At 63.1% G+C, this 84,058-nt stretch carries 65 protein-coding genes, 2 tRNA genes and 1 pseudogene; 42 read left to right on the top strand and 26 right to left on the bottom strand.

Annotated elements, in window-relative coordinates:
- Positions 1-94 precede the first annotated feature (94 nt).
- Both asd and DOM57_RS00890 read right to left on the bottom strand, forming a co-directional pair.
- Positions 95-901, bottom strand: coding sequence for an archaetidylserine decarboxylase (asd, locus tag DOM57_RS00885; RefSeq protein WP_239496062.1), 807 nt, complete (start codon positions 899-901; stop codon positions 95-97).
- Between the two features lie 137 nt (positions 902-1,038).
- Positions 1,039-1,863 (bottom strand): annotated as a pseudogene (locus DOM57_RS00890) (sulfurtransferase); the annotation flags it as partial.
- 261 nt (positions 1,864-2,124) lie between these two features.
- Here DOM57_RS00890 and DOM57_RS00895 point away from each other — a divergent pair.
- Positions 2,125-3,453, top strand: coding sequence for an NCS2 family permease (locus DOM57_RS00895; RefSeq protein ID WP_420820204.1), 1,329 nt, complete (start codon positions 2,125-2,127; stop codon positions 3,451-3,453).
- Between the two features lie 490 nt (positions 3,454-3,943).
- Here DOM57_RS00895 and rsgA read toward each other — a convergent pair whose 3' ends face one another.
- The gene (gene rsgA / locus DOM57_RS00900; RefSeq protein WP_110647362.1) at positions 3,944-4,990 is read right to left on the bottom strand and encodes a small ribosomal subunit biogenesis GTPase RsgA; all 1,047 of its coding nucleotides are present in this window, start codon (positions 4,988-4,990) and stop codon (positions 3,944-3,946) included.
- Between the two features lie 105 nt (positions 4,991-5,095).
- Here rsgA and orn point away from each other — a divergent pair, with 105 nt between their 5' ends.
- Positions 5,096-5,716, top strand: a complete 621-nt coding sequence (orn, locus tag DOM57_RS00905) for an oligoribonuclease (protein WP_110647363.1) — start codon at positions 5,096-5,098, stop codon at positions 5,714-5,716.
- Positions 5,717-5,843: 127 nt separating this feature from the next.
- Here orn and queG read toward each other — a convergent pair whose 3' ends face one another.
- Positions 5,844-6,935, bottom strand: coding sequence for a tRNA epoxyqueuosine(34) reductase QueG (gene queG / locus DOM57_RS00910; protein ID WP_110647364.1), 1,092 nt, complete (start codon positions 6,933-6,935; stop codon positions 5,844-5,846).
- Between the two features lie 104 nt (positions 6,936-7,039).
- Here queG and DOM57_RS00915 point away from each other — a divergent pair, with 104 nt between their 5' ends.
- The 11 genes from DOM57_RS00915 to DOM57_RS00965 all read left to right on the top strand — a co-directional run bounded on the left by DOM57_RS00915 (position 7,040) and on the right by DOM57_RS00965 (position 20,666).
- Positions 7,040-8,578, top strand: coding sequence for an NAD(P)H-hydrate dehydratase (locus DOM57_RS00915; RefSeq protein WP_110647365.1), 1,539 nt, complete (start codon positions 7,040-7,042; stop codon positions 8,576-8,578).
- Positions 8,562-9,035, top strand: coding sequence for a tRNA (adenosine(37)-N6)-threonylcarbamoyltransferase complex ATPase subunit type 1 TsaE (tsaE, locus tag DOM57_RS00920; RefSeq protein WP_110647366.1), 474 nt, complete (start codon positions 8,562-8,564; stop codon positions 9,033-9,035). Before DOM57_RS00915 ends, tsaE begins: the two co-directional genes overlap by 17 nt.
- 254 nt (positions 9,036-9,289) lie before the next feature.
- Positions 9,290-10,711, top strand: a complete 1,422-nt coding sequence (locus DOM57_RS00925) for an N-acetylmuramoyl-L-alanine amidase (RefSeq protein ID WP_239496070.1) — start codon at positions 9,290-9,292, stop codon at positions 10,709-10,711.
- A 169-nt stretch (positions 10,712-10,880) separates the two neighbouring features.
- Positions 10,881-12,833, top strand: coding sequence for a DNA mismatch repair endonuclease MutL (gene mutL / locus DOM57_RS00930; protein ID WP_110647367.1), 1,953 nt, complete (start codon positions 10,881-10,883; stop codon positions 12,831-12,833).
- 31 nt (positions 12,834-12,864) lie between these two features.
- Positions 12,865-13,776, top strand: a complete 912-nt coding sequence (gene miaA / locus DOM57_RS00935) for a tRNA (adenosine(37)-N6)-dimethylallyltransferase MiaA (RefSeq protein ID WP_239496073.1) — start codon at positions 12,865-12,867, stop codon at positions 13,774-13,776.
- A gap of 139 nt (positions 13,777-13,915) precedes the next feature.
- Positions 13,916-14,167 carry an RNA chaperone Hfq gene (hfq, locus tag DOM57_RS00940; RefSeq protein ID WP_035469968.1) on the top strand — a complete coding sequence of 84 codons (252 nt, stop codon included), beginning with the start codon at positions 13,916-13,918 and terminating at the stop codon, positions 14,165-14,167.
- Positions 14,168-14,181: 14 nt separating this feature from the next.
- Complete coding sequence (hflX, locus tag DOM57_RS00945; RefSeq protein WP_110647369.1) at positions 14,182-15,504, top strand: ribosome rescue GTPase HflX; 1,323 nt, start codon at positions 14,182-14,184, stop codon at positions 15,502-15,504.
- Between the two features lie 177 nt (positions 15,505-15,681).
- Complete coding sequence (hflK, locus tag DOM57_RS00950; protein WP_110647370.1) at positions 15,682-16,905, top strand: FtsH protease activity modulator HflK; 1,224 nt, start codon at positions 15,682-15,684, stop codon at positions 16,903-16,905.
- Positions 16,905-17,873 (top strand): protease modulator HflC, encoded by a 969-nt coding sequence (hflC, locus tag DOM57_RS00955; RefSeq protein WP_110647371.1) that lies wholly within the window; start codon positions 16,905-16,907, stop codon positions 17,871-17,873. The genes hflK and hflC overlap by 1 nt, the downstream gene beginning before the upstream one ends.
- Positions 17,874-18,099: 226 nt before the next feature.
- Entirely contained in the window at positions 18,100-19,281 is a 1,182-nt protein-coding gene (locus tag DOM57_RS00960) for an ATP phosphoribosyltransferase regulatory subunit (protein WP_110647372.1), read from the top strand.
- Positions 19,282-19,373: 92 nt separating this feature from the next.
- Positions 19,374-20,666: an adenylosuccinate synthase gene (locus DOM57_RS00965; protein WP_110647373.1), complete on the top strand. Its 1,293-nt coding sequence runs from the start codon at positions 19,374-19,376 to the stop codon at positions 20,664-20,666.
- Between the two features lie 62 nt (positions 20,667-20,728).
- Here the strand turns inward: DOM57_RS00965 and DOM57_RS00970 are convergent, their stop codons facing one another.
- The 7 genes from DOM57_RS00970 to DOM57_RS01000 all read right to left on the bottom strand — a co-directional run bounded on the left by DOM57_RS00970 (position 20,729) and on the right by DOM57_RS01000 (position 31,986).
- Entirely contained in the window at positions 20,729-21,904 is a 1,176-nt protein-coding gene (locus DOM57_RS00970; protein ID WP_110647374.1) for an alginate lyase family protein, read from the bottom strand.
- A complete protein-coding gene (locus DOM57_RS00975; protein WP_162619405.1) occupies positions 21,901-24,660 on the bottom strand; it encodes an SEL1-like repeat protein in 2,760 nt (919 codons plus the stop codon). The genes DOM57_RS00970 and DOM57_RS00975 overlap by 4 nt, the downstream gene beginning before the upstream one ends.
- 65 nt (positions 24,661-24,725) lie before the next feature.
- Complete coding sequence (locus DOM57_RS00980; protein WP_239496063.1) at positions 24,726-25,964, bottom strand: alginate lyase family protein; 1,239 nt, start codon at positions 25,962-25,964, stop codon at positions 24,726-24,728.
- Positions 25,965-25,978: 14 nt separating this feature from the next.
- The gene (locus tag DOM57_RS00985; RefSeq protein WP_110647376.1) at positions 25,979-26,896 is read right to left on the bottom strand and encodes a polysaccharide lyase; all 918 of its coding nucleotides are present in this window, start codon (positions 26,894-26,896) and stop codon (positions 25,979-25,981) included.
- A gap of 65 nt (positions 26,897-26,961) precedes the next feature.
- Positions 26,962-28,425, bottom strand: coding sequence for a PilZ domain-containing protein (locus tag DOM57_RS00990; protein WP_110647377.1), 1,464 nt, complete (start codon positions 28,423-28,425; stop codon positions 26,962-26,964).
- Positions 28,426-28,451: 26 nt separating this feature from the next.
- A complete protein-coding gene (locus DOM57_RS00995; protein WP_110647378.1) occupies positions 28,452-30,413 on the bottom strand; it encodes a glycosyltransferase in 1,962 nt (653 codons plus the stop codon).
- A 160-nt stretch (positions 30,414-30,573) separates the two neighbouring features.
- Entirely contained in the window at positions 30,574-31,986 is a 1,413-nt protein-coding gene (locus DOM57_RS01000) for a UDP-glucose dehydrogenase family protein (RefSeq protein ID WP_110647379.1), read from the bottom strand.
- 713 nt (positions 31,987-32,699) lie between these two features.
- Between DOM57_RS01000 and DOM57_RS01005 the strand changes: the two genes are divergently transcribed.
- The 7 genes from DOM57_RS01005 (at position 32,700) to DOM57_RS01035 (ending at position 39,650) form a co-directional block, all read left to right on the top strand.
- Positions 32,700-33,176 carry an SUF system Fe-S cluster assembly regulator gene (locus DOM57_RS01005; protein ID WP_110647380.1) on the top strand — a complete coding sequence of 159 codons (477 nt, stop codon included), beginning with the start codon at positions 32,700-32,702 and terminating at the stop codon, positions 33,174-33,176.
- 157 nt (positions 33,177-33,333) lie between these two features.
- Complete coding sequence (gene sufB / locus DOM57_RS01010) at positions 33,334-34,776, top strand: Fe-S cluster assembly protein SufB (RefSeq protein ID WP_110647381.1); 1,443 nt, start codon at positions 33,334-33,336, stop codon at positions 34,774-34,776.
- A 106-nt stretch (positions 34,777-34,882) separates the two neighbouring features.
- Positions 34,883-35,635, top strand: coding sequence for a Fe-S cluster assembly ATPase SufC (gene sufC, locus DOM57_RS01015; RefSeq protein WP_110647382.1), 753 nt, complete (start codon positions 34,883-34,885; stop codon positions 35,633-35,635).
- Positions 35,632-36,969, top strand: a complete 1,338-nt coding sequence (sufD, locus tag DOM57_RS01020; protein WP_110647383.1) for a Fe-S cluster assembly protein SufD — start codon at positions 35,632-35,634, stop codon at positions 36,967-36,969. The genes sufC and sufD overlap by 4 nt, the downstream gene beginning before the upstream one ends.
- A gap of 1 nt (position 36,970) precedes the next feature.
- The gene (locus DOM57_RS01025) at positions 36,971-38,212 is read left to right on the top strand and encodes a cysteine desulfurase (RefSeq protein WP_110647384.1); all 1,242 of its coding nucleotides are present in this window, start codon (positions 36,971-36,973) and stop codon (positions 38,210-38,212) included.
- 52 nt (positions 38,213-38,264) lie between these two features.
- Positions 38,265-38,828 (top strand): putative Fe-S cluster assembly protein SufT, encoded by a 564-nt coding sequence (sufT, locus tag DOM57_RS01030; RefSeq protein WP_110647385.1) that lies wholly within the window; start codon positions 38,265-38,267, stop codon positions 38,826-38,828.
- 126 nt (positions 38,829-38,954) lie between these two features.
- Positions 38,955-39,650 carry a SanA/YdcF family protein gene (locus tag DOM57_RS01035; protein ID WP_239496065.1) on the top strand — a complete coding sequence of 232 codons (696 nt, stop codon included), beginning with the start codon at positions 38,955-38,957 and terminating at the stop codon, positions 39,648-39,650.
- Positions 39,651-39,683: 33 nt separating this feature from the next.
- Here the strand turns inward: DOM57_RS01035 and DOM57_RS01040 are convergent, their stop codons facing one another.
- From DOM57_RS01040 to DOM57_RS01055, 4 genes are all read right to left on the bottom strand, one after another.
- Positions 39,684-40,124 (bottom strand): hypothetical protein, encoded by a 441-nt coding sequence (locus DOM57_RS01040; RefSeq protein WP_110647386.1) that lies wholly within the window; start codon positions 40,122-40,124, stop codon positions 39,684-39,686.
- Between the two features lie 110 nt (positions 40,125-40,234).
- Entirely contained in the window at positions 40,235-41,143 is a 909-nt protein-coding gene (gene rimK / locus DOM57_RS01045; RefSeq protein WP_110647387.1) for a 30S ribosomal protein S6--L-glutamate ligase, read from the bottom strand.
- 41 nt (positions 41,144-41,184) lie between these two features.
- On the bottom strand, positions 41,185-41,622 hold the full coding sequence (locus DOM57_RS01050) for an ATP-dependent zinc protease family protein (protein WP_110647467.1): 438 nt from the start codon (positions 41,620-41,622) through the stop codon (positions 41,185-41,187).
- Between the two features lie 4 nt (positions 41,623-41,626).
- Positions 41,627-42,637, bottom strand: coding sequence for a DUF3549 family protein (locus DOM57_RS01055; RefSeq protein ID WP_110647388.1), 1,011 nt, complete (start codon positions 42,635-42,637; stop codon positions 41,627-41,629).
- Between the two features lie 231 nt (positions 42,638-42,868).
- On the opposite strand from DOM57_RS01055, the gene DOM57_RS01060 reads away from it, so the two are divergent.
- Positions 42,869-43,195, top strand: a complete 327-nt coding sequence (locus DOM57_RS01060) for a YqcC family protein (protein WP_110647389.1) — start codon at positions 42,869-42,871, stop codon at positions 43,193-43,195.
- A 72-nt stretch (positions 43,196-43,267) separates the two neighbouring features.
- On the opposite strand, the gene DOM57_RS01065 is transcribed toward DOM57_RS01060, so the two are convergent.
- Positions 43,268-43,819 carry an OmpW/AlkL family protein gene (locus tag DOM57_RS01065; RefSeq protein WP_110647390.1) on the bottom strand — a complete coding sequence of 184 codons (552 nt, stop codon included), beginning with the start codon at positions 43,817-43,819 and terminating at the stop codon, positions 43,268-43,270.
- A 255-nt stretch (positions 43,820-44,074) separates the two neighbouring features.
- Here DOM57_RS01065 and DOM57_RS01070 point away from each other — a divergent pair, with 255 nt between their 5' ends.
- Positions 44,075-45,043, top strand: a complete 969-nt coding sequence (locus DOM57_RS01070; RefSeq protein WP_239496066.1) for a glycosyltransferase family 2 protein — start codon at positions 44,075-44,077, stop codon at positions 45,041-45,043.
- The gene (locus DOM57_RS01075; protein WP_110647392.1) at positions 45,040-45,429 is read left to right on the top strand and encodes a GtrA family protein; all 390 of its coding nucleotides are present in this window, start codon (positions 45,040-45,042) and stop codon (positions 45,427-45,429) included. Before DOM57_RS01070 ends, DOM57_RS01075 begins: the two co-directional genes overlap by 4 nt.
- A 139-nt stretch (positions 45,430-45,568) precedes the next feature.
- Here the strand turns inward: DOM57_RS01075 and putP are convergent, their stop codons facing one another.
- From putP to DOM57_RS01095, 4 genes are all read right to left on the bottom strand, one after another.
- Positions 45,569-47,059 (bottom strand): sodium/proline symporter PutP, encoded by a 1,491-nt coding sequence (putP, locus tag DOM57_RS01080; protein ID WP_110647393.1) that lies wholly within the window; start codon positions 47,057-47,059, stop codon positions 45,569-45,571.
- A gap of 185 nt (positions 47,060-47,244) precedes the next feature.
- Entirely contained in the window at positions 47,245-50,433 is a 3,189-nt protein-coding gene (gene putA, locus DOM57_RS01085) for a bifunctional proline dehydrogenase/L-glutamate gamma-semialdehyde dehydrogenase PutA (RefSeq protein WP_110647394.1), read from the bottom strand.
- A gap of 166 nt (positions 50,434-50,599) precedes the next feature.
- The gene (locus DOM57_RS01090) at positions 50,600-51,370 is read right to left on the bottom strand and encodes an AraC family transcriptional regulator (protein WP_110647395.1); all 771 of its coding nucleotides are present in this window, start codon (positions 51,368-51,370) and stop codon (positions 50,600-50,602) included.
- Positions 51,371-51,392: 22 nt separating this feature from the next.
- Complete coding sequence (locus DOM57_RS01095) at positions 51,393-51,764, bottom strand: hypothetical protein (RefSeq protein WP_110647396.1); 372 nt, start codon at positions 51,762-51,764, stop codon at positions 51,393-51,395.
- A 55-nt stretch (positions 51,765-51,819) separates the two neighbouring features.
- Between DOM57_RS01095 and DOM57_RS01100 the strand changes: the two genes are divergently transcribed.
- Positions 51,820-52,233, top strand: coding sequence for a hypothetical protein (locus tag DOM57_RS01100; RefSeq protein ID WP_162619406.1), 414 nt, complete (start codon positions 51,820-51,822; stop codon positions 52,231-52,233).
- Between the two features lie 807 nt (positions 52,234-53,040).
- A complete protein-coding gene (locus DOM57_RS01105) occupies positions 53,041-54,231 on the top strand; it encodes an MFS transporter (RefSeq protein WP_110647398.1) in 1,191 nt (396 codons plus the stop codon).
- A 510-nt stretch (positions 54,232-54,741) separates the two neighbouring features.
- Here the strand turns inward: DOM57_RS01105 and DOM57_RS01115 are convergent.
- Complete coding sequence (locus DOM57_RS01115; RefSeq protein ID WP_110647400.1) at positions 54,742-55,359, bottom strand: helix-turn-helix domain-containing protein; 618 nt, start codon at positions 55,357-55,359, stop codon at positions 54,742-54,744.
- Between the two features lie 331 nt (positions 55,360-55,690).
- Between DOM57_RS01115 and gltX the strand changes: the two genes are divergently transcribed.
- The 3 genes from gltX (at position 55,691) to DOM57_RS01130 (ending at position 57,439) form a co-directional block, all read left to right on the top strand.
- Positions 55,691-57,169, top strand: a complete 1,479-nt coding sequence (gene gltX, locus DOM57_RS01120; RefSeq protein ID WP_110647401.1) for a glutamate--tRNA ligase — start codon at positions 55,691-55,693, stop codon at positions 57,167-57,169.
- Between the two features lie 96 nt (positions 57,170-57,265).
- A tRNA-Ala gene (locus DOM57_RS01125) sits at positions 57,266-57,341 on the top strand.
- Positions 57,342-57,363: 22 nt separating this feature from the next.
- Positions 57,364-57,439, top strand: a tRNA-Glu gene (locus DOM57_RS01130).
- A gap of 360 nt (positions 57,440-57,799) precedes the next feature.
- Here the strand turns inward: DOM57_RS01130 and gltA are convergent.
- A complete protein-coding gene (gltA, locus tag DOM57_RS01135; RefSeq protein ID WP_110647402.1) occupies positions 57,800-59,086 on the bottom strand; it encodes a citrate synthase in 1,287 nt (428 codons plus the stop codon).
- Between the two features lie 556 nt (positions 59,087-59,642).
- On the opposite strand from gltA, the gene sdhC reads away from it, so the two are divergent.
- The 9 genes from sdhC (at position 59,643) to sucD (ending at position 71,239) form a co-directional block, all read left to right on the top strand.
- Positions 59,643-60,020 carry a succinate dehydrogenase, cytochrome b556 subunit gene (gene sdhC, locus DOM57_RS01140; RefSeq protein ID WP_110647403.1) on the top strand — a complete coding sequence of 126 codons (378 nt, stop codon included), beginning with the start codon at positions 59,643-59,645 and terminating at the stop codon, positions 60,018-60,020.
- Positions 60,014-60,361: a succinate dehydrogenase, hydrophobic membrane anchor protein gene (sdhD, locus tag DOM57_RS01145; protein WP_110647404.1), complete on the top strand. Its 348-nt coding sequence runs from the start codon at positions 60,014-60,016 to the stop codon at positions 60,359-60,361. Before sdhC ends, sdhD begins: the two co-directional genes overlap by 7 nt.
- Positions 60,362-60,364: 3 nt before the next feature.
- Positions 60,365-62,137, top strand: coding sequence for a succinate dehydrogenase flavoprotein subunit (sdhA, locus tag DOM57_RS01150; RefSeq protein ID WP_110647405.1), 1,773 nt, complete (start codon positions 60,365-60,367; stop codon positions 62,135-62,137).
- A 13-nt stretch (positions 62,138-62,150) separates the two neighbouring features.
- On the top strand, positions 62,151-62,861 hold the full coding sequence (locus DOM57_RS01155; protein ID WP_110647406.1) for a succinate dehydrogenase iron-sulfur subunit: 711 nt from the start codon (positions 62,151-62,153) through the stop codon (positions 62,859-62,861).
- A 260-nt stretch (positions 62,862-63,121) separates the two neighbouring features.
- Positions 63,122-65,956 (top strand): 2-oxoglutarate dehydrogenase E1 component, encoded by a 2,835-nt coding sequence (locus DOM57_RS01160; RefSeq protein ID WP_110647407.1) that lies wholly within the window; start codon positions 63,122-63,124, stop codon positions 65,954-65,956.
- Positions 65,957-65,996: 40 nt separating this feature from the next.
- Positions 65,997-67,583 carry a 2-oxoglutarate dehydrogenase complex dihydrolipoyllysine-residue succinyltransferase gene (gene odhB / locus DOM57_RS01165; protein ID WP_110647408.1) on the top strand — a complete coding sequence of 529 codons (1,587 nt, stop codon included), beginning with the start codon at positions 65,997-65,999 and terminating at the stop codon, positions 67,581-67,583.
- Positions 67,584-67,628: 45 nt separating this feature from the next.
- Positions 67,629-69,080, top strand: coding sequence for a dihydrolipoyl dehydrogenase (lpdA, locus tag DOM57_RS01170; protein ID WP_110647409.1), 1,452 nt, complete (start codon positions 67,629-67,631; stop codon positions 69,078-69,080).
- A 120-nt stretch (positions 69,081-69,200) separates the two neighbouring features.
- Positions 69,201-70,367 (top strand): ADP-forming succinate--CoA ligase subunit beta, encoded by a 1,167-nt coding sequence (sucC, locus tag DOM57_RS01175; protein ID WP_110647410.1) that lies wholly within the window; start codon positions 69,201-69,203, stop codon positions 70,365-70,367.
- Complete coding sequence (gene sucD / locus DOM57_RS01180; RefSeq protein WP_110647411.1) at positions 70,367-71,239, top strand: succinate--CoA ligase subunit alpha; 873 nt, start codon at positions 70,367-70,369, stop codon at positions 71,237-71,239. The genes sucC and sucD overlap by 1 nt, the downstream gene beginning before the upstream one ends.
- A 149-nt stretch (positions 71,240-71,388) precedes the next feature.
- Here the strand turns inward: sucD and DOM57_RS01185 are convergent, their stop codons facing one another.
- From DOM57_RS01185 to DOM57_RS01200, 4 genes are all read right to left on the bottom strand, one after another.
- Positions 71,389-72,387 carry a glucosaminyl phosphatidylglycerol flippase gene (locus DOM57_RS01185; RefSeq protein WP_110647412.1) on the bottom strand — a complete coding sequence of 333 codons (999 nt, stop codon included), beginning with the start codon at positions 72,385-72,387 and terminating at the stop codon, positions 71,389-71,391.
- A complete protein-coding gene (locus tag DOM57_RS01190; protein WP_110647413.1) occupies positions 72,384-73,196 on the bottom strand; it encodes an N-acetylglucosaminyl phosphatidylglycerol deacetylase in 813 nt (270 codons plus the stop codon). The genes DOM57_RS01185 and DOM57_RS01190 overlap by 4 nt, the downstream gene beginning before the upstream one ends.
- Positions 73,189-74,322, bottom strand: a complete 1,134-nt coding sequence (locus DOM57_RS01195) for an N-acetylglucosaminyl phosphatidylglycerol synthase (RefSeq protein ID WP_110647414.1) — start codon at positions 74,320-74,322, stop codon at positions 73,189-73,191. Before DOM57_RS01195 ends, DOM57_RS01190 begins: the two co-directional genes overlap by 8 nt.
- Before the next feature lie 152 nt (positions 74,323-74,474).
- Complete coding sequence (locus DOM57_RS01200) at positions 74,475-76,415, bottom strand: exoribonuclease II (RefSeq protein ID WP_110647415.1); 1,941 nt, start codon at positions 76,413-76,415, stop codon at positions 74,475-74,477.
- A 204-nt stretch (positions 76,416-76,619) separates the two neighbouring features.
- Here DOM57_RS01200 and DOM57_RS01205 point away from each other — a divergent pair, with 204 nt between their 5' ends.
- The 5 genes from DOM57_RS01205 (at position 76,620) to nagE (ending at position 83,900) form a co-directional block, all read left to right on the top strand.
- Positions 76,620-77,345 (top strand): GntR family transcriptional regulator, encoded by a 726-nt coding sequence (locus DOM57_RS01205; protein ID WP_110647468.1) that lies wholly within the window; start codon positions 76,620-76,622, stop codon positions 77,343-77,345.
- A gap of 23 nt (positions 77,346-77,368) precedes the next feature.
- Positions 77,369-78,511 (top strand): N-acetylglucosamine-6-phosphate deacetylase, encoded by a 1,143-nt coding sequence (nagA, locus tag DOM57_RS01210; protein WP_110647469.1) that lies wholly within the window; start codon positions 77,369-77,371, stop codon positions 78,509-78,511.
- Complete coding sequence (locus DOM57_RS01215) at positions 78,511-79,530, top strand: SIS domain-containing protein (protein ID WP_110647416.1); 1,020 nt, start codon at positions 78,511-78,513, stop codon at positions 79,528-79,530. The genes nagA and DOM57_RS01215 overlap by 1 nt, the downstream gene beginning before the upstream one ends.
- Before the next feature lie 67 nt (positions 79,531-79,597).
- A complete protein-coding gene (ptsP, locus tag DOM57_RS01220; protein ID WP_110647417.1) occupies positions 79,598-82,195 on the top strand; it encodes a phosphoenolpyruvate--protein phosphotransferase in 2,598 nt (865 codons plus the stop codon).
- A 10-nt stretch (positions 82,196-82,205) separates the two neighbouring features.
- On the top strand, positions 82,206-83,900 hold the full coding sequence (nagE, locus tag DOM57_RS01225; protein WP_110647418.1) for an N-acetylglucosamine-specific PTS transporter subunit IIBC: 1,695 nt from the start codon (positions 82,206-82,208) through the stop codon (positions 83,898-83,900).
- Positions 83,901-84,058 lie beyond the last annotated feature (158 nt).

Genomic DNA, 84,058 nt, shown 5'->3' on the forward strand with positions numbered 1-84,058 from the left:
ACCTGAATAGTTACTTTTATACTTGGTCATTGCTGGCCGCATATTTGGGGCCTTCGCTGGCGTGATGCCAGAAGTCTCGGCGCTGGTTTTTGGGTTATGGCTTGCCAGGATAATCGCCCAGCGACTGGCCCATGCTGATCGGGTGACCCAGGGGGTTGAAGTCGCCGAACGCGGTCTCGCGCCCCAGGCACATCACCACGGTGGAGCCGAGCTTGAAGCGCCCCATTTCCTGGCCCTTTTCGATCACGATCGGTTCGTCGAAGCGGGTCGTCTGCACCCGGCCACTGAGTGGCGTGATCTGGCCTGCCCAGGTCGTTTCGATGGCGGCGACGATCATCGCGCCGACCAGCACCATCGCCAGCGGTCCATGTTCGGTATCGAAGATGCACACCAGACGCTCGTTGCGGGCGAACAGGCCAGGGACGTGATTGGCGGTTGCCTGATTGACCGAAAACAGCCGCCCCGGCACATAGGTCATTTCCCGCAGGGTGCCGGTGATCGGCATGTGAACGCGGTGATAATCCTTGGGCGAGAGGTAGACCGTGGCGAAGCTGCCCTGGCGGAACGGGGCCGCCCGCGCAACATCGCCGCCGAGCAGCGCATTGAGCGAATAGGTCTGGCCCTTGGCCTGGATCAGGGTGCCGTGCTCGATCCGGCCGAAACGCGACAGCACGCCATCCGCCGGCGATACCAGCCCTTCGCCGATGGGGCGTGCATCGGGCTTGAGCGCGCGGGTGAAGAAGTCGTTGAAGCAGGCATAGGCTGATGGATCGGGTTCGAGTGCCTGCTGCATGTCGACCCCGTAGGTATGAATGAAGCGGCGGATGAACAGGTCCTTGACCCAGTCGATGCGGCAATCGGCAATCTTACCGATCAGTCGCGAAATGGCGTGCTGCGGCAACGGATACTGAATCCTGGCGAAGAGTTCCTGACGATCCACGGTGGTGGCGACCCCGAAGTTTGGAAGGCGGACAAGGTAGCGGGACTGCAGGGTCGGTGCAACCGGGCTTCGCCCGGAGCTATAAGCTTTAAGCTGNNCTCGACCGGCGTCTCGTCGCGGTTGCCCCATTCCTTCCACGAGCCGGGGTAGGCGCGGATGTTGTCGTAACCCAGCGCCTTGGCGGCGAGCCAGGTCAGGCCGCTGCGATGATGGCTCTGGCAATGGGTGACGATCTCCTTGTCCGGCGTCAGGCCGCGGGCTTCCAGCTCCGAAATGAGTTCGGCGTAGTCGCGCAGGCGCAGGTCGCGATTCTTGTCCATCACGTCGAGCCAGTCGAAGTTGACCGCGCCGGGGATATGGCCGAGCTTGCGGTTCTGGCCCTTGGTGCCGCGATATTCTTCCTCGGAACGGGCGTCCCATACCGCCAGGCCGGGTTCGCCGAGACGCTCGATAAGCTCCTCGCGGCGAATCTGGGCCTGCGGATTCAGGTAGGCTGCCTGGTAGTCGCTCGGTGTCGGTTGGCTGGCCTCGGTGGAGATCGGCTGGCCGTCGGCACGCCAGGCATGAATGCCGCCGTTGAGGTACGAGTAACGGCGGTGCCCGATCAGTTCCAGGGTCCAGAGTAGACGCCCGGCCCAGCCGCCGCCTTCGTCGTCGTAGGCGACGACATGGGTTTGCGGGGTCAGCCCGAGTTCGGAGAACAGCGTGCTCAAGGCGGCTTCGGAAGGCACGTCGTTGGGCACTTCGCCGGTATTTGCCAGTAGCCGGCGATGATCGAGAAACACGGCGCCCGGCACATGGCCCTCGGTGTAGCTTTCGGCCTTGAGCGGGACATCGATGACCAGCAGATGCGGATCGTCGAGATGGGCGGCCAGCGTGGCCGGGTCCAGAATCAGGGGCAGCTGCGGCGTTTCCGAGCTCATGGCGGACTCCTGTCGCGATCGAGTGTCATGAAGCGATGATGGCACACGCCAGCCTGAGTAGGTAGATGAATGGCAACTTGGCGGCGGCGGCACGAGCCGGCCGGATTCGCTATACTGCGCGCCGCTCGAGAGAGGCCAGGCGTGATTTAGGCACGAAATCCTTCTCGGCTCTTTTCATGGGGACTTTCGTCGTATACAAAATTCACCGGTGCGACGCCGTTCGCATCATCAATAACAATCATGATTGCCAGGAGATTCTGCGTGCTCGAAAAATTGTTTTCCCTGCGTTCGCTTGAGACGACGCCGAAGACCGAAGTGTTGGCAGGTGTAGCCACCTTCCTGGCGGCGATGTACATCATCGTGGTCAATCCTTCCATTCTCTCCAGTGCCGGGGTGCCGTTCGCCGGGGCGCTGACGGCAACCGTGCTGATCAGCTTCTTCGGCAGCGTGATGATGGGGCTCTACGCGCGCAACCCGATCCTGGTCGCCCCGGGCATGGGTATCAATGCGCTGTTCACCTACACCATGGTGATGGGCGCGGGGATTCCGTGGCAGACGGCGCTGGGCTGCGTGTTCTGGTCGGGCGTGCTGTTCGGCATCCTGGCGCTGTTCAACGTACGTCGTTATGTGGTCGACGCGATCCCGGCGACGCTACGCCACGCCATCGCCTGCGGTATCGGCCTTTTCATCACGGTGATCGGTCTGGTCAACGCCGGCATGCTGGTTTCCAACCCGGCGACGGTCGTCGGGCTCGGTGATATGACGCCGACCCTCGTCACCTTTCTGGTCGGGCTGGGTATTACCGCGGTGCTGGTGGCTCGGCGCGTACAGGGTGCGCTGATTCTGGGTATCGTCATCACCACGGTTCTGGCCATTCCCATCGGTCGCCTGTGGGGCGATGCCAGCGCGATGTCGCCCACCGGTTCGCCGACGCTGGTCAATTTTCAGGGAGTCTTCGCCTGGCCCGATTTCGGCGCCATGGGGCAAGTCGATTTCGTCGGCGCGCTGTCGGTCGCCTACTGGCCGTTCATCTTCGTGATTCTGTTCACCACCTTCTTCGATGCGATGTCGACCTTCATCGGCGTGTGTCAGGCGGGCAATCTGCTCGACGAACACGGCGAGCCGCGCAATATCCGCCGCTCGATGATGGTCGATGCCTTCTCCGCGCTGGTTTCGGCGCCGCTCGGTACCAGCCCGGCCAACGCCTATGTCGAATCCGCCGCCGGCATCAGCCAGGGTGGCCGTTCCGGACTGGTTGCGGTGGTGGCTGGGCTGCTATTCCTGCCATTCCTGTTCCTGTCGCCGCTGCTGGCTCTGGTACCGGCGATCGCTACCGCGCCGGCGCTGATCATGGTCGGGGTGTTCATGCTCTCGCCGATCCGCACCATCGACTGGCAACAGTACGACGACGCGATTCCGGCCTTCGTGGCGATGCTGCTGATTCCGCTGACCTACTCGATCACCCACGGCGTGGTGTTCGGTTTCCTGACCTACGTGGTGGTCAAAGTCGGTGTCGGTAAATCACGCGAAGTACGCCCGGCGATGTGGGTGCTGTTCTTCCTTTCCGTCCTGATGTTGTTCGAAGGCTGATCCAGGCTGTCTACGCTCGATCACTCTTTATTAAAAAGCGGCTCGAAATACTCATTTACAGACACGTAAACTCCGTTTTCTCGCCGCTATTTGCCTCGATTGATCGCTCGACGAGCCTGGCTGACGGCCGAATCTATCAACACTACCAAGATTGCCGCGTCCCAGAACGCGGCGATCTTTTTTACCATCAAAATCATGCCTGGATGACGCGTTCCTTGTGGTGGGGCTACGACTGTCGAGTCTTGATCCAGCCTATTGCTCGACGTGACGAGGGGGCTTAACGCTCGCCCCCTCGTCGCTCCCCCTCTTTTCGCGCCACAAGACGACGAAACCCTGAACGACTTCCGCTTATGCTCGGGTCGGCGCGCAAGGACATCCCTGTCCAGGCGCGCCTCTTGTGGCATCCATGCCACAAGACCCGGCTCAGCGGGAGCCGTTCAGCGTCGTCTTGAAAGGCGCCTGGGGCGGCTTCGATAAATCTTGGTGGCTCTCAGGAGGGCGCGGCGATATCGTCTCTGATGCGCTGAAAGCTGGCGAAGCGTTCGGGATGGATATCGCCACGTCCGACCGCCTCGATCAGGGCGCAGCCGGGTTCTTCCCGGTGACGGCAGTCGCGGAAGCGGCAGTGGCCGAAGAACGGGCGGAACTCGATGAAGCCTTCGGCGAGTTCGCGCTCGTCGAGATGCCACAGGCCGAATTCGCGGATGCCGGGGGAATCGATCAGGTCGCCCTCGCGGGGGCGGCCGGCCTCGCCGTTTTCCGGCAGCGGGTAGAGCCGGGCGGTGGTGGTGGTGTGCTTGCCCTTGCGAGTGTCCTCGGAGAGCGCGCCGATACGCAGCGTCTCGCCGGGCAGCAGGCGGCCGATCAGCGAGGATTTGCCGACCCCGCTCTGGCCGACGAACACCGAGGTACGACCGGCGAGCCGGGCATGCAGGGTATCCAGGCCATGGGCCTGACGTGCCGAGGCCTCGACCAGCGGGTAGCCGAGCGCGGCGTAGCGTGCGAGTAGTGCCCGCACCGCGCCGCCTTCGCTGGGCAGCAGGTCGCTCTTATTGAGCACCAGCACCGGTGGGATGCCGGTGTTCTCGGCGGCGACCAGATAGCGGTCGATCAGATTGGCATGAGGCGCGGGCTCGGTGGCGATGACGATTAGGATCTGGTCGATGTTGGCGGCCACCGGGCGTAGTTGGCCGTGGGCATCGGGGCGCTCGAGGACGCTGGCACGTTCGCCGCGGGCCACCACCACGCCGCTGCCGTCATTGGCCTCGCGCCAGATCACGTTGTCGCCGGTGACCAGCCCTTCGAGATTGGCGCGCAGATGGCAGCGATGGCGGGAAACCTGCTCGCCGTCCGTTGCCTCGACTTCCAGCGAGCGGCCGAAATGCGCCGCGACCCGGCCGGGGCGTTCGCCACCGTATTCGCCCGCCTCGAGACCTGCGGTGTCGCGTGCGGCCCGTCGCGAGGCCCGCTCGGCCCGTTCGGCCTGGACTTTTTCCACGCGCCAGCGCTGCTGGCGAGTCAGTTTGCGTCGGCTCATTGCCCATCGATCCTGGCGGGAAGGTAGAATGGCGGCATTGTAGCCATCCCTATCCGCCGTGTCCGCCCGCATCTGTCGCGCGGCGGCATCGATCTGGAGCTTTTCATGCCGGCATCTTCTGTTTCCCCAGTTCCTTCTTCCAGCGCTCCTTCCACCGTGCGCAGCGATCTCCTGGTCTGGATCGACCTGGAAATGACCGGGCTCGATCCCAACCGCGAGCGCATCATCGAGGTCGCGACGTTGATCACCGATGACAATCTCGAACTGATCGCCGAGGGGCCGGTGCTGGCCGTGCATCAGCCGCAGGCGCTGCTCGATGGCATGGACGACTGGAACAGGAAGACGCACGGCGACTCGGGGCTGATCGAGCGCGTGCGCGCAAGCCTGGTCGATACCGCCGAAGCCGAACGCCGCACGCTCGAGTTTCTCGCCGGCTACGTGACGCCCGGCTCATCACCGGTATGCGGCAACAGCGTGCATCAGGACCGGCGTTTTCTGGAGCGCGAGATGCCGGCGCTCAATAATTTCTTCCACTACCGCAATCTCGATGTCTCGACGCTCAAGGAACTGGCCAAGCGCTGGAATCCGGCGGCCGCGGAGAGCTTCACCAAGCGCAACACGCATCAGGCGCTGGACGATATCCGCGAGTCGCTGGCGGAGCTTCGGCATTATCGGGAGACGTTTCTGAAGCTTCAGAATCAGGCGGGCCAAGGAAATGCTGAATAAATCGGCGAGCAGAATGAAGTGCAAGGCGCCCGGAGCGCAGCAACCGGAGCCTATGGGGTATAGGTGAGGATTGCGAGCACCGCGTAACGCAGCGATTCGTCTGCGCAGACATTTATGCAGCGTTTTCCTAAACGCTGGCGATGCGCGCCTCGCGCTTGATCCGTTGCTCTTCCAGTGCCCAGCGAACGTGCTCGCGAACCAGGTCGGAAGGGTAGGCGAGGCGTGCACGCAGGGCGCTTTCGACGCGCTCGCTCCAGGGCGCGTTGCCCAGCCCCACGGCGAGATTGCGCAGCCAGCGTTCGTAGCCGATGCGTCGGATCGCGCTGCCTTCGGTGCGCTTGAGGAACTCGGCCTCGCTCCAGGCGAACAGCTCGATCAGTTCGGCGCGGTCGAGGTTGTGACGCGGAGCGAAGTCCGGCTCGGCGCTGGCGCGGGTGAAGCGGGTGAACGGGCACACCAGTTGGCAATCATCGCAACCGTAGATGCGATTGCCCATGGCGCGGCGGAACTCGAGCGGGATGCTGCCGTGCAGTTCGATGGTCAGATACGAGATGCAGCGCCGCGCGTCGATCACCTTGTCGTCGATGATCGCGCCGGTGGGGCAGGCCGTTCGGCAATTCGAGCAGGAGCCGCAGTGTTCGCGTTCGAACGCCGGGTCCAGCGGTAACGGCAGATCGGTGTAGAGTTCGCCGAGGAAGAACAGCGACCCCGCCTGGGGATTGAGCAGCATGGCGTTCTTGCCGAACCAGCCGAGCCCGGCCTTCTGGGCGAGCGCGCGCTCCATCACCGGGGCCGAATCGACGAAGGCACGGTAGCCGATCCGCCCGACTTCCTGCTCGATCCGGCGTGCCAACTGGTCCAGGCGCTTGCGAATCAGCTTGTGATAATCGCGTCCGAGGGCATAGCGTGAAACGTAAGCCTTGCTCGGTTGTCCCAATACCTTGGTGGTCTCGATCTCGGGCGGCAGGTAGTCCATGCGCGCGCTGATCACGCGCAGGGTGCCGGGAACCAACTCCTGAGGGCGTGTGCGCTTGGTGCCGTGCCTGGCCATGTAGTCCATCTCGCCGTGGTGGCCGGCCGCCAGCCAACGCTCGAGGTAGCGCTCATGGCTTGCCAGGTCGGTATCGGTGATACCGATGGCCTGGAAGCCGAGTTCGCGCCCCCACTGCTTGATGCGCGAGGCGAGATCGTCGAAGTCGATGCTCGATGGCTGTGACATGGCGCTTCGAGAAGCAAGGATTGGGAGTCTGGGTGCGCTACCCTACACCACTATAGGTTCAGCGGCATCCTCCGTTGCCGCTACCTAATTCGACAGGAGCCAAGATGTCCGTCTCTTCTCATCAACGTCCGCTCTCCTCTCATCAGCATCCGCTGTATTCGGCCGAGCAGGTTCGCGAGCTCGACCGGCGGACCATCGCTACCGAGGGTGACGGCTTCGCACTCATGCGGCGTGCCGGCGAGGCCGCTTACGACGCCTTGCGTGCGCGCTGGCCGTGGGTACGACGGCTTTGCGTGCTCTGCGGTGGCGGCAATAACGGTGGCGATGGCTATGTCGTCGCGGCCCTGGCCGCGGCCGATGGATTGGCGGTGGATCTGGTGGCGCTGAAACCCCCCGGCGAGCTCGCAGGCGATGCGCGGCGCGCCCATGCGCTGGCCGAGGAGGCCGGAGTCGAGGCGGTGAGCTGGGACGACGAACTGACCCTGGACGGCGAGATCATGGTCGACGCCATGCTCGGCACCGGCGCCAAGGGGGCGCCGCGGGAACCGTACGCCGCGGCGATCGCCCAGGTGAACGCCGCGGCGCGGCCGGTCATCGCCATCGACGTGCCGTCCGGCGTCGACGTCGATACCGGGCACGTCGAAGCCGCGGCGGTGCAGGCGACGATGACGATCACCTTCATCGGCGACAAGTTCGGACTGCATACCGGCGCCGCGCTGGATTACGTCGGCGACGTCGTGCATGCGGACCTGGGCGTCGATGGTCGCCGCCATGCCGATCTGACACCGGTCGCCTGGCGCCAGTCGCGGCGCGATATCGCAGCGGCGCTGCCGGCGCGCTCGCCCAACAGTCACAAGGGGGCCCACGGCCACGTGCTGGTGGTCGCCGGTGCACCCGGCATGGGGGGCGCGGCGCTGATGACCAGTGAGATGGTGGCTCGCATCGGTGCCGGCAAGGTGAGCCTGGCCACCGATCCCGCGCACGTCTCGGCCAGTCTGACCCGGTTCCCCGAAATCATGGCGCATGGCGTTCGTGGCACGCCCGACCTGGCTTCGCTGATCGCTGCCGCCGATGTCCTTGCCGCGGGGCCCGGCATCGGCACCGGCGCCTGGGGCCAGGCCGCGCTGCGTTGCGTGCTGGAAGCCGGTAAACCCTGCGTGATCGATGCCGACGGGCTCAACCTGCTGGCCGCGCGCTGGGAAGGATATCGGCGCGACGATTGGGTGCTGACACCGCACCCGGGCGAGGCGGCGCGCCTGCTGGGGTGCTCGACGGCAGAGGTCCAGCGCGATCGTCGCCAGGCCGTCGTCGAGCTGCAGCGGCGCTGGGGCGGAACCATCGTGCTCAAGGGCGCCGGCAGCCTGGTCTTCGACGGCGAACGCCTGATGCTGTGCCCATTCGGCAATCCCGGCATGGCCAGTGGCGGCATGGGAGACGCACTGACCGGCGTCGTCGCCGGTCTGCTGGGGCAGGTGGATGGCGTCGCCGAGGCGGCGCGGATCGGTGTCCTGATTCACGCCCTCGCGGCCGACGCTGCCGCGGAAGCGGGAGGAGAGCGTGGTTTGCTGGCTAGCGATCTGGCATCCTATGCGCGACGTCTGGCCAACCCTCAATCTTTACCGAATCATGCCGATCACGCTTAGCAACGAAGCCGCCCAGGTGGCCTTTGGAGAATCCCTGGGCCATGCCCTGGAAGGCCATGGTCAGGTTCATCTGATCGGCGAACTGGGAGCCGGCAAGACGACCCTGGCACGGGGAATCCTGCGTGCCTATGGCCATACCGGGGCGGTAAAAAGCCCGACCTATACCCTGGTCGAACCGTATGAAATCGGCCGTTACCACATCTACCACTTCGATCTCTATCGCCTCGGCGACCCCGAGGAGCTCGAGTTCATCGGTGCCCGCGACATGCTCGGGAGCGAGTCTCTGAGTCTGATCGAGTGGCCCAGCCGGGGGGCTGGATGGTTGCCGAGAGCGGATCTCGAGCTCCATCTGGCGCTGGCCGGCGAGGGCCGTACGGCCTGGGCCGTTGCCCATGGCGAACACGGGCATGCCGTGCTGGCCGGACTGCCGGCGGATTTGAGTCACCCATGTTTTTAAGTCACCCATGTTTTGAATCTCAGGGATGCTGAATGCTGACAGAAGTTCGAGAGACGCCGCTCGCCGACGACGATGAGGATGTCTCGTTTCCACCGACCGGCGCCGGACACGCCGGTTTTGCATTGATGGCCCTGACGTTGACGACGCTGTTTTTTACGTTGACGACTTTGATTGTGACGTTGACGACTCTGGCTGTGACGCCGCTTGCCGGTTGCGGCGCTCGGCGGCGCATGCTGGGTCGTCACGGGGTGACGATGTTGGTTTCCTTGGGCTGTCTCGGCGCTGCCGTCCAGGTCCAGGCCCAGACGGTGACGGTCGATAACATGCGGCTGTGGTCGGCCCCGGACCATGTACGTCTGGTATTCGACATGTCGGGGCCGGCCAACGCCAACGTCTTCACCCTCGACAACCCCGATCGCGTGGTCATCGATCTCGACAGCACCGATCTGGATTTCGACGTCGACAAGCTCGATCTGGATGACAGCGCCATCGACAAGGTTCGCACCGGCGTGCGAGAAAGTGGCGGCCTGCGCGTCGTGCTCGACATCAATCGCGCGGTGGTGCCGAAGAGTTTCACCCTGCCGCCCAACGAGCAGTATTCCGATCGCCTGGTGGTCGATCTCGTCTATCCGGGAGCGAGTGCGGTCGAGGACCCGATCGACCCCATCGAGGCGATGATTCGGGACCAGGAGATCGCCGCGCAGCGCGCCCAGACCGAAGCGGTCGCGCAAGGCAATGAAGAGAAGGCCGACGAGATGGCCGCCGCGGTCGAGGCGCAACCGCATCCCAAGCGCGACATCATCATCGCCGTCGATCCGGGGCACGGCGGAGAGGACCCGGGTGCCACCGGCCCCAACGGCACCCGCGAAAAGGACGTCGTGCTCGATATCGCGCGCAAGCTGAAGCAGCGTTTCGACCAGACGCCGGGCTTCAAGGCGTTCTTGACCCGCGATGGCGATTACTATGTCGGGCTGCGCCAGCGCACGCTGATCGCGCGGCAGCAGAAGGCCGACTTCTTCGTCTCGATTCACGCCGACGCGGTGCGCAGCAGTCAGCCCTTCGGCAGTTCGGTCTATGCGCTGTCGCAGAGTGGCGCGACCTCGGAAACCGCCCGTTGGCTGGCGGCGACCGAGAACCAGTCGGATCTGATCGGCGGCGTCGACGGCAACCTGAGCCTCGACGACAAGGACGAAGTCCTGCGCGGCGTGCTGCTCGATCTGACCATGACCGCGACCATGAACGACTCGCTGGCGACCGGCGGCCAGGTTCTCGACCAGTTGGGACGGATCAACAAGCTGCACAAGTCGGGCGTCGAGCAGGCCGGGTTCGTGGTGCTGAAATCGCCCGACATTCCCTCGCTGCTGGTCGAGACCGGGTTCATCTCGAATCCGCGCGAGGAGGCGCAGCTGCGCTCGTCGGCACATCAGGCGCAACTGGCGCAGGCAATCTACGCCGGCATCGTGGCGCATTTTCGCCAGCATCCGCCGCCCTCGAGCCTGTTGGCGTGGCAACGCGACCAGGGCCGGGGTGGTGCCAGCAATGAATATCGCGTCCAGTCGGGCGATACGTTGTCCCAGGTGGCGGCGAGCCATAACATCTCGATGAAGGCGCTGAAGCAGGCCAATGGCCTCGACAGCGATATTCTCCGGGTGGGGCAGGTGTTGACCATTCCATGACGACGCTCTGCCGGAAAAATGCCTGCGCTCGCCCATACTGCGTTAAAAATCGGCTTAAAATGCTCATTTACAACCTCGTAAACTCCGCTTTTGCGCCGATTTTTGCCTTGTCTGGCCGTCGCTCGCCGATTTTTCAGTCAGAGCGCGGTGACGGTGGGGAGATGTTGCCATGACTGAGCCGTCACGCATACGCATTCTCGATCCCCGGCTAGCCAACCAGATTGCCGCCGGGGAAGTGGTCGAGCGGCCGGCTTCGGTGGTCAAGGAGATCGTCGAGAACGCCATCGACGCCGGTGGCCGGCGGATCGAGATCGAGCTGGAGGCCGGCGGGTCGAGACTGATTCGGGTGCGCGACGACGGCAGCGGCATCGACGAGAGCGATCTGCCGCTGGCGCTGTCGCGTCATGCCACCAGCAAGATCGCTTCGCTGGAGGATCTCGAGGACGTCGCCAGCCTGGGCTTTCGCGGTGAAGCGCTGGCCTCGATCAGCGCGGTATCGCGCCTGGAGTTGATCTCCAATGCCGCCGACGATCCGAGCGGTGGTTGGCGAGTCGTCGCCGAAGGGCGCCAGATGGAGCCCCGAGTGACCCCGGCGCCGCATCCGCGCGGTACCTCGGTGCTGGTGCGCGATCTATTCTTCAATACTCCGGCGCGACGCAAGTTCCTGCGTACCGAGAAGACCGAGTTCGGCCATGTCGAGGAGGCGTTCCGGCGCCTGGCGTTGTCACGCTTCGATATCGCCTGGCTGTTGCGTCACAACCAGAAAGTGGCGCATCAGTTGCCCGCAGTGGCCGGCGATCAGGCCGGCCGCGAACGGCGTATCGGTGCGCTGCTCGGCAAGCGGTTCATCGACGAGGCGCTGCATGTCGACATGCAGGCGTCGGGGTTGCGCCTGTGGGGCTGGGTTGGCCTGCCGACCCATTCGCGTGCCCAGGCCGATCAGCAGTATTTCTTCGTCAATGGCCGTACGGTACGCGATCGTCTGGTGGCGCATGCGATTCGCCAGGCCTATCGCGACGTGCTGTTCCATGGCCGTCATCCGGTGTTCGTGCTCTATCTGGAACTCGATCCCCGGGTCGTCGACGTCAACGTGCATCCGACCAAGCACGAAGTGCGCTTCCGCGATGGCCGCCTGGTGCACGATTTTCTGTTCTCGAGCCTGCATCGTGCGCTGGCGGAGGTGCGGCCCAACGGCGCCGGCGTCGCGGAGGCCGCCGAGGAGGAAGACCAGCGCGCGCCCGCCGTGGCCCAGGCAACACCCGACTGGCAGCAGCAACGCATGCCGCTGGCCGGACAGCGCGATGTCGATAACGGCGGGGCTAGTGACGGCTGGCGCACGGACCGCGAGCGGCCTCCGGCCCAGCGTGTCCGCGAGTTCATGGCGGGCTACCACGCGCTGCATCCGGATCACGAGTCGACCTTGCTCACACCGCGAGAAGGCGGCGCCGGTGCGCCCGGTGGAGAAGCCGCCGAGGTCGCGCTGCGGGAGCGGCCCGCCAGGCCGGTGGCGACGCTGGCCGAGGGCGACGATACCCAGGCGCCGCCATTGGGCTATGCGATCGCCCAGCTGCATGGCGTCTACATTCTTTCGCAGACCGAGCGCGGCATGGTCATCGTCGACATGCACGCTGCCCACGAACGTATCGTCTATGAGCGCATGAAGCAGCAGATTCATGCCGGCGCGCTGGATGCCCAGCCGCTGCTGGTCCCGGTCTCGATCGCGGTCAGCGCGGGCGAGATCGAGACCGCCGAGCGTGAACGGGAGGCGTTCGGCCGGCTGGGCGTCGAACTCGATGCCGCCGGCCCGGAAACACTGTTGGTGCGTCAGATACCGGCGCTGCTCGCCGATGCCGATATCGAACCATTGATCCGCGACATGCTCGGCGACCTCGAACGCTTCGGACGTTCCGACCGCCTCGAGACCCGCATCAACGAACTGCTCAGTACCATGGCCTGCCATGGCAGCGTGCGCGCCAATCGGCTGTTGAGCGTGCCGGAGATGAATGCGCTGCTGCGCGACATGGAGCGCACCGAGCGCAGCGGCCAGTGCAACCACGGCCGCCCCACCTGGACCGAGATGTCGATGGCGCAGTTGGACAAACTGTTCCTTCGGGGGCAATGACGTGACGCAGGATTCCCGTCCAGCGGCGGTGATGCTGCTGGGCCCCACCGCCGCCGGCAAGACCGATACCGCTATCGCCCTGCATGAACGATTCGACTGTGAACTGATCAGCGTCGACTCGGCGATGGTCTATCGCGGCATGGATATCGGCACCGCCAAGCCTTCGGCCGGCGAACTCGCGCGGGCGCCGCACCGGCTGATCAATATTCGCGACCCGGCCGACAGCTACTCCGCCGCCGACTTCCGTGACGACGCGCTGGCGGCGATGCACGAGATCACCGGCTGCGGCAAAATGCCGCTGCTGGTCGGCGGAACCATGATGTACGCCAAGCGCCTGATGGAAGGCGTGGCCAGCATGCCGCCGGCCGATCCGGAACTGCGCGAGACGCTCCGCCGGCGCGGCGAGGCCGCGGGTTTCGAGGCGTTGCATGCGGAATTGGCCAGGGTCGACCCGGCGGCGGCGGAGGCGATTCATCCGCGCAACCGGCAGCGTTTGATTCGCGCGCTGGAAGTCTACCGCTTGAGCGGTATTCCGCTGAGTGAGCACTGGCGACGCCAGCAACGGGAAAACTTTCCGTGGCGACTGTTGTCCATAGCGCTCGCACCCCATGATCGCGCCGTTTTGCACCGACGCATCGCCGAGCGCTTCGAGGCCATGCTGGATGGTGGATTCCTGGCAGAAGTGGCTACATTGAAACAACGCGGCGACCTTCATGCGGATCTCCCCTCGATGAGGAGCGTCGGCTATCGGCAGGCCTGGGAGTATCTCGAAGGGGCGTACGGTCTCGAGACCCTGCGCGAGCGGGGAATCGCGGCGACCCGTCAGCTGGCCAAGCGTCAGTTGACCTGGCTAAGGCGCTGGCCCGATCTTCACTGGATCGACAGCAGCGCGCCGGACGTCTGGGAGCGGGTCGCGAAAATCGTGCGTGACCACGGGAGTTAGCGTAAAATGGTGGGCTTCGTCACGACGACTGCAGACGGCGGTCGATGCCGCGCTACGATGCCGGGTCGGAATGAATCGCGAAACGAACCGTAGCCCATATTAAAACAGCACTACTCATAACAGTATTAGGGAGAGCAACATGTCCAAAGGACAGTCCCTTCAGGATCCGTACCTGAACATCTTGCGCAAGGAGCGCATTCCGGTTTCCATTTTCCTCGTCAATGGCATCAAGCTGCAGGGGCAGATCGAGTCTTTCGACCAGTTCGTCATCCTGCTGCGTAACACCGTCAGTCAGATGGTCTACAAGCACGCCATTTCGACGGTCGTGCCGTCACGCAATGTCCGGTTGCCGCCGCAGGACCCCAATGCCGCGCCCGGGCTCGATAACTGATCGAGAGGTTGTGATTGTTTTTCGAACGTCCCGACGCCGGCGAAACGGCGATTCTGGTCCATGTGGACTTTCAGGACGAGCAGGAGCGCGAAGATTCGGGTGAACTCCTGGAACTGGTGCGCTCCGCCGGAGCGGAGCCGGCGACCCTGATTCAGGGGAGTCGGCGCCGTCCCGATCCTCGCTCCTTCATCGGCAGTGGCAAACTCGACGAGGTCAAAGACGCGCTCGAGACTCACCACGCCGAACTGGTCATCTTCAATCATGCCCTGTCTCCCTCCCAGGAGCGCAATCTCGAGCGTGCGCTCAAATGCCGCGTGCTCGATCGAACGGGCCTGATTCTCGATATTTTCGCGCAGCGCGCGCGAACTCACGAAGGCAAGCTGCAGGTCGAGCTTGCCCAGCTCGAGTACATGTCCACGCGCCTGGTGCGTGGCTGGACTCACCTCGAGCGCCAGAAAGGCGGTATCGGTCTGCGCGGTCCGGGGGAAACCCAGCTCGAAACCGACCGCCGCCTGCTGCGGGCGCGGATCAAGTCGATTCACAAGCGTCTCGAGAAGGTGCGCCGCCAGCGCGACCAGAACCGGCGTGCCCGGGCCCGCGCGGAGGTTCCCAGCGTCTCGCTGGTCGGCTATACCAATGCCGGCAAATCGACGCTGTTCAACGCCATCACCGCTTCCGAGGTGTACGCCGCCGACCAGCTCTTCGCCACCCTCGATCCGACGCTGCGGCGTCTCGACGTGCCGGATGTCGGCGAGGTCGTGTTGGCCGATACCGTCGGCTTCATTCGCCATCTGCCGCACAAGCTGGTCGAAGCCTTCCAGGCGACGCTGCAGGAAGCCGCCGAGGCGAGCCTGTTGGTCCATGTGATCGATGCCGCCGACCCGGACCGGGAACTCAACGTGGCGCAGGTCGATAGCGTTCTCGCCGAGATCGGCGCCGACGAGGTGCCACGGTTGCTGGTGATGAACAAGATCGATCTGCTGGGAACGGCGCCGCGCATCGATCGCGACGAGCAGGGGCGCCCTCAGGTGGTATGGCTCTCCGCGCGCGAAGGGCGGGGGCTCGAGCTGCTGCGTGAGGCAGTCGGCGAGTGGCTGGCCGAGGACATCCTCGATATCCGCTTGACGCTGACGCCCGAGCAGGGTCGACTACGGGCGGCACTGCACGATTTACAGGCCGTGCGGCATGAAGACTTCGATGACAGTGGCCGCACGAATCTGGAGATTCGCTTGCCCCGGCGGGAGTTTATGCAGATGATGGCTCGCTTGGGCGAACGCGCCGACGATTATTTACCCGCTCACGAAAAAACACCGGTTGCTGACTGGGAACGGGTCTGAAGTGAAGGGACATACGCAGGGGAGCTTCGTGGTCCGATCGGATCCGAACCACGCAGGGCGACACGCATTCGACATCAGGCCGAATATGCCCGTTGTTTGCCAGCGGCGGGACGCCATGGCGGCTCGTGCTCCCGATGCCTGACGCAACGCTTTGACTGCATTAGTGGAGACTTAGGTATGGCTTGGAACGAGCCAGGTGGTGGTGGCAACAACCAGCAGGACCCTTGGAGCGGCGGAGGGGGCCGTCGTCCGGGAAGGAATGGTGGTAACAATGGCGGCAACAATCAGGGGCCGCCGGACCTCGACGAGGCGCTGAAGAAGTTTCAGGACAAGATCAACCGCATGCTGGGTGGCCGCGGCAAGCGTCCCGGGACCGGCGGTAACGACGGCGGAAGCGGCAAGCGCAACCCCTTCGTGCTACCGGTCCTGGTGCTGGTCGTGGCAGTGGTGATCTGGGCCGGTTCCGGCTTCCATCTGATCGATCAGTCCGAACGTGGCGTGGTGTTCCGCTTCGGCAAGTACACCGCCACCCTCAATCCCGGTCTCCACTGGAATCCGCCGATCGTGGACCAGGTCGAGAACGTCAACGTCACCAGCATCCGTTCGGCCAACCAGACCGACTCGATGCTGACCAGCGACGAGAATATCGTGCGCGTGAGCGTTTCCGCCCAGTACGTGGTCAGCGACGCTCACGCCTTCCTGGTCAACGTCAACGAACCCGAAATGACGCTGCAGAACGCGATGGATTCCGCGTTGCGCCAGGAAGTGGGCAACATGCATCTGCAGGAGATTCTGACCACCGGTCGCGATCGCCTGGGGCAGCGCGTCTTCGACCGTCTCAGCGCCTACATGGATGCCTATGGCACCGGGTTGCGGCTGCAGACCGTCAACGTCGAATCGACCTCGCCGCCGGATCGCGTGCAGGACGCCTTCGACGACGTCATTCGCGCGCGCGAAGAGCGTCAGCGCTCGATCAACCAGGCCAACGCCTATCGCCAGGCGGTGGTGCTCGAGGCGCAGGGTCAGAAACAGCGTCTGCTCGAGGAAGCCGATGGTTACAAGGCGGCGGTGGTATCCGACGCCACGGGCCAGACCAATCGCTTCATTTCGCTGTTGACCGAATATCGCCAGGCCCCGGAAGTGACGCGCCAGCGCCTCTACCTGGAAACCATTAGCCAGGTGCTGAGCAAGACGCCCAAGGCATTGGTCGATCTCGGCGACAGCGATGCGGTAACCGTGCTGCCGCTCAACCAGATGCAAGCCGGTAGCAGTCGCAGCGGCGATGGCTCGTCTTCGATGAGCACGCAACAGCTCGAACAGATTTCAAGACAGGTAGTCGATCACATGAACAGCAGCAGCTCGCAGCAGTCAAGTGGTTCCAGCCTGCGGGAGGGCCGCTAATGTTTAACAATCGTGCCCTGATCGGCGTCATCGTTCTGGCGCTGCTCGCCTGGTTCGCCAGCGCCAGCTTCTATATCGTCAACGAGACCCAGCGTGCGATCAAACTGCGCTTCGGCGAGGTGATCGAGAACGACATCGGCCCCGGGTTGCACTTCAAGCTGCCGATCTTCAACACCGTGCGAATCTTCGATGTGCGCGTGCAGACGGTCGACTCCAGCGCCACGCGCTACCTGACCGCCGACTCGAAGGCGGTGATCGTCGACTCCTTCGTCAAGTGGAAGATCGCCGATCCGCGTCAGTTCTACGAAGCGACTCGCGGCGACATTCAGGTTGCCGAGAATCTGATCGCGCCGCGCACCGACGAGGCGCTGCGCAACAAATTCGGCCAGACCGAAATGTCCGACATCATCCAGGAGCGGATTGCCGCCGAGAGTAAGAACCGGCAGTTGGTGGGCGAGGACAAGGGCGCCGACACGGTGGAGGGCGCCCGCGAGGAGCTGATGGTCGAACCCGTGCAGCAGCTCGACCAGGCGATGCGCCAAGAGCTCGGGGTGCATATCCTCGACATCCGCGTGAAGCGGATCGAGCTGCCCACCGAGGTGACCCAGGCGGTCTACGAGCGCATGAACTCCGAGCGTGAGCAGGCGGCGCGCACCTATCGTGCCGAAGGGTCGCAGCAGGCCGAGGCGATTCGTGCCGATGCCGACCGCCAGCGTCAGGAGATCCTGGCCAGCGGCCGCCAGGAAGCCGAGACCACCCGTGGCGAAGGGGATGCTCAGGCGGCGCAGATCTACGCCAACGCCTATCAGCAGGATCGCGATTTCTTCGCTTTCTACCGCTCCATGCAGGCCTATCGCGACAGCTTCAACGGCGAGGGCAAGGACCTGCTGGTGTTGAGCCCGGAAAACAGCGATTTCTTCCGCTACTTGAAGAATCCGTCGCCGCAGGCGGGAGCGTCGGCGCCTTGAACCGTTGTCTTGAACTCGGCAAGGGCTGCCGATAAAACGACGGCCCGCGGGATTTCTCCGCGGGCATTTCGTGATACCATTTCATTGCCGGGTCATGCCCGGCTTTTTTGTGCGGGACGTCCGAGCATCACGCGCCGCCGCGCCTTGTGGCAATGCCGTGCTCGACATGGCGAGACAGGCCCGCACCACCAATCATTACCGACTTACCGCTTGGCAGGACAGGCTCATGACGATCGCTGACCGCTGGTTGCTCCCCGACGGCATGGATGAAGTATTGCCGCCGCAGGCGACCCGGATGGAGGAGTTGCGTCGGACGCTGCTCGACCTGTACCACCGCTGGGGCTATGACCTGGTCATGCCACCGCCGGTCGAGTTTCTCGACTCGCTGTTGACCGGTACCGGCACCGATCTGGATCTGCAGACGTTCAAGCTCACCGATCAATTGACCGGTCGCATGATGGGGGCCAGTGCCGATGTCACGCCGCAGGTGGCGCGGATGGACGCGCACTCGCTCAAGCGCCAGGGACCGGTGCGGCTGTGCTATTGCACCACCGTGCTGCGCGCCCAGGCCGACAAGCATCAGGGCGGCCGCAGCCCGATGCAGGTCGGTGTCGAACTGTTCGGGCATGCGGGCCTGGAAGCCGATATCGAAGTGCTGCGTCTGGCGCTTTCCAGCCTCAAGGCCGCCGGCGCCGGCGAGATTCACCTGGCACTGAGCCATATCGCGATCTATCGCGAACTGGCGCGTGCGGCCAACTGGAGCGACGAGGTGGAGAGGGCGCTGTTCGACGCCATCGAGCGCAAGGCGTTCACCACGGTCGACCAGCTGGTCGCGGCCAATGTCGAGGATCCGTCGCTGGCGCGGATGTTGAGCGAGCTGCCGCGACTGCATGGTGGCGCCGAGATACTCGAGCCCGCGCGGCGGACATTGAGCGAGGCGCCGGGCGCCGTCCTCGAGGCGCTCGAGCAACTGGTACGGCTGCATCGCGGTGTCGTCGACGAACACCCCGAGGTTTCGATCTATTTCGATCTGGCCGAGCTGCGTGGCTATCAGTATCACACGGGTATGGTGTTCGCCGCCTACGTCCCGGGTTATGGTCAGGCCTTGAGCAAGGGCGGACGCTACGACGACACCGGCAGGGCCTTCGGCAGGGCCCGTCCGGCTACCGGATTTTCCATGGACCTCAAGCAGCTGGCGACGCTGGCCGAGCGTGAACCGCCGGCCGACGGCATCTGGGCGCCGAGCGACGAGGACGCCGCGCTCAACGAGGCCATCAATCGCCTGCGGGGGCAGGGCGAGCGCGTGATTCAGGCGCTGCCCGGCCAGCATACCGGCCCGGGGGCGCACCGCTGCAATCGCCGGCTGGTACTCAGTAACGGCGAATGGTGCACCGAGCCGCTGAATTGAGTCGACGACGGCCCTACGCCGGCAAACGAATGGTTCGCGACGAATGCATCGTGACGAGTCGATCGCGACGAATTGATCGAGAGAAGAGAGCAATGGGCAAGAACGTAGTCGTATTGGGTACCCAGTGGGGCGACGAGGGCAAAGGCAAGGTGGTCGACCTGCTGACCGAGTCCGCCAGTGCCGTGGTGCGTTTCCAGGGCGGTCACAACGCCGGCCACACGCTGGTGATCGACGGTCAGAAGACCGTGCTGCACCTGATCCCCTCGGGCGTGCTGCGCGACGACAAGACCTGCGTCATCGGCAACGGCGTGGTGCTGTCGCCGGAGGCGCTGATCGACGAGATCAAGGAACTCGAGGCCAAGGGCGTGCCGGTGCGCGAGCGTTTGCGCCTGTCGCCGGCGTGTCCGCTGATCCTGCCGTACCACGTGCGTCTCGATCAGGCCCGCGAGAAGGCCCGCGGCGTGGCCAAGATCGGCACCACCGGTCGTGGCATCGGTCCGGCCTACGAGGACAAGGTGGCTCGTCGCGGCCTGCGCCTGGGCGACATGCTCCACCGCGAGCGTTTCGCCTCCAAGCTGGGCGAAGTGCTCGACTACCATAACTTCGTGCTGACCCGCTATCACGGTGAGCCGGCGGTCGATTTCCAGGAAGTCCTGGAACAGGCGATGGCCTTCGCCGAGGAGCTGCGGCCGATGGTCTGCGATACCGTCTCGTTGGTGCACGATATCCGCAAGGCGGGCGAGAACATCCTGTTCGAAGGCGCCCAGGGCTCGCTGCTCGATATCGACCACGGCACCTATCCCTATGTCACCAGCTCCAACACCACCGCCGGCGGTACCGCGACCGGTTCCGGGGTCGGGCCGCTCTACCTCGACTACGTGCTGGGCATCACCAAGGCGTACACCACGCGCGTGGGTTCCGGGCCGTTCCCGACCGAGCTGTTCGACGAGTTCGGCCGCCATCTGGCGGAGAAGGGGCACGAGTTCGGCGCCACCACCGGCCGGGCGCGCCGTTGTGGCTGGTTCGACGCGGTCGCGCTGCGCCATGCGGTACAGATCAACTCGGTTTCCGGCATCTGCCTGACCAAGCTCGACGTGCTCGACGGCCTCGAAAACATCCGCGTGTGTGTCGGCTATCGCAGCAAGGATGGCGAAACCATCGACAACCCGGTGGACTCCGAAGGCTACGAAGTGGTCGAGCCGCTCTATCACGACCTGCCGGGCTGGAACGAGTCGACCCTCGGCGCCAAGCGGGTCGAGGATCTGCCCGCCAATGCCCGTGCCTACATCGCCTTCCTCGAGCAGGAAGTGGGCACGCCGATCGACATCATCTCCACCGGTCCGGATCGCAACGAGACGATCGTGCTACGCAATCCGTTCGCCTGAACGAGCGCAGTAGTTTGTCCGCATTGTCACATGGCCCGCTGCCAGGCAGCGGGCCGTTATCGTCAATGGCGGGGCGGCGAGATCGCCAGCAACCGGGACGGAGAGAGGCCGTGATCGCCTTGTTTCATCCATGCATGGATCAACGCCTCGGCTTCCCGGCCGTGGTCGCCGAGCAGTCCGTGGCGCCGCGCGGCGACAAGATTGGGCAGGGCGACCTGCGGATGGAACCCCTTCAACTCGTCGAACGACCAGCGTCGAGGCCTTGCGGCATACTTGGCGACCCAGCGAAAGCCGGCGGCGAGACGTTGGCGCTCGGCCGGCATTTCGGGCCACTTCAGGCCGAGCGCCTCGGCCTCGTCGAGCAGTACCGACCACGCCGCCAGGTTGAAATTGACGTAGTGCCAGGGGCGGGTGCGCTCGAGCTCCAATGGCTGCGCGCCGTCGGCATCGAACTGAACCGCCAGCCGGGCGTCGGCTTCGTGCAGCTGCCGTCTGGCCAGCTCGGGACGCCCGACGAAGCGCGCGAACGCCGTCACCTGGGCGTCGTACCAGGTGCCGTGATTGTTGCGCTTCGACGCCTCGTCCCGGCCGTTGTCGCTTGCGAGCAGCCAGTCGAGATAGTCCGCATACCACTGTTTGAGCGCTTTCAGGGTCGCGTCGTCCAGCGCCGGCTCCAGGCGTCGGATGGCGTCGGCGAGTTCGATCAACAGGCGACTCTCGATGATGCCGATGCCACGACCGTCGACACGGCCGGGAATCGCCTGGGCGTAGCGCAGATTCGGGTGCATTCGCGTTTCGGGATCGATGAACCAGTGGCGTAGCTGGGCGATGGCCCGTTCGGCGTAGCGTGGATCGCCGTCGATCCGGTAGGCCCAGGCCAATCGCTTGACGGTGCCGACGAAGTCGATCAGCCGCTGCTTGTCGGTCGCCTCGCTCAGCGTGGCCTGGTTGTACTCCCCATCGCGTCGTTCGAAAGGTAGGCCGTCGGGGCGTTCCGGGTCCGGCCACCAATAGGGCGCGAAACTGAAATAGTCGTGAGGATCGCCGCTGGCGGGCATGCGGGTCTTGTCGACCACGCTGTACAGCGGCGTTTCCAGCTCCGATGATGCCTCGGTGACGATCCGCTGGGCGGCGTCGTCGACGACCGACTGCGGAATGTCGGGATCGGCCCCGGCCGGCGTTATCTGCACCGATAACGCCAGCGCCAGCGCCGAGACCCGTACCGGCCATCGTCTCATTTCGAAGAATCACTACCGGCTGCCGCTGCGACCTGAGGATCTTCGAGCAGATCCCGCAGGGTCTCGATCGCCGTTTCACTGTCGCTGTCCATGACGCCGTCGAGCCAGATCATGGCCTGCTCCTGATTGACGAACTCGACGCCTCGCGCCTGCAAATAGGCCTGAGCCAGCGAGAGCCGTGCGGATTGGTGTCCCTGGCGGGCGGCCTTCACCAGCAGTTCGGCACCTTTGCGGGGATCTCGCGGCAGCACTTCTCCATTCAGATAGGCGCGGCCGAGAGCGGCCTCGGCGCCGGCATGGCCGGTATCGGCGGCGGCGGTCAATAGTTGTTTGCCGCGCTCGACATCCTGGGCAACGCCACCCTGGCCTTCCAGATAAGCCGAACCGAGAGAGGTCTGCGCGGAGACGTTGCCGTTGTCGGCGGCCCTCGATAGCCATGTCACGGCTTTTTCCGGATCCTGCTCGACGCCGTTGCCTTCGAGATAGGACTGTCCCAGCAGGCGTTGTGCGTTGTCGTCTCCCCGTTCGGCCGCCTGAGTCAGGTAACGCACTCCGCGTTCGGGATCGGCGGCCACGCCGGTGCCGGTGAGATAGGCTTCGCCCAGCGTCACTCCGGCCGAGCCGTGACCGGCATTGGCGGCTTGGGTCAGCAGCCGGATGCCGCGTTGCGGATCGGCCGGGACGCCATCGCCTTTCAGCAGCATTTCACCGAGATCGGCTTCGGCACCGACATGGCCGGCGGCGATCGCCCGCTCGAAGTAATCGGCGGCGCGCGCCTTGTCGACGTCGACACCGAGGCCTTCGGCGTACATTCGCCCCAGCGAGGCGGTGGCACCGGGGTGTCCCTCATCGGCTGCCTGTTGCAGCCAGTGCCGAGCGCTGGCGTAGTTGGCACGCACGCCCTCGCCACGCAGGTAGGCGCGACCGAGATCGGCCATGGCCGGAACTTCCCCCATCTGCGCGGCGCGGATCAGGTCGTTGACGTCGCCGCGCTCACCGCTGGCGCGATAGGTGCGTGCCAGTGCCTGCTGGGCCGAGGGATGGCCGGCTTTGGCCGCGCGTCTGAGCCACAGCTCCGACAGCGTCAGATCCGGGGGAACCCCGACCCCGTCACGATAGGCGCGGCCGAGCACGACCATGGCATAAGCGTCGCCCTGGTTGGCAGCGTCCTGGAGCAGCTTGACGCCCTGTTGGCTGGAGCCGGGGAGCTTGCCCTCGAGGTAGCCTTGGCCGAGCCGTGTCTTCGAGGTGGTATCGTTGGGATCCTGTTCGACGGCGCGGCTCAGCCACTGCTGGGCCTTGGCCGGATCGTGCTGCAGCCCGGCTCCGTCCATATAGGCGATACCCAGCGTGCGGGCGGCGCCGCTTTGGCCTTGATTGGCGGCCTCCGTCAACAGTGCCACGCCCTGTACCGGGTCGGCGGGGATGCCGTCACCCTTGAGATAGCTCTCGCCCAGACGCGCGGTGGCATAGGGGTGGCCGAGTTCATGTGCGCGCTGGAGATAGTCGATGCCGCGACTCGCCTGGCGCTGGACTTGTTTTCCATCGAGATAGAGATTGCCCAGTAGCGCGAGAGCGTAGGCGTCGTCTTGCTGCGCGGCACGTTCGAGCAATTGAACGCCCTGGGCGACGTTGCGCGTGAGAACGTCACCATCGAGGTAGGCGCTACCGAGCGTGCGGGCGGCATCGATATTGCCCTGCTGCGCGGCCTGAGACAGCCATTTCTCGGCCTGGGCCGGGTCGGCGGAGACTTGCCCTTGCCCCAGATAAGCCTGACCCAGCCAGTAGGCGGCATCGACGTTGCCCGTTTCGGCGGCGCGCTCCAGCATGGCCAGTCCCTTGGAGGGGTCCTGTTTCTGCACCAGCAAATGACCGGCCGCCGCCAGGGCTTGCGGGTCGCCGCTGTCGGCGGCGCGGGTCAGCCACTGCTCTTCCCGGGCCGGCTGTGGAAGCAGACCGTCCTCGGCATAGAGTCGCGATAGCGCGAGCATGGCATTCACGTCGCCGCTCTCGGCCTGGGGGGTCATGGCCTGGGCGTAACGCTCGGCGTAGGCGCGGGACTTGCCGGGGTCCGTGTCGAAGGCGCCGCCAGCGGCATAGTTTTCGGCCAGCATCTGCAGGGCACGTGGTTCGTTCTGCTCCGCGGCCTCTTCCAGTTGCTGGCGTGCGGCATCGACGTCGCGCGGCACGCCTTCGCCTGCCAGCTGCATTTCGGCAACTTCGATACGCGCGCTGGGATTGCCATCGTGATCGATTGCCTGCTGGAACAAGTTCCAGGCAAGTGCCTGATCCTGCTTCACGCCATCCCCGGCACGGTAGAGCCGACCCAGCTTCAGCGAAGCATTGTCGAGGCCGCTGAATTCATAGGGAACGGCCTGGCGGTAGTAGTGAACGGCCAGGGTGGGGTTGCGAGGCACGCCCATGCCGTCATCGTAGATCCGCGCCAGCTCGTAGCTGGCTTCGGGATGTTCCTGCGCCATTGGCTTGAGCAGTTCGATGGCTTCCAAGGTCTTGCCCTGGGCTTCCAGCTCGCGGATATAGTCCACCCGGTTCCAGTCGGTGGAGGGCATCGACTCAATATAGTGGTGAGCGAACAGTTCCTGGTCTTCCGGCGCGATGGGCTGTGCCTGGTAGGCGCCTTGGCCTGCGCAAGCCGTCAGCACCACGGCTGAAACCAGGACCGAAGCCGGGCCCAGCAAGAAGCGGCCGGGGCGTCGCGAATGGGACGGACGTGCGGTTCGACTCGGTGTTGTCATATAAATCTCTCCTGATCGGTAGGACCCGCCCATCCTTGGCGCGGGCCGATAATGGCTGATCATCGTCAGTCGGGTTCGAACGTCGTGGCGATCTGTTGGTCGTCTGGCTCGGGTATGACGTGGGACTGATCCTTCGGGTCCATGAAGTAGAAGGTCACGTAGCCACCGGCGCTGCGGTTGTCGATGGGGCGCTTCTGGCTGACGTAGTGGGAGACCCGAGGGTCGTCGCGGTGCTTGAGGTAGATCTCCATCCAGGCCAGGTACTGTTCATCGTCGAGGAAGCCGCGATATTGCGCATGGGTCGCCAGGTTACCGAGGGCTGCCGGATCGTCGAAGGTATCCAGCGCGAACTGCACGGCATCGTCGATGGTGTGACCGTGATACTCGAAATTGAACAGGTCGTAGCCCTGGCGATAGGCCACCTGCATGATGTTGACGAGATAGAGCAGGGCGTAGTTCTGGTAGTGGCTGGCACGCCGACCGCGCGCCATCTCGTGCGGCAGGGCTCCCTGCGGTGTCATGTCGCTCAGTGCTGAGTAGATCGCGCTGATGCCGAACTGGAACAGCTCGTCGTCGTCGGTGAGTACGCCGATCATGCTGGCGTAGAGCGCCCGACGATAGAAATGGTTGTTGCAACAGCTCGGATCCCCGCCGCGAATGGCGGAGTGCTTATGGGCCAAGCGATTGAGCCAGTCATTGATTCGTGCGATCTCTTCCTCGCGCCCCTCGATCGCGGGTCTGACGATGGAGTAGGCCATCGCCGCCGCGAACATCATCGATTCGGTCGAATACCAGCCCTGGGGCTCGAGGCGGTTGTAGTAGAACTCGCTCAACGCATCGTGGCGGGCCCATTTGTCGAGGAAGCGCACCAGACAATCGGCGTAGTAGGTGTCGCTGGTGGCGACGTACGAGCCGGCCAGGTTCGATACCGTGTCCTCGAAATCGAAGAGAGGCTCGGAGGCCAGTTCCCACGCCTTGGGCTGGGGATAGTAGCCGGGGATACGAATCACGCTGTCCAGCGGCGGTTTCGCCAACTCCTGCTGGCAACTGGGGCCGTGCTTGAGCTGATCACTTGCGTACTGCAGCAGATCGTTGTCGGTACGCGCGAGCAGTGCCATCCGTGCCTTGACGTCGAAATAAGAGGCGTCGGGATCGGTCACGGTGTACTGGGACAGGTCCAGGCGCTGACGCTCCTCGTAGCTCATCGTCGCCTGCGCCGACAGTGACAGCCCCAGCGTGGCGAAGCCGATGAAAAGGATCATGCCCCGGTGCAGGCTGGACCTAATCAGTGAAGTCCGGTTCATAAGCGGCGACTCCCTCACGTTTTGGGAACCATCAGCGTGAAGTCGGCAAAATCGACGGTCTGGTCGCGGGGCGTGCGCCAATCGCTGCCGTGGCCGCCGAAGAAGGTCGAGAACATCAGGCCGTCGATGTGCACGCGGTCGGTAGTGCGGTAGACGATGCCGTGCTGCTCGAGCGTAGGCTGCCCGTCGATCCAGATCCGTGCGATGCCGTTTTCTTCATCCGGGTCGTTGAGCACGATCTCCTGTTCGACCGTGACCCACTGGCCCGGGGTGAAACGCCAGCGGCCGCGGCCCACCGATTCGCCGTAGTCGGACTCCTTGTTGGCGACATATTCGTAGAGTTCGCCTTGCCCTTGCTTGCGCCACATCAGGCGCATCGAGAAGCCGTTCTCTCCGGTGACTTCGTCACCGCCAGTCGGGCCGTCGCCGCCATAAAGCCCCGGCAACTTGCCGCCCTTGACGAAATCGAAACCGGACTGGAAGCGCACCTGGTAGCGCAGGCAGGCGCGATCTGCCTGGCGCAGTGCCGGTACCGGCATGACGAAACCGGCTCCGCCCTCCTCGGCATCGCTCGGCGACGAGGTGCCTTGCGGATAGGTGACCCGCAACGCCGGGGCGCCAAGATCGCTGTCGGCGGCACTCAACTGCTGCAGGTTCTGCTCGCCCCAGCGGCGCTGGCCGCCGAGGGTATCCTTGACCCAGTCCTCGGGATCGTCATTGGCCTTCATGGCCAGCGTCTGGACCGGGGCGTAGCGGGTAGAGCAGGCGGCGACCTGCGGCCGAGTCAGATCGCCATCGCTGGCGGCGTGGGCGGGCAACGACGCTAGCGCCAGGGCGGGGCCAAGCAGCAGCGCGGCTCCCGTGTTGCGGGACCGGCGAAAATGGCGCTTGGCACGTCGCGGACGAATGATAGGAAGTTGCGGTCGAATCATGATCTTCTCCTTGGCGAAATCGCGTCTCGCAATGACTTTTCGCGAGGGACGAGTCCATTCACGCTTCAGTTCATTGCACTTCTCATTTCACCCCGCAGGCCATCGGCGGCACGTCCCCACAGTGACTGCACGCCCTGGTAGACGGCACGGCCAGCCTGGTAGGCCCACTCGGCGGCGGTGTCGAGCATCGGGGCTTCGGTGAAGCGCACGTCCACCGGTGTGCCGACGGCGCTGGCGGGCAGTGGCTCTTCCGGTACCAGCAGGACGCTGGCGACGTTCTGCTGCTGGCGGACCCAGTCGGGGAAACCGGCACGCGGCTGACGCTCCACATCCAGCGCCACGCTGCGCACGCGGGCGGGGATCGGTTCGGAAGCGTTGGGCAGTGCGATGTAAGCCTTCTGGTGGCTTTCGATGTCGCCGATATCGTCCATGTGCACCAGCGCTTCGACCATGACGTCGTTGTCGTGGGTGCTGACCAGGGTCATCACGCGATCGCCTTCATTGACGTAGGTGCCGCCGGCGGCGCTCAGGGCCCAGGCCACCTCGCAGTCGCAGGGGCTATAGATGGTGTTGGCGGAGAGCCGTGACTTGTAGGCGTCTATGCGCGAACTCTCGTAGTCGCGGGCGGTTTCGAACTGCTCGACCCGCGTGCGCGCGATTTCCGGCGTGAGCGTCTCGTAACCCAGCTCGCCCTCGGCGGGATTGGACGAGGTCGCCACGCTGACCTTGCCGTTGTCCGGATCCTCGAGGCTTTCCTGCAGATTTTCGATCAGCCGCTTGTTGTAATCGAACGAGGCCTGGGCCAGCAGCAGATCGTTCTGCAGTTCGGCGTTATTGACCTGGATCAGCGGCTGGTCGCGTTTGACTTTGTCGCCGGCCTTGAGATGGAGATCCTCCAACTGTCCGGCGCCCGGTGCCAGAATGTCGGTGCGCGGGGCCGTCACGGCGGCAAAGCTCGGCTCGATCAAGAACACATTGCGATAGACGGTGGCGGCAACTACCGCGGTCAGCACGCCGGCGGCGACCAGCAGCGCGAGGTAACGGAACAATGGCACCCGGCGCTTGGTCCTGGTCGACGGCACGGCCGCGTTGGCGCGGCGCTTGCGCGGTGTCTGCGGATCCTGATGCTCGACCAGGCCGTCGAGGCTGACATGACGGCCGCTCATCTGGGCGCGAATGACGCGTTTCAGAATTTCGCGCTGACGCGGCTCCATGTGAGTGAATTCGAAAGCCATGCGCTGACGGGGGCCTTCGCCGATGTCCCGCAGCGGTCTCGCCGTGGCTGGCAGACTCAGCTCGATGCCGCTGGCCATCACTATCAGGGCGACGGGAATATCGCGATGGGGCTCGAAGTGCAGCGTGGTGAAAGCCGAGAATCCGCTCATCGACAGGTCATGACCCTTGACGACACGATCGTCGCCCAGCCGGACGTTGAATGGCATCTCGACGCGAACGTGACGCCGTTCGTCGCGGCGCTCATGACGCAACTGGTCCGGGTCGCGCTGCGAATCCTGGAAATGATCTGACATGGTGAAATCTCCTTGGTGTCCCTGGCTTATTGGCCAGTCATGGCCAGTGCGTTCTCGTCCTTGTGACTGTCGGCAAGCGACAGCGAGAGATCGATCAGTCGAATATCGTGGCCCGCGATTCGCAGGTGGCAGGGGGTCTTCGCATCGCAGTCGAGATGTCCGGCCTCGGCGAGCGTCCTGTCGCCGACTCCGAACCGCGGGGCGAGTTGCGGATCGACGTGCAGGACCGTCGGTGTCCGCGGATCGCCATAGCCGTGCATGCTGGCGCCCCGAAGGCGGTCCAGCGTGGCGACGCGCCGATCGAAACTGTTGTCGAGCCGAAACTCTCCTGGCGGCAGGTGCACGCTGCTCCCTTCGGGAACGTCGGCCAGCGTCAGCGCCAGCCAGTAGCTGTCGCCGCGGTTTTCCGGGGTGACGTCATCGGGTTGCTCGCCGGTCATGGCGGCGACCGACAGACGATCCGCCGGCGCCATCACGCCGCCGACCACCGCCAGCACGAAGACCAGTGCACTGAAGTAGAGCGTGTGGATCAGGTGGCCGCCGAGGCGTTGACGGCGTGCGGCACGCGGGTCGTCCGGCTCGCCGGCGGAGATACCCTGGCGGGACCAGGTCTGGCGGTTGAAGCGGAAGCTGACCCAGGTCTTGAGAATCGCGCCGCTCAACTGGTTGTAATAGAGCAGCGGCACCCACAGCAGACTCCAGCGCCCGCGCTGCCAGGCCAGTACCAGGCTGGTGATGCTCCGGGTCATGAGAATCCAGAGCAGATAGGCGAAGATGAACGAGGGGCGTATGAACAGCGTCAGCAGCACCGCGACGGTGGGCCCGATCAAGGTGGTCCACATCGATAGCCGTTGATCGACCAGGCTCCACCAGGCGAACCAGCCCACGCGCTTCGGGCCCAGCGCGATGGCGCGGCCGTTGGTGCGCAGCATGTTGCCGAACCAGCGGCGCATCAGGTCCAGCGACGAGCGGAAGAACCGGTGGCGGTTCGGCAACTCCTCGAACCCGGTGACATAGACGTCGGGAATGTAGAGCATCTTCCAGCGGTGCTTGAGCAGCCAGAACCAGGTCGACTTGTCGTCGCCCGAGAGAAACTTGAAGTTGCCGAAGCGCCAATGCTCGACGTGGTCGTTCTCGACCAGTTCGATGAACTCCGGATTGGTGGCGAGGTCGGCACGGAAGGCGCTGTAGCGCCCGGTCAACACCAGCAGGCACTCGGAGACCGAGGTCGAGCTCATGACCAGATGCCGCTGTGCGTAGCGCAGGTCATACCACTCCTTGGTCACGTCGTTGCCGATGACCACGGCGTTGTTGTTGGTGGTGATGGCGCCGAGATCCCCGCGGGAGAGGAAGAACGACAGCGAACGCTCCAACGTGCCCGGTTCGATGCGGATATCACCGTCCATGCTGACCAGCAGCGAACGCTCGGTTGGCATGCAGCGGGAGATGGCGCGCAGGACCTCGGCCATCGCCGAACGCTTGCCGTCGCCTTTCTGGAACATGTAGCGAATGCTGACGTTGCGTGGCCAGCCGTGTTCTTCCATCACCTGGTCGATGATGTCGACATCGCTGCGATCGGCGATGGCGGCGAAGATCGTGGTTGGCACGCCGTAGTCGGCGGCATCGCGAACCAGCGCGTCGTAGACGGCGAAGGTGACTTCGGTATCGATGCGAAACGACGTGCAGAGCACATACAGCGCGTCCGGTTCCTGCTCGGCGCTGGCGGCATCGGCTTCGGCCCGCAGCCGGGGGAAGATTCGGCGGTTGTACCAGACCGAACGGATTGCCTGGACGAACCACCATGAGTAGCGCCAGGCGCCAACCAGACCCACCGCGAGGATGAAGCTCTTCGATCCGGGGTGGAAGACTTCACTTGGCAGATGCGCGACCAACAGCACGATCGTTGATGCCAACAGCAGCAGTACGGTCAGCTCCGTCGCGATCGACGCCTTGCTGGGTCTGGCGCGGGTGTAGTTGAAATGGTTCATCGGGATGTCCTTGGAATCGTACCTCGACGGCATTCCTTGCGCGTCGGCGTCGACGTCGCCGACGCGGATCCCTCCGATCGACACGCAGGCGCCAATCGGAACGGGGGCATGGCATTCGGAGCCGACGCTGGCCCAGGCCAACGCCGGCGGGGACGTAACGTCAGAGCGTGTAGGCCACGCTCGGGCCGTTGCGCCCGGTCTGGGTTGCCATGGGCGACGTGGTGGCATCCGCCTGCGGTATCCGCAGCGAATCGGCGCGTCCGACGGCAAAGTAGAGCAGGCCGGCGGCACGCACGCTGTCCGGGTTGAACAGGTTGCGTCCGTCGATGATCGCCGGTGTGGTCAACTGCTCGCGCAGACGGCGAAAATCGACCGTGCGGAACGCTTTCCACTCGGTGCAGATGACCAGCGCGTCGGCGCCCTCCAGGGTGTCGTCGCGGCGCCGGGTCAGTACGAGATCGTCGCGCTCGCCATAGATGCGGCGACACTCTTTCATCGCTTCCGGATCGTAGGCGCGGACCTTGCCGCCGGCGGCCCAGATGGACTCCATCAAGGCCCGGGCGGGCGCTTCGCGCATGTCGTCGGTGTTGGGCTTGAAAGCCAGCCCCCAAACCGCAATGGTCTTGTCGCGAATGTCGCCATCGAGCGCCTGGGAGAGCTTGGTGAACAGACTGGCCTTCTGGCGCCGATTGACTGCCTCCACCGCATTGAGCAATTCGGCTTCGTAAGCCACGTCCTGGGCGGTACGAGCCAGAGCCTGGACGTCCTTGGGGAAGCAGGAGCCGCCGTAGCCGCAGCCGGGATAGATGAAGCTGTAACCGATGCGCGGATCGCTGCCGATGCCACGGCGAACGTTCTCGACGTCGGCGCCGAGCCGTTCGGCGAGATTCGAGATCTCGTTCATGAAGCTGATCTTGGTCGCCAGCATGGCGTTGGCGGCGTACTTGGTCAGCTCGGCGCTACGGATGTCCATGAACATCAGCTTTTCCTGGCGCCGGTTGTAGGGTGCATAGCATTCGCGCATCAGCGGTTCGACACGGGGTGAGTCGCAGCCGATGATGATCCGCGCGCCCTGGGAAAAGTCCTCGACGGCCGAGCCTTCCTTGAGGAACTCCGGATTCGAGCAGACGTCGAAATCGATATCGACATCGCGTCGTGCCAGGCGGTGACGGATCGTCTTGGAGACGTGATCGGCCGTGCCCACCGGCACCGTCGACTTGTCGATGACCAGCTTGTACTCCTGCATGTGCTCGGCAATGGCATCGGCCACGCTGAGCACGTATTTGAGGTCGGCGCTGCCATCTTCGTCGGGCGGGGTGCCTACGGCGATGAACTGCAACGCGCCGAAGTTGACGGCTTGCGCCGGATCGGTGGTGAACAGTAGCCGTTCTTCGGCCACGTTCTGCTTGACCAGCGCTTCCAGGCCCGGTTCGTAGATCGGAATGATGCCATTCTTGAGGCCTTCGATCTTGTGACTGTCCACGTCCATGCACATGACTTCATGACCGGCGTCGGCAAGGCAGGCGCCGGTGACCAAGCCAACATAGCCAGTACCAAAGATAGTGATCCGCATTACTGCTCTCCTTGCTTATGTAGCGTTACATTTCTGTCTCATCGTGACGCTCTTTAACACGACAGCGGTGATTCGAGAGGCAATCGACAGCGACGTAAGAAAGACAGGGAAGCGATTCTCACGTCTCTTCTAACGCCATTCGATTCCCAGTGAGCGGGCGCGCTTCATAAAAGACCCGGAATCAATGGGTTAAAAAATTTACCTTATATAAGTAACTGATTTTATTTATATAATTTTGTGTTCGAATATTTACAGCCACTAACGAACGCCGTTTCCGAACTGCTGAAAACGTTAGGGCTAAAGTCGATTGCGGTCCAATACGCGATCTGCCTTGCTGGTTCCGGTACACAATTCATGTCGAAGTATTGCGCTGGTTGTTCCCTGAGGCCGACATGGGTTGTCGGTAAATAGAGACGTGATTTTTTGTAAAAACCGCCATTATGAAACAATGTGTTAAATAAGTTGTTTTCATGTTTCATGGATATCGAAGAGAGGCTTTTTGTTTATTTTTGATGCAGGGATTGAAGATCGGTGAATTGGCCGCAGTTGTCGTTCGTCTCCGGCTCTCGGACGCTGTTTGCTCAGTCTCTACTAACGGCCCCTCCCGCATGGATGTGCCAGGGGACCGAAGAGAGCTGCCAGGGTTCACAGCGGGAGCAAAGGGGACTAAAATGGTCCTATATGAATGATGTCGATAACCAGGGACATCGGGCATGCTGAAACTGTCGAAGTTGACTGACTACGCCGCGGTCATCATGGCGCATATCGCACGTGACCCCGCGAAAGCGCAGACGGCATCCGAATTGGCGCAATGCGTGAATCTTCCCCATCCCACGGTGGGCAAGATTCTCAAGATGCTGGCCAAGAAAGGCTTGCTGGAATCGCGACGCGGCTCGCAGGGTGGCTATGTACTGGCGCGGCCGGCATCGAGGATATCGGCCAGTGACATCATTGCGGCTATCGAGGGCCCCATTGGCATGACCGAGTGCAGTCATGCCGATGGCGATTGTGAATTGCTGGACATCTGCGGCGTGGCGGACAACTGGCAACGCGTTTCGCAGGCGGTTCGCACCCTGCTGGATGGCGTCACGCTGGCGCACCTGGCACAGACCGCGCCGATCAAGCTGCCGGTGCAGATGCCCATACAGAGCGTGACCCTGGCGAGTGGAGCCGAGTACGGCAAGGGCTGAAAGACGGCCGGCCCGGGTCAAACCGGCTGGGTCAAAAACGATAGCACGACGAAATGGGTCAGCATCGCCAACGACCGTCGATGGCAAGAGAGGGAAGCCGCCGATGTGGGTAAGCGAGCTGCCACGATAAGACTCTCGAACGAGAGGAGAGGAGACCATGGCTAGCGAAGAGATGGAGCAACTGGTCCGTCGCGAATACAAGCAGGGATTCGTGACCGACATCGAAAGCGATACCGTGCCGCCCGGCCTGGACGAGAGCGTCATCGCCTTCATTTCCCAGAAGAAGGACGAACCGCAGTGGATGCTCGAATGGCGCCTCGAGGCGTATCGCCAGTGGCTCAAGATGACGCCACCTTCCTGGGCCCATCTGGAATACCCGGAGATCGACTATCAGGCGATCTCTTATTTCAGTGCACCGAAGAAGCCGGAGGATCGCCCTCAGAGCCTCGATGAAGTCGATCCCAAGCTGCTGGAAACCTACGAGAAACTGGGCATTCCGCTGCATGAGCGCGCGGCGCTGGCTGGGGTTGCCGTGGACGCCGTGTTCGACTCCGTCTCCGTCACCACCACCTTCAAGGAAAAACTGGCCGAGGCCGGCGTCATCTTCTGTTCCATCTCCGAGGCGATTCGCGAGTACCCGGAGCTGGTACGCCAGTACCTGGGCACCGTGGTGCCCCAGGCCGACAATTTCTTCGCCGCGCTCAACTCGGCGGTGTTCACCGACGGCTCCTTCGTCTATGTGCCGGAAGGCGTGACGTGTCCGATGGAGCTATCGACCTATTTCCGCATCAACGCGGCCAACACCGGCCAGTTCGAGCGTACCCTGATCATTTGCGACAAGAAGGCCCAGGTTTCCTATCTGGAAGGCTGCACGGCACCGATGCGCGACGAAAACCAGTTGCACGCGGCGGTGGTCGAACTGGTCGCGCTGGAGGATGCCTACATCAAGTACTCCACGGTGCAGAACTGGTATCCGGGGGATGAGGACGGCAAGGGCGGCATCTACAACTTCGTCACCAAGCGTGGCGATTGTCGTGGCGATCGCTCCCGCATCAGCTGGACCCAGGTCGAGACCGGCTCGGCGATCACCTGGAAATATCCCTCCTGCATGCTGCGCGGCAAGGAGAGCATCGGCGAGTTCTACTCGGTGGCCGTGACCAATGGGCGCCAGCAGGCCGATACCGGCACCAAGATGGTCCATATCGGCGAGAACACGCGCTCGACCATCGTCGCCAAGGGGATTGCCGCCGGCCACAGCGACCAGGCATACCGCGGGCTGGTCAAGATCGGTCCGCGGGCCAAGGGAGCGCGCAACTACACCCAGTGCGACTCGCTGCTGATCGGCGACAAGTGCGGCGCGCATACCTTCCCGTATCAGGAGATCGGCAACAGTAGCGCCACCGTCGAACACGAGGCCACCACCTCCAAGATCGCCGACGACCAGCTCTTCTACTGCCGTGCCCGCGGCATCGACGAGGAAGACGCCGTCAGCATGATCGTCAATGGCTTCTGCAAGGACGTGTTTCAGGAGCTGCCGATGGAGTTCGCGGTCGAGGCCGAAGCGTTGCTCAATGTCACTCTGGAAGGTTCGGTGGGCTGACGCGATCGTCGGCTTCCGACGCGCTTCGTCGATGGTATATCCGCTTTTTCCGGGGGCCGTTTCGGTGGCCCCTGTCGTCTCAAGATCACCGTCTTAAGGTAATTACATGCTCGAAGTCAAAGATCTTCACGTCACGGTCGAGGACAAGGCGATCCTCAAGGGTCTCGATCTGACCGTCAATGCCGGTGAAGTCCACGCCATCATGGGCCCGAACGGGGCCGGCAAGTCGACTCTGTCCGCGGTGATCGCGGGCAAGGAAGGCTACGAGGTCACTCAGGGTACGATTCTGTTCGAGGGACAGGACGTGCTCGAGATGGAAATCGAGGAGCGTGCCCGCGCCGGCCTGCTGCTGGGGTTCCAATATCCGATCGAGATCCCCGGGGTCAAGAATATCTATCTGCTCAAGGCGGCCCTCAACGCCCAACGCGAAGCCCGCGGTGAAGGCGAGATCCCGGCGCCGGAGTTCATGAAGCTGGTGCGCGAGAAGAGCGCCCAGATGCAGATGGATCCTAGCTTCCTGCAGCGCGCGGTCAATGAAGGTTTCTCCGGCGGCGAGAAGAAGCGCAACGAAATCCTGCAGATGCTGGTGCTCGAGCCGAAACTGGCAATGCTCGACGAGATCGATTCCGGGCTCGACATCGATGCCATGAAAATCGTCGCGCAGGGCGTCAATTCGCTGCGCAGTGCCGGCCGCGCGATTCTGCTGGTGACCCACTATCAGCGTCTGCTCAATCACATCGAGCCGGACCGGGTCCATGTGCTGGTCGACGGCCGCATCGTCAAGAGCGGCGACAAGGAGCTGGCGCTGGAACTCGAAGCTCGCGGTTACGAGTGGGTGCTGGAGGAGTCTGTCGCATGAGTGCACCGGAACGCTTTCTCAAGCGTCTGAACGCACGCCGTGGCGAGGATCCGAGCTGGGTGGCGGCCCGCCGCCAGGCCGGCGCGGCGCGCTTCGAGGCGCTCGGTTTCCCGACCCGTCGCGACGAGGAGTGGAAGTACACCGACGTGCGACGCATCGCCGAGGGCGACTTCGCCCTGGCAACGGATGCCGAATTCGACGCGACCCGTTTCGACGCGCAGCGTCTGGATATCGACGCCTATCGGCTGGTGCTGGTCGACGGCCGTTTCAATCCCGGGCTGTCCGAGCTCGATGGGCTGCCGGCGGGCGTCTCCATCGAACCGCTGTCACAGGCGATCGAGGCCAATCACGAAGCGGTCGGCGGTGCCCTTGGGCGGCTCGCGGGAGTCGATTTCTCACCCTTCACCGCGCTCAATACCGCCTTTGCCGACGAGGGTGCCATCGTGCGCTTGGCCGCCGGCACCGTGGTCGACAAGCCGATCTACCTGCTGATGCTCTCGCGAGCCAACGATCAGCCGGTGATGAGCCACCCGAGGGTACTGGTGGAAGCCGGTGCGCGCTGCGAGGCGACGATCATCGAACATTACGTCGGGGAGCCGGAAGCCGCCAACTTCACCAACGTGGTCAGCGAGATTCTGCTCGATCGCGGCGCCATGATCGATCATTACAAGCTGCAGGAAGCGTCGCTGGCGGACCTGCACGTGGCCAGCATTCATATCGAGCAGGGTCGCGACAGCCGCTTCAATTCGTTCAATCTCAATCTCGGTGGCGCGCTGGTACGCAACGATCTGGTCACCGAACTCAACGCCGAGGGTGCCGAGACACACTACAACGGCCTGTTCTTCGTCCAGGGGCGCCAGCACGTCGACAACCATACGCTGGTCAATCACAACGCGCCGCGTACGTTCTCCAACGAGAACTACAAGGGCATCCTCGACGACCGCGCTCATGGCGTGTTCAACGGCAAGGTGATGGTCAAGCGGGATAGCCAGCAGATCGAGGCGTATCAGAACAACGCCAATCTGCTGCTCTCCGATCGCGCCGAGATCGACACCAAGCCCGAGCTGGTGATTTACGCCGACGACGTCAAGTGTTCCCACGGCGCGACCACCGGCCAGCTCGATGAAAACGCGGTGTATGCGCTGCGCACCCGCGGCATCGACGAGCCGATGGCGCGGGCATTGCTGACGCTGGCCTTCGCCGGCGAGGTGATGGAGCAGGTGCGCTTGAGTGCCGTGGCCGAGCGGGTCGAGCGCGCCGTGGCGGGTCGTTTGCCGGAGCGTTTCAATCTCAGCGATCTGGTCGAAACCGCCGAGGCGGTGCAGGAGGCTTGAAATGACTTCGATCACCGATCTGACGCTGGACCTGGCAGCGGTGCGCCGGGACTTTCCGATCCTGGAGCGCGAGGTTCATGGCAAGCCTCTGATCTATCTCGACAACGCGGCGACCAGCCAGACGCCGTCAGCGGTGATCGATTGTCTGAGCGACTACTACCGCCGCTACAACGCCAACATCCACCGTGGCCTGCATACCCTGGCCGACGAGGCCACCGCGGCCTACGAGGGGGTACGGGCCAAGGTGCAGGCGCACCTCAACGCCTTCGAGCCACGCGAGATCGTGTTCACCCGGGGCACCACCGAGGCGATCAACCTGGTGGCCAACAGTTGGGGGCGCGCCAATCTCAAGCCCGGCGACGAGGTGGTGATATCGCTGATGGAGCATCACTCCAACATCGTGCCCTGGCAACTGCTGGAGCGTGAGTTGGGGATCGTGATTCGGGTCATCCCGGTCGATGACCGCGGCGTGCTCGATCTCGAGTCCTACCGTGAAATGCTCGGCGAGCGCACCCGGCTCGTCTGCGTCAATCACGTTTCCAACGCCCTGGGCACGGTCAATCCGGTCGCCGAGATCGCCAAGGCGGCACACGCCCATGGCGCGCTGATCCTGGTGGATGGCGCCCAGGCGGTGCCGCACCAGGCGATCGACGTACAGGCGCTGGATGCCGACTTCTATGCCTTTTCCGGCCACAAGGTCTACGGCCCGCTGGGCGCCGGGGCGCTTTACGCCAAGGCGTCGATTCTCGAATCGATGCCGCCGTGGCAGGGCGGTGGCGAGATGATCTCGCGGGTCTCGTTCGATCGCGGCACCGAGTTCGCCGCCATTCCGCACCGCTTCGAGGCGGGCACCCCGGCGGTGGCCGAGGTGGTCGCCATGGGCGCGGCGCTGGATTGGGTCAACGCGCTCGGCATCGAGCGTCTGGCGGCCTGGGAGCAGTGGCTGCTCGACCATGCCACCCAGCGACTCGAGCGGATCGATGGCCTGCGCATCTTCGGTACCGCGCCCGAGAAAGCGGGTGTGATCTCCTTCGTCGTCGATGGCGCCCACGCACAGGATATCGGTCTGCTGATCGACCAGTTGGGCGTCGCCATTCGCACCGGTCACCACTGCGCCCAGCCGGTACTGGCCCGCTTCGGGATCGAGGCCACCTGTCGCGCTTCGCTGGCGGTCTACAACACGCCGGAAGAGGTCGACGCCTTCGTCGAGGCCTTGCAGCGCGTACTCGGTATGCTGCGTTGAGCCAGTTCTGGTTCCCGGCGTGTTTGGGCCGGTAATTCTGTCAGGAGAGACGATGGATTCCTTGCGCGAAGTCTACAAGGGACAGGAGATGCCGTTGCAGCGGGACGTGGAGGCCATCTCCATCCCGTTCGGCAAGACCGTCACGCTGCCCGAGGACAGTACCGTCGTAGTCATGCAGGCCAAGGGCAGCTCGGTCAGCGTTAGCCACGAAGGACGGCTCTACCTGATCGAGGGGCACGATCTCGATGCCCTGGGGCTGGAAGCGCTGGAGCGGCCGACGCTCGACCCGGACGCGACCGAAGAGGAGATGGAAGCGTTCGTGTGGGAGCAACTGCGTACCTGCTACGATCCCGAGATTCCGGTCAATATCGTCGATCTCGGCCTGGTCTACGGCTGTCGTATCGAACGCCTGCTGAGCGGCGAGCGCATGGTGACCATTCGCATGACCCTGACGGCGCCGGGTTGCGGCATGGGTGACGTGATCGCCGAGGATGCCCGGCGCAAGATTCTTGGCGCGCCGCAGTTTGCCAAGGTCCATGTGGAAATCGTTTTCGATCCGCCCTGGAGCCGTGAGATGATGAGCGAAGAGGCGCGACTGGAGCTGGGGATGTTCTAGGAAGCTGGCTGCGCTCGCCAACTTTTCGCGCATGACCTGGGTAGTATGCTGGAAATCCTTGTGGGTTATCGAACGCGACATGCTGATTGACACTCTAACGCGCCATCCCACCGGAGGCGGCCCTCAGTGGCCGCCTCTCGCCGTTCGTCGCTGCCTGCGTTCATGTTTCGGCTGCTGAAGGGATTGCTGACGATTCTGGCGGTCGGTTTGCTGCTGCTGACCGTCGGCATCGTCGTGATCAATTTATGGATCTTCGACAAGACGCAAGCGCGAATCGAGCATGAGGTACCGCTCTGCACGGTACAGCCGGTTGGCCTGGTCTTCGGCACCGCCCAATGGCTGCGCAAGGGCGGTCCCAATCCCTATTATCAAGCGCGCATGGAAACGGCCGCCGAGCTGCTGCGCCTTGGGCGAGTTCAGCACCTGCTGCTTTCGGGCGACAACCGCACCCGCTACTACAACGAACCGATCAGCATGTGGCGCTCGTTGCGCTACCGCAACGTAGACGATTCTCACATGACGCTGGACTACGCCGGCTTCAGCACCTTCGACAGCGTCGTTCGCGCCAAGGAGATATTCGGTGCCGAGCGGCTGATGCTGATTTCGCAGGACTGGCACCTGTCGCGGGCGTTGTTCATTGCCGATGCGCTGGGGATCGAGGCCACCGGTTGCGCGGTGCCGGACGATGGCGCCAAGGGCGAGTGGCGTTTGCGTCTGCGGGAATGGCTGGCGCGCGCGGCGACTTTCGGCGATCTCTACCTTTGGGGGCGCGAGCCTTACTTTCTCGGCCCGTTCGAGCCGATCAAGGTGTCGCCGCCGTGAGTGACGATTCTCGTAGAGAAGCTGGCAAAACCTTCAGCGCTGACGCTGCTGCAGCTTGTTGATCTCGCGGATCAGCGCGCGGCAGTTCTTCCAGCAGCGCTCGAGCGCCGGCTCCAGCGGTTCCGGCAGCGGATGGGTGAAGGCCGTGCCCAGCGCCTGCATCAATACGCGTTCCTGCTCGAGCAATTCACCCAGCAGCACGGCGCTGTCGTTACCCACGAAGCTCTTGATTCGGCTCCACAGCCAGAGATAGTCATCGCGTTCCACGTCGGCGTCGCGCGGCAACATGTCGAGATGTTCGCGAACCAGGTCCTGCAGTTCGCGCATGGCCGCTCCACGTTCCTCGTAATGGGGTTTCAGGGCATTACGCAACGCCGGACGCAGGCGATCGAGATTGTCCTGAAAATAATCGAGACTGTCGGCCAGCGCTTCGAGCACGCTGTCCATCGCCACTTGGCGATTGTCGAGAAACATGTGCGGCCACCTCCTGAGGTGACACAAATTGTGCGACCGGAAACACTGTTTTGCTACCCCTGAAAGCAGAAAAATTTAGCATTTCCGGCTATTTGTTTACTCCCTCCACCTTACCCCTTGGGTTTCGGCGGCGCCTTGCGTGGCGCGACGGCGTTCTTCTCCAGATGCTCGACGATCAGGCCAGCGATATCCTTGCCCGTTGCCGCTTCGATGCCCTGCAGCCCCGGAGACGAATTGACTTCCATGATCACCGGGCCGTGATTGGAACGCAGCAGATCGACCCCGGCGACGCGCAGCCCCATGGCCTTGGCCGCGCGAATCGCGGTGGAGCGCTCTTCGGGGGTAATGCGAATGACGCTGGCGGTACCGCCGCGGTGCAGATTGGAGCGAAACTCGCCCTCGGCCGCCTGGCGTTTCATTGCCGCCACCACCTTGTCACCGATCACCAGACAGCGAATGTCGGCCCCTTTGGCTTCCTTGATGTACTCCTGGACCATGATGTTCGCTTTCATGCCCATGAAGGCCTGGATGACCGATTCGGCGGCTTGATTGGTTTCGGCCAGCACCACGCCGATACCCTGTGTGCCCTCCAGCAGTTTGATCACCAGTGGCGCGCCCTTGACCATGGTGATCAGGTCGGGGATGTCGTCCGGCGAATGGGCAAACCCAGTGACCGGCAGGCCTAGGCCCTTGCGCGACAGCAGTTGCAGCGAGCGCAACTTGTCACGCGAGCGGGTGATCGCAACCGAGTCGTTGAGCACATAGGTGTTCATCATTTCGAACTGGCGCAACACGGCGCAGCCATAGAAAGTCACCGAAGCCCCGATGCGCGGCACGATGGCATCGAAGGGCTCGAGCTCCTGGCCTTTGTAGTGAATCGACGGACGATGCGAAGTGATGTTCATGTAGCAGCGCAGGGTGTCCACGACTCTGATGCTATGGCCGCGCTGTTCGGCGGCCTCGATCAGTCGGCGCGTCGAGTAGAGGTTGCGATTGCGCGACATGATGCCAATGTGCATGAACCAAGGCTCCAGAAAGTGGGTAAGCGGCCGGGGCCCGCTCAGGGTTCGCCATGCAGGAAAGCGGCGCCCGGGGCGACCAGCAGCCGGCGCATGGCGCGTCGACCGAGCAGCATGGGATGGCGCATGTTGCTGCGATCGGTCAGCGTCAGCTCGATCGGAAAGTCCAGACTGCCCAGCAATAGACGGGTGCGAATCACGTAGCGCCACGCCTCCTGGCCGTTGGAACTTCTCACCTTGCGTCGATCATGAAGCGGCAACTGGCACTCGTGGGGCGGCGTTTGCCCGCCACTGGTACGCGTGACGAACCGCACCCAGGGATGGCCGTTCTCCTCGAACGGTTCGATGGCCTCGGCATGTAGCGCCGAGGTGCGTGCGCCGGTGTCCGCCTTGCAGCAAAGCGTGAGATGCAGATCGGGCAGCGAGACCATCTCGCGGCGACCGATGACGGCCTTGGCCTGATAGGGCATTGCTTTCATCAATTCAGACGTTCCACCCTGAGACGCGCTGGCCCACGGCACAATCGCGTGGCGCCTGGCGCAACATCATCAATATTGGCAACCTCAGCCGCGGGATCAATGCCAAATCACGAACCACCCGGCGAAAATTGATCTGCGTGCAGCGCGCCAGGCGCTCGAGAAAGCAGCATAATCTCACTTCGTGCTCCAGGTGATGCCAGCCGCGCGCGGCGATGGCGACGAGACAATCGGCGGCCATCAGATCGTCGTCTTCGAGCCAGCGATCCAGCCACTCGCCGACTTGCTGCGTGTCGCTGCCGAGAAGGGCCCGCAGCACGGCGCAGTAGCGCTCGAGATCCTGGGCCTCGCGGGCCGGTTCCAACAGTTGCCATAGCGGTAACAGCAACTCTTGAGGGGTATCACCATGCTCGAGCAGGTAACACAGCGGTATCAGGACTTCCCGCGGCAGTCTCGGCAGCCGCTGACCCAGTGCGGCGGTAAGCTCGGGGTCCTGTGTCACGACCAGGTCCGCCAGGCCCTGCAAGCCGATCATCTGCCAGTTGAGCGAGCTATCGCCGAGCAGGTATCGTCGCGCCATCTCGGTATGTGGCGATGTGGGCTGGTCGAACTGCCGTGAGAGGCGAGCATGCAGCAGCGCGCGCTGGTGGAGCTCCGGCTCGAATGCCAGCGGGTTGTCCTGCATCAGATTCTCGACCGGCTGTGCAGAGGCGTCGTCGCCTTGGGCGCCCAATGTCTGCAACAGACGCTCGAGAAAGGCGTCGCGCGGTGCCGGTGACAGTAGACCCTGCTCATCGAGTGGCAGCGACAGAAACCAGATTACCGGATCCGGTCCGGCAGCCGGCCAGCGTAAGGCGCACGCTAGCTGGGCGTGGCCATTCCACGGCAATGGCCAGGCTTGCTGCTCGCGCTCGAAAGCCTCGAAGATGCGAGAAGATAGCGGAGCTACGCGTCGTCCCAGCGTAGAAAGTGCTATCTGGGCGCCGCTATGCGTAAAGAAATCGCTTAGCGTTTGCATGATGGGCGGTCGTCATGTTCATTCGTGGCGCGCACTGTAACTTGCGCGACCCACGACTGGATAGAGCTTGATCAAAAATTGAGCGGCCGCTCGAAAATCATGGCGCATGCCGCTCAGCGGAATATGTCCCAAGTTTATCCACAATCTCTTTCAGCTATTCTGTGAGCAACCGGACCCGAGAGCCACAAAAATGCGAGACCACGCGAGACCACGATAGGAGAAGGAGAGGTAATGACATCGCATGACGATCTGGCCCAGGCCCTGCGCCAACTGGCAACGACGCTCGAGCAGGCCGGCCTGTGGGACGAGCCATGCCCCGAACCTGCGGCTTTCGAAAGCCGGCAGCCGTTCTGTGTCGATACGATGACCTTGCCGCAGTGGCTGCGCTATGTGTTCATTGCGCGGTTGCAGGCCCTGGCCGATGCCCAGGCCCAGTTGCCGGCCAATTGTGCGGTGGCGCCGGCGATGGAAGTCTGGCTCAAGGATTCGACGATGACGGAGAAGGGGAGCGTGATTCGAGACATCGCGGTGGTTGACCGAATCGTCACCGAAGCTTGATCTGCGTTGCGGCAGGCGATAAAAAACCGGGCGCAGGGCCCGGTTTTTGGGAATGTGGCGAGGAGTATGGCCTTAGAAGCGCAGCATCGCGCCGGCACCCACGGTAAGCGGGTTCACGTCGACATCGCGACCGCCGTCGATATCGGCGCTGACGTCGGCATATTGCGCAAAGGCGTTGAAGCCGAAGTTGTCGGTCACGTTCAAATCGACCCCGAGCTCGCCCACGGCGCCCCAGGAATCGTCGACGCTACCGACACCGCTTTCATCGGAGAACGTGGTGTAGTTGACACCGACACCCGCGTAAGGCTGAACACGCGAATCCATGCCGCCGAGCGGATAATACTGCGCCATCAGGTTGACCGGAATCTGCTTGAAGCTGCCGCCTTCGGCATGCACTTCGGTCTTGGTCATGGAGCTCAGCTGGACGCCCAGCTTGTCGTGGAACATATAGCCAAGCCCGAGGTAGCCACCGGTGTCGTCATCGGCATAGCCGTCATCGGTCTCGACCTTGGCCACGCCTGCGCGGGCAAAGAAATCACCAGCATCGTAAGCGAAGGCTGCCTGGGTTCCGAATGCGCAAGCGCCGGCAACTACCATGGCGGGAAACAGTTTGGTCTTAGTCATGATCAAGTACTCCCTTCTTTGCATCATGTAGCCGTGTTACCGGCTTTCACATTCTGTGAAACAACACGGATAGGATAGAAAACAGTGTTCTTTAAGTCTAGTAAAATTTTGAAACAGTGTTTTTTTACCTGTATGCAGTGTTTTCCCAGCGTCATGCAGAGGCGGCGTCCAGCCACTACGCTAAACGTAGTTGCTTGGCTGTCGGGTTTCCAACTTCCTCAACGATAGCGAGATTGCGATCTATAAGGAGCGCTCGTGGGAGAACATCAAGTGCGCTGGATGCTGTCGATCGTCGTACCGGTCATGAACGAGGAGCATGCCATCGCAGACTTCCTGTCGGCCGTCGATGCCGCCTTGGGCGGCGCCGTACCCGAACTGGAGATTCTGTTCATCGATGACGGTTCCACCGACGCGACGCTAGCCAGCTTGCGCCAGGCTGCGGCCAGGGATCCGCGGGTTCGCGTGCTCGCGTTGACGCGCAACTTCGGCAAGGAGGCGGCCATGACCGCCGGGCTCGATCACGCGCGCGGCGACGCGGTGGTGCCGATGGACGTCGACCTGCAGGATCCGCCCGAGGTGATACTCGAGTTCATTCGCTACTGGCGCGACGAGGGCTACGACATGGTCTACGGCGTACGTGGCTCGCGTGCCGAAGACACGCAAACCAAGCGCGCCACGGCCGGGCTCTTCTACCGTTTCTTCAATCGCCTGGCCGAAACGCACATTCCCAGCAATGCCGGCGACTTCCGGCTGATGGATCGCCGGGTGGTGGAGGCGATCAAACGCCTGCCGGAACGCAACCGCTTCATGAAGGGGCTGTTCAGCTGGCCGGGCTATCGCTCCATCGGCGTCTATTATTCGCGCCCGGCCCGCGAGAGCGGAGTCAGCAAGTTCAACTACTGGAAGCTGTGGAACTTCGCGATCGACGGCTTCGTCAGTTTCTCCACCTGGCCGCTACGGGTCTGGATGTACTTCGGTGCCATCGTGGCGGCGATCGCCTTCTTGTACATCCTGCTGCTTGTCGGGCGGGTAATCGTCGTCGGCAACGACGTTCCCGGTTACGCTTCGCTGATGACCGCGGTTCTGTTTTTCGGTGGCATGCAGCTGTTGTCGATCGGCATTCTCGGGGAGTACATCGGCAGGCTGTTCATCGAGACCAAGCAGCGCCCGCTCTATCTGATCGCCGAGGACAGTCTCACAGCAGAATCCTCCGACTCGCCATGAGGCGCCTGAAACGCGAGGCCGGCACCGCGACCCGGTTCGGACTGGTTGGCGGCGTGGCGACGATGGCGCATCTTGGCGTGGCGGCGGCACTGAGTGCGTTGTGGCCGGCGTTGTCGGAGTTCATCGTCAATCTTTTCGCCTTTGCGGTGGCGTTCCAGATCTCGCTGGTCGGGCATCGCCGCCTGACCTTTCGCCGTCGGGGCAGCGCACGACGCTTCTTCGTGTTGGCGCTGTTCGGCTTTGCGCTCAACAACGGCATATTGGGAACGCTGCTGGCATCGACGGCGATACGTGGATTCTGGGCCATCGGTATCGCCACCTTGACGGTGCCGATAGTGACTTATGTTGGCTCTCGCCTGTGGGCATTTCGCGAACGTCGGATATGACAGAAAGCATCGGAAAGGCCGCAGCGAGAACTGCGTCCTTTCCGCCACTCAAGCGGGTCTCAGGCAATGCCGTCGCAGGTACGACAAAGGGCCCCCCGCAGGAGCCTTCGGTGACCACGAGCGCGTGACGCGCATGCCGTTAGCGTGAGATTTGTTTGTATTCACCCGCATCGCTGGTCGCGCCGCTCACTACCAGGATGGCTATGAAGGAGGCGATGAAACCAGGGATGATTTCGTAGACACCCGGGCCACCGAGGAACGACGCATTCCAGCCCAGCGAGATCCACAGCATGACGGTGACGGCACCCACCACCATGCCCGCGATGGCGCCAGCGCCGTTCGTGCGCGACCACATCAGCGACAGGATGATCAACGGGCCGAAGGCAGCACCGAAGCCTGCCCAGGCATTACTGACCAACCCCAGCACCTGAGAGTTCGGGTCGGACGCAATGATGGCCGCTACCACACCCACCAGCACGACGCTGAACCTGCCCACGCGAACGGTTTCCTTCTCGGTCGCCTCTTTACGCAGAAACAGGCGGTAGAAATCCTCGGTCAGCGAGGAAGAGGCCACCAGAAGCTGGCTGGAGATGGTGCTCATGATCGCGGCGAGCAGTGCTGCATAGAGGAAGCCGGTAATCAACGGGTGGAAAAGCAGATCCGCCAGGATGATGAAGATCGTTTCCGGATCCTGGACGTCCAGGCCATTGCGCACTGCATAGGCGCGGCCGAATATCCCCACCGAGATCGCGCCGACCAGCGAGACGAGCATCCAGCTCATGCCGATGTTGCGGGCGACGGGGACATCCTTCAGCGATCGGATGGCCATGAAGCGCACGATGATGTGCGGTTGCCCGAAGTAACCGAGTCCCCAGGTGACCGCGGAGAGCCAGCCGATGAAGGTCAGGCCGTTCGTCCACGACAGCAGGGTGGGATCGACTGCGTTCAGGGTCTGCGATGCCTGGGCGAAACCCCCGCCACCTTCGCCGAAGAGCACCACTGCCGGCATGATCACCAGGGCCAGCATCATGATGCAGCCCTGCACGAAGTCGGTCATGCTCACTGCCAGGAAACCGCCGACGACGGTGTAGATGAGCACCACGCCGAGCGTGATGATCACGCCCGTCGCATAGTCGCTCAACCCGCCGATGTCGATCACGCCGGCGAAGGCACTGTCGAACAACTTGCCGCCCGCCACCAGGCCCGACGCCGTATAGATCGAGAAAAAGACGACGATGACGATGGCGGATATCGTCCTCAGCGACATGGCTCGGGTCGGAAACCGATTGGCCAGGAATTCGGGAATGGTGATCGCATTGCCATAGTGAACCGTCTGTTCACGCAGGCGCGGTGCGACGAGAAGCCAGTTGAAGAAGGCACCCACGAACAGACCGATACCGATCCAGGCCGAGCCCAGGCCGGAGACGAACAGCGCCCCGGGCAAGCCCAGCAGCAACCAGCCGCTCATGTCCGAAGCGCCGGCCGACAGGGCCGCCACCTGCGGACTCAGGGTGCGGCCACCCAGCATGTAATCTTCAGAGGTGGCGGTGGACGTGCGCATGGCATACAGACCGATGGCGATCATGAGCACGAAATAAGCAATCAGGCTGATCCAAACTCCGATAGCCATAGGGCGTCTCCCTTTCTTAGTTATTGGACCGGAAATAGCTCCGGCGGGCGATTGATTCGTAGTCGAGTTTCCCTGTCGAAGAAGAGCCTTGCGATCAAGGAGAATGCGAAGGTAACACCCGTATTTGACGTTGTTTTCGATCACCGGGAACGTCCTTGCTCATCGTTCCCGGCGGTGCGTGAGTCTCAGTCGCCCATGGCGAGCAGTGAGGCGTTGCCGCCGAGGGCGGCGGTGTTGATGGTACAGGTCTTTTCTGTGGCGAAGCGTAACAGATAATGGGGCCCGCCCGCCTTGGGCCCGGTGCCGGAAAATCCTTGGCCGCCGAACGGCTGCACGCCGACCACCGCACCGATGATGTTGCGGTTGACGTAGACGTTGCCGACGCGGATGCGGTTGGCGACATGCTGGGTGAAGCTCTCGTTGCGGCTGTGGACGCCGAAGGTCAGGCCGTAACCCTTGGCGTTGATGGCATCGATCACCGCTTCGAGCTGGTCGGCGCGGTAACGCGCGATATGCAACAGCGGGCCGAACTGCTCGCGTTGCATCGACTCGATGCCGTCGATGGAGAAGGCCATTGGCGCGACGAAGGTCCCGTGCCCGGTATGAGCGGGATCGAGCCGCGACTCGGCGATCAGCCGGCCTTCCGCTTTCATCTTCTCGACATGGGCGAGCAGGCCGTCGCGGGCTTCCTCGTCGATCACCGGGCCGACGTCGGTGCCGAGATCGCGCGGGTCGCCGATATGCAGTTCTTCCATGGCACCGCGCAGGATCTCGATCACGCGATCGGCGATATCTTCCTGGAGATAGAGTACGCGCAGGGCCGAACAGCGCTGCCCGGCGCTCTGGAACGCCGAGTGAACCACGTCGGCGACCACCTGTTCGGGCAGCGCGGTGGAGTCGACGATCATCGCGTTCATGCCGCCGGTTTCGGCGATCAGGGTCGGCAGCGCGGCATTCTCCCGTGCGGCGAGGGCGCGATTGATGATCTGGGCGGTGTCGGTGGAACCGGTGAAGACCACGCCGCTGATGCGTGGATCGCTGCTCAGCACGCTGCCCACGGTCGGGCCGTCGCCCGGCAGTAGCTGGACCACGTCGCGGGGCATGCCGGCTTCATGTAACAGCTCGATCACGCGATTGGCGATCAGCGAGGTCTGTTCCGCCGGCTTCGCCAGCACGGTATTGCCGGCGACGGCGGCGGCGACGATCTGGCCGGTGAAGATCGCCACCGGGAAGTTCCACGGGCTGATTGCGGCGAACACGCCCTTGCCACCCATCATCAGCTCGTTGGATTCACCCGTCGGCCCCGGCAGTGGAGTCGGTTCGGCGAACAGCTCACGGGCGCGGGCAGCGTAGTAGCGGCAGAAATCCACCGCCTCGCGGATCTCGTCGACACCGTCGGTGAGCAGCTTGCCACCCTCGCGGGAGCAGAGCGTCATCAACTCGGCCATATGCGCTTCCATCAGCGTGGCGTGGCGCTCGATAATCGCGGCGCGCTCCTCGACCGGCGTTTCGCTCCAGCGCGGAAATGCCTGCCAGGCGTTCTCCACCGCCTGCTCGGCCTGCTCGCGGCGGGTCCACTGCACGCTACCGACGAGCTGGCGGCGATCGTAGGGGCTGGTGACTGGGTAGCGTTGACTCTCGTCGTCGGCGACCTCCACCGCCAGCAGCGGCTTGGCGTGGTACTCGCGCTCCATGAACTCCGCCATGCAGTCGATCAGTGGCTGATATTGGCTATTGATGTTCAAGTTGACGCCCTGTGAGTTCTGACGGGCCGGGCCGTAGATGTGGCGTGGCAGTGGAATCTTGGGATTGGCGAAGGTCGGATATTGCTTGAGCGTGGCGACGGGATGGACACACAGCGATTCCACCGGCACGCGGGGATCCACCAACTGATGCACGAACGATGAGTTGGCGCCGTTTTCCAAAAGCCGGCGGACCAGATACGGCAGCAGGTCCTTGTGCGCGCCGACCGGGGCATAGATGCGGCAGTAGGTGCCCTTCGGCGCCAGCGGCAGGGCGGCGTCGTAGAGCGCCTCGCCCATGCCGTGCAGGCGCTGGAACTCGAAGCGGCGATTGGCCTGGTTGGCGAACTCGAGAATGTGGGTGATGGTATGGGCGTTGTGGGTCGCGAACTGCGGGAAGATGCGCCCGCGGGTGTTACCTGAGAGCAGAAAACGCGCGCAGGCAAGGTAGGCGACATCGGTACAGGCCTTGCGCGTGAAGACGGGATAACCGTCGACTCCCAACTGCTGCGACTCCTTGATTTCGGTATCCCAGTAGGCGCCCTTGACCAGCCGTAGCGGGATCTCGTCGCCTTGCTGCTCGGCCAGCCGGTTGAGGTAGTGGAGCACCGGCATGGCACGCTTCGAATAGGCCTGTACCACCAGCCCGAAGTGGCCCCAGCCGCGGCAGGCGTCGCTTTCGAATACGGCGCGGAAGACCTCCAACGACAGTTCCAGGCGATCGACTTCCTCGGCGTCGACGGTGATCGCCACCTGACGCTCGCGGGCCAGCTCGACCAGTGCCGTGACCGTGGCGACCAGTTCCTCGAGCACCTGGCTACGGCGACCGAATTCATAGCGCGGATGCAGCGCCGACAGCTTGATCGATACCGAGGGCGCCGGGGTCGAGTCAGCGAGCTTGCGACTGGTCTCGCCGACCTGGCGGATCGCCGCGGCGTAGTCGTCGAAATAGCGCTTGGCGTCGGCGCGGGTGCGGGCGGCTTCGCCCAGCATGTCGTAGGAGTAGGTATAGCCCTTGTCGAACAGCGGCTTCGAGCGCTTCAGTGCCTCGACGATGGTACGTCCGAGCACGAACTGCTGGCCCATGATCTTCATTGCCTGATACATGGCACTGCGGATCACCGGTTCGCCCATGCGGTTGACCAATCGGTTGATGAAGCTGGCCGGCTTGCCGTCGCGCGGCTTGTCCAGCTGGATCACGTTACCGGTCATCAGCAAACCCCAGGTGGAGGCGTTGACGAACCAGGACTCGCTCTGGCCGAGATAGCGCTTCCAGTCGGCCACGCCCAGCTTGTCTTCGATCAGCGCATCGGCGGTGGCCTTGTCGGGGATACGCAGCAGGGCCTCGGCCAGGCACATCAGCAGTACACCCTCCTGAGTGTCGAGACTGTACTGCTGGAGCAGTTCATCGATCGAATCGACGGCGGTATCCATGGCACGAACGTCGCGTACGAGTTGCGCGGTACTGTCACTGATACGCGCGAAGTCCGCCTCGTCGCTGCCGAGCAGTGAGATCAGTTCGCCAACGTAGGCGTCTTCTTCGACGATGTAGTGCTCACTGACTCTCTCGAACAGTGAGGCCAATGACGTCTGCCACGTGGTGGGTTCCAGCATTTGGTCGGCTTTTAGCATTGTTCAACCCCAGAATGTGGGCGTTGGCACGGGCGGTCGCAGCGAAGATGGGCGCTCGTGTCCAGCGCGGACGGGAAGAAATGGTGAGTGACTCTAGCGTGAAACAGTGACGCGCTTCTTGTCATTTTTCCCGGTGTGGTTTGTCAAAAACCCTTGTTCGGGTGAGTCAGCGCGCGATCCGGCGCAGTTGGATCGGCGGGTGACCATAGTGGCGTCGGAAGGCGTGGCTCAACGCGCTCTGGTTGGCGAAGCCGGTGCGCTCGGCGATCTCAGCCAGCGGCAGTTGTGTGGAGGTGGTCAGTTGGCGTGCCGTGTCCAGGCGCAGGCGCATCACGAACTGATAGGGCGTCAGCCCGGTCTGGTCGCGGAAGCGCTCGGCGAAATGCGCTTCGCTGAGGCACGCGACCCGGGCCAGATCGGCCACACTGATGCGCCGGTTCAAGCGCTCGTGCACGTAGCGTTCCAGGCGGGCGATGTCCAGCAGACGGGCGAGGCGACGGGCAGCGGGCGGGGACAGCAGGGTTGCTCCGAGCCGGGCATGCAGAGAACTGAGCAGCGTGGTGACAAGCAGATCGCCCGGCGCATGCTGGGCTCTCGCCATTTCCTGCACCAGGAAGTTGAGATAATGCTGTAGCGACTCGTCCAGCGAAAAGTAGCCGGGGCGATCGAACAGACGGCGCAATTCGCGCTGGCCGCCGGTCAGCGAAACGGCATCGTCGGGAAGATCGATGATCAACTGGCGGTTGTCGCCGATCCCCTCGTAGTAGTGCTCGACATTGGCCGGTACCAGACAGCCGGAGAGTGGCGCGACCACACCACCATGGCCTGCGATCTCGAACTCGGCGTAACCGGACAGTCCGATCACGATCTGGTGATAATCGTGATGATGGTGTTGAACGGCATTGTCGAGTGGCGTCAGGCGGATCGTATTGGTCATGGCAATGGGCAAACGCGTCGATTCAGGCCTGATACTCGCCCTGGCGCAGGGCCAGGCGGGCGGCAAGGTGATCGCGCAGCGCGGCCAGCTCTTCGCGGCCGCTGCGTGAGAACAGCGAGCCGCCCTGTGCTGCCTGCCACGGTCGTCCGTGAACCTCCATCAGATGCTGACAGCGACGGCGCAGATTCTCCAGATAGGCATCGTGGCGGATCGGATAGCCGATCACGGTATGCCAGCGCGCCTCGCTGGCGCGATTGTCGAGCACCTCGTCGAACAACTGGATCAGATCCTCGGCCTGGGTGCGATACCGTGGCGTGCGCGAGAGCATCAGCGCGGCGACGGTGGCCAGGCTGATCAGCAGACAGATGGCAAAGACGAGCAAATAGAGCTGCATGCGCGCACTCCCGAGCGAGTGACTGACGAGGGGGTAGTCTAGCACGGCGGTCGGCGTGCCTACCAAGGCTCAACCACGCTCCTGGAGCGCATGGTGGGCAGGGGAGGGCAGCGACGACCTGCTGGAGGCCAACAAAAAATCGCCGCGCATGGGCGCGGCGATAATGATCGCTAACAGTAAGCTAGAGAAACCAGCGCGACTGCACAGGGATCTCATGCTGATTAAGAACGGATCATGGGCGAAAAGTTCCTTGGCGATGCTTTTTTTGGCGACTTTGCAGCCGTTGTCCGTAATGTCGTCGGCACCCGTTGGCGCCTACCCAGAAAATTTTGATGCGCTGTCGCAGGCAAAATTCCTTCATGCCGGCCATGCGGCGGCGGAACTCGGTAGGTCCGGTAGCGCCATCGACACCTGTCCGGTCATCGGAATTCTCGCTGTCCCGGATCAGATAAGAAGAAGGCTTGGGTGACTTCGACCCAGGTGTCTTGCCCGGTCCGCGATCCGGTTTCTCCCCGACAGTCCACGAGGAGTCGCTCGTGCCCAAAGGGGCGCGTCGCTTCGCGGTCTATCTGGTAACGTGTGCCGAGTCGTTTGCTGCCGCACTGGTAGCCGTTGGCCGACAGCCAGGTGACCATGGCACTGACGACATCGTCTTGGGAGATAACCATTGCTGCTGAATCGGTCATGGGAAATAGTTGATGTTATGAAATGATATCGAGAGACTAATAACATGCTTTTATTTTTGGAGAGATGCCTAAGTTGTATGAGGAGGGCAAGGTATGCATAACTTGGCATTGAAAAGATTTTCTTACTGAGAAAGGGTAAATATTAGACGTAATGCTAGAACGGGCCTGGTAAGTTGATAATTTTTATGCGTTTGCCCGACTCTCGGTCTGCGATCACCGAACGTCCTCGATGCGGACGAACCGATGCGGCTGCCAGATACCGCATGTCACTATTGGAGAGTGATAATAGGCACGGCACGATAGCCCAAGCGTCGATATCATTGACTAACATTAGTAAGTATTAATTGAGATGTTTTGTTTGAATTTAAAAGTTGTGATTTAATACAAGCGTTTGTTTGGTTTATAGTGAGAGGGCGTTTGCGGTCATGCTGTGTAGGCGAGGTAGTGCAGTTAACGTTTGAAGTTGGATATAAGACGATCCAGACTCGGAAATAGCGCACAGAAAATTCCCAGCGGCTGTGGTTCCCAAGCCGGTCTCGGGCGTGAATAATGGCGTCTCTTTTGGCCATTAGACTAAAGTCGGAGGAGCTGTGGCGGAAGCATTGGGAGCCGGCAATCGTCCATCTGCGCGCGTGGTTCTGCTGATCGAGCTGGCCCTGGCCGTCGGCGGATTCGCGATCGGGACTGGCGAGTTCGCCATCATGGGGCTGATGCCCGATGTCGCTCGGGCGCTCAGCGTCGGAGAAACTCAGGTCGGGCACCTGATCAGTGCCTATGCCTTGGGTGTCGTCGTCGGGGCGCCATTGATAGCGGTCTTCGGCTCCTATCTTTATCGCCGCCATCTGCTCTTGCTGCTGATGGCCTTCTTCGCGCTGGGCAACTTTGCCAGTGCGTTGGCCCCTGGCTACGCTTCCTTGATGACGTTCCGATTTGTTTCCGGTCTGCCGCATGGCGCCTACTTTGGCGTTGCTGCCTTGGTCGCGGCTTCGATGGTGCCACCGCACAAACGTGCCAAGGCGGTGAGCCGGGTCATGCTGGGTATTACCACCGCGATGTTGATCGGCAATCCTTTGGCTACCTGGCTGGGGCAGTTGTTGAACTGGCGTTATGCCTTTGGGCTCGTGGGAACGATCGGTGTCATTACGGTCATTCTGGTTTTCGTCTATCTGCCTTTCAATCGAGAAGAAGCCCGCAACAGTCCTCTCCAGGAGCTGACGGCACTCAGGCGTCGCCAAGTGTGGCTGACCCTCGGTATCGGCTCGATCGGTTTTGCCGGCATGTTCTGCGTGTTCAGCTATCTGGCGCCGACACTGATTCAGGTGACGGGCCTGGCGGAACACTGGGTGCCGGTCGTGCTGGCGGCGTTCGGTGTGGGTGCGATTCTCGGCAACATGATCGGTGGCTGGCTTTTCGACAAGCTGCAATTTCGCTCGGTATTTTGGATCCTGGGTTTCAGCGCGCTCATTCTGCTGCTGTTTCCGCTCGCGGCGCATTCGGTCTGGAGCGTCACGCTTTCCGTGCTGACCGTCGGCAGCATGGTGGCCCTGTCGCCGGCGCTGCAGATTCGCTTGATGGACGTCGCGAAAGACGCTCAGACGTTGGCTGCCGCTTCCAATCATGCAGCGTTCAATATCGCCAATGCGCTGGGACCCTGGCTAGGGGGAATGGCGATCACCGCGGGATTCGGCTGGACCTCGACGGGGTATGTCGGGGCGGCAATGGCGATTGGCGGGCTCTTGGTCTATGGGTGGGCTAGTTGGCTGGAACCGACCGATGCATGACATGAGCCGATGAGCCGAAAGCGATGGCTTCATGGATGATGGATTGACAGCGGGGTATATCCACCATACGCGTTGCGCGGTGGTGGCGAAAGCCAGGCCGTTGCCTCCGCGACCTGGCTTTCCTGCATTTGCCGTAGCGTTGAAATTCAGCCAGCCATGGCGTCCGAAGTCGAGGCCGCGGCAACGGTCGCAGTAAAGTGAAACTGAGGTTCTTCGCTTGGACAGCGCTCGCACTTGACGGTCAATCTGTCAGCCAGTTCGCTCTCCGTTATCGACGGAGGAAGCGCCTGTTCGTGGCCACAGGCACGGCAACAGACCATCCAGGCAGTGCCCCTCTGCTTCAGTGTGAACATCTCCATCTTTTTCCTCCCTGATCGAGTCGTTTTCTCTGCATTCTGCAGGGACAACCCATCCCTTCAGAAAAAACGCTTTTTCATGACTTTTCGCCACGAATCGTACTGTAACGTCCGACATCGGGTTTGCAACCGTTCGTGCTTGTCATGGGCATGGCTACTGGCGACTCCAGCGGGCACGCAGGTAACCAACGATGCGAAAAGACGGGTGGCGCACGCTTTCGACACTCGCCCCCTGGGGTTGCTCGCCGCTGACACGCATCCGTCCCGAGGCTAGCCGCTCGAGGTGCCGGATCTGTAATCGGCCTTCGCGCTCGATCAGATATAGCCCATCTTGCTGAAAGCCTTCACAGGGACTGATGGCGGCCAGGTCCCCCTCGAACAGAAAGTCAAAGGACTCCCCCTCGGATGGGGTCACGAGGTAGCAGTCTTGTGTCAACAGCTGAACCGTCGACAAGCTCTGTGAGGCGTCGAGGGCAGTGGAGTGGGCTTCCCAAGGGGCGGTCGAATGCGCCTGGAGACTCAGGATGACACTGGCGTTCGGCGTGGATGTCGCCGCCATGGCAGTGAGCGAGTCATCGTCCAGTAACTGTCTGATGGAGCAGTCCAGCGCCGATGTCAGCGACATCAGCCGCTCATGGCCTATCTGCTTGATCGTGCCGGATTCCCAGTAGGAAATCGTGACGTCGGACACGCCGACACGACGTGCCAGTGCAGCTTTGCTCAGTCCGGCCTGGAGTCGGAGTTGTTTGATTCGTGATCCTAGCTCGTCCATCCATGAATCTCGCCCGAATATTGATGCGATAGAATATCCACTCGTTGCCGAAGTATGTTTCGGGTTGCTCAAGTCGGTCTCGGTATCTTCTATCCAATCAGGGGGTTATATGAGGCTGCATCCTCCCGCAAGGTTTGCGTTCCTGTGCCAAACATGACGGGAGACGGCGCGACAGGCCGGCAGGTGGTGATAAAGGGTAATTCGTTTAACGAAGTTTGGACAATTTGTTCTCCCTCCGCAGAAACGCCGTGCCAGACTGAGCATGGGCCCTGCAGTAAAGAGGCCATGGCGCGTATAATGTCGCCTGCTCGTTCATCAACGGATTGAATTCATGACAGTACGCACGCGTATTGCGCCTTCTCCCACCGGCGATCCCCACGTCGGCACGGCCTACATTGCGCTTTTCAACCTCTGCTACGCACGCCAGCATGGTGGTCAGTTCATTCTGCGCATCGAGGATACCGATCGTCAGCGTTCTACCACCGAGTCAGAGCGGATGATCCTCGATTCACTGCGCTGGCTGGGGCTGGATTGGGACGAAGGACCCGACGTCGGCGGCCCGCATGGCCCTTATCGGCAAAGTGAGCGGGGGGATATCTATGTCGAGCATGCCAATCGTCTGCTCGAGTCCGGGCACGCCTTCAAGTGCTACCGCACCAGTGAGGAGCTGGATGCGCTGCGCCAGGCGCGCAGGGATGCCGGTCTGCAACTGGCGCTCAAGCCCCAGGATCTGGCGCTGGACCCCGAGGAGCAGCGCCGTCGCGAACGCGAGGGCTACCCCTACGTCGTTCGCATGAACGTTCCCGCCGAGGGTATCTGCGAGATCGACGACATGCTGCGGGGTCGTATCGAAGTCGACTGGGCTCAGGTCGATGCGCAGATCCTGCTCAAGTCGGATGGCATGCCGACCTACCATCTGGCCAATGTCGTCGATGACCATCTCATGGGAATCACGCATGTGCTGCGGGGCGAAGAGTGGATCAACTCCGCTCCCAAGCACAAGCTGCTCTACGAGTATTTCGGCTGGACCATGCCGCAGTTGTGCCATATGCCGCTGCTGCGCAACCCGGACAAGTCGAAGCTGTCCAAACGCAAGAACCCGACATCGATCAACTACTACCGCCGCATGGGCTATCTGCCCCAGGCGCTGACCAATTATCTCGGGCGCATGGGATGGTCGATGCCGGACGATCGAGAGAAGTTCAGCCTCGACGAGATGATGGCGCACTTCGATATCCAGCGCGTCTCCCTGGGAGGACCGGTTTTCGATCTCGACAAGCTGACCTGGCTCAATGGGGTCTATATCCGTGAGGATCTCGACGATGCCGCCTTGCTTCGGGCATTGCGCGAGTGGGCCTTCAACGAAGCGTATGTGGGCCAGATCCTGCCCCAGGTTCAGCCAAGGATCGCGACCCTGTCCGATGTCATTCCGCTGGCCGGCCACTTCTTCTCGGGCTTGCCGTCCATCAGTGAAGAGAGCTTCGCCGGAGTCGACCTCGAGCGCGAGACACTGCTGGAATTGCTGCAGTTCCTGACCTGGCGCCTGGAAACGATTACCCGCTGGGACAAGGAGGCGCTGCTCGAGCAGGCCAAGGCGCTTTCCATGCACTTCGAGCTCAAGATGAAGGCTTTCCTGGCACCGGTATTCATCGCCGTTACCGGTAGCTCGCACTCGACCTCGGTACTCGATGCCATGGCCATTATCGGCTCCGACATGACCCGGGCCCGTTTGCGCCATGCCATCGAAGTGCTGGGCGGCATCTCCAAGAAGCAGGCCAAGCGTTTCGAGAAGCGCTACCGAGAGCTTTGAGAAGCGGGTGCAATCCGAGCCGTGACAGGTCTCGGATTGCGATAAAGCGTTGACGTATCAGCTAGATATCCGTATAGTTCGCCCCGTTCCGCAGTCGGGGCCTTAGCTCAGCTGGGAGAGCGCGACGCTGGCAGCGTCGAGGTCACCGGTTCGATCCCGGTAGGCTCCACCAAGCGGACACCTGCATTATCAGCGTCCCATTCGTCTAGTGGTCCAGGACACCGCCCTTTCACGGCGGTAACAGGGGTTCGAACCCCCTATGGGACGCCACTTCTCTCCTTTGTGCTTTCCTTCCGATGCGTGCATCGCTCGCGATTGCAGCTGTTGATAACTGGCCATTTGCCCGCGCAAAAAAGCTTGACATCGCTTCGCGTTTTCCACTGATGGCGGGCTGAGATCCTGAAGCGTGGCTAACTTGCTGAAATTTCATGAATCGCCGTTTTATTTTATATAAATCAGTAAGTTATGAGTGGTCAAAAAATAAGCAATCTGTTGCCAGGGCGCTTCTGAAGGCGTCTGGATGACATTGTCGAGGGGTTGTGAACAGGGTTATCCACAGAATATGTGGAAATCTCTCGGCCATAAAAAACCGCCGACGATATCGGCGGCTTGTGTTGGCGATGCGTCGTGCTACTGCTTGGGATAATCGCGCTTGTCGTAGCCGGTATAGAGCTGGCGCGGACGGCTGATACGGTAGCCGTTGGAGATCATCTCGTTCCAGTGGGAGATCCAGCCGACCGTGCGTGCCATGGCGAAGATGACAGTGAACATGTTGGTCGGGATGCCGATCGCCTTGAGGATGATGCCGGAGTAGAAATCGACGTTGGGGTAGAGCTTGCGTTCGATGAAATACTCATCTTCCAGGGCGATCTGCTCGAGGCGCTTGGCGATCTGCAGTTGGGGATCGTTGCCGATACCCAGTTCACCGAGGACCTCATCACAGGTTTCCTTCATCACCTTGGCGCGCGGATCGAAATTGCGATATACCCGGTGGCCGAAGCCCATCAGCTTGAACGGGTCGTTCTTGTCCTTCGCCTTGTCGATGAAACGCTGAATGTTTTCTTCGGAGTCATCTCCGATCTCGTCGAGCATCGCCAGTACGGCTTCGTTGGCACCACCGTGCGCCGGGCCCCAAAGGGCAGCGATGCCGGCACTGATGCACGCAAACGGATTGGCCCCGGTGGAGCCCGCCAGGCGCACCGTGGAGGTCGAGGCGTTCTGTTCATGGTCGGCATGCAGCATAAAGATGCGATCCATCGCCTTGGCGATGACCGGATTGACCTCGTAGCTCTCGCACGGATTGCCGAACATCATGTGCAGGAAGTTTTCGGAATAGCTGAGGTCGTTGCGCGGGTACATGAACGGCTGGCCGATATTGTACTTGTGGCACATCGCTGCCAGCGTCGGCATCTTGGCGATCAGGCGGATCGCACTGACCTTGCGCTGATCGGCCTGGGTAATGTCGAGGTTGTCATGATAGAACGCGGCGAGGCCACCGACGACGCCACACAGGATCGCCATCGGGTGGGCGTCGCGGCGAAATCCTCTATAGAAGTTGACGATCTGCTCGTGAACCATGGTATGGCGGCCGAGCGTCTTTTCGAATTCCTCGTATTCGGACGGGGAGGGGAGTTCGCCGAACATCAGCAGGTAGCACAGCTCCACGTAGTTGGAGTGCTCGGCGAGTTGCTCGATCGGATAGCCCCGATGCAGCAGCATGCCGGCAGCGCCATCAATATAGGTAATGCTGGACTCGCAAGAGGCGGTGGCGACGAAGCCGGGATCATAGGTGAACAAGCCTTCGCCGGTCAGGCTGCGGACGTCGATGACGTCGGGGCCGACAGTGCCGGAATAGACCGGAAATTCAATGTCTTTATCGACACCATCGACCGATAGTTTCGCTTTTCTTTCAGCCATTGTGTGGCCTCCTTATAGTGACATAACCCTTTGTCTTTCCTGCCATGGGGGCGAAAAATAGTTCGCCCACTATAGATTTCCGCAGAGCTTTGTCAATTCGCCTAATCGCCTTGACAGCGGCGTTCGCGGCCGGTCCGGCGGGTTCGTTGCGGTGTGATGGCGCGCCGATCATGACCAGGCACGGCTCTGACGCATCGTGATGCTGCGCGAAACGCGACTTGAGGATAAGAAGCGGGAATCCACGGCCGAGCCTGGCCGGCAACTCCAGCTGTCTCCCTTCCGAGCCAGGGGCATGGAACGGACCTTGCCAGGCCCTGATTCTTCAGTCACGGAACTTTGCTTGGGGGCTCGACAGAGCATCCAGGAATAGTGTGACCAAAGTTGTAGCAGTTTGTCATGCCGGTCCTCAAACCCTATAATCATGTCCCGCGCGATATGGCATCGTCAGCTCGGCCTGGGCCGCATTGGAACCTGTTTTTGCGACCGAGATCCTGCTTCTAAAAACCACCGCCCCAACGGGCTCGGCCCGTCTGGGTCAAGAGAGTGTTGAAGAGCCGTGAATAGCAAACGTCCAGTAAACCTTGACCTATCCACCATCCACTTTCCACTCCCCGCTCTGACGTCTATTACACACCGCATTACCGGCGTCATACTCTTCGTCGGCTTGATCTTCGGCTTCTGGGCGCTGGATGCTTCGCTCTCCTCGCCGCAGGGTTTCGAGGCGGTTCGTGATGCGTTGGCGCACAATGTGTTGGCCAAACTGATCGCCTGGGGACTTCTTTCGGCGCTTGGCTTCCACTTCGTGGCGGGTATCCAGCACATGGTGATGGATGCCGGTTACGGTGTCGATCTCGAGAGCGGTAATCGCAAGGCGCAGATCACCGTCGTGGTCAGTGTCGTTCTGGTGGTCCTGGCGGGAGTCTGGGTATGGTAACCAATATTACAAATCTCGGTCGCAGTGGCCTGTCCGACTGGCTCATCCAGCGGGTGTCCGCCGTGGTGCTGGCGGTGTACACGCTCTTCCTGGTGGCTTATCTGCTGTTTCACCCCAATCTGGACTATGCCACCTGGAGTGGATTGTTCGCCCACACCTGGGTGCGGATCTTCTCCTTGCTGGCCTTTATTTCGATGGCAGCCCATGCCTGGGTCGGTCTGTGGACGGTCTCTACCGACTATCTCAAACACACCGCTGTCCGCTTCGGTTTTCAGGTCGTCGTGATTTTCGCCATCTTCGTTTTTCTGGTGTGGGGCGTACAAGTCCTCTGGGGAGCCTGATTCATGTCTACTATGCGAAACCTGACATTCGACGCCATCATCATTGGTGGTGGCGGTTCCGGCCTGCGAGCGGCGCTCGAGTTGGCCAAGTCCGGCAAGAAGACCGCGGTGTTGTCCAAGGTCTTCCCGACCCGTTCCCACACCGTCTCCGCTCAGGGCGGCATCACCTGTGCGATCGCCTCCGCCGATCCCAACGACGACTGGCGCTGGCACATGTACGACACCGTCAAGGGGTCGGACTATATCGGCGATCAGGATGCCATCGAATACATGTGCAACGAAGGCCCCAAAGCCGTGTTCGAACTCGAGCACATGGGCCTGCCGTTCTCGCGTTTCGACAATGGCCGTATCTATCAGCGTCCCTTCGGTGGCCAGTCCAAGGACTTCGGCAAGGGCGGCCAGGCCGCGCGTACCTGCGCCGCTGCCGACCGTACCGGTCATGCGCTGCTGCATACCTTGTATCAGAACAACCTGAAGAACAACACGGTGTTCCTCGATGAGTGGTACGCCGTCGACCTGGTGACCAACGCCAGCGGTGACGTGGTCGGCTGTATCGCGCTGTGCATCGAGACCGGCGAAGTCGTCCACATCAAGTCCAAGGCCACCGTGCTGGCCACCGGTGGTGCCGGGCGGATCTATGCGTCCACCACCAATGCCCTGATCAATACCGGCGACGGTATCGGCATGGCGCTGCGTGCCGGTTTTCCGGTGCAGGACATCGAGATGTGGCAGTTCCACCCGACCGGTATCCATGGCGCCGGCGTGCTGGTGACCGAGGGCTGTCGCGGCGAAGGTGGCTACCTGATCAACAAGGACGGCGAGCGCTTCATGGAGCGCTATGCGCCCAACGCCAAGGACCTCGCCGGCCGTGACGTGGTCGCTCGCTCGATGGTCATGGAAGTGCTCGAAGGCCGTGGTTGCGGTGAAAATGCCGATCACGTCATGTTGAAGCTCGATCACCTGGGCGAAGAGGTGTTGATGAAGCGCCTGCCGGGTATCGTCGAACTGTCCAAGACCTTCGCGCATGCCGACCCGGTCAAGGAGCCGATTCCGGTCACCCCGACCTGTCACTACATGATGGGCGGCATTCCGACCAACGTTCACGGCCAGGCGCTGACCCAGGACGCCGACGGCAACGATCGCATCATCAACGGCCTGTTCGCCTGCGGCGAAGTGGCCTGCGTTTCCGTTCACGGCGCCAATCGTCTGGGTGGCAATTCGCTGCTCGACCTGGTGGTGTTCGGGCGTGCCGCCGGCATCCATATCGAGCAGGCGCTCAACGAAGGCATCGATTATCTGGATGCCTCCGAGTCGGACATCGATCGTGCGATGAAGCGCATGTCGCGCTGGAACGAGTCCAGCGGCGGCGAGTCGGTGCCGGAGCTCAAGGCCGAACTCCAGAACATCATGCAGAACGCCTTCGGTGTCTTCCGTCAGGAGGACCATATGCAGGAGGGCGTCAAGAAGCTGGCCGAACTGCGTGGCCGTATCGCCGAAGCGCATCTCGGCGACAAGTCCAATGCCTTCAACACCGCGCGTGTCGAGGCACTGGAGCTCGACAACCTGCTCGAAGTGGCCGAGGCGACGGCAGTCGCCGCGCTGGAGCGCAAGGAGAGCCGTGGCGCGCATTCCCGCTATGACTATCCGGATCGCGACGACGTCAATTGGCTGAAGCATTCGCTCTACCATCCGGAAGCCAAGACGGTGACCAAGCGCGAGGTCAACTTCACGCCCAAGACGGTCGATACCTTCGAGCCGAAAATCCGTACCTACTAAGGGGGTTGTCAAGATGTCCGATCTTCAGGTTTCCATTTATCGCTACAACCCCGAGACCGATTCTGCGCCCTACATGCAGGAGTTCCAGATCGATACCCAGGGGCGCGATCTGATGGTTCTCAATATTCTGGCCATGGTGAAAGAGCAGGACAGCTCGCTGGCCTATCGTCGCAGCTGCCGCGAAGGGGTTTGCGGCTCCGACGGCATGAACATGAACGGCAAGAACGGTCTGGCTTGCATCACCTCGCTGTCGGAGGTGGTCAAGGACAACAAGCTGGTGCTGCGACCCTTGCCCGGGCTGCCCGTGATGCGTGACCTGGTGGTCGATATGGGGCTGTTCTACAAGCAGTACGAGCGCATGCAGCCGTATCTGCAGAACGACACCACCGCGCCGGCGATCGAACGGCTGCAGTCGCCGGAAGAGCGCGACAAGCTCGATGGGCTCTACGAGTGCATCCTGTGCGCCTGCTGTTCGACCTCTTGCCCGTCATTCTGGTGGAATCCGGACAAGTTCGTCGGTCCCGCCGGGCTTTTGCAGGCTTACCGTTTCCTGGCCGATTCCCGCGATACCGCTACCCAGGCGCGTCTGGCTGAACTGGAAGATCCGTTCAGTCTGTTCCGCTGTCGCGGCATCATGAACTGTGTCGCGGTGTGTCCCAAAGGGCTCAATCCGACGCGGGCGATCGGCAAGATTCGTGAAATGTTGCTGTCGAACGCCACCTGATCGTCAGGCAAGGCATCTACGACTTAAATCGTAACGCCTGACTTGTTATCATGGGCAGATGTTCCCGGCTGCGACATCGCGTCGCAGTCGAACCGAACCCCAGGATGTGGCCGGTGCCTTGTGCACCGGCTTTTAACGATCATGATGACGCCTCGAATTGCATGGTCGTTACACCGTCTCGCGACGGTTCCGGAGTGACGCCGAGACGCGCAACCGCGACCGGCGCCGACAACACCCCATCAGTGTAGGGTGAACGAGAGATGCAAGAAGGCATAATGGAGTTGATGTGGCGCACTTCCCATATGAGCGGCGGTAACGCCCATTATGTGGAAGCGCTCTACGAGCAGTATCTGAACGATCCCGCAACTGTCCCCGATGAATGGCGCCAAACCTTTGATCAGTTGCCGCGCCTGGAAGGCACTCCCTCCCACGACGTCCCCCTCAGTCCCATTCGGGAACAGTTTTACCAGCTGGCGCGCGAGCGCCGCACCGCCGCCACGGCAGGCACTGCCGGCAGCAGCGAGAACCGCAAGCAGGTCAAGGTTCTTCAGCTGATCAACGCCTACCGTTTCCGTGGCCATCAGCGGGCCGATATCGACCCCCTCGGGCTACGCCAGTCCGAGACGGTGCCCGATCTGGATCTTTCCTTCCATGACCTGACCCAGGCTGACATGAACACCGCGTTCCAGACCGGTTCGTTCTTCCTGGGCAAGGACGAGGCACCGTTGAAGGAGATCGTCGAAGCCCTCGAGCAGACCTACTGTCGCTCGATCGGCTGCGAGTTCATGCACATCGTCAACACCGAGGAGAAGCGCTGGTTGCAGCAGCGTTTCGAATCGGTGCGCTCGAAGCCGAAGTACAGTCAGAGCGAACGCGAGCACCTGCTCGAGCGCCTGACGGCGGCCGAAGGGCTCGAAAACTACCTGGCGTCCAAGTATCCCGGTACCAAGCGTTTCGGACTGGAGGGCGGTGAGTCCTTCATTCCGATGATGGACGAAGTGATCCAGCGCAGCGGTAGCTATGGCGTCAAGGAAGTGGTGATCGGCATGGCTCACCGCGGCCGCCTCAACCTGCTGGTCAACATTCTCGGCAAGAGCCCGTCGGAGCTGATCGACGAATTCGATGGCAAGAAGCAGATCGAGCGCGGTTCCGGCGACGTCAAGTACCACCAGGGTTTCAGTTCCAACGTCATGACCCCGGGCGGCGAAGTCCATCTGGCCTTGGCCTTCAACCCATCGCATCTCGAGATCGTCTCTCCCGTGGTCGAAGGTTCGGTGCGGGCCCGCCAGGACCGTCGCGACGACAGCGAGGGCAAGCAGGTACTGCCCGTGGTCGTCCACGGCGATGCCGCTTTTGCCGGCCAGGGCGTGGTGATGGAAACCTTCCAGATGTCGCAGACCCGCGGTTACAAGACCGGCGGCACGCTGCACGTGGTGATCAACAACCAGGTCGGTTTCACCACCTCCCGCGCCGACGACGCCCGCTCCACCGAGTACTGCACCGACATCGCCAAGATGGTTCAGGCGCCGATCTTCCACGTCAACGGTGACGATCCCGAGGCGGTGCTGCACGCGACTCGCGTGGCCGTCGACTACCGTAAGGAATTCCAGCGCGACGTGGTCATCGATCTGGTCTGCTATCGTCGCCGCGGCCACAACGAGGCCGATGAGCCCTCCGGTACCCAGCCGCTGATGTACGCCAAGATCAAGTCGCACAAGTCGACGCGTACGCTCTACGTCGAGCAACTGATCAAGGAGGGCGTGCTGACCGAGGATCAGGCCAAGCAGATGAGCGAGCAGTACCGTGACGATCTGATGGCCGGCAACCATGTCGCCAACGCCCTGGTCAAGGAGCCCAATACCGCGCTGTTCGTCGACTGGACACCGTACCTGGGCCATGAGTGGAGTGGCGACACCGATACCAGCTGCGATCTCGAGCACCTGACGCAGCTGGCTCAGAAGATGAGCGAGATCCCCAACGGGATCGACGTGCAGCGTCAGGTCGCGCGTGTCTACGAGGAGCGTCGCAAAATGCTCGCCGGCAACCAGCCGCTCAACTGGGGGTTTGCCGAAACGCTGGCCTACGCCACGCTGGTGGACGCCGGGCATCCGGTACGCCTGACCGGCCAGGACTCCGGCCGCGGTACTTTCTCGCATCGTCATGCCGTGGTTCACAATCAGGCCGACGGTTCGACCTATGTGCCGTTGCAACACATCAAGGAAGGTCAGCCGGCGTTCACCATTCACGACTCCTTCCTTTCGGAAGAGGCGGTGCTGGCGTTCGAGTACGGCTACGCCACCACCACGCCCAACGCCCTGATCATCTGGGAGGCGCAGTTCGGCGACTTCTTCAACGGCGCCCAGGTGGTGGTCGATCAGTTCATTTCGTCCGGAGAGTCGAAGTGGGCTCGCCTGTGCGGTCTGACGCTGTTGCTGCCGCACGGCTACGAAGGTCAGGGCCCGGAGCACTCTTCCGCGCGTCTCGAACGTTTCCTGCAGCTGTGTGCCGAGCACAACATGCAGGTTTGCGTGCCGACCACGCCGGCGCAGATCTTCCACCTGCTGCGTCGCCAGGTCATCCGCCCCTTGCGCAAGCCGTTGATCGTGATGTCGCCGAAGAGTCTGCTGCGTCACAAGGATGCGACCTCGACCATGGAAGAACTGGCCGATGGCCGCTTCCAGATGGTGATTCCCGACATTGGCGAACGCGATCCACAGCAGGTCAAGCGCGCCGTGCTGTGCTCGGGCAAGGTCTACTACGATCTCGCAAGCTACCGGTCCGAACACGAGCGCGACGATACGGCGATCATTCGCGTCGAACAGCTCTATCCCTTCCCCAAGGAAGAGCTTTTCGATGCGCTCAAGGCCTATCCGAATCTGGAACAGGTCATCTGGTGTCAGGAAGAACCGCTCAATCAGGGTGCCTGGTATCAGAGCCAGCATCATCTGCGCCTGGTGGCGAGCATGGTGCGCGAGGGGTTGGACCACAGCCTCAAGTTCGCTGGTCGCCCGGCATCCGCCGCGCCAGCCGCAGGCTATATGTCTGTCCACGTGGCACAACAGAGCCAGCTGGTCGACGACGCCTTCAACGCCTGAGGCGTGTCACCACGTAAAGAGAAGAGACTAAGGATACGACATGGCTACTGATATCAAAGCGCCGACTTTCCCGGAATCCGTTGCCGAGGGAACCGTCGCCACCTGGCACAAGAAAGTGGGTGACAGTGTCGAGCGCGATGAATTGATCGTCGAGATCGAGACCGACAAGGTCGTGCTGGAAGTGGTGGCGCCGGAGGCGGGCACGCTCTCCGAGATCAAGGTCGAAGAGGGCGATACCTGCGAATCCGAGCAGGTGCTGGGCGTTCTCGGCGCCGCCTCTGAAAAGGGCAAGAGCGAGAAAAAGCCTGCCAGCCAGACCAAGAGTGAAGACAAGCCGGGCGGTGAAGAGAAGGCGGCTGCCAAGCCTGTCGCTTCCGGCAAGAGCTTTGAAGTCAAGGCGCCGAGCTTCCCGGAGTCCGTGCAGGAAGGTACCGTCGCCAGCTGGAACAAGAAGGTCGGCGAAGCGGTCAAGCGTGACGAGGTGCTGGCCGAGATCGAGACCGACAAGGTCGTGCTCGAGGTCGTGGCGCCGGCCGATGGCGCACTTGCCGAGATCAAGGTTCAGGAAGGCGAAGTCGTCGAGTCCGAAGCCCTGCTGGCGACCTTCTCCGAAGGCGCAGGTGGCGAAGGTGCCGGTAGTGAAAAAGAGAGCGGTGCTTCCGCCGAATCCGCCGGTGACCAGGACGAGGCGTCAGCCGCCGATGGTGAAGAAGATGCCAAGATCGACGGCAAGATTCTGGCGCCGGCTGCACGCAAGCTCGCCGCGGAAAACGATCTCGACGTCAGCAAGCTCGAAGGTACCGGCAAGGGTGGCCGTGTACTGAAGGAAGACGTCCAGAAAGCGCTGAAGGACGGTTCCGCCAAGAAATCGGCCAAGCCGGCCGCTGCGGCACCGAAGGCCGCTGCCGCTCCGGTGATCGAGGGCGAGCGTCCCGAACAGCGCGTGCCGATGAGTCGTCTGCGTCAGACCATTGCCAAGCGTCTGGTCCAGGCCCAGCAGACCGCCGCCATGCTCACCACCTACAACGAGGTGGACATGAGCGCGGTGATGTCGCTGCGCAGCCAGTACAAGGACACCTTCCAGAAGACCCACGACGTCAAGCTCGGTTTCATGGGCTTCTTCGTCAAGGCGGCGACCGAAGCGCTCAAGCGCTTCCCCGATGTCAATGCCTCGATCGATGGTACCGACATCGTCTACCACGGCTACCAGGATATCGGCGTCGCCGTTTCCACGCCGCGCGGTCTGGTCGTGCCGGTGCTGCGCGATACCGACAGCATGAAACTGGCCGACGTCGAGAAGGCGATCGGTGACTTCGGTCAGCGCGGCCGCGAAGGCAAGCTCGGCATCGATGACATGCAGGGTGGCACCTTCACCATCACCAACGGCGGCATCTTCGGCTCGCTGATGTCGACGCCGATTCTCAATCCGCCGCAGACCGCGATCCTGGGCATGCACAAGATTCAGGAGCGCCCGATGGCGGTGAACGGCAAGGTCGAGATTCGCCCGATGATGTATCTGGCGCTCTCCTACGACCATCGCATGATCGACGGCAAGGACGCGGTGCAGTTCCTGGTGGCGATCAAGTCACTGCTGGAAGACCCGGCGCGTCTGTTGCTCGACATCTAAGCGCCGCGCATCCGAAGTCAAAACGAAGCGAACAGGAAATCTTTCATGGCCGATAAATTCGATGTGATCGTCATTGGCGCGGGCCCCGGGGGTTATGTCGCCGCGATTCGGGCCGCTCAGCTGGGCCTCAAGACGGCCTGCGTCGAGAAGTGGGTCAACAAGGAAGGCAAGACCGTTCACGGCGGTACCTGCCTGAACGTGGGTTGTATCCCGTCCAAGGCGCTGCTCGAGACCTCGCACAAGTTCATCGAGACCCGCGATCACTACGCCGAGATCGGTATCAATGTCGGCGACGTCGCAACCGACGTGAAAAAGATGATGGAGTTCAAGAACAGCGTCATCGCCAAGAACACCGGCGGGATCAGCATGCTGTTCAAGTCCAACGGCGTCACCGCGCTGGAAGGTAGCGGCAAGCTGCTCGACGGCAAGAAGGTCGAAGTGACCGGCCACGACGGCAAGTCCGAGACCTATGAGGCCGACAACGTCATCATCGCTTCCGGTTCGGTCCCAGTGAACATTCCGCCGGCACCGATGACCGACGACATCATCGTCGATTCCGCCGGCGCGTTGGAATTCACCGAAGCGCCGAAGCGTCTGGGGGTGATCGGCGCTGGGGTCATCGGCCTCGAGCTGGGCAGCGTATGGAAACGCCTGGGCAGCGAGGTCACCGTACTGGAAGCGCTCGACAGCTTCCTGCCGATGGTCGATCAGGCGATCTCCAAGGAAGCGCTCAAGCTGCTCAAGAAGCAGGGCCTCGACATCAAGCTGGGCGCCCGCGTCACCGGCTCCGAAGTCAAGGGCAAGGGCGACAAGCGCGAAGTCGTGGTCAAGTACACCGACAGCGAAGGTGACCAGGAGCAGACCTTCGACAAGCTCATCGTGTGTGTCGGCCGCAAGCCCTACACCGAAGGGCTGCTCGACGATTCCGCCGGGATCAAGCTCGACGAGCGCGGCTTCGTGTCCGTCGACGATCAGTGCCGCACCAACGTCTCCGGCGTCTATGCCATCGGTGACGTCGTGCGTGGCCCGATGCTGGCGCACAAGGCGTCCGAAGAGGGTGTCATGGTCGCCGACCTCATCGCTGGCCAGAAGCCGGAGATGAATTACGACGCCATCCCCAGCGTCATCTACACCGCGCCGGAAGTGGCCTGGGTCGGCATCAACGAGCAGCAGGCCAAGGAGCAGGGAATCGAGGTCAAGACCGGCACCTTCCCGTTCTCGGCCAGCGGCCGGGCGCTCGCCAACAACGCGCCGGAAGGCATGGTCAAGGTGATCGCCGACGCCGAAACCGACCGCGTGCTCGGCGTACACATCCTCGGCCAGCACGCCGGCGAGCTGATCGCCCAGGGCGTGATCGCGATGGAGTTCGGCTCCAGCGCCGAGGACCTGGCGCTGACCTGCTTCGCCCACCCGACGCTGTCGGAAGCCGTCCACGAAGCGGCACTGGCGGTCGACGGTCACGCCATCCACATGGCCAACCGCAAGAAGCGCAAGTAAGTCGTTTGCCTCGCGCTCTTTGCACTAGGTGCCGCTCCGTGACGGGGCGGCACGGGGGCAGCGGACGGGCGCATTCGTCCGTTGCCATTCGAGTCACATGCAACCTAATGGCATGAATCGATGAACCTTCACGAGTATCAGGGCAAACAGCTGTTTGCCGATTACGGTCTTCCGGTGTCCAAGGGTTTTGCCGTCGACACTCCCGATGAAGCCGCACAGGCCTGCAAGAAAATCGGTGGCGACAAGTGGGTCGTCAAGGCACAGGTTCACGCGGGCGGCCGCGGCAAGGCCGGTGGTGTCAAGCTGGTCGAAAGCCCCGAAGCCGCCAAGGCATTCGCCGAGCAGTGGCTGGGCAAGAACCTGGTGACCTACCAGACCGACGAGAAAGGGCAGCCGGTCGCCAAGATCCTGGTCGAAAACTGCACCGACATCGCCAGCGAGCTCTATCTCGGCGCCGTGGTCGATCGCGGCACCCGTCGCGTGGTGTTCATGGCGTCCACCGAAGGTGGCGTCGAGATCGAGAAGGTCGCCGAGGAAACCCCCGAGAAGATTCTCAAGGCCGAGATCGATCCGCTGGTCGGCGCTCAGCCGTACCAGGCACGTGAGCTGGCATTCAAGCTGGGCCTGAACAAGGACCAGATCAAGCAGTTCACCAAGATCTTCCTGGGCCTCTCCAAGCTGTTCCACGACAAGGATCTGGCGCTTCTGGAGATCAACCCGCTGGTGATCACCGACGAAGGCAACCTGCACTGCCTCGACGCCAAGATCAACCTCGACTCCAATGCGCTCTACCGTCATCCGGACCTGCAGGCGATGCGCGATCCGTCGCAGGAAGACGAGCGCGAGGCGCATGCTCAGGAGTGGGAGCTCAACTACGTTGCGCTCGACGGCAACATCGGCTGCATGGTCAATGGTGCCGGTCTGGCCATGGGCACCATGGATATCGTCAACCTGAACGGCGGCAAGCCGGCCAACTTCCTCGACGTCGGCGGCGGTGCGACCAAGGAGCGTGTGGCCGAAGCGTTCAAGATCATCCTCTCCGACACCAACGTCAAGGCCGTTCTGGTCAACATCTTCGGCGGCATCGTGCGCTGCGACATGATCGCCGAGGGTATCATCGGCGCGGTCGAGCAGGTCGGCGTCAACGTGCCGGTGGTGGTGCGTCTGGAAGGCAACAACGCCGAGCTGGGTGCCGAGAAGCTGGCCTCCAGCGGTCTGAACATCATCGCTGCTACCAGCCTGACTGACGCGGCTCAGCAGGTCGTCAAAGCGGCGGAGGGCAAGTAATGAGTATCCTGATCGACAAGAGCACCAAGGTCATCTGCCAGGGCTTCACCGGTGGCCAGGGCACGTTCCACTCCGAGCAGGCGATCGCCTACGGCACCAACATGGTCGGCGGCGTCACGCCGGGCAAGGGTGGCCAGGAGCATCTGGGTCTGCCGGTGTTCAACACCGTCAAGGAAGCGGTCGAACAGACCGGCGCCGAAGCGTCCGTGATCTACGTCCCGGCACCGTTCTGCAAGGACTCGATCCTCGAAGCCGCCAATGCCGGCATCAAGCTGATCGTCTGCATCACCGAGGGTATCCCGACACTCGACATGCTCGACGTCAAGGTCAAGTGCGACGAACTGGGCGTGCGCCTGATCGGCCCGAACTGCCCCGGTGTCATCACCCCGGGCGAGTGCAAGATCGGCATCATGCCGGGCCACATCCACAAGCCGGGCAGGGTCGGTATCGTCTCGCGTTCCGGTACCCTGACCTACGAAGCGGTCAAGCAGACCACCGACCACGGCTTCGGCCAGTCCACTTGCGTGGGTATCGGTGGCGACCCGATTCCGGGTTCCAATTTCATCGATATCCTCGAGATGTTCGAGAAGGATCCGCAGACCGAGGCGATCGTCATGATCGGTGAGATCGGCGGTACCGCCGAAGAGGAGGCCGCGGCCTACATCAAGGCCAACGTTTCCAAGCCGGTGGTCTCCTACATCGCTGGCGTTACCGCACCTCCGGGCAAGCGCATGGGCCATGCCGGTGCGATCATCGCCGGTGGCAAGGGTACCGCCGACGAGAAGTTCAAGGCGCTGGAAGACGCCGGCGTCAAGACCGTGCGCTCGCTGGCCGAGATCGGCGATGCACTGAAGGCGGCGACCGGCTGGTAAGTCGCCGGCGCCCGAGACATCGCGTCTCCTCGAGTGGCCCGCCAGGTTAGCCTGGCGGGCCGCTTGTGTTTGGGGCGCTGATAGCCTTTGGTAAGCGCGAGCAGCCGAGATAGCTGCTGTCTGCTTGTATGGTGGACTGGGTGGCCGCTCTATGCCCGCTTGCGCTTGTTCATCATGCGCAGGAAGGCCTTGCCGGCGGTGGCGAGGAAGATCGGAAATCCTGCCAGCAAGTAGAAATAGTAGGTGACGAAACGCCAGATCAGCACGGCTGCCGCCGCGCTCTGCGCGCCGATCAGCGGCGTCAGCAGGGCCGACGACGTCAGTTCGGCGCCACCGGCACCGCCGGGCAGGAAGCTCAGTTGACCGGCGGCCATCGATACCATCTGCACCAGGAAGGTCCAGGCCCAATCGATATGCTGGCCTAGGCCTTGTACCACCAGATAGAGAATGCTGTAACGCACCAGCCAGTGGGCGCAGCAGAGCAGGAACACGCTGAACAGCAGCCAGCGGGGCAGGCGCAGGGTCTCCATCAGCGAGTTGCGAAAATGCAGCAGGCGACGGGCCAGACCGAATCGCGAGCGTCGCTTGACGTTGAGCTTGGCCAACCAGCGACCGGTGACCTGCATGACGCGCGAATAGTTATTGAGCGTCAGCCACAACAGAATGAGTGCCGTGATCAGCAGCAGCGTCGGCAGGCCGACCAGCCAGCCGAGCTCGAGATTGATGGCTTTGATCAGTACGTAGATCGCGACGCCGACCAGCCCCGACAGAAAGAACAGCAAATCGGTGAGCTGATCGACGGCGAAGATCGCCGAGGCCTGAGCCGGGCGAATGCCGCGACGGGCCAGCAGCCCCAGCAGCGTCAATGGCCCACCGGTACCGCCCGGTGTGGCACAGATGGCGAACTCGGTCGCCATCACGATCGAGAAGGCCCTGACCTGAGACAACCTTCCCGCGCGGCCCGCCAGCAGCAATCTGAGGCGTAGTGCATTGAGATTCCAGCACACGAAAACCATGCCCAGCATGATCAGTAGTTGCGAGGCGGGAAACCCGCGCAATTCGGTGACGATACCGCGGCCGCCGATCAGGATGGGTATCGCCAGCGCCGCCACCAGTCCCAGCGCCAAAAACCAGAGAATGCGTTTCATGCCGCGGGGCGGTCCTTGTTCGCCCGGTTGGCGAGATCGTCGGCGGCGAGGTCAGGGGCCCAATTAGCCAGCCACGCCTGCTTGGTCACGGGCAGCCGACCCTGTTGCAGCAGATGCTCAACGAGCTTTAGCCAGTAGGCATAGGACGGGCGGTGACGCATGTCGACAGGATGCAGTGCCAGCCGCAGCATCGACGCATGCTGGAAACGTCGATACTGGACAGCGCTGACGACACGCGACATCCCGCGCCGCCACGCACTACGCGCGCTCCATACGATGCTTGGTGCGTCCAGCGACGAGAAGGTCGGCAGACGGTACAGATGTTGCGGGTCGCTGGTATAGGTGAACGGCCGCTCGCGGAGCGCCCGGCGCGTGCCTTGGCTCATCAGCCAGGCGGGCGCGACGAAACCGCCATGCGGCCAGCCACAGCTCTCGAACTGGGTCATGCCGGCATCCAGCATTGCCCCCGCCTGCTGGTAGTCGAGGGTGTAGAACTCGCCCTCCCAGGTGTAGATCCGGCGCATGTAAAAGTCGCGCAAAGTGCGCGGGGCCGGTGCATCGTCGCGGTGGAAATAGCCATGCAGAGCCAGTTCATCGCCGCCGGCCAGACGAGCGTCGAGCACGCTGCGCAACGTGCGGCTGTCACGGCACTCGCCGCGGCCGTGGAAATTGGGGACCACCAGCCAGGTGATTGGAATCGGCCCGTAGCGTTCGCCGAGCTGGTCGATGGCCTCGACGAAGCCGCGATAATCGGGCCAGGTCTCCGGCGCGATATCGTGCAGTACCAGCGAGAAACGACGTTCAGCCATGCTGTGAACCCTGCTGCGCCTCCCCGGTGCCGGCAGTGGCGCTGGTCAGACGGCGATAATGGGAGAGTAGGCCATCGATGACGACATCCCAATTATGGTTGCGCTCGACGTAGCGGCGTGCGCGCCGTCCGGCATTCGAGGCATCATGATTGGAGAACAGTTCCCTTACCGCACGCGCCATGTCGGCCGGCGAGTGGGGCTCGCTCAACAGGCCACAGCCCAGCGGGACGTTCTCGGCCAGGGCGCCTGCCCGCGCTGCCACCACCGGGATGCCGCTGGCCATCGCTTCCAGCGCGACCAGGCCGAAGGTCTCCTGGGTCCCGGCATGCACCAGGGCATCGCTGGTGGCCAGCCACCCGGCGACTTCCTCGGTCGGCGTGTAACGATCGATGACGCTGACGTTGTCGGGCACCTGGCGCGGCATGTTCGGCCCCACCAGCAGCAGATGGTAGCCTTTGCCAAGCAGGCGCGCGGTCTCGAGCAGGTGGTGCAGGTTCTTCTCTCGCGAGCCGCGACCGACGAAGATCAACAGCCGGGTCTGATCGTCGATCCTCAGCCGCTCGCGCAGAACCGGATTGCGGTAGCGCGGATGGAAACTCTCGAGGTCGACGCCCAACGGCTGAATCGCGACCTGCTCGATGCCGAGCTGCATCAGGCGTTCGGCCATGACCCGGCTGGGGGCCAAGACCTGATCGAAATGGCGGTAAAGCCGGTAGACGTAGCGCTCCACCAGCTTGTCGGTGCCCTGGCCCAGCCGGTTACTGATCAGCCGGGGTAGATCCGAGTGATAGAAACCCACCACGGGCACATCCAGCTTGCGTCCGGCATCAAGCGCTGCCCAACCGGTGACGTAGGGGTCGCCGGCCTCGATGATGTCCGGGGCGATGCGGATCAGCTCTCGCTCCCAGCCGCGGCGGCGCAGCGGGAAGCGATAGCCCTGGCTGAACGGCAACGGTGGTGACGGGACCTCGTGAATACCGTCGTGCGTGAACAGCTGAGAACCGGGAATCAGCAGACTGCAGGTGATGCCGGGCAGTTTGGCCAGGCGCCGGTGCTTGGCGTCGAGGTAGGTACGAACCCCGCCACTGGCGGGGGCATAGAACATCGTGACATCGGCAATATGCAACGAGCCGCTCCTCTTCAAAACATTCCCTGTCGATACGGCGCATTCCTGAGAATGGCGATGACTCTACAGCAGTATATCGTGTCGCTGTCACAGGGCGTTCACACCATGGTGGTAGCCTGCCTTGTCTTCATGAGTGGGCGGGCCATTGATTGTCACTCCACCGGGCTGGCGACCAGCGAGCGTGTCGCTTCGCGCGCCTCGACGAGCTTGACGCGCAGCGTGCCGCCGAGCTGATAGCGCGGTTCACCGGCGATCGCGATGCGGCCTTCCTTGTCGTCGATCACGACCTGGTCGCGATCACTGTGCATCAGCGGCGCCGGTACGAAGGCGGTGGCACCGTTGGCGACCAGCCTCACGCGCATGCCGCCACGCCGGATATCGACGATGTCGGCGTCGAAAACCTCGCCCTTGTTGATGGCGGCGCCCAGGTAGCGCACGTAGAGCCAGTCTTTGACGTCGCGTTCGGCCATTCGGTTCAGTCGACGCCGTTCGGTGAGCTGTTCCGTCAGGCGCTGGCTGGCTTCCTCGGGCGCCGACTCGGACTTGAGCACGCGCTTGATCAGGCGGTGGTTGACCATGTCGCCATACTTGCGGATCGGCGAGGTCCAGGTGGCGTAGGCGGGCAGGCCCAGGCCGAAATGCGGGCCGGGGCGGGCCGACATGTTGGTATACCCCTGGAAGCGGCGCAGGCGGGCATCCAGCCAGGCGTCCTCGCGGCTATCCAGTGCCCGGCGTAGCTCGCGGTAGCGCGGCAGCTCGGCCAGCTGCTCGCGCTCGACGGCGATCTCCTGCGCGGCCAGGAACTCCAGCGCCTGATCGATCTTCTCCGGCTCGAAGGCGTGGTGCACGTTGAAGATGCCGTGGCCGACCTCCCTGGCCAGCAGATCGGCGCAGCAGGCGTTGGCGACGATCATCGCCTCCTCGATCATGCGCTGGGCGATCCGCCGCTCCTCGACGCGGATGCCGAGCACGTTGCCGGCGTCATCGAGATCGAAGACGTAATCCGGGCGATCCTTGAATACCAGCGTGTTGGCTTCGCGCCAGGCCGCCCGGGCCTTGGCCATCCCCGCCAGTGCCTCGAGCTGGGGCGCGACCGCCTCGAGCGGAGCCACGGCTTCGGGCTTGCCTTCCAGCCAGTCGGAGACGCTGTCGTAGACCAGCCGGGCCTGGGAACGAATGGTCGCGGCAAAGAAGCGATATTCGCCCAGCGAGCCGTCGCGCCCCACGTGCAGGCGACACGCCAGCACCGGGCGTTCGACATCCGGCTTCAGCGAGCACAGGTCGTCGGCCAGCGCTTCCGGCAACATGGTGATGTTCTGACCCGGCAGGTAGACCGTGAAGGCACGCGTGCGCGCTTCCTGGTCGGCAGGATGCGATTCGTCCACATAGGCGGTGGGATCGGCGATCGCCACCGTCAGCTCCCATCCCTCATCGCTGGGCTCGATGCGCAGGGCATCATCCATGTCGCGGGTCTTGTCACCGTCGATGGTGAAGAACGGCTCGGCGGTGAGGTCTTCGCGCTCCAGCCCCTCGTCGCGCAACGGCCAGGCTTCGGCGGCCGGCGGGCACTCCTGCTCGAGCGCATGGCGGGCCAGCGTCACGCGCCACGGCACCGTCGGATCGTCTTGCTTGACTACCAGCTCATCGATCTGAGTGAAGAAACCGCGGTCGTCGGGACGCAGCGGGTGACGAATGAGCCGGGCCACGACCCAGTCGCCATCGGCGATCGTCTGCTCGTCCAGCGAACGCTTGATGCGCGCCTTGAGCGGTTGATTGATCGACGGATGATCGGGAACCACCGCCAGGCGGCCGTCGCGCTTCTGCACCCGGGCGACGAAGCGATCCAGCGACGCTTCGATCAGCGCCTCCGGCTCGGCCTGCTTCTTGTCGCCGTCCTCCTTGATCGTCGCCTCGATGCGATCGCCATGCAGTACCTGCTTCATCGCGGGAGGTGGAATGAAATAGGAGCTACCGTCTTCGGCTTCGAGAAAGCCGAAGCCCTTGTCGGTGGCCTTGATGGTGCCCTGGACGCGGGGGGTATTGGCGCGAATCTGTTGCTTGAGCTGGGCCAGAAGAGCGTTGTTCTGCAGCATCGGATCGGATCGGTAGGTGGACGAGAGCGCCACTATACGGATTCCGCGGTTTTCACGCCAACCATTGGGCGGACATATCCGCGTCAAGATGCCGCCGAGGCACCATTCGACCAAAGGCATGAGTCTGGTGGTTGGCGAATTGGTATTGAAATGGTTATGTTGGTGGTCTTGAAGTGGTATTGCCTTTACAAGGACACCGCACCGATGCTTTCGCGACTGCGCCTCGACGCCAACCAGCCGACACCGCTCTACCGTCAGCTCGCTCATCAACTGGTCGAAGCGATCGAGGCTGGCGATTGGGAAGCCGGCGAGGCGCTGCCTTCGGAGCGTGTGCTGGCGGAAACGCTCAACGTCTCGCGCATCACCGCGCGCAAGGCGCTGGATCGGCTGGTGGCGCTGGGCCTGATCCAGCGAACGCGTGGTTCCGGCACCTTCATCGCACCACGTCTCAACCAGTCGTTGACGCGCTTGACCAGCTTCACCGAACTGTTGACCCAGCGCGGGCACCGTCCGAGCTCACGCTGGCTGAGCCGGCGCTTGGGCACGCCGACGGCGGAGGAGAGCCTGCGCCTGGGATTGGGTGCCGACAGCGAGGTGGCGCGCCTCAAGCGGCTGCGCCTGGCCGACGACGTGGTGGTGGCGGTGGAGGAGAGTTGTCTGCCACGCCAGGTGCTGGCGGATCCGGAAAGCGTGACTCACTCGCTCTACCGTCATCTGGAAAACCTCGGAGCGCCGATCGTGCGGGCGCTGCAGCATGTTTCCGCGATCAACGCCGACGCCGAGCTGGCCGCGCTGGCGGAAGTGCCCGAATCCCAGGCGCTATTGATGATGACGCGATTGGGCTATCTCGCCGATGGCCGTCCGGCGGAACTGACGGTGACCTACTGTCGCACGGATTACTACGACTTCATGGTCGAACTGACGCAATGACCTCGCTCGAGCAGGAAGGATGCATGCTATACGGCAACGTTCTGACTCCCCAGGGTTGGCGGCTCGGCAATATCGTCTGGCGCGAAGGGCGTATCAGCGCCATCGAGGGCGAGCCGGTCGATCCGCAAACCAATGACCGGCCACGGCTGTTGCCGGGCTTCGTCGACCTGCATGTCCATGGCGGCGGTGGTGCCGATGCCATGGAAGGCGGTGATGCCGCCGCGACGCTGGCGCGCACCCACGCGCGCTTCGGCACCACCAGCTTGCTGGTGACCACCATGACGGCGCCGCAGTCCGAGATTCGTCGTGTGCTGATCGACATCGACCGCCTGATCCGCACACCGCTACCGCATGCCTCGCGGCTGCTCGGTGTGCATCTCGAGGGGCCCTATATCAATCCCGGCAAGCTGGGCGCCCAGCCGCCTTATGCGCATCCCGGAGTGATCGAGGAAGTCGACGAACTGCTGGCGCTGGCACCGATCCGGCTGTTGACGCTGGCGCCGGAACTGGCCGGGCATTTCGAGCTGATCCGCCATCTGCGCAGCCGCGGCGTGCGCGTGCAGATGGGCCACTCGCTGGGCAGCTACGAAGAGGGCGTCGCCGGGCTCGAGCACGGCGCCCAGGGCTTCACCCATCTATTCAACGCCATGACCGGGTTGCACCACCGCAAGCCGGGCATGGTCGGCGCCGCCCTGGCGCATGCCGAGTACGCGGAGATCATTCCCGACCTGCTTCACGTTCATCCCGGTGCGATCCGTACCGCCTTGCGCTGCATCCCCTATCTCTACGGCGTCACCGATTCCACCGCCGCGGCCGGCATGCCCGATGGCGAATACCGGCTGGGCGAGCAGCACGTGACCAAATGCCTGGGTGGCGTGCGCCTGGCCGACGGCACCCTGGCCGGCAGCACCCTGACCATGGATCAGGCGCTGCGCAACCTGGTCAAGATCGGGCTCGACCTGGAGGACGCCTCGAAGCGGCTGTCGCGTTATCCGGCCGAGTTCCTGGGCGAGCGCGATATCGGCCGGCTCGATGTCGGCTGCCGCGCCGATGTGCTGGTGATGGATCCCCAACTCAATCTCGACGCCGTTTACGTGGATGGCGAGTGCGTCCATACGGCGGCGTCCGCACCATCGGCGGCCGCTGCGCCGCAGGAGACTCCCTGATGTCGTTGATGCTGGAAGAGGCCCGCAGCGCCCCGGAGCGGTTGCAGGCGCAATGGCAAGCCAATGCCAAGTCAGTGGCCGAGCTCGGTCGCGAGCTGCGCGAAGCCGATCCACGCGGCGCGATGACCGTGGCCCGGGGCAGTTCCGACCATGCCGCGGCCTACTTCGCCTACCTCGGCATGAAGCGCCTGGGACTGCCGATCGCCTCGCTGCCGCCGTCGCTCACCACGCTGGCGCGGGCGCCCTGGCGGGTTGGCGGGCAACTGGCGGTGGCGATCTCGCAGTCCGGGGCCAGCCCGGACCTGGTCGCCACCCAACGGGCATTGGCCGCCGGCGGTGCGCGCACGCTGGCGTTGGTCAATACCGCCGGCTCGCCGCTGGCCGAGGTCTCCGAACGTGAATTGCCGCTGCATGCCGGTGTCGAGAAGAGCGTGGCCGCGACCAAGAGCTATCTCGCCACGCTGGCCGCCTGCGCCCACCTGCTGGGCGCATGGATCGAGGATGCATCGCTCCTCGCCGCCCTCGAACGGCTCCCGGAACGGCTGGCGCAAGCGGCCAGCGTGTCCTGGGAGCCGGCGCTGGGGGCGTTGGCCGGCGCCGACAGGCTGATGGTGATCGGGCGTGGCGTCGGACTCGCCATCGCCCAGGAAGCCGCGCTCAAGTTCAAGGAGAGCTGTGCCATTCAGGCCGAGCCGTTCAGTGCCGCCGAGGTGCGCCACGGGCCGATGGCGTTGATCGGACCCGGCTATCCGGTGCTGGTGTTCGCGCCGCCGGGGCCGGATCAGGCCGGGCTGCTCGAACTCGCCGAGTGGCTCGAGAGCGTAGGCGCCAAGGTGCTGCTGGCGGCCGACGACGGCGTCGCCTCGCGCCAGTTGCCGCTGATCGATGCCGGTCATGACGATCTGCAGCCGCTGTCGGTGATTCAGAGTTTCTACGTCATGGCGGCCGAGCTGGCGGTGGCGCGGGGCGGCGATCCGGATCGGCCCAGGCACCTGAAGAAAGTCACCAGGACGCTGTAAGAGCCCGTTCACAATCTGCTGCGCGTCGGCCAGGTCGAGTCGGAACAACAAAAAGCAGGAGTCATCCATGTCATCTACCTCATCCATTCTCCAGGCCCCGCTGCGGGGTGTCGTGGTCCCGCTGGCGGAGGTGCCCGACCTGGTCTTTGCCGAAGGCACGATGGGTCCCGGCATCGCCATCGATCCGCTGAGCGAGACGCTTCATGCACCCTGCAATGGCGAGGTCATCCAATGCGCGCGGGCTGCCCATGCGATCACGCTACGCGACGCCAACGGTGCCGAATGGCTGCTGCATATCGGGCTCGACACCGTCGATCTGAACGGCGAAGGGTTCGAACTGCTGGTGGCAGAGGGAGAGAGAGTCTCCGCCGGCGATCCGTTGTGTCGCTTCGAGGCCGACCGCCTGGCGCAGCGGGCGACGGCGCTGATCACGCCGCTGATATTGACCAATGCCGAGGGCCGGACGCTGGAAACCCTGGTCGAACCCGGCATGACGGTCGAGCGGGGAGAAGACCTGCTGCGGTGGCAAGCGCCCGAGAGCGCCCAGGCCGCGGCGGTCGCCGATGACCCGGCGGGTCACGAGGCGGGTCATCGGGCCAGTGGCGAGGTCGTGGTCGGATCGTCGAGCGGGCTGCACGCGCGTCCCGCGGCCCGGCTGCGCGCCATCGCCCGCGATCACCAAGTCGAGCTGGCGCTGACCGCCCCCGACGGCCGCGAGGCCAAGGCGACGAGCCTGAGCGCCTTGCTCAACCTTGGTCTGCTCCAGGGCGATCGGGTGAGCGTGGCGGCCCAGGGCGCTCGGGCTCGGGCCGCCGTGGACGCGGCCGTGGAACTGCTTGGTCATGCCGAGGCGGGGCCGGGCGAGGGCAACACGTCGCGTGCGCCAGCCGGCGAGAGTACGCCGGGCAGGTTGACGGGGCTTATGGCCAGCCCGGGCATCGCCGTCGGGCCGCTGCGGCACTACGATCCGCCGCTGCCCGTCGTGGCGGAAACGGCAACGGACCCGCAGGCCGAGTGCCGGGCGCTCGACGCTGCGCTGGAAGCGGTTTCGGCTTCGCTGAGCCGGGCTCACGAGACGGCGCGGCGCCAGGGGCAAGGGGCCGAGGCGGAAATATTCGAGGCGCATCAAGCCTGGCTGCAGGATCCGGATCTGCGCGCGGCCGCCGAAGCGCGGATCGATGCCGGACGCGGTGCCGGCCAGGCCTGGTTCGAGGCGCTCGAGGCGGAAGCCGAACGCCTGCGTGCCAGCGGCAACGCGCTGCTGGCGGCACGGGCCGACGATCTGCGCGACCTTCAGCGCCAGGTGATGCAGCACTTCGCTGCCGACCAGCCGGAGGTTTCCGATGCCATCGAGGGTGCGATCCTGGTCGCGCGGGAGATCGCACCGTCGCAGTTCGTCGCCGTGGCCGATCGCATCCAGGGCCTGTGCCTGGCCGCCGGCGGCACCACCTCGCACGTGGCGATTCTCGCGCGGGCCCGGGGCGTGCCGTGCCTGGTGGCGATGGGGGAGGCGCTGCTCGAGGCCGAGGGCGAACGCGCCTGTCTCGACGCGACGCGCGGCGTACTCGAACTCGCTCCCGATGACACGAGGCTCGCGGCAGTCGAACGCCAACGCGAAAGCCTGGATCGCCAGGCGGCGGCGGAGCGGGCGGCGGCGGCCGAGCCGGCAATAACGCAAGATGGCCGTCATGTGCAGGTGGCCGCCAACGTCGGTTCGGCATGGGAAGCTGGCGAAGCCGCCGCGGCCGGGGCCGATGGCATTGGCCTGATGCGCAGCGAGTTCCTATTTCTCGAGCGCCACACCGCGCCGGATCTGATCGAGCAACAGACGGAATACCAGGCTGTGGTGGAGGCGCTGGATGGCAAGCCGGTGATCGTGCGCCTGCTGGACATCGGCGCCGACAAGCAGCTGCCCTATCTGGCGCTGCCGGCGACGCCCAACCCGGCGCTGGGCGAGCGCGGCGTGCGCTTGTGGCAGTCCCGGCCCGAATTGTTCGAGACCCAGCTCGACGCCTTGCTGGAAGCCGGCCGCCAGGCGCCGGTGAGCGAGGACGGCCTGCCAGCGCTGCGTCTGATGGTGCCGATGATCAGCGAGGTCGGCGAGCTGCGCTGGGTTCGCGAACGGCTGAACGCCCGCGCGGCGGCGCTGGGCATCTCGCCCGTGCCGCCGCTCGGGGCGATGATCGAGGTGCCCTCCGCCGCGCTGTGTGCCGCCAGCCTGGCTCGCGAGGCGGACTTTCTCTCCATCGGCACCAACGACCTGACCCAGTACGCGCTGGCGATGGATCGCGAGATCGCATCGCTGGCGGCGCGCAGCGACGTGCTTCATCCCGGGGTGCTGCGGCTGGTCGCGGCCTGCCTGGAGGGCGCCGCCGGACGCTGTCCGGTCGCTGTCTGCGGTGCCGCGGCCGGCGACCCGCTGGCCGGCGCGTTGCTGGTCGCCATGGGCGTCGACGAACTCTCCGTCGAGCCGGGGCGGGTGGCGGCGGTCAAGGCGGCGCTACGCGAGCTCGACGCTGGCGGGTTGCAGGCACGCTTGCCCGAGCTGCTGGCGCTCGATGACGCCAGCGAGGTGCGTAGAGCGCTTTCGCGCCTGCTGAATGCCGGCGCTGCGACAGCAGGCGACTCCGCCCAAGTCGCCGATGACATCACAACAAAATCCTGAGGAATCCGTCATGACCACGACCTTCGGTTCCCGACTCATGGCCGGCCTGCAGAAGCTCGGCCGCTCGCTGATGCTACCGATCGCGGTGCTGCCGGTGGCGGGGCTGCTGCTGCGTCTGGGACAACCCGACCTGCTCGATATCGGCTTCATCGCCAACGCCGGTAACGCGATCTTTTCCAATCTGGCGCTGATCTTCGCCATCGGCGTGGCGATCGGTTTCGCCGACGACGACAACGGTGCCGCCGGTCTCGCCGGCGTCGTCGGCTACCTGGTGCTCAATGCGGTACTGGAAACGCTCAATCCCGACATCAACATGGGCGTGCTCTCCGGCATCATCATTGGTAGCATGGCCGGGGTGCTCTACAACCGCTACAAGGCAATCAAGCTGCCGGACTATCTGGCTTTCTTCGGCGGGCGCCGTTTCATTCCCATCGTCACCGGGCTCTCGGCGGTGATCCTGGGCGGGCTGTTCGGCGTGATCTGGCCGCCGGTCCAGCAGGGCATCGACCAGCTCGGGCAATGGCTGATCGATGCCGGTGACCTGGGACTGTTCGTCTACGGCGTACTCAACCGCATCCTGATCGTCACCGGGCTGCACCATGTGCTCAACAGCTTCGTATGGTTCGTGTTCGGCAGCTACGACGGCGCCACCGGCGATCTCAACCGCTTTTTCGCCGGCGATCCGACGGCGGGCAGCTTCATGGCCGGTTTCTTTCCGGTGATGATGTTCGGGCTGCCGGCGGCGGCGCTGGCGATGTATCACGCCGCACCCAGGTCGCGTCGGGCGCAGGTCGGCGGATTGTTGCTGTCGCTGGCGCTGACCGCCTTCCTGACCGGTGTCACCGAGCCGATCGAATTCTCCTTCATGTTCCTGGCGCCATTGCTGTATGCCATGCATGCGGTGCTCACCGGCATCTCGATGGCGGTAATGAACATGCTCGACGTCAAGCTCGGCTTCACCTTCTCGGCGGGGGCATTCGATTACGCGCTCTCCTACGGCCTTTCGACCAACGGCTGGATGATGATCCCGGTCGGCCTGATCTACTTCGTGCTCTATTACGTCGTGTTCCGCTGGGCGATCGTGCGCTTCGACCTGCCGACGCCGGGGCGCGAGCCGCAGCTGGCCAGCGCCTCCGCCTCCGCCCCCGTCGGCGCCGGGGCAGGCGAGCGCGGCCCGGCCTTCGTCAAGGCGCTGGGCGGCGCGGCCAACCTGGTCAGCGTGGGCGCCTGCACCACGCGCCTGCGTCTGGTGACGAATGACGACAGCGCCATCGACGAGCCGAGGCTCAAGGCGCTCGGCGCGCGCGGCATCCTGCACTTGCGCGGCGGCGGACTGCAGGTGATTCTGGGACCGATCGCCGACGCCGTCGCCGACGATATCCGTATCGCGGTACGCGACCACGGCAAGACGCTCGAGACCCCGGCGGCGGCCGCGAGCGACGCCGCGCTCAGCGACGCCAGATTGGACGAGGACTCCCGCCGCGCATGGCTCGCGGCGCTGGGGGGAGCGGACAACATCCGCAGCATCGCTGCCGTGGCGGCGACTCGCCTACGCCTGGAGTTGGCCGAACGAGATCGACTCGATGAGACTGCGCTGAACTCGTTGGGCACCGCCGGTATTCAACGGCTCGAGAGTGGCGTGATTCATCTGGTGGTCGGGCGCCAGGCGGATGCGGTTGCTGCCGGGCTTCGCCCGGAGCTGTAAGCAGAAACAGCTTTGAGCCATAAGGAAACCAGCTTTAAGCCATAAGCTTTAAGCTGTAAGAAAGGCCAAAAACGGAAAAGCCAGGTCAAAACCGTTTGTTTCACTGGGAGACGGTGGTTGCGTCCTGGCTTACGGCTTACGGCTTACGGCTTACGGCT

This window comes from Salinicola peritrichatus (genome assembly GCF_003206715.1).
In the GTDB taxonomy this organism is placed as follows: Bacteria; Pseudomonadota; Gammaproteobacteria; order Pseudomonadales; family Halomonadaceae; genus Salinicola; species Salinicola peritrichatus.

Coding starts and splice junctions, on each gene's coding strand:
- rsgA (WP_110647362.1), bottom strand. CDS start 4,990: ATGAGCCGACGCAAACTGACTCGCCAGCAGCGCTGGCGCGTGGAAAAA.
- orn (WP_110647363.1), top strand. CDS start 5,096: ATGCCGGCATCTTCTGTTTCCCCAGTTCCTTCTTCCAGCGCTCCTTCC.
- queG (WP_110647364.1), bottom strand. CDS start 6,935: ATGTCACAGCCATCGAGCATCGACTTCGACGATCTCGCCTCGCGCATC.
- DOM57_RS00915 (WP_110647365.1), top strand. CDS start 7,040: ATGTCCGTCTCTTCTCATCAACGTCCGCTCTCCTCTCATCAGCATCCG.
- tsaE (WP_110647366.1), top strand. CDS start 8,562: ATGCCGATCACGCTTAGCAACGAAGCCGCCCAGGTGGCCTTTGGAGAA.
- DOM57_RS00925 (WP_239496070.1), top strand. CDS start 9,290: ATGTTGGTTTCCTTGGGCTGTCTCGGCGCTGCCGTCCAGGTCCAGGCC.
- mutL (WP_110647367.1), top strand. CDS start 10,881: ATGACTGAGCCGTCACGCATACGCATTCTCGATCCCCGGCTAGCCAAC.
- miaA (WP_239496073.1), top strand. CDS start 12,865: ATGCTGCTGGGCCCCACCGCCGCCGGCAAGACCGATACCGCTATCGCC.
- hfq (WP_035469968.1), top strand. CDS start 13,916: ATGTCCAAAGGACAGTCCCTTCAGGATCCGTACCTGAACATCTTGCGC.
- hflK (WP_110647370.1), top strand. CDS start 15,682: ATGGCTTGGAACGAGCCAGGTGGTGGTGGCAACAACCAGCAGGACCCT.
- hflC (WP_110647371.1), top strand. CDS start 16,905: ATGTTTAACAATCGTGCCCTGATCGGCGTCATCGTTCTGGCGCTGCTC.
- DOM57_RS00960 (WP_110647372.1), top strand. CDS start 18,100: ATGACGATCGCTGACCGCTGGTTGCTCCCCGACGGCATGGATGAAGTA.
- DOM57_RS00965 (WP_110647373.1), top strand. CDS start 19,374: ATGGGCAAGAACGTAGTCGTATTGGGTACCCAGTGGGGCGACGAGGGC.
- DOM57_RS00970 (WP_110647374.1), bottom strand. CDS start 21,904: ATGAGACGATGGCCGGTACGGGTCTCGGCGCTGGCGCTGGCGTTATCG.
- DOM57_RS00975 (WP_162619405.1), bottom strand. CDS start 24,660: ATGACAACACCGAGTCGAACCGCACGTCCGTCCCATTCGCGACGCCCC.
- DOM57_RS00980 (WP_239496063.1), bottom strand. CDS start 25,964: ATGAACCGGACTTCACTGATTAGGTCCAGCCTGCACCGGGGCATGATC.
- DOM57_RS00985 (WP_110647376.1), bottom strand. CDS start 26,896: ATGATTCGACCGCAACTTCCTATCATTCGTCCGCGACGTGCCAAGCGC.
- DOM57_RS00990 (WP_110647377.1), bottom strand. CDS start 28,425: ATGTCAGATCATTTCCAGGATTCGCAGCGCGACCCGGACCAGTTGCGT.
- DOM57_RS00995 (WP_110647378.1), bottom strand. CDS start 30,413: ATGAACCATTTCAACTACACCCGCGCCAGACCCAGCAAGGCGTCGATC.
- DOM57_RS01000 (WP_110647379.1), bottom strand. CDS start 31,986: ATGCGGATCACTATCTTTGGTACTGGCTATGTTGGCTTGGTCACCGGC.
- DOM57_RS01005 (WP_110647380.1), top strand. CDS start 32,700: ATGCTGAAACTGTCGAAGTTGACTGACTACGCCGCGGTCATCATGGCG.
- sufB (WP_110647381.1), top strand. CDS start 33,334: ATGGCTAGCGAAGAGATGGAGCAACTGGTCCGTCGCGAATACAAGCAG.
- sufC (WP_110647382.1), top strand. CDS start 34,883: ATGCTCGAAGTCAAAGATCTTCACGTCACGGTCGAGGACAAGGCGATC.
- sufD (WP_110647383.1), top strand. CDS start 35,632: ATGAGTGCACCGGAACGCTTTCTCAAGCGTCTGAACGCACGCCGTGGC.
- DOM57_RS01025 (WP_110647384.1), top strand. CDS start 36,971: ATGACTTCGATCACCGATCTGACGCTGGACCTGGCAGCGGTGCGCCGG.
- sufT (WP_110647385.1), top strand. CDS start 38,265: ATGGATTCCTTGCGCGAAGTCTACAAGGGACAGGAGATGCCGTTGCAG.
- DOM57_RS01040 (WP_110647386.1), bottom strand. CDS start 40,124: ATGTTTCTCGACAATCGCCAAGTGGCGATGGACAGCGTGCTCGAAGCG.
- rimK (WP_110647387.1), bottom strand. CDS start 41,143: ATGCACATTGGCATCATGTCGCGCAATCGCAACCTCTACTCGACGCGC.
- DOM57_RS01050 (WP_110647467.1), bottom strand. CDS start 41,622: ATGAAAGCAATGCCCTATCAGGCCAAGGCCGTCATCGGTCGCCGCGAG.
- DOM57_RS01055 (WP_110647388.1), bottom strand. CDS start 42,637: ATGCAAACGCTAAGCGATTTCTTTACGCATAGCGGCGCCCAGATAGCA.
- DOM57_RS01060 (WP_110647389.1), top strand. CDS start 42,869: ATGACATCGCATGACGATCTGGCCCAGGCCCTGCGCCAACTGGCAACG.
- DOM57_RS01065 (WP_110647390.1), bottom strand. CDS start 43,819: ATGACTAAGACCAAACTGTTTCCCGCCATGGTAGTTGCCGGCGCTTGC.
- DOM57_RS01075 (WP_110647392.1), top strand. CDS start 45,040: ATGAGGCGCCTGAAACGCGAGGCCGGCACCGCGACCCGGTTCGGACTG.
- putP (WP_110647393.1), bottom strand. CDS start 47,059: ATGGCTATCGGAGTTTGGATCAGCCTGATTGCTTATTTCGTGCTCATG.
- putA (WP_110647394.1), bottom strand. CDS start 50,433: ATGCTAAAAGCCGACCAAATGCTGGAACCCACCACGTGGCAGACGTCA.
- DOM57_RS01090 (WP_110647395.1), bottom strand. CDS start 51,370: ATGACCAATACGATCCGCCTGACGCCACTCGACAATGCCGTTCAACAC.
- DOM57_RS01095 (WP_110647396.1), bottom strand. CDS start 51,764: ATGCAGCTCTATTTGCTCGTCTTTGCCATCTGTCTGCTGATCAGCCTG.
- DOM57_RS01115 (WP_110647400.1), bottom strand. CDS start 55,359: ATGGACGAGCTAGGATCACGAATCAAACAACTCCGACTCCAGGCCGGA.
- gltX (WP_110647401.1), top strand. CDS start 55,691: ATGACAGTACGCACGCGTATTGCGCCTTCTCCCACCGGCGATCCCCAC.
- gltA (WP_110647402.1), bottom strand. CDS start 59,086: ATGGCTGAAAGAAAAGCGAAACTATCGGTCGATGGTGTCGATAAAGAC.
- sdhD (WP_110647404.1), top strand. CDS start 60,014: ATGGTAACCAATATTACAAATCTCGGTCGCAGTGGCCTGTCCGACTGG.
- sdhA (WP_110647405.1), top strand. CDS start 60,365: ATGTCTACTATGCGAAACCTGACATTCGACGCCATCATCATTGGTGGT.
- DOM57_RS01155 (WP_110647406.1), top strand. CDS start 62,151: ATGTCCGATCTTCAGGTTTCCATTTATCGCTACAACCCCGAGACCGAT.
- DOM57_RS01160 (WP_110647407.1), top strand. CDS start 63,122: ATGCAAGAAGGCATAATGGAGTTGATGTGGCGCACTTCCCATATGAGC.
- odhB (WP_110647408.1), top strand. CDS start 65,997: ATGGCTACTGATATCAAAGCGCCGACTTTCCCGGAATCCGTTGCCGAG.
- lpdA (WP_110647409.1), top strand. CDS start 67,629: ATGGCCGATAAATTCGATGTGATCGTCATTGGCGCGGGCCCCGGGGGT.
- sucC (WP_110647410.1), top strand. CDS start 69,201: ATGAACCTTCACGAGTATCAGGGCAAACAGCTGTTTGCCGATTACGGT.
- sucD (WP_110647411.1), top strand. CDS start 70,367: ATGAGTATCCTGATCGACAAGAGCACCAAGGTCATCTGCCAGGGCTTC.
- DOM57_RS01185 (WP_110647412.1), bottom strand. CDS start 72,387: ATGAAACGCATTCTCTGGTTTTTGGCGCTGGGACTGGTGGCGGCGCTG.
- DOM57_RS01190 (WP_110647413.1), bottom strand. CDS start 73,196: ATGGCTGAACGTCGTTTCTCGCTGGTACTGCACGATATCGCGCCGGAG.
- DOM57_RS01200 (WP_110647415.1), bottom strand. CDS start 76,415: ATGCTGCAGAACAACGCTCTTCTGGCCCAGCTCAAGCAACAGATTCGC.
- DOM57_RS01205 (WP_110647468.1), top strand. CDS start 76,620: ATGCTTTCGCGACTGCGCCTCGACGCCAACCAGCCGACACCGCTCTAC.
- nagA (WP_110647469.1), top strand. CDS start 77,369: ATGCTATACGGCAACGTTCTGACTCCCCAGGGTTGGCGGCTCGGCAAT.
- DOM57_RS01215 (WP_110647416.1), top strand. CDS start 78,511: ATGTCGTTGATGCTGGAAGAGGCCCGCAGCGCCCCGGAGCGGTTGCAG.
- ptsP (WP_110647417.1), top strand. CDS start 79,598: ATGTCATCTACCTCATCCATTCTCCAGGCCCCGCTGCGGGGTGTCGTG.
- nagE (WP_110647418.1), top strand. CDS start 82,206: ATGACCACGACCTTCGGTTCCCGACTCATGGCCGGCCTGCAGAAGCTC.